Annotated in this window: 103 protein-coding genes, 2 tRNA genes and 1 pseudogene (1 of these 106 only partly in view); 52 read left to right on the top strand and 54 right to left on the bottom strand. The window is 39.2% G+C overall.

The annotated features are described in order from the left end of the window. Both mraY and AC559H_RS23880 read right to left on the bottom strand, forming a co-directional pair. Positions 1 to 522, bottom strand: the 5' end (the start) of a protein-coding gene (mraY, locus tag AC559H_RS23885; protein ID WP_026794689.1) for a phospho-N-acetylmuramoyl-pentapeptide-transferase. It extends 585 nt beyond the left edge of the window; only the first 522 of its 1,107 coding nucleotides appear in the window; its start codon is at positions 520 to 522; its stop codon lies off the left edge, out of view. A 68-nt stretch (positions 523 to 590) separates the two neighbouring features. Continuing rightward, positions 591 to 839, bottom strand: a complete 249-nt coding sequence (locus AC559H_RS23880; protein ID WP_026794690.1) for a DUF3134 domain-containing protein — start codon at positions 837 to 839, stop codon at positions 591 to 593. A gap of 292 nt (positions 840 to 1,131) precedes the next feature. Between AC559H_RS23880 and AC559H_RS23875 the strand changes: the two genes are divergently transcribed. Beyond that, positions 1,132 to 1,725, top strand: a complete 594-nt coding sequence (locus AC559H_RS23875; protein WP_026786145.1) for a PAP/fibrillin family protein — start codon at positions 1,132 to 1,134, stop codon at positions 1,723 to 1,725. 121 nt (positions 1,726 to 1,846) lie between these two features. Here the strand turns inward: AC559H_RS23875 and AC559H_RS23870 are convergent, their stop codons facing one another. Together AC559H_RS23870 and AC559H_RS23865 are read right to left on the bottom strand one after the other, a co-directional pair. Further along, entirely contained in the window at positions 1,847 to 2,803 is a 957-nt protein-coding gene (locus AC559H_RS23870; protein ID WP_201799600.1) for an AvaI/BsoBI family type II restriction endonuclease, read from the bottom strand. After that, complete coding sequence (locus tag AC559H_RS23865) at positions 2,800 to 4,233, bottom strand: DNA methyltransferase (protein WP_026786143.1); 1,434 nt, start codon at positions 4,231 to 4,233, stop codon at positions 2,800 to 2,802. Before AC559H_RS23865 ends, AC559H_RS23870 begins: the two co-directional genes overlap by 4 nt. 140 nt (positions 4,234 to 4,373) lie before the next feature. Between AC559H_RS23865 and AC559H_RS23860 the strand changes: the two genes are divergently transcribed. The 4 genes and pseudogenes from AC559H_RS23860 (at position 4,374) to AC559H_RS23845 (ending at position 9,682) form a co-directional block, all read left to right on the top strand. Next, the gene (locus AC559H_RS23860) at positions 4,374 to 5,054 is read left to right on the top strand and encodes a Uma2 family endonuclease (RefSeq protein WP_026794691.1); all 681 of its coding nucleotides are present in this window, start codon (positions 4,374 to 4,376) and stop codon (positions 5,052 to 5,054) included. Positions 5,055 to 5,323: 269 nt separating this feature from the next. After that, the gene (gene purB, locus AC559H_RS23855; protein WP_026794692.1) at positions 5,324 to 6,619 is read left to right on the top strand and encodes an adenylosuccinate lyase; all 1,296 of its coding nucleotides are present in this window, start codon (positions 5,324 to 5,326) and stop codon (positions 6,617 to 6,619) included. Between the two features lie 100 nt (positions 6,620 to 6,719). Further along, a pseudogene (locus AC559H_RS23850) lies at positions 6,720 to 7,430 on the top strand (M15 family metallopeptidase). Between the two features lie 155 nt (positions 7,431 to 7,585). Next, positions 7,586 to 9,682 (top strand): M3 family metallopeptidase, encoded by a 2,097-nt coding sequence (locus tag AC559H_RS23845; protein WP_026794693.1) that lies wholly within the window; start codon positions 7,586 to 7,588, stop codon positions 9,680 to 9,682. A 116-nt stretch (positions 9,683 to 9,798) separates the two neighbouring features. Here the strand turns inward: AC559H_RS23845 and AC559H_RS23840 are convergent, their stop codons facing one another. Continuing rightward, a complete protein-coding gene (locus tag AC559H_RS23840) occupies positions 9,799 to 12,000 on the bottom strand; it encodes a hypothetical protein (RefSeq protein ID WP_237745650.1) in 2,202 nt (733 codons plus the stop codon). Positions 12,001 to 12,419: 419 nt separating this feature from the next. On the opposite strand from AC559H_RS23840, the gene AC559H_RS23835 reads away from it, so the two are divergent. The 5 genes from AC559H_RS23835 (at position 12,420) to AC559H_RS23815 (ending at position 15,475) form a co-directional block, all read left to right on the top strand. Continuing rightward, positions 12,420 to 12,704, top strand: coding sequence for a DUF7734 family protein (locus tag AC559H_RS23835; protein WP_036834509.1), 285 nt, complete (start codon positions 12,420 to 12,422; stop codon positions 12,702 to 12,704). A gap of 137 nt (positions 12,705 to 12,841) precedes the next feature. Next, positions 12,842 to 14,173: a serine/threonine-protein kinase gene (locus AC559H_RS23830; RefSeq protein WP_026794695.1), complete on the top strand. Its 1,332-nt coding sequence runs from the start codon at positions 12,842 to 12,844 to the stop codon at positions 14,171 to 14,173. Positions 14,174 to 14,433: 260 nt separating this feature from the next. Beyond that, a complete protein-coding gene (locus AC559H_RS23825) occupies positions 14,434 to 14,751 on the top strand; it encodes a hypothetical protein (protein WP_026794696.1) in 318 nt (105 codons plus the stop codon). Further along, entirely contained in the window at positions 14,741 to 15,103 is a 363-nt protein-coding gene (locus AC559H_RS23820; protein WP_036834512.1) for a papain fold toxin domain-containing protein, read from the top strand. Before AC559H_RS23825 ends, AC559H_RS23820 begins: the two co-directional genes overlap by 11 nt. Before the next feature lie 27 nt (positions 15,104 to 15,130). Next, the gene (locus AC559H_RS23815) at positions 15,131 to 15,475 is read left to right on the top strand and encodes a hypothetical protein (RefSeq protein WP_026794698.1); all 345 of its coding nucleotides are present in this window, start codon (positions 15,131 to 15,133) and stop codon (positions 15,473 to 15,475) included. A gap of 178 nt (positions 15,476 to 15,653) precedes the next feature. Here the strand turns inward: AC559H_RS23815 and atpC are convergent, their stop codons facing one another. The 3 genes from atpC to AC559H_RS23800 all read right to left on the bottom strand — a co-directional run bounded on the left by atpC (position 15,654) and on the right by AC559H_RS23800 (position 19,109). Next, positions 15,654 to 16,067 carry an ATP synthase F1 subunit epsilon gene (gene atpC, locus AC559H_RS23810; RefSeq protein ID WP_026794699.1) on the bottom strand — a complete coding sequence of 138 codons (414 nt, stop codon included), beginning with the start codon at positions 16,065 to 16,067 and terminating at the stop codon, positions 15,654 to 15,656. 89 nt (positions 16,068 to 16,156) lie between these two features. Next, a complete protein-coding gene (gene atpD, locus AC559H_RS23805; RefSeq protein WP_026794700.1) occupies positions 16,157 to 17,605 on the bottom strand; it encodes a F0F1 ATP synthase subunit beta in 1,449 nt (482 codons plus the stop codon). Positions 17,606 to 17,726: 121 nt separating this feature from the next. Beyond that, on the bottom strand, positions 17,727 to 19,109 hold the full coding sequence (locus AC559H_RS23800; protein WP_026794701.1) for a UDP-N-acetylmuramoyl-tripeptide--D-alanyl-D-alanine ligase: 1,383 nt from the start codon (positions 19,107 to 19,109) through the stop codon (positions 17,727 to 17,729). Between the two features lie 478 nt (positions 19,110 to 19,587). Between AC559H_RS23800 and AC559H_RS23795 the strand changes: the two genes are divergently transcribed. Then, positions 19,588 to 20,880: a Sll1247 family protein gene (locus AC559H_RS23795; protein ID WP_026794702.1), complete on the top strand. Its 1,293-nt coding sequence runs from the start codon at positions 19,588 to 19,590 to the stop codon at positions 20,878 to 20,880. A gap of 117 nt (positions 20,881 to 20,997) precedes the next feature. Here AC559H_RS23795 and AC559H_RS23790 read toward each other — a convergent pair whose 3' ends face one another. Further along, positions 20,998 to 22,479 (bottom strand): M16 family metallopeptidase, encoded by a 1,482-nt coding sequence (locus AC559H_RS23790; RefSeq protein ID WP_026794703.1) that lies wholly within the window; start codon positions 22,477 to 22,479, stop codon positions 20,998 to 21,000. A 61-nt stretch (positions 22,480 to 22,540) separates the two neighbouring features. Beyond that, positions 22,541 to 24,016, bottom strand: a complete 1,476-nt coding sequence (locus AC559H_RS23785) for a M16 family metallopeptidase (protein WP_036843571.1) — start codon at positions 24,014 to 24,016, stop codon at positions 22,541 to 22,543. Between the two features lie 289 nt (positions 24,017 to 24,305). Between AC559H_RS23785 and AC559H_RS23780 the strand changes: the two genes are divergently transcribed. Beyond that, complete coding sequence (locus AC559H_RS23780) at positions 24,306 to 24,914, top strand: TetR/AcrR family transcriptional regulator (protein ID WP_051319902.1); 609 nt, start codon at positions 24,306 to 24,308, stop codon at positions 24,912 to 24,914. 7 nt (positions 24,915 to 24,921) lie between these two features. Here AC559H_RS23780 and AC559H_RS23775 read toward each other — a convergent pair whose 3' ends face one another. Beyond that, on the bottom strand, positions 24,922 to 25,356 hold the full coding sequence (locus AC559H_RS23775; protein ID WP_026794705.1) for a DUF4332 domain-containing protein: 435 nt from the start codon (positions 25,354 to 25,356) through the stop codon (positions 24,922 to 24,924). Between the two features lie 183 nt (positions 25,357 to 25,539). Here AC559H_RS23775 and AC559H_RS23770 point away from each other — a divergent pair, with 183 nt between their 5' ends. Further along, positions 25,540 to 26,922 carry an aminopeptidase P N-terminal domain-containing protein gene (locus AC559H_RS23770; RefSeq protein ID WP_026794706.1) on the top strand — a complete coding sequence of 461 codons (1,383 nt, stop codon included), beginning with the start codon at positions 25,540 to 25,542 and terminating at the stop codon, positions 26,920 to 26,922. 12 nt (positions 26,923 to 26,934) lie between these two features. Continuing rightward, the gene (locus AC559H_RS23765) at positions 26,935 to 28,587 is read left to right on the top strand and encodes a glycosyl hydrolase family 28-related protein (RefSeq protein WP_051319903.1); all 1,653 of its coding nucleotides are present in this window, start codon (positions 26,935 to 26,937) and stop codon (positions 28,585 to 28,587) included. A 19-nt stretch (positions 28,588 to 28,606) separates the two neighbouring features. Here AC559H_RS23765 and AC559H_RS23760 read toward each other — a convergent pair whose 3' ends face one another. The 4 genes from AC559H_RS23760 to AC559H_RS23745 all read right to left on the bottom strand — a co-directional run bounded on the left by AC559H_RS23760 (position 28,607) and on the right by AC559H_RS23745 (position 31,442). After that, entirely contained in the window at positions 28,607 to 29,842 is a 1,236-nt protein-coding gene (locus AC559H_RS23760; RefSeq protein ID WP_026794707.1) for an ABC transporter substrate-binding protein, read from the bottom strand. A 229-nt stretch (positions 29,843 to 30,071) separates the two neighbouring features. Beyond that, the gene (locus tag AC559H_RS23755) at positions 30,072 to 30,521 is read right to left on the bottom strand and encodes a DUF29 domain-containing protein (protein ID WP_026798610.1); all 450 of its coding nucleotides are present in this window, start codon (positions 30,519 to 30,521) and stop codon (positions 30,072 to 30,074) included. Positions 30,522 to 30,535: 14 nt separating this feature from the next. Next, positions 30,536 to 30,982 (bottom strand): DUF29 domain-containing protein, encoded by a 447-nt coding sequence (locus tag AC559H_RS23750; protein WP_026794709.1) that lies wholly within the window; start codon positions 30,980 to 30,982, stop codon positions 30,536 to 30,538. Positions 30,983 to 30,995: 13 nt separating this feature from the next. Next, complete coding sequence (locus tag AC559H_RS23745; protein WP_026798609.1) at positions 30,996 to 31,442, bottom strand: DUF29 domain-containing protein; 447 nt, start codon at positions 31,440 to 31,442, stop codon at positions 30,996 to 30,998. 264 nt (positions 31,443 to 31,706) lie between these two features. Here AC559H_RS23745 and bchB point away from each other — a divergent pair, with 264 nt between their 5' ends. From bchB to ureC, 6 genes are all read left to right on the top strand, one after another. Beyond that, entirely contained in the window at positions 31,707 to 33,233 is a 1,527-nt protein-coding gene (gene bchB / locus AC559H_RS23740) for a ferredoxin:protochlorophyllide reductase (ATP-dependent) subunit B (protein WP_026794711.1), read from the top strand. A gap of 122 nt (positions 33,234 to 33,355) precedes the next feature. Next, entirely contained in the window at positions 33,356 to 33,595 is a 240-nt protein-coding gene (locus AC559H_RS23735) for a hypothetical protein (protein ID WP_026794712.1), read from the top strand. A gap of 332 nt (positions 33,596 to 33,927) precedes the next feature. Further along, a complete protein-coding gene (locus AC559H_RS23730; RefSeq protein WP_071782740.1) occupies positions 33,928 to 34,347 on the top strand; it encodes an immunity protein CdiI family protein in 420 nt (139 codons plus the stop codon). Between the two features lie 231 nt (positions 34,348 to 34,578). Further along, on the top strand, positions 34,579 to 34,782 hold the full coding sequence (locus AC559H_RS23725; protein WP_036833027.1) for a superinfection immunity protein: 204 nt from the start codon (positions 34,579 to 34,581) through the stop codon (positions 34,780 to 34,782). A 187-nt stretch (positions 34,783 to 34,969) separates the two neighbouring features. Next, entirely contained in the window at positions 34,970 to 35,359 is a 390-nt protein-coding gene (locus tag AC559H_RS23720) for an urease subunit beta (protein ID WP_026794714.1), read from the top strand. A gap of 76 nt (positions 35,360 to 35,435) precedes the next feature. After that, a complete protein-coding gene (gene ureC / locus AC559H_RS23715) occupies positions 35,436 to 37,154 on the top strand; it encodes an urease subunit alpha (protein ID WP_026794715.1) in 1,719 nt (572 codons plus the stop codon). Between the two features lie 326 nt (positions 37,155 to 37,480). Here the strand turns inward: ureC and AC559H_RS23710 are convergent, their stop codons facing one another. The 7 genes from AC559H_RS23710 to urtA form a co-directional block, all read right to left on the bottom strand. Then, a complete protein-coding gene (locus tag AC559H_RS23710; RefSeq protein WP_026794716.1) occupies positions 37,481 to 38,278 on the bottom strand; it encodes an ABC transporter permease in 798 nt (265 codons plus the stop codon). A gap of 21 nt (positions 38,279 to 38,299) precedes the next feature. After that, positions 38,300 to 38,947 carry an ABC transporter ATP-binding protein gene (locus tag AC559H_RS23705; protein ID WP_026794717.1) on the bottom strand — a complete coding sequence of 216 codons (648 nt, stop codon included), beginning with the start codon at positions 38,945 to 38,947 and terminating at the stop codon, positions 38,300 to 38,302. Between the two features lie 131 nt (positions 38,948 to 39,078). Beyond that, complete coding sequence (gene urtE, locus AC559H_RS23700; protein ID WP_036833032.1) at positions 39,079 to 39,780, bottom strand: urea ABC transporter ATP-binding subunit UrtE; 702 nt, start codon at positions 39,778 to 39,780, stop codon at positions 39,079 to 39,081. A 232-nt stretch (positions 39,781 to 40,012) separates the two neighbouring features. Further along, the gene (urtD, locus tag AC559H_RS23695) at positions 40,013 to 40,762 is read right to left on the bottom strand and encodes an urea ABC transporter ATP-binding protein UrtD (RefSeq protein ID WP_026794719.1); all 750 of its coding nucleotides are present in this window, start codon (positions 40,760 to 40,762) and stop codon (positions 40,013 to 40,015) included. 4 nt (positions 40,763 to 40,766) lie between these two features. Further along, positions 40,767 to 41,945 (bottom strand): urea ABC transporter permease subunit UrtC, encoded by a 1,179-nt coding sequence (gene urtC, locus AC559H_RS23690; RefSeq protein WP_026794720.1) that lies wholly within the window; start codon positions 41,943 to 41,945, stop codon positions 40,767 to 40,769. Then, on the bottom strand, positions 41,942 to 43,105 hold the full coding sequence (gene urtB, locus AC559H_RS23685) for an urea ABC transporter permease subunit UrtB (RefSeq protein WP_026794721.1): 1,164 nt from the start codon (positions 43,103 to 43,105) through the stop codon (positions 41,942 to 41,944). Before urtB ends, urtC begins: the two co-directional genes overlap by 4 nt. 188 nt (positions 43,106 to 43,293) lie before the next feature. Further along, positions 43,294 to 44,622 (bottom strand): urea ABC transporter substrate-binding protein, encoded by a 1,329-nt coding sequence (gene urtA / locus AC559H_RS23680; RefSeq protein WP_422630662.1) that lies wholly within the window; start codon positions 44,620 to 44,622, stop codon positions 43,294 to 43,296. A gap of 408 nt (positions 44,623 to 45,030) precedes the next feature. Between urtA and AC559H_RS23675 the strand changes: the two genes are divergently transcribed. The 4 genes from AC559H_RS23675 to AC559H_RS23660 all read left to right on the top strand — a co-directional run bounded on the left by AC559H_RS23675 (position 45,031) and on the right by AC559H_RS23660 (position 48,555). Continuing rightward, entirely contained in the window at positions 45,031 to 46,932 is a 1,902-nt protein-coding gene (locus tag AC559H_RS23675; RefSeq protein WP_026794723.1) for a S9 family peptidase, read from the top strand. 199 nt (positions 46,933 to 47,131) lie between these two features. Next, positions 47,132 to 47,896 carry a Uma2 family endonuclease gene (locus AC559H_RS23670; protein WP_026794724.1) on the top strand — a complete coding sequence of 255 codons (765 nt, stop codon included), beginning with the start codon at positions 47,132 to 47,134 and terminating at the stop codon, positions 47,894 to 47,896. Between the two features lie 48 nt (positions 47,897 to 47,944). After that, a complete protein-coding gene (gene vapB / locus AC559H_RS23665) occupies positions 47,945 to 48,166 on the top strand; it encodes a type II toxin-antitoxin system VapB family antitoxin (protein ID WP_233423056.1) in 222 nt (73 codons plus the stop codon). A gap of 2 nt (positions 48,167 to 48,168) precedes the next feature. After that, the gene (locus AC559H_RS23660) at positions 48,169 to 48,555 is read left to right on the top strand and encodes a type II toxin-antitoxin system VapC family toxin (RefSeq protein WP_026794726.1); all 387 of its coding nucleotides are present in this window, start codon (positions 48,169 to 48,171) and stop codon (positions 48,553 to 48,555) included. 12 nt (positions 48,556 to 48,567) lie between these two features. Here the strand turns inward: AC559H_RS23660 and AC559H_RS23655 are convergent, their stop codons facing one another. Continuing rightward, the gene (locus tag AC559H_RS23655; RefSeq protein WP_155806288.1) at positions 48,568 to 48,735 is read right to left on the bottom strand and encodes a hypothetical protein; all 168 of its coding nucleotides are present in this window, start codon (positions 48,733 to 48,735) and stop codon (positions 48,568 to 48,570) included. Between the two features lie 106 nt (positions 48,736 to 48,841). On the opposite strand from AC559H_RS23655, the gene miaB reads away from it, so the two are divergent. Next, positions 48,842 to 50,200, top strand: coding sequence for a tRNA (N6-isopentenyl adenosine(37)-C2)-methylthiotransferase MiaB (gene miaB / locus AC559H_RS23650; RefSeq protein WP_026794727.1), 1,359 nt, complete (start codon positions 48,842 to 48,844; stop codon positions 50,198 to 50,200). Next, positions 50,197 to 50,688, top strand: coding sequence for a hypothetical protein (locus AC559H_RS23645; RefSeq protein ID WP_051319674.1), 492 nt, complete (start codon positions 50,197 to 50,199; stop codon positions 50,686 to 50,688). The genes miaB and AC559H_RS23645 overlap by 4 nt, the downstream gene beginning before the upstream one ends. Before the next feature lie 131 nt (positions 50,689 to 50,819). Here AC559H_RS23645 and AC559H_RS23640 read toward each other — a convergent pair whose 3' ends face one another. The 7 genes from AC559H_RS23640 to AC559H_RS23610 all read right to left on the bottom strand — a co-directional run bounded on the left by AC559H_RS23640 (position 50,820) and on the right by AC559H_RS23610 (position 59,523). Further along, positions 50,820 to 52,505, bottom strand: coding sequence for a serine/threonine-protein kinase (locus AC559H_RS23640; protein WP_233423057.1), 1,686 nt, complete (start codon positions 52,503 to 52,505; stop codon positions 50,820 to 50,822). Between the two features lie 66 nt (positions 52,506 to 52,571). Further along, positions 52,572 to 53,342: an HAD family hydrolase gene (locus AC559H_RS23635; protein WP_026794730.1), complete on the bottom strand. Its 771-nt coding sequence runs from the start codon at positions 53,340 to 53,342 to the stop codon at positions 52,572 to 52,574. Positions 53,343 to 53,398: 56 nt separating this feature from the next. Then, positions 53,399 to 53,488, bottom strand: a tRNA-Ser gene (locus AC559H_RS23630). Positions 53,489 to 53,536: 48 nt separating this feature from the next. Further along, entirely contained in the window at positions 53,537 to 55,987 is a 2,451-nt protein-coding gene (locus tag AC559H_RS23625; RefSeq protein WP_026794731.1) for a ComEC/Rec2 family competence protein, read from the bottom strand. A 214-nt stretch (positions 55,988 to 56,201) separates the two neighbouring features. Beyond that, on the bottom strand, positions 56,202 to 56,678 hold the full coding sequence (locus tag AC559H_RS23620; RefSeq protein WP_026786098.1) for a DUF4079 domain-containing protein: 477 nt from the start codon (positions 56,676 to 56,678) through the stop codon (positions 56,202 to 56,204). A gap of 69 nt (positions 56,679 to 56,747) precedes the next feature. Then, complete coding sequence (locus tag AC559H_RS23615) at positions 56,748 to 58,601, bottom strand: ArnT family glycosyltransferase (protein ID WP_026798608.1); 1,854 nt, start codon at positions 58,599 to 58,601, stop codon at positions 56,748 to 56,750. 355 nt (positions 58,602 to 58,956) lie between these two features. Next, a complete protein-coding gene (locus AC559H_RS23610; RefSeq protein ID WP_026794732.1) occupies positions 58,957 to 59,523 on the bottom strand; it encodes a hypothetical protein in 567 nt (188 codons plus the stop codon). A gap of 54 nt (positions 59,524 to 59,577) precedes the next feature. Between AC559H_RS23610 and AC559H_RS23605 the strand changes: the two genes are divergently transcribed. The 4 genes from AC559H_RS23605 to AC559H_RS23590 all read left to right on the top strand — a co-directional run bounded on the left by AC559H_RS23605 (position 59,578) and on the right by AC559H_RS23590 (position 62,294). Continuing rightward, positions 59,578 to 59,910, top strand: coding sequence for a DUF565 domain-containing protein (locus AC559H_RS23605; protein WP_026798070.1), 333 nt, complete (start codon positions 59,578 to 59,580; stop codon positions 59,908 to 59,910). After that, entirely contained in the window at positions 59,910 to 60,977 is a 1,068-nt protein-coding gene (locus AC559H_RS23600) for a glycerate kinase (protein ID WP_087882146.1), read from the top strand. Before AC559H_RS23605 ends, AC559H_RS23600 begins: the two co-directional genes overlap by 1 nt. Before the next feature lie 242 nt (positions 60,978 to 61,219). Next, complete coding sequence (locus AC559H_RS23595) at positions 61,220 to 61,738, top strand: ARC6/PARC6 family protein (RefSeq protein ID WP_026794736.1); 519 nt, start codon at positions 61,220 to 61,222, stop codon at positions 61,736 to 61,738. Between the two features lie 46 nt (positions 61,739 to 61,784). Then, a complete protein-coding gene (locus AC559H_RS23590) occupies positions 61,785 to 62,294 on the top strand; it encodes a DUF29 family protein (protein WP_026794737.1) in 510 nt (169 codons plus the stop codon). A 112-nt stretch (positions 62,295 to 62,406) separates the two neighbouring features. On the opposite strand, the gene pdhA is transcribed toward AC559H_RS23590, so the two are convergent. The 6 genes from pdhA to AC559H_RS23560 all read right to left on the bottom strand — a co-directional run bounded on the left by pdhA (position 62,407) and on the right by AC559H_RS23560 (position 70,077). Beyond that, entirely contained in the window at positions 62,407 to 63,438 is a 1,032-nt protein-coding gene (gene pdhA, locus AC559H_RS23585) for a pyruvate dehydrogenase (acetyl-transferring) E1 component subunit alpha (protein ID WP_026794738.1), read from the bottom strand. 143 nt (positions 63,439 to 63,581) lie between these two features. Next, positions 63,582 to 64,766, bottom strand: coding sequence for a GNAT family N-acetyltransferase (locus AC559H_RS23580; RefSeq protein WP_026794739.1), 1,185 nt, complete (start codon positions 64,764 to 64,766; stop codon positions 63,582 to 63,584). Between the two features lie 79 nt (positions 64,767 to 64,845). Beyond that, positions 64,846 to 65,547 (bottom strand): RibD family protein, encoded by a 702-nt coding sequence (locus tag AC559H_RS23575; RefSeq protein WP_026794740.1) that lies wholly within the window; start codon positions 65,545 to 65,547, stop codon positions 64,846 to 64,848. A 136-nt stretch (positions 65,548 to 65,683) separates the two neighbouring features. Continuing rightward, positions 65,684 to 67,648, bottom strand: a complete 1,965-nt coding sequence (locus AC559H_RS23570; protein WP_051319676.1) for a tetratricopeptide repeat protein — start codon at positions 67,646 to 67,648, stop codon at positions 65,684 to 65,686. Positions 67,649 to 67,740: 92 nt separating this feature from the next. After that, positions 67,741 to 68,613 (bottom strand): 6-carboxytetrahydropterin synthase, encoded by an 873-nt coding sequence (locus AC559H_RS23565; RefSeq protein WP_026794741.1) that lies wholly within the window; start codon positions 68,611 to 68,613, stop codon positions 67,741 to 67,743. A gap of 96 nt (positions 68,614 to 68,709) precedes the next feature. Continuing rightward, on the bottom strand, positions 68,710 to 70,077 hold the full coding sequence (locus AC559H_RS23560; protein ID WP_026794742.1) for a helix-turn-helix domain-containing protein: 1,368 nt from the start codon (positions 70,075 to 70,077) through the stop codon (positions 68,710 to 68,712). A gap of 208 nt (positions 70,078 to 70,285) precedes the next feature. Here AC559H_RS23560 and AC559H_RS23555 point away from each other — a divergent pair, with 208 nt between their 5' ends. After that, on the top strand, positions 70,286 to 70,714 hold the full coding sequence (locus tag AC559H_RS23555; RefSeq protein WP_026794743.1) for an FG-GAP repeat domain-containing protein: 429 nt from the start codon (positions 70,286 to 70,288) through the stop codon (positions 70,712 to 70,714). 158 nt (positions 70,715 to 70,872) lie between these two features. Here the strand turns inward: AC559H_RS23555 and AC559H_RS23550 are convergent, their stop codons facing one another. Genes AC559H_RS23550 through AC559H_RS23540 form a run of 3 tightly spaced genes read right to left on the bottom strand, consistent with a single transcriptional unit; the run spans position 70,873 to position 72,504 of the window. After that, a complete protein-coding gene (locus tag AC559H_RS23550) occupies positions 70,873 to 71,124 on the bottom strand; it encodes a UPF0175 family protein (protein ID WP_026794744.1) in 252 nt (83 codons plus the stop codon). 52 nt (positions 71,125 to 71,176) lie between these two features. Next, complete coding sequence (locus tag AC559H_RS23545; RefSeq protein ID WP_026794745.1) at positions 71,177 to 71,770, bottom strand: Uma2 family endonuclease; 594 nt, start codon at positions 71,768 to 71,770, stop codon at positions 71,177 to 71,179. 53 nt (positions 71,771 to 71,823) lie between these two features. Next, positions 71,824 to 72,504 carry a J domain-containing protein gene (locus AC559H_RS23540; RefSeq protein WP_026794746.1) on the bottom strand — a complete coding sequence of 227 codons (681 nt, stop codon included), beginning with the start codon at positions 72,502 to 72,504 and terminating at the stop codon, positions 71,824 to 71,826. A gap of 148 nt (positions 72,505 to 72,652) precedes the next feature. Between AC559H_RS23540 and AC559H_RS23535 the strand changes: the two genes are divergently transcribed. From AC559H_RS23535 to AC559H_RS23505, 7 genes are all read left to right on the top strand, one after another. Further along, on the top strand, positions 72,653 to 73,477 hold the full coding sequence (locus AC559H_RS23535; protein WP_051319677.1) for a DNA/RNA non-specific endonuclease: 825 nt from the start codon (positions 72,653 to 72,655) through the stop codon (positions 73,475 to 73,477). Positions 73,478 to 73,764: 287 nt separating this feature from the next. Continuing rightward, positions 73,765 to 74,496, top strand: a complete 732-nt coding sequence (locus tag AC559H_RS23530; RefSeq protein WP_026786083.1) for an SIMPL domain-containing protein — start codon at positions 73,765 to 73,767, stop codon at positions 74,494 to 74,496. A gap of 166 nt (positions 74,497 to 74,662) precedes the next feature. Then, positions 74,663 to 75,814 (top strand): glutamine-hydrolyzing carbamoyl-phosphate synthase small subunit, encoded by a 1,152-nt coding sequence (gene carA / locus AC559H_RS23525; RefSeq protein ID WP_026786082.1) that lies wholly within the window; start codon positions 74,663 to 74,665, stop codon positions 75,812 to 75,814. A 165-nt stretch (positions 75,815 to 75,979) separates the two neighbouring features. Continuing rightward, a complete protein-coding gene (locus tag AC559H_RS23520) occupies positions 75,980 to 76,336 on the top strand; it encodes an STAS domain-containing protein (protein WP_036833030.1) in 357 nt (118 codons plus the stop codon). A gap of 139 nt (positions 76,337 to 76,475) precedes the next feature. Then, a complete protein-coding gene (locus AC559H_RS23515) occupies positions 76,476 to 76,871 on the top strand; it encodes a Mini-ribonuclease 3 (RefSeq protein ID WP_042155670.1) in 396 nt (131 codons plus the stop codon). A 292-nt stretch (positions 76,872 to 77,163) separates the two neighbouring features. After that, on the top strand, positions 77,164 to 78,717 hold the full coding sequence (gene rlmB / locus AC559H_RS23510; RefSeq protein WP_081693722.1) for a 23S rRNA (guanosine(2251)-2'-O)-methyltransferase RlmB: 1,554 nt from the start codon (positions 77,164 to 77,166) through the stop codon (positions 78,715 to 78,717). Positions 78,718 to 78,978: 261 nt separating this feature from the next. Beyond that, positions 78,979 to 79,203, top strand: a complete 225-nt coding sequence (locus AC559H_RS23505; protein WP_036834335.1) for a DUF1816 domain-containing protein — start codon at positions 78,979 to 78,981, stop codon at positions 79,201 to 79,203. Positions 79,204 to 79,263: 60 nt separating this feature from the next. On the opposite strand, the gene AC559H_RS23500 is transcribed toward AC559H_RS23505, so the two are convergent. Beyond that, the gene (locus tag AC559H_RS23500; protein WP_026794749.1) at positions 79,264 to 80,094 is read right to left on the bottom strand and encodes an alpha/beta fold hydrolase; all 831 of its coding nucleotides are present in this window, start codon (positions 80,092 to 80,094) and stop codon (positions 79,264 to 79,266) included. A 168-nt stretch (positions 80,095 to 80,262) separates the two neighbouring features. Between AC559H_RS23500 and AC559H_RS23495 the strand changes: the two genes are divergently transcribed. The 5 genes from AC559H_RS23495 to pstB all read left to right on the top strand — a co-directional run bounded on the left by AC559H_RS23495 (position 80,263) and on the right by pstB (position 85,132). Continuing rightward, entirely contained in the window at positions 80,263 to 81,414 is a 1,152-nt protein-coding gene (locus AC559H_RS23495; RefSeq protein ID WP_237746379.1) for a sulfate ABC transporter substrate-binding protein, read from the top strand. Positions 81,415 to 81,436: 22 nt separating this feature from the next. Next, complete coding sequence (locus tag AC559H_RS23490; protein WP_026794751.1) at positions 81,437 to 82,426, top strand: PstS family phosphate ABC transporter substrate-binding protein; 990 nt, start codon at positions 81,437 to 81,439, stop codon at positions 82,424 to 82,426. Between the two features lie 72 nt (positions 82,427 to 82,498). Further along, entirely contained in the window at positions 82,499 to 83,386 is an 888-nt protein-coding gene (pstC, locus tag AC559H_RS23485; protein WP_202806330.1) for a phosphate ABC transporter permease subunit PstC, read from the top strand. Between the two features lie 6 nt (positions 83,387 to 83,392). Continuing rightward, the gene (gene pstA, locus AC559H_RS23480; protein ID WP_026794753.1) at positions 83,393 to 84,286 is read left to right on the top strand and encodes a phosphate ABC transporter permease PstA; all 894 of its coding nucleotides are present in this window, start codon (positions 83,393 to 83,395) and stop codon (positions 84,284 to 84,286) included. Between the two features lie 39 nt (positions 84,287 to 84,325). Further along, positions 84,326 to 85,132, top strand: coding sequence for a phosphate ABC transporter ATP-binding protein PstB (gene pstB / locus AC559H_RS23475; RefSeq protein WP_026794754.1), 807 nt, complete (start codon positions 84,326 to 84,328; stop codon positions 85,130 to 85,132). Positions 85,133 to 85,235: 103 nt separating this feature from the next. Here the strand turns inward: pstB and AC559H_RS23470 are convergent, their stop codons facing one another. Continuing rightward, positions 85,236 to 86,546: a serine hydrolase gene (locus tag AC559H_RS23470; RefSeq protein ID WP_026794755.1), complete on the bottom strand. Its 1,311-nt coding sequence runs from the start codon at positions 86,544 to 86,546 to the stop codon at positions 85,236 to 85,238. Positions 86,547 to 87,206: 660 nt separating this feature from the next. Between AC559H_RS23470 and AC559H_RS23465 the strand changes: the two genes are divergently transcribed. Further along, the gene (locus tag AC559H_RS23465) at positions 87,207 to 88,610 is read left to right on the top strand and encodes a cytochrome P450 (RefSeq protein ID WP_026794756.1); all 1,404 of its coding nucleotides are present in this window, start codon (positions 87,207 to 87,209) and stop codon (positions 88,608 to 88,610) included. A 245-nt stretch (positions 88,611 to 88,855) separates the two neighbouring features. Here AC559H_RS23465 and AC559H_RS23460 read toward each other — a convergent pair whose 3' ends face one another. The 3 genes from AC559H_RS23460 to AC559H_RS23450 form a co-directional block, all read right to left on the bottom strand. After that, positions 88,856 to 89,758 (bottom strand): succinate--CoA ligase subunit alpha, encoded by a 903-nt coding sequence (locus AC559H_RS23460; RefSeq protein WP_026794757.1) that lies wholly within the window; start codon positions 89,756 to 89,758, stop codon positions 88,856 to 88,858. A gap of 35 nt (positions 89,759 to 89,793) precedes the next feature. Continuing rightward, a complete protein-coding gene (locus AC559H_RS23455; protein ID WP_026786072.1) occupies positions 89,794 to 90,948 on the bottom strand; it encodes an ATP-grasp domain-containing protein in 1,155 nt (384 codons plus the stop codon). A 215-nt stretch (positions 90,949 to 91,163) separates the two neighbouring features. After that, a complete protein-coding gene (locus AC559H_RS23450; RefSeq protein ID WP_026794758.1) occupies positions 91,164 to 92,741 on the bottom strand; it encodes a glycosyltransferase family 2 protein in 1,578 nt (525 codons plus the stop codon). Between the two features lie 288 nt (positions 92,742 to 93,029). On the opposite strand from AC559H_RS23450, the gene ebsA reads away from it, so the two are divergent. Continuing rightward, positions 93,030 to 93,419 carry a type IV pilus biogenesis protein EbsA gene (ebsA, locus tag AC559H_RS23445; RefSeq protein WP_173401007.1) on the top strand — a complete coding sequence of 130 codons (390 nt, stop codon included), beginning with the start codon at positions 93,030 to 93,032 and terminating at the stop codon, positions 93,417 to 93,419. Positions 93,420 to 93,574: 155 nt separating this feature from the next. Beyond that, a complete protein-coding gene (locus tag AC559H_RS23440; protein WP_026786069.1) occupies positions 93,575 to 94,669 on the top strand; it encodes a phosphotransacetylase family protein in 1,095 nt (364 codons plus the stop codon). A 47-nt stretch (positions 94,670 to 94,716) separates the two neighbouring features. On the opposite strand, the gene AC559H_RS23435 is transcribed toward AC559H_RS23440, so the two are convergent. After that, complete coding sequence (locus AC559H_RS23435; protein WP_051319763.1) at positions 94,717 to 96,459, bottom strand: SdrD B-like domain-containing protein; 1,743 nt, start codon at positions 96,457 to 96,459, stop codon at positions 94,717 to 94,719. A gap of 314 nt (positions 96,460 to 96,773) precedes the next feature. On the opposite strand from AC559H_RS23435, the gene malQ reads away from it, so the two are divergent. Next, complete coding sequence (gene malQ / locus AC559H_RS23430) at positions 96,774 to 98,282, top strand: 4-alpha-glucanotransferase (protein WP_026794759.1); 1,509 nt, start codon at positions 96,774 to 96,776, stop codon at positions 98,280 to 98,282. A gap of 214 nt (positions 98,283 to 98,496) precedes the next feature. Here the strand turns inward: malQ and AC559H_RS23425 are convergent, their stop codons facing one another. The 7 genes from AC559H_RS23425 to AC559H_RS23395 all read right to left on the bottom strand — a co-directional run bounded on the left by AC559H_RS23425 (position 98,497) and on the right by AC559H_RS23395 (position 106,514). Beyond that, on the bottom strand, positions 98,497 to 99,132 hold the full coding sequence (locus tag AC559H_RS23425) for a Uma2 family endonuclease (RefSeq protein ID WP_026794760.1): 636 nt from the start codon (positions 99,130 to 99,132) through the stop codon (positions 98,497 to 98,499). A gap of 61 nt (positions 99,133 to 99,193) precedes the next feature. Further along, the gene (locus AC559H_RS23420) at positions 99,194 to 99,829 is read right to left on the bottom strand and encodes a Uma2 family endonuclease (RefSeq protein WP_036833462.1); all 636 of its coding nucleotides are present in this window, start codon (positions 99,827 to 99,829) and stop codon (positions 99,194 to 99,196) included. Positions 99,830 to 99,921: 92 nt separating this feature from the next. Then, complete coding sequence (locus AC559H_RS23415) at positions 99,922 to 100,863, bottom strand: NAD-dependent epimerase/dehydratase family protein (RefSeq protein ID WP_026794762.1); 942 nt, start codon at positions 100,861 to 100,863, stop codon at positions 99,922 to 99,924. 248 nt (positions 100,864 to 101,111) lie between these two features. Then, positions 101,112 to 102,170, bottom strand: a complete 1,059-nt coding sequence (gene hemE, locus AC559H_RS23410) for a uroporphyrinogen decarboxylase (RefSeq protein ID WP_026794763.1) — start codon at positions 102,168 to 102,170, stop codon at positions 101,112 to 101,114. Between the two features lie 122 nt (positions 102,171 to 102,292). Beyond that, entirely contained in the window at positions 102,293 to 104,446 is a 2,154-nt protein-coding gene (locus tag AC559H_RS23405; RefSeq protein WP_026794764.1) for a pentapeptide repeat-containing protein, read from the bottom strand. 434 nt (positions 104,447 to 104,880) lie between these two features. Continuing rightward, a tRNA-Gly gene (locus AC559H_RS23400) sits at positions 104,881 to 104,951 on the bottom strand. 102 nt (positions 104,952 to 105,053) lie between these two features. Next, on the bottom strand, positions 105,054 to 106,514 hold the full coding sequence (locus AC559H_RS23395) for a slr1306 family protein (protein WP_026794765.1): 1,461 nt from the start codon (positions 106,512 to 106,514) through the stop codon (positions 105,054 to 105,056). 321 nt (positions 106,515 to 106,835) lie between these two features. On the opposite strand from AC559H_RS23395, the gene ppk1 reads away from it, so the two are divergent. The 5 genes from ppk1 to AC559H_RS23370 all read left to right on the top strand — a co-directional run bounded on the left by ppk1 (position 106,836) and on the right by AC559H_RS23370 (position 114,329). Next, positions 106,836 to 108,992, top strand: a complete 2,157-nt coding sequence (gene ppk1, locus AC559H_RS23390) for a polyphosphate kinase 1 (RefSeq protein ID WP_026794766.1) — start codon at positions 106,836 to 106,838, stop codon at positions 108,990 to 108,992. Between the two features lie 5 nt (positions 108,993 to 108,997). Next, the gene (locus tag AC559H_RS23385; protein ID WP_026794767.1) at positions 108,998 to 109,450 is read left to right on the top strand and encodes an EVE domain-containing protein; all 453 of its coding nucleotides are present in this window, start codon (positions 108,998 to 109,000) and stop codon (positions 109,448 to 109,450) included. 168 nt (positions 109,451 to 109,618) lie between these two features. Next, the gene (locus AC559H_RS23380) at positions 109,619 to 112,042 is read left to right on the top strand and encodes an endonuclease MutS2 (RefSeq protein WP_026794768.1); all 2,424 of its coding nucleotides are present in this window, start codon (positions 109,619 to 109,621) and stop codon (positions 112,040 to 112,042) included. Positions 112,043 to 112,277: 235 nt separating this feature from the next. Further along, complete coding sequence (locus AC559H_RS23375; protein ID WP_036834341.1) at positions 112,278 to 112,835, top strand: DUF3038 domain-containing protein; 558 nt, start codon at positions 112,278 to 112,280, stop codon at positions 112,833 to 112,835. Positions 112,836 to 112,859: 24 nt separating this feature from the next. Beyond that, positions 112,860 to 114,329, top strand: a complete 1,470-nt coding sequence (locus AC559H_RS23370) for a DUF4335 domain-containing protein (RefSeq protein ID WP_026794771.1) — start codon at positions 112,860 to 112,862, stop codon at positions 114,327 to 114,329. 5 nt (positions 114,330 to 114,334) lie between these two features. Here AC559H_RS23370 and AC559H_RS23365 read toward each other — a convergent pair whose 3' ends face one another. Together AC559H_RS23365 and AC559H_RS23360 are read right to left on the bottom strand one after the other, a co-directional pair. Next, positions 114,335 to 114,787, bottom strand: a complete 453-nt coding sequence (locus tag AC559H_RS23365; RefSeq protein WP_026794772.1) for a DUF29 domain-containing protein — start codon at positions 114,785 to 114,787, stop codon at positions 114,335 to 114,337. Between the two features lie 189 nt (positions 114,788 to 114,976). Beyond that, positions 114,977 to 115,343 (bottom strand): tetratricopeptide repeat protein (locus AC559H_RS23360; RefSeq protein WP_148292376.1); only part of this gene is annotated, 367 nt, incomplete at its 5' end.

Below are 115,343 nucleotides of genomic sequence, written 5' to 3'. Positions count from 1 at the left end.
GGAAGATTGAGTTAATGCTAACCACACACAAAATAGCGTCGCAAAACCTACCTGCAACGCCAATTTCATTTTAGGAGAAATCCCTTTATTTGATTTACGTCTTAAAATCTGCCAATCATCTAACCAACCAATAAATCCATAAGCTAAGGTAAGGGTAGAAACGGCGATCACATTGGGATTAAATTGAGTTAAAATTAAAGCGATCGCAACTCCCACAGGAATAAAAAATATCCCTCCCATCGTTGGAGTTCCGGCTTTTTGTAAGTGAGCTTGGGGGCCATCTTCTCGAATAAATTGTCCGGCTTTAATCTTGACTAAAAGCGGAATTGCCCAATATCCTAAGATAGAAACGGCGATCGCACAAATCAAAGCGGGTAAAAATAACGAGCCTTGAACTTGAAATAAATTATCGTTCACCCGGTCTAAACTAAAAGCGAATACACTCAACCCTAAACTCAGTAGAAACAATAGGGTTTGTCCAGACCAGTTGGATGATTTAACCGAATAAAGTTTGCTATCCACAAAAATTTTTAATCCTCAACACCACAAAATCACCATCCCAGAAATCGCTAGTTTCCTAGCGTCTATTTCTAGCTTTCTGATATATCATCATCATCATCATCATCATCGTCATAGGCAGAGTCATCAACGGAAATCAGATCGGTGATTTCTTCTTCCTCCTCCAAATAGTCAACGGTTGTGGTAGTACTGACGGTGGTATCTCGTTCGATTAGACGTCCGGTGGACTCTAACCAAGCTATCAGTGAAATTTCTTGTTTGGAAGGAATCACATCAGCCGGTTCATGGGCTGGGATTTCTCGCAAGGATGGGTTAAGCATTTTTAGTTTTCGGTGTCAAATATAATTGAGTTAGACTTAATCTAATTTTACAACAACCTCGCACAAAGCCCACGCACTTTAGTCGTGGGATGTAGTGCGACCCCCTTTAGGGGGTGTGAGGGTTTTAATGTAATCCCTAAGAACTTCAGCCATTGATAATCCTTCTGATTCAGCATGACTTTTGAGACGTTCATATTCTTTCTCGTTAACATTATCATATTTTTTTCATCTATTTTGAGTCTTATAGATTTAAAAAAGCTAACCAACAATCATTTAAACATAAGATAAAACTATGATTGACTCCAAAAAAGCCCTTTTATTAGAAATGATTGCGGGGAAAAATCGCGGTCTACTCGCCACCCCAGGGGATAAAGCCGCTATTTTATCCGCCCTGACTCAATTGGAAGAATTTAATCCCAACCCCCGCCCCCTAGAAGTTCCTCAACTGTTAGAGGGAAATTGGCGACTATTGTATACCAGTAGTGATGAATTACTGGGAATTGGTCGATTTCCTTTACTGCAATTGGGACAAATTTATCAATGTATTCGGGTTGGGGATCGGAAAGTTTATAATATTGCAGAAGTTCAAAGTTTACCACTATTAGAAGGATTAGTTAGTGTAGCCGCAGAATTTGAACCCGTTTCAGAAAAACGAGTTAATGTTAAATTTAATCGCTTTATTATTGGTTCTCAAAGGTTTATTGGGTATCAATCTCCTAATAGTTTAATTTCGGATATTGAAAAGGGGAAAAAATTCATTGCGATTGATTTTAGTTTACAAGCGCGGGATCAAAAAGGCTGGTTAGATATTACCTATTTAGATGAAGATTTAAGAATCGGACGGGGAAATGTAGGGAGTGTGTTTGTATTAACAAAAGTCATTTAATTTTTTTATATCCAACTCGTAGGGTGCGGCCATCGCAGCGCACGCACCAAAACCTTAATCAAAATCCAGGCAAAAATTTTAATAATTGTAGGGTGCGTAAGCCCCGTGCACGCACCAAAAACTAAAGATGGCAGATCCATCGACAGATAGAAGCGATTTGCTGATCATTTGTTAGATTAGCTGCATTCTCTAAACGTTCTGTTTCCAATTGATGCCAAATTTCTATAGCCATATTTTTTGCAATTGCTGCACCAATAAAAAAAGTGTAGGGTTGAAGTTCTATTTTTGAAAATGCAATTACAATGCGTTCTAACGCGGTTCGTGCTGTTTTCCAATGTTCATCTGCACCTGCTGGATCAATTCCTCCTTTCAATTCTCCTAATGCAATATAAGTGGCGGGTAATTGTTCTTTTTTAGTGAGTTCTTCTGGAGTACAATTTAATAAACATAAATCTACATTATTACCCACTAAAGTAACTTTTCGATTAAATATTAAAGTGCGGGTTTCTCGTTCATTTTGCCAACTTAAACCTTTTAAATATAACTCAATATCAGAATCATCTTCTAGCATTTGCACCCATTGATTAGTTGCAGAATGTAGCCAGCGATAAGATTTTCCTGAAATTCTGAGGATAGAAATTAGGGTGCGGATGAGTTTACGTTGTGCTATAATTCCGCCAGCATTCCGCATTGTTCCCCCTAATGTCTCTCCGCGTGTTAATAAAAATCGAAAAACCAACTCTTCTACAAAATTTGATCCCGCAGGTGCTAAAAAGTTCTTAATTAATCCTTCTATTGCATCCATTTTATCTTGAATTTCTAAATATTTTATGGCTTTCTCAGATAATCCTGCGGCTGTTAGTAAAGCAGGTTGTATATCTGTAATATTTACAAGATCAGCAGGCATTTTAGCTTGGGATGCAAATAACTTTAGGGTTCTTGCTTGTTCAATAAATGGGGTTGCTCTCCGGTTTTTTTCTAATGCTAAAATAACAAAACCTGATCGAGTCGCTTGATAATCCGTAATCAGATCATCACTACTTGTTAAATGTTGAAGATAGGGGTTATTCGGTGTCATTTGCACTTTCTCCAAATATAAATACACTTTCTTAAAGATTCCCGTCCATGTATTCCCATTTGTTGGCTACTATTTCCTTTCCCATTGGGTAATACTAAAATATTTTCAATATAAAATCCTAATTCCTCCGCTATTTTTGAGAGGATTAAATCTACAGAAATACTGACCCCGGCATAACGAACATTATCATTTACCATAATTAAAGGTGTATCAGGTTTCATGACTCTACCACACTCTTGAATCACACAAGCCATTTCATAAAAATAGCCTCTGATCATTCTAGTAATTCCATTATTATTTAATAAACCTTGCGCTTTTTGTTCCTCTAAGTAATTTAAAATAGATTGTAATAGATCTTGATTGTCTGTGATATTAATTGCTGTTTTCCATTCTGGATTTATTTTCAATAAATCTTTAGCTTTATTTTCCACAGTACAACTTAACATCTGTTGTCTAAGTTGGAGCAGTTCTTTTTCATTCACGCCAAGTAACGCTAATTCTAACGCATAGGTTCGAGTATAGTCATAACGATTACAATAAGGAGGAGAAGTAATCACTGCATTATAGACATTTTCAGGTAAGGTAGGGAGAATATCCAAACATGAACCTTTATAAAGTTTAAGAATTCCTTTCTGTTGATGCTTAGAAAACAGTTCTAATTGTTGACTCGGTGGCTGAATATCCTGAATAATTTCATCCAGTTTATTAACAATAGCCTGTTCAAAGTTGAGGATTTTTCCTTTGTTAAAAGGTATTTTCCCTTGTTGATGGTTTGATCGATAATCCCATCGCAAATATTGACCATCTTTGCGAGTATAACTAACTTCTTCTAATACACATAATAAGGCAAAACGTAATAGGCTTTTTACCTGTTCATTTTCTTGAAATAAAGCAACCCTGTATTTTTCAATAGATGCTTTTGTTTCTTCAGGATAAGCACTTTTTGTAATTCTCAGTTCGGGTAAAGGATCTAACTCTTTTGTTTCTAGCCAAGGTTTTTGATTTTTCCAGTATTGAATTCTGGTTAAATCTTCTAAACTTAAATCTAAATCAATGATTTTTCTAGTATTGATAATTTCCTGACCAATGGGAAGTAATTCGATTCCTTCCGCATTAATTCCCTGAGAATTAGCAGCAAATAAAGTTGTTCCACTCCCCGCAAAGGGATCTAAAATATTACCCTGATTAATATTGTACTTTTCTAGTAAATATTCAACTAGAGAGGCTGAGAATGCTTCTTTATATTTAAAACACCGATAAAGAGCTTTAGTTTTATTCCCTTGAAAACTAACTAAGGTTCGATTTAGTTCTGAATTTAAAATTAACTGTTCTGAGAAATATTGTTGGAGTTGGTTATCTAAACAGGTAATTTGATCAAGGTTAGATAGTTGTGAGTCTCTACAATTTTGAGAAAGTGGCTCTAGTAACACAGGTTTATCAGTCAAGGGATGAATAGAAATATTATTAATAATATCATAAAACTCAAGAGAACCCTAGTCTAAAGCAAAATAGAACCTTTCCCTTTTGTTATAATCAACATATAACCTAACTTTTAATCCCTTACCCCATAATGCTATTAAAATACAATCCTGGTCTTTGTTTACCTTCTGCGGAAGATTTACCCGATTCTGATGATACTCCTGTGGATAACGAACTGCAAGATTTAATCCCCGGACTCCTGAAAATTCTCCTAGCTTCTATTTGGTCTGAACGTATGGATTGGTTTTTTGGGGTTGATATGGGAATTTATTATGATCCTGAACAACCTGCTATTGTTCCCGATGGTTTTTTAAGTGTGGGAGTTCCTCGAATTATTGATGAAGATTTACGCTTGAGTTATGTACTTTGGGAAGAACACGAAGTCCCTATTCTCATTATTGAGGTGGTGTCTCACAAACGCCGGGGAGAATATACGAAAAAGAAACAGTTTTATGCAGAAATGGGGGCATTATATTATGTGGTTTATAATCCCCTACGCAAACGAAAACCGCCTTTAGAAATTTATAAACTGGAAAATGGTACATACCAATTGCAAGCGGGTGAACGAGTTTGGTTAACGGAATTACAATTAGGTATTGGTCGAGAACGGGGAACCCATGTAGGAATTACGAGAGATTGGTTATATTGGTATAATCAACAGGGAAACCGTTATTTAACCGCCGAAGAACGTCTGCAACAATCTCAACAAAAAATACAACAACTGGAAGAACAATTACGACGTTTAGGAATTAATCCTAATCAACTAGATTAATATTAATTTGGAGAATTGTTGCCAATAAAATTAATTTCCTAACGTAGAGACGTACCATGGTACGTCTCTACAATAATTTGGAAACTTTTTAAGGGTTGCGATCGCTAATCCACATCAAAAGTTAAAATAGGACAGTTGTGCTAAATGGGATGTTAGTGACGTCGCTCGGATGCAGTAGATAAGAAATTGGGCTACAACTGTTTCACCAGTCTACTGTTGAACGATTAACGTCTGTTTTAACATCAAAGCGATAAATCCAAACCTCCAATATGATAGAACGGTATACTTTGCCCGAAATGGGCAATTTGTGGACAGAGACTTACAAGCTACAAACTTGGTTACAAGTAGAAATAGCCGTCTGTGAGGCCCAGGCGGAGTTAGGATATATTCCATCGGCAGCCGTTGAGGAAATTAAGGCTAAGGCGAATTTTGATATCAAGCGGGTACTGGAAATTGAGGCAGAAGTCCGCCATGACATGATTGCCTTTTTAACCAATGTCAACGAATATGTTGGGGATGCCGGACGCTACATTCATTTAGGCTTAACCAGTTCTGATGTCTTGGATACGGCCTTAGCGTTGCAATTAGTGGCCAGTGTGGATTTGTTGTTAGAACGCACCGAAGCCTTAAGTCAGGCCATTCGTTACCAAGCGCAACAACATCGAGATACAGTAATGATCGGGAGATCCCATGGTATCCACGCTGAACCTATCACCTTTGGGTTTAAATTGGCTGGATGGTTAGCGGAAGTTTTTCGTAACCGGGAACGTTTGGTGCGTCTGCGTCAAACCGTGGCGGTGGGCAAAATTTCTGGGGCGGTGGGAACCTATGCTAACGTTGATCCGAGGGTAGAAGCGATCGCTTGTCGGAATTTAGGACTCGAACCCGATACCGCTTCCACCCAAGTTATTTCCCGGGATATTCATGCAGAATATGTGCAAACTTTAGCCTTATTAGCTGCTAGTATTGAACGGTTTGCGGTAGAAATTCGTAACCTGCAACGCACCGATGTTTTAGAAGTAGAAGAATTTTTTGCTAAAGGTCAAAAAGGTTCCTCTGCGATGCCCCATAAACGCAACCCTATTCGCAGTGAACGCTTAACCGGAATGGCGCGAATTATTCGGGGAAATGCGGTGGCTGCATTAGAAAATGTTGCCCTCTGGCATGAACGGGATATTTCCCATAGTTGCGTTGAACGAATGATCTTACCTGATTCTTCAACTGTGGCTCATTTTATGTTAGTGGAACTCACGGATTTAGTCAAGAATCTGTTAGTTTATCCCGAAAATATGCAGCGCAATATGAACCTTTATGGCGGTGTTGTCTTTAGTCAACGGGTATTATTAACCTTAGTTGAAAAAGGAATTAACCGCGAAGAAGCCTACAAAATTGTTCAATCCTGCGCCCATATTGCCTGGAATCAAACCGATGGAGATTTCCAATCTTTAATTAGAGAAAATGAACAAGTTAAAGCAACATTATCTCCCACAGAAATTGATACTTGTTTTGATCCTAAACATCACTTGAAAAACCTCGATCAAATCTATCAACGTTTAGACATATAAAAAGAAACCGGGTTTCTTCTCCTAACTTCTGGGATGAAATCAATATATTTCCTTCGGAAACCCGGTTTCTAACTAATTACATCACCATCATTTTAACCCTATGCTTTCTAAACTCATGATCCGATTATTCTTATTTTTACTCCTAATTTTGGGTATTAACTGTAATTCCGTTCACGCTCAAAATTTAAACGCCCCTCCTGCTTCTCCTCCTGCTTCCCCTCCTCCCCTAGTAATTCAAGATTATAACCAAGTTTCAGAAACAGACAAATTAGTTGATATTAAAAGCGTTAATCTGAATATTCGTCACGATATTCGCTACGCCACAAACAACAATTTTTTAAAGAAAAAAATCTATTCTGTTCCCCGATGTTTATTACGTTCTGATGTTGCCCAACGGTTATCAAGAGTACAGCAAGATTTAGAACAAATGGGGTTAGGATTAAAAGTCTATGACTGTTATCGTCCCCTATCTGTGACTCGTCAAATGTGGGAAATTTTACCCGATACTCGTTATGTTGCTAACCCCGCTAAAGGATCTCGCCATAACCGAGGGGCTGCGGTTGATTTAACCTTAGTTGATTTACACACCGGGGCTGAATTAGAAATGCCAACCGCCTTTGATGATTTTACCGATAAAGCCGCCAGAGATTACCCCTGAAATTCTCCCCAAGTTCGTCGGAATAGTGACTTACTTGCTGTTAAAATGAAGCAACAAGGATTTATTCCCTTAATTACAGAATGGTGGCATTTTGATGCCCCCGGATGGGATAAATACGGCCTTTTAGATATTCCTTTAGAAAACATTCGTTAAAATAAATAATGCTCAAACCTTGATAGAGAACTCTTTTCTTTCCTATTCCCTGTTCTCTACTATACAATAGTGAGGTGCAAGACCTTATGGGAGTTGAGGGTTGTAAAGCCCCCCTCGACCCATAATTTACCCCCTAAATTGAAAATAATAGAAGTATGAGTTCCACAATCACAGAAAACCCGCTATTAATTGGTCAGGGATTACCCCCTTTTGAACAGATTACACCCGATCAGGTTGTCCCTGGAATCACCCAACTGTTAACAGAATTAGAACAGGATCTTATTCAGTTAGAAACTGATGTAAAACCCACTTGGAATGATTTAGTTGAACCTTTAGAAAAACTACAGGAACGGTTAACCTGGAGTTGGGGAATTGTGGGGCATTTAATGGGAGTTAAAAATAGCCCTGAACTGAGAACAGCCCATGCAACGGTTCAGCCTAATATTGTTCAATTTATCAATAAACTAAATCAAAGTAAAGCAATTTATCAGGCTTTTAAACAGTTAAGAAATAGCGATGAATGGGATAATTTAGATTCGGCTCAACAACGAATTGTGAATACGGCTTTACGAGATGCTGAATTATCTGGAGTTGGATTAGAAGGAGAAGATCGCGATCGCTTTAATGCAATTCAGTTAGAATTAGCCGAGCTTTCCACTAAGTTTTCTAATCATGTTTTAGATGCGACAAAAGCCTTTAGTTTAACCTTAACAACACCGGAAGAAATCGCCGGATTACCCCCAAGTTTACTCAGTTTAGCTGCTCAAGCTGCCCGTTCATCGGGGTCAGAAAATGCCACCGCCGAAAACGGCCCCTGGCGAATTACTTTAGATTTACCTAGTTTTAGTCCCTTCTTAAAATATAGTCAGAGGAGAGACTTACGGGAACAAGTTTATCGAGGTTATATTAGTCGGGCGTCGAGTGGAGAATGGAATAATTTTCCCTTAATTGAAAGAATTTTAGAACTCAAAAAACAGAAAGCCAATATTCTCGGTTTCAATAGTTTTGCCGAACTGAGTTTAAAGAGTAAAATGGCTCCCAATGTGGAAGCAGTAGAAGCATTATTAGAAGAATTACGTCTTGTTAGTTATCAAGCAACTCAACAGGAATTTCAAGATTTAAAAGCCTTTGCTCTTGCAAAAGGAGCAGAAGAAGCCGAGAATTTACAACATTGGGATATTAGCTTTTGGTCAGAGCGACAACGGGAAGAAAAATTTGCCTTTACCGATGAAGAATTACGGCCTTATTTTTCCTTACCTCAAGTGTTAGATGGGTTATTTGGATTAGTTCAACGTATCTTTGAAATTACGATTATTCCCGCCGATGGTCAAGCCCCGATTTGGCATCCAGAAGTCCGTTATTTTCAAGTAGCTAATTCAAGCGGAAATCCGATCGCATTTTTCTATTTAGATGCCTATAGTCGCCCCGCAGAAAAGCGGGGAGGGGCATGGATGGATGATTGTATTAACCGAGCTAAATTCGTCGAAAATGGCGAAACTAAAATCCGATTACCTGTTGCTTATTTACAATGTAATCAAACGCCCCCGGTGGATGATAAACCTAGTTTAATGACCTTTGGAGAGGTAGAAACCTTATTTCATGAATTTGGTCATGGCCTGCAACATATGTTAACTATTGTTGACTATCCTGGGGCAGCGGGAATTAATAATGTGGAATGGGATGCGGTGGAATTGCCTAGCCAATTTATGGAAAATTGGTGTTATGATCAAGCCACATTATTTGGCATGGCAAAACATTATCAAACTGGGGAAACTTTACCCGAACATTATTATCAAAAGTTATTAGCGGCTAAAACCTATATGAGTGGGACAGCCATGTTAAGACAGTTACATTTTGCCTTGGTGGATATCGAATTACATCACCGTTATCAACCCGGAGGGAATGAAACTATTAACGATGTTCGTAACCGGATTGCCGAGAATACTATGGTTTTAAAACCTATAGTTGAAGATGCGTTTTTATGCGCCTTTGGTCATATTTTTGCCGGGGGTTATGCGGCCGGATATTATAGTTATAAATGGGCAGAAGTATTAAGTGCTGATGCCTTTGCCGCCTTTGAAGAAGCAGGATTAGATAATGAAAATGCCGTATCTGAAACTGGGAAACGCTTCCGAAATACGGTATTAGCATTAGGGGGAAGTTTGCATCCCATGGAAGTATTTAAAGCCTTCCGAGGACGGGAACCAAGTACAAAACCTTTATTAATTCATAATGGTTTAGTTGCGGCTTAGTAATCAGTCATCAGTGATCAGTTAACAGTCATCAGTTTAAGAGTTATCAGTTAAGAAGTTAATAAATCAACTATCAACTATTAATAGTTAACTGATGACTGATGACTGACCACAGCTTATTCCAAGAATAAATTAGGATCTGGTGCATTATTTCCACCACTGGGGGCAGGTTCCGGTGCAGGTTCCGGTGCAGGTTCCGGTGCGGGTGCAATCTCCTGGGCTGGAGGTGCTGCGGGTTCGGAATAACTAGGTTGTGAATAACTAGGTTGTGAATAACTAGGTTGTTCGGAATAGCTAGGTTCGGAATAGCTAGGTTCGGAATAACTAGGTTCGGAATAACTAGGTTCGGAATAACTAGGTTCGGAATTGTTATAATAACCCGAATCATTTGAATAGCTGGGTTCTGAATAGCTAGGTTGTGAATAGCTAGGTTCGGAATTGTTAGAATAGCCCGAATCATTGGAGTAGGAATCTTGATATACCGGACGGGCGGGTTCTGTGGGGGCTTGTTGGATCGCAAGCGACGCATCTCTTTCGGCCGCCCAACCTGCCACCGCCCCTTGAGCTTCAGAATATAATGCCCGACCATAGCGAATTTGAGCAGCTTCGGCGATCGCCTCACTCAGATTTCCCTTTTTCGCTAAATTATAAGCTCGATCCAAAATCGGTCGATCTTCGGCGGTTTGAACCGTGGCCACCCAACCGGAAACTTTATCCTGTGCCTGCTTATACAACGCTCGACGGTTGCCAATTTTGGAGGCTTTGTCAATTGCAGCACTCAGATTGCCTGCCTTGGCCAAGGCTAAAGCTTCATTAAGGACAGGCTGATCTTCAATAATCTCAATCCGTTTGTTCCATTCGGCAATTAAACTTTGAGCCTCCACCCGCAAGGGACGCCCCAAAGCCACCTGACGGGCTTGTTGTACCGCCAGGGAATATCCTTCCGGGGTTTCCGTCTGGGCTAACCGTTGCGCTAAAGCCAGATAGGGTCGATCCTCAAGACGTTGAATTTCCTTACGCCAATGGGCGACTAAGGTTTGAGCATGAACCCGCCGAGGCTGTTGGGGGGTAATCATCTGAGCTTGATCAATCGCCAGTTGTAAGGCAAAAGGGTGTTCAATATTTGCCACCGCCGTTGCCAATTGTAAACTGATTAGATCTTGGATTTGTCCTGAGACTTCTGTGGAGGTGACTTTGGCTTCCTCATAGGGAAGCTGATTATTCCCCATTTTATCCAGAGTCGCTTGTCCTTCCCAGAGAATCGCCATTTGTTGCAAAATCGGTTTGCTGTTAGCTTGATTCCAACTTAGGGATTTAACTTCAGCCATTAAAATTAAATTTTGCGCTTCTGAATATAAAGGAGAATAGTTAGGAACTAAACCCGCAATTTTTGTTAAACCCTCTATATTTTTTTCCTTTAATTGTTTAGCGGCTAAATCAAGTAAAGATCGACTCCAATTTTTAATTTCTTTAATTGCCCCCGCTTGAATATAAAGTTTTTGATCAATTTGATTAGCTAAGGCGATCGCTTCGGCTAACTTTTCCGGGGTATTTTCCTTCGCCAACTCCCGGGCTTCATTCAGACGTTGATTCCCTTGACGCTCTAAGCTCAAACGATCCATGACTTCATTAAACCGTTTTTGACTCCAATGACTATTATTTAATTTGGATAAAGCCTGGGCATATTCAAAGGCTTTACTCCAATCTAATGCCTTCATTGCTTCTTGGGCTTTGTCATAAATTTTTTGCCCCTGACCCCAATTATTTTTCCATCCCTCAATAGCGACGGCCACCGATTCATAAGCGGGGGTATTTTTCGGGACAATATTAACAATGGCTAAGGCATCCTCTAAATTTCCGGTTTCAATCTTCTTCTCTGCAATTGTAATTAAAGTCTGTGACCACTCTTTCATTTTTTTCTGGGCGAGTCCCTGGAGGGGATGGTCAGCCGGCCAACTAGCAACCAGGGCAAAGGCTTGACGTAAGGGTTCAATTTTGCCCGACTTTGTAGCCATATCGGCACAATACAAATGTTCACTATCGGGAGATAGGGACGAAATATCCTCACAGTTTGGCACGGGTGGCATTGTCAATAACCACAACAACGCCCCCGTCCCCATCGTCCCAAACCCCAGCAAGACAATCAGCCAGAGAAATGGCCATCCCCAAAACCAAGCCGGAAGTTTCAACGGGATTTTTTTCTCGGTCTTGGCGGTTTCCTCTACCGGGGTTTCTAAAGCATTTTCCGATAGGGGGGGACTCGAAACTTCCTCATTGAGTTCCGATGGAGAGACATGGGTTTTGTCAAACTGTGGCATTGTCATGACTTCGCCTTACTTCGGTACGATCTTTCAAAGTTGCCTTATTGACATCCTCACCGCCCTAAAAGCGCGACGATTCCTAAATCTCACGATTTAGGTTTGGTGCTTTTTTGCAACTGCCTCCACATTCTAATACAAAGCCTAACTACGAAGTTAAAGATTTTAGACCTAATTTTTCGATAATGGTGGGAAGCTTTGACATATCCCTGAGTAGTTGTGGTGCTGGTGTTCAAAACTCTGTTTGTCCAGTAGCTTAGACTAAAGCGATTATCAAACAGTTAGTGACATTGTGGCAAGGAACGGTTAAAGCTGAAAATGAAGGTTAGGGAAAAGGATCTATTTTTACTATTAATTTTCCCTTGCAAAAATCTTCCTATTTAGCCTTTTTATAATTCAATTAATTAGGAATTTTAATCATGAAACGCTTAGAACAATATACTACTAAACGTCCTCAAGAAGTTTTAATTGTTAAAATTGAAATTGATGGCGAATTTGATGAAATTGCGATTTTTAAAGGATTTTCTAGTTCCTTAATGCGTCCCACCGCTTTTGATCCTGATATTCCTGTTATTCCCAATACGGCTAAAATCCTTGAAATTGATCGTCTATTGAGTCCTTATAATCCCACCGAACCCCATTATATTCAACAGGGATTAACCTGGGAAATAATGCAGGAATTATTAACAGAATTAGGGCTATAATTGTTGATTCAGAAACCGTGTTTCTCAATTGATCTTTCTGTTAATAGCAAAAGTTATGGCAGAAACCAGGTTTCTTGGTATTCATTTCAAGATGCGATCGCTTACAATAATATAGATTGACTAACCTCTAAAATTCTATGTCATGGACACCGGGCTATCAGTTGCGTCAACGTCCCTATATTATTGAAAAAATTCTGGGACAAGGGGGTTTTGGGATCACCTACAAAGCCAAACATTTACAATTAGATCATCAAGTTGTTCTGAAAACTCCCAATGCGGGTCTACAAAATGACCCCGAATATCCTAAATATGTTCAACGCTTTATTCAAGAAGGTCAAACCTTAGCTAAACTTGGCCAAAATTCCCATCCCCATATTGTCCGAGTTAGTGATTTATTTGAAGAAAATGGGCTTCACTGCTTAGTGATGGATTTAATTGTGGGGCAGAGTTTATGGGAATTTGTGCAAACAAAAGGTAGGTTATCGGAAGCAGAAGCGGTTAATATTATTCGTCAAATTGCTGATGCTTTGGTTATGGTTCATAATGCTGGAATTATTCACCGAGACGCTCATCCGGGGAATATTATGTTAAGAAATAATACCTCGGCAGTGTTAATTGATTTTGGACTAGCTGCGGAAATTATGCCGAAAGTGATGAGTTCAAAACATCCGGCTAATTTAAACTTTGCCCCCTATGAACAATTCCTAGAAGGCAGTGGGAAACCAACGGTTGATGTTTATTGTTTAGCTGCTTCTTTATATTATGCCATTACCGGACAATTACCGACCCAGGCTTTAACTCGCAAGTTGAAAAATCAAGCCTTAATCCCACCTAATAGAATTGTTAAAATTAGTGATAAAATTAATGATGCTATTTTGAAAGGCTTGGGGTTAGAACCAGAAAAACGTCCTCAAACGATGGCGGAGTTTTTGAGATTATTAGATATTCAACCCCAACCTGTTCAGATTCCTCAACCTCATATAGAATTAAAGTCAGCTAAAGGTGTTAATTATCGTCAATTAGAACAACTTTTGAAAGCCGGAAAGTGGCAAGAAGCTGATGAAGAAACGACTAATAAAATGTTAGAAGTCGCCGGAAGAACTCTTGAGGGATGGTTAAGGGTTGAAGATATTGATAATTTTCCCTGTGAGGATTTACGCACTATTGACCAACTTTGGGTAAAATATAGCAATGGACGCTTCGGCTTTTCGGTACAGAAGCGCATCTATCAAAGTCTGGGAGGAACCCGGAGTTATGATCAGAAAGTCTGGCAAGCGTTTGGTGATCAGGTGGGTTGGCGTGTAGGAGGTAGCTGGTTGTATTACACAGATCTAAAATTCAATCAGACAGCACCAGTGGGCCACCTCCCTGTGATGGGTGTTTTTGAGGAGGGAGGGGGGTTTTTTGTGTTTGGGGGGAGTGGTGACATCTCTTCTCTAGCGTCGAGAATTGTAGACTGTAACATATAAGGCTTACAGATTTTCGTAAAGATTAATGACATCAATTGAATGTAGGGGCGGGTTCGCCGTGATTTTTGTTAATAATAATTAACCTAAATAAACCCGCCCAACCCCATAATAGGAATCAATATAAACCCGGTTTTATTAACGTTAAATTTTGGTGGGGTGGGGGTCAGAAACCCGGTTTCTCAATTGAGCTTTCTGTTAGTAGCAAAGGTTAACGCAGAAACCCGGTTTCTTGGAGGTGTGGGTGATCGGAGGTTTGATAAATGAAAAATGATATTTTTGATCAGTTTCTTGGTTTCTTACAAAATTTAGATCAACAAGAAATTAGCTATTCTCTAGCTCATCATCGGGATGAGGCGATTATGGTGAGTGTTGCGCTTCCTGGGGAGCGTTGGGAAGTTGAATTTTTGAATGATGGATCTGTCGAGATTGAAAGATTTATTAGTCAAGGCGAAATATCGGGAGAAGAAGCTTTAAACGAATTATTTTCTCGATATTCAGATCCAGAGGATGATTCTATTGAGACTAATTCAAATCCTAACTTGGTATCTATGTTCTTAATTCCCAATAATGTCCAATAATTCCCAATTTACCGATGAACAAATCTATCAACAAATTGCTCAAATTATCCAAAGATACAAATTGTTAGAATGTGCGGAGTGTGCTGCTGCTATCAAAAACTGGTTAAAGGCGAATCAAATTAATGGCATCCATCTGAAAATAAAACTCGTAGGTCGGGGATTATTTATTGTTAGTAAGCGTTGGGATAATGGTCAGACATCAATTACCCAAAATGGAACGCACTATGGTATTGAAGCAAGAGGTAAAGTCTTTGATAACCTATCTACTTTTGGATTAAGTAGAGAACAATGGGTTGCCGATTTTGACTGTCCAAGCGGAAAGTTTATAATAGAAGAAATTGAGAAGTTTTAACTGTAATATTTCTGGAGAAAAAAAAAGATGACCAACCTCTACGACTTACTCGAAAAAATTAAACAAAAACCAGGAATGTATATTGGAAGTCCTAATATTAATAATTTATTGATGTTTTTGTGTGGTTATCAATACGCCTGTGAAGCTATGGAACTTCCTGAAAGCAAACAAGAAATGGAATTTACACAATTTCAGCCTTGGTTACAAGCTAAATTTGGGGTCAATACTTCCGCATCTTGGGCTAGAATTATTTTATTGTATTCTAGTGATGAAGCCGACGCTTTTAAAAATTTCTTTGATTTATTAGCCGAGTTTAGAAATCAACAAAAAAATTCTGCAACTTTAAAAGAAGAATCATTATCTGTTCTGTAAAAAACGCATACTCATCTTTATACAATTTAGAAAAATTGCTATAAAAGTGTGGAGGGGACGCTTTTAAAAAGGTTTTTGAGGGGATTTTTAAGATTGTACAGAACTCGCCCCTACGGGTTTTATTTTAATAATTGGGTTAGAAACCGGGTTTCTTAAGAGAAACCCGGTTTCTTGTTTGTTATTCGATAACACCACCAGCCGCTTGTAACCGCGCTCTGGCTCTTTTAATAGCTTTTGTCGCTTTAATTTTGGCTTTTTTAGAATCACCAGTATCAGCCGCTTCTAAATCAGCTTGAGCCTTGGTATAGGCGGTACGGGCAGCTTCTAAATTAATAGTATCACCCCGTTCGGCACCATTAACCAAGATGGTGACTTCATTGGCTTCAACTTCAGCAAACCCACCCATCAAGGCGATAGGAGTCCATTTATTTTTAGACCGAACCCGCAGTACCCCGGTATCTAAAGCTGTCAATAGGGGAGCGTGACCCGTCAGAATACCTACTTGGCCGGTTGTACTCGGAAGAATCACCTCATCAGCATTTTCATCCCAGACCGTCCGATCTGGAGCGATTACACGCACAGTTAATGTCATTTGTCAAGAGGTAATAAAATATTATCGAGATCAAAAATTATTGTTGTTGGGCTTTGGTAAGAGGGCTAAAGCCCAACAACGGGTGAAAGTTAGCCTTTGAGTTTTTCGGCTTTAGCAATCACTTGGTCAATGTCTCCGACCATGTAGAATGCTTGTTCTGGCAGGTCATCCAGTTCCCCAGCCATAATCATATTGAAGCCTTTGATGGTTTTTTCCAGGGTGACATATTGACCCGGAGAACCTGTGAACACTTCCGCCACGAAGAAAGGCTGAGATAGGAATTTCTCAATTTTCCGAGCGCGAGCCACGGTCATCCGATCTTCTTCAGACAGTTCATCTAAACCTAAAATGGCGATGATGTCTTGTAATTCTTTATACCGTTGCAGGGTGGATTGGACAGCCCGGGCGGTGTTATAGTGTTCGCTACCGACAATCGACGGCTGTAACATCGTCGAAGTGGAATCCAGGGGATCAACCGCCGGATAGATACCTTTAGAAGCCAAACCCCGTGATAATACGGTGGTAGCATCTAAGTGAGCAAAGGTGGTGGCTGGAGCGGGGTCAGTTAAGTCATCCGCAGGCACATACACCGCTTGAATTGAAGTAATAGAGCCTTCTTTAGTAGAAGTAATCCGTTCTTGCAATTCACCCATTTCTGTCCCTAGGGTGGGCTGATATCCCACAGCAGAAGGCATCCGACCTAACAGAGCGGACACTTCAGAACCCGCTTGCACGAACCGGAAGATATTATCAATAAACAGGAGCACGTCTTGTTTGCTGATATCGCGGAAATATTCGGCCATCGTCAAAGCCGACAGACCCACCCGCATTCTAGCTCCGGGGGGTTCGTTCATTTGGCCATAAACCAGAGCCACTTTCGATTGAGTTAAGTCTTTGGTGTTGATAACCCCAGACTCGATCATTTCATTGTAAAGATCGTTCCCTTCCCGGGTACGTTCGCCCACACCGCCGAACACGGAAACTCCCCCGTGCGCCTTAGCGATGTTGTTAATCAGTTCCATAATAATAACGGTTTTGCCGACTCCGGCTCCACCGAACAGACCAATTTTACCGCCCCGACGATAGGGAGCTAACAGGTCTACCACTTTAATCCCCGTTTCAAACACGGAGGGTTTTGTTTCTAACTGAGTAAAAGCTGGGGCGGGACGGTGAATAGAAGAAGTTTCTTCGGTTTGCACCGGGCCTAAATTATCAACGGTTTCACCGATGACGTTAAAAATCCGTCCTAGGGTCGCTGGGCCAACGGGAACACAAATCGGAGCGCCCGTATCAACAACTTCCATCCCCCGGACTAAACCATCGGTGGTACTCATGGATACGGAGCGGATTTGGCCGTCGCCTAGAAGTTGTTGGACTTCGCAAACAATAGAAATATCTTGACCAACTTCGTTTTTGCCACTAATTTTTACTGCATTGTAGATTTCCGGCAAATGACCGCTCGGAAATTTGATATCTACAACCGGGCCAATGATTTGAGTGACGTGGCCTACATTTGTTTTTTCTGCGGTGCTGACCATGGGTTTGCTTATTGGTTAATACAAGTTGATTCCGAAATCGTCTCGGAAACGTTTAGAAGAATTTAATATTGCCATCTTTTAGGTTATCACTGATCAGTGATCACGTTTGAGCGATTTGATTCTATTGAAAATCCGATCCCAATAATTCTACGACCCGATTGAGTTGCACCGAATGGGAGGCTTTAAATAAAATCCGATCCCCGGGCTGGATCAAGGCTTTTAACTGTTGTACCATTTGAGCATGAGCATCGGAGGTCTGTACATCAACTATTGACACTAACGGAACACCGCCAGCCCCCTTTGCTAAGGCATTGGCGGCCTCAAACTCTGCCAAAATCAATAATCCGTCCAAATTCAGTTCCCGCACGGTGCGCCCCACTTGTTCATGGAATTCTAGCGATCGCTCTCCTAACTCTTTCATCGTCCCTAATACGGCAATATGGCGTTTTCCTGGGGTTTGGGCCAATAACCGCAAGGCTGCTAACATTGATTCCAACCCGGCATTATAGGTTTCATCGAGGATCACCAGATCTTCCCCCCACTGATAGCGTTTTGCCCGGCCATCGGGTAACTGTACCGCTATTGGTTGCTGAAAAGGCTTGTATGAGGTTTGCGCCCCATAAATTCCCCTAAATACGGCTAATGCGGCTAGGAAATTAGAGGCGTTATGCTCCCCAGGTAAGGGTAAGGGTAAATCTATTCCTTCGACTCGCAAGGTTTGGGCGTCGATTAATTCTCCTCGCAGATCTCCCCCTTTTAACCCATAGGTAATTGTATTACCTGACCAAACTTTAGCGGCGGTATTGATCAAACGTTCTTGATGATTTAATACTGCTAAACTGGTTTTTGGCATTTCTGCTAATAGTTCACATTTGGCTTGGGCGATCGCATCTTCTGACCCCAAGAGTCCAATATGAGCCGTCCCCACATTGGTAATTACCCCAATTGTTGGTCGAGCAATTTGGGTTAATTCGGCAATTTGTCCGGCTCCACGCATAGCCATTTCTATTACGGCAAAATCATGATCGGATGTTAGTTGTAATAGGGTTTTAGGAACTCCAATTTCATTGTTATAATTGGCTTGAGTTTTTAACACTTTGCCTTGAGTCCCTAATATGGCCGCAATTAATTCTTTAGTTGTGGTTTTCCCTACCGAACCCGTTACCCCGATAATCGGAATCTGAAATTGATCCCGCCACCATCGGGCAATCTGTTGATAGGCTTTTAATGGGTTGGGAACCGGAAAAAGGGGCAAATTCGGGTGATTTTGGGCAAAATCCTTAGTGACAATCGCAGCAATGGCCCCCTGGTTAATCGCCTGTTCCACAAAATTATGGCCATCAAAGTTTTCCCCCTGTAGCGCTAAAAATACCTCTCCAGGTTTAATACTGCGGGTATCGGTTGTGATCCCGATTACGGTTGTAGAATCCGTGGAATTACGGTAAAATTGGGAATTAATCGCTAAAATCTGAGCAATCTGACCGAGAGTGATGAGATTAGACATTCTCTGAACTCTTGAAAATTGATTATTATTGATTACTCAGATATGATATTCTAAAACATCGCGGGTTTTGTAGCGATTTTTATTGAGATTGATTGCGATTTCAGCCCTAGTTGTTGAAAATAGCATAACAAGCTGGAAAATATATTATTAATCGGAACTATTTCCCCTAATAGTTCTTTTATAGAAATCTATTCAACTGAATGGTGGTGCTAGTGTTCGATATCGGGTCAGGATGACCGAAGCATTCTTGAATAGATTTGCCCAGGATGTCAAGGGTTGAACTTCTTTTAAATCACTTTTTTTTAAAGAGTTTTTGATCTAAGTTCTATCATCTGTAATCTTACAAAATCTTCCCGTCTCCATACCGCTATTTTATTGTAGATTTTAAAACTTAATTAGGGTCAAAATCATAAATTTATTGTTATCATAAAACTTAACTATAAAATTACACTCAAATTGAGTAGATGGGTAATCAAAAATGAACAACAATTTAGCAAATCCTTTTAATCGAGCTACTGTTAAAGAAGAACAAATTCTCTATAATCACTTACTCGAAAAGGTAGAAATAGAGGAGCCTCCTCAAATGATAGAAAGGCTGAATCTATTATTTATTCAAGGGTCAGGATATCCAGATTTGGAAGTCTCTAAAGCCTTGAATAAATTAGTCATCTCTAAATTAGAGACTCAGGATTTTAATTATATCCTGAATCGTTGTTGTTATATTTTAATTAATCGCTGGCATACTTCTCCCGAAAGGAAAACAGCAATTAATAAATTAATTCAACTTTTTGATGAATCTATTCTCAAAGTTAGAAAAGTTTATTCTTATTCCCGAAATGTTCGGGAATTGGGGGATTTGGTTTGTGAATTTACTAAAAGTGAGCAGTATTTGGCATTAAAACGCTTTGCAGAAGTGATTAATCAACCAGCAGAATTAGATTATAAAACCCAATCTTCCGAACCCCTGAGAATATTAATTCCTCGCTATCCCTATCTTTATAAACATTGTTTACTCAGTGAAGATAGTTCCTATGAACATCGACAGATGATTCAACTCATTCAAGTTCAAAAACAACGGAAATACGAACTGGATTTATCTCAGTATGCAGCCCATCAAATGCGACTCGCCAACATCGCCCGACGGACATCCATAGAAGAAGCTAAAAAAATAGTTTCTCCTGTTTCTAATCCGACCTTTTTAAATAATAGAGAACTGTTTGCCGCCCTGAAACAATTCGTGGGCAAAATAGAAGGAACACAAACGTATAAAGATTTAGCTCAAAGTTTTCTATCCCAGACTAAAACTAATCAATCTTTTCGAGAATTTAAAAATAGTTTATATGAATATATCAGCCCAACATCAATTGATTCATCCTATATCCGTAATCAATTCAATGATAAATTATACAAACAGTTACAAAATACTATTCCCCATAGTGATGATGAAAATTTTAATGAATTTCTCCTCTTGAGAACTTGTAACCAAATATTAAACTTTTTGGTGGTTGAAAGTCCCCAAAAACCCAATCATTTTGTGTTTATCGACTTAATTGCTAATGTGGGCCCCACCATGACCGTAGGTTTATTACTCAAAATCGTTTTAATTTGTCGAAAAGTCAAACCCTACCTAGAAAAACGATTTGCTATTTTATTTAATCATTACGAGTCCTGTTCTCAAGATGGAGTTCTCTGGTTAGTAAAAGTATTGGAAAACTTAAATATTGCTTTAAGTACCAACTTTGGTGGCGTTGATTTGTCTTTCATCAGATAAACTTCCTTAATTAAATATCTGAAAAAAGTGCTTGGAAATTTAGGTTAAGAATATCCAATTAATTTTGTTTAGGTACTTACAAGATTAAGGTGGGTAAAACCCCACCTCACTCTAAGATTAACTCCCAGGAATCGTCACATCAATTGTGGTGAATTTTGATTGATTATCTAAACTGTTTAAAGCCGGATTAATCAACGCTTTATTTCCGACAACTAAGATTACTAACTTGTCGAAATTAAGATATTGTTGAGCGACTCGTTGAACATCTTCGATGGTTGTTGCTTGAACTTGACGTTGATAATCAAAGATAAAATCCTTGGGATAACCATAATATTCATACTGCATTAAACGGGATAAAGTTTGAGCCGGATCTTCAAACTTAAAGATAAAAGAATTTAAGGTAGATTCCTTTGCATAGGTTAATTCTTCCGACTTAATGGGTTCTTTTTTTAACCGTTCAATTTCATTTTTTAACCCTTGAATTAATGGAACTGTTGTTTCAGAACGAGTTTGTCCTCCAGCATTAAAAACCCCTGGATAATCATAACTTGCACCCCAATAGCCATAAACAGAATAGGCTAACCCTTGGCGCGATCGCAGATTATTAAATAACCGTCCACCGAACCCATTTAACACCCCATTCATAACCGCCAATTTGGGATAATTGGGATCATTTAATAACCCGCCTAAATGACCCATTTCCACATAACTTTGATTTAGTTGTGGCTGATCAACAAAGAAAATACCGCCCAAATTAGCTTGAGAAACCGCAGGAAGGGGAGGAATAACCGCCTTTTGACTCGGTTTCCAAGTTCCTAATTTTTCATCAATTAAAGCCTTGATTTTTGCTCGATCAAAATCCCCCACAATTCCCAAAATCATAGTTTCAGGATGAAAATATTTTTCATAAAAATCAACTAAACTCTCGCGGCTGATATTTTTCAAGGTGGAATATTCTGTGATGCGGGCGTAGGGACTATCTACACCATAAATCAGCTTAACAAACTCCCGAGAAGCAATGTCTCCGGGGTTATCATTCCGACGCGCAATTCCGCCTTTTGCTTGAGTTTTTGCTAAGTCTAATTGATCTTGAGGAAACAGAGGATTACGAATGACATCCGTAAACAATCCAAACACTAAGTCTAAATCTTCTGTTAATCCTGAAAATCCAACACTACCAGAAGTTGTAGAAATCCCGACTTCAACGGAGGCGGCTTTTTGTTCTAATAATTGATTCAATTCATCGCCAGAATTTTGACGAGTTCCCCCATTCCGCATCACCTCTGCGGTAATACTTGCTAAACCAACTTTATCCGCAGGTTCAAATCGATCTCCGGTGCGAAATAACGCACTTCCTCCAACTAAGGGAAGTTCATGATCTTCGACTAAATAAACTATGATTCCATTGTCTAATTGATAGCGTTCATAATCAGGAAGTTTAAGGGTGGGTAAGGGAGGAAAAGTTAAATCGGTGTAATGTTTGGGCGTGGAAGCGATCGCCGGAATATGGCTAAAAGCAGTAAAAAAGAAGGTCGTTAGCAACAATCCAATCCAAAAAAGTATGGATTTTTTCAAGTTTAGGGTTTTCAAAGTCAACATAGTGAATCGAAAGGTTAATCAGAATAGAATGAGTCAGGATAAAATCAGGTGAATTTAAAGTTTATTCGTCGGATAATAGGCGGCCAATGGTGCGTTTTTGCGGAAGAAATACCTCTTGAGCCACCCGTTGAATATCTTGGGGAGTAATGGCATCAATTTTTTCTAATTCCTCAAATAAGTTTATCCAAGATCCGGTTTTGACTTCATATCCAACTAAAGCAAATGCCATGCCCATATTAGAATCTAAGGATCTTAATAAACTGGCTTTAGCTTGAGTTTTCACCCGATCTAATTCGGTTTCAGACACCAATTCTGTTTTCAGTCGTTCAATTTCTTTGCGTAGGGATACCGCCACTTCATCCACGGTATGACCGGGTGCTGGCATAGCATAAAATAACATTAAATTGGCGTATTTATTACCAGGATATCCACTTGATCCTTGAGCAGTTAAAGCAATTTGTTGTTCTTCAACTAAGGATTTATACAAACGAGAAGTTCGACCATCACTCAGAAGACTAGAAATCATATCATAAATCACAGAATCAGGATGATTTGCCGCCGGACTGGGATAACCTTCTAAATACCAAGGTTGAGTTTTTAAGGTTAAAGTCACTTCCCTGGTTTCGGTTTGAGGCGGTTCAACAATATTTAATTCAGGGGGTTTCGGTCTAGCGGGATAACGACCAAAATAAATTTCTGCTAAACGTTTGACTTCGGTGGGGTCAACATCCCCGACAATTGCTACGGTTAAATTATTAGGAACATAGTAGGTTTCAAAGAAATTTTGAACATTTTCACGAGTCAAATTTTCTAAGTCTTGTACATAACCAATCACCGGACGACGGTAGGGATGTGCTTTGAATGCTGTGGCGGAAAATGCCTCGATCATTTGACCAATGGGAGAATTTTCTGTCCGCAAGCGACGCTCTTCTAAAATGACTTGTTTTTCTTTATAAAATTCTCGAAATACGGGTTCTAAAAATCGCTCGGATTCTAAGGACATCCATAGTTCTAATTTGTTAGCAGGAAGGCTATAAAAATAAGAGGTAGCATCGGCGGAGGTTGTTGCATTCAGTCCCACACCTCCAGCTTGTTCTAAAATTCTACCAAACTCATTTTGCTTGACATATTGATCAGCTTCGCGACTTACTGTTTCTAAATCAATGATTAATTGTTTTAGTTTTTCCTGATTTCCCTCGGCTTTAGCTTGTTTAATTTGTTCAAAAATTTGATCTTGCTTTTCTAAAAGAGGTTGTTCAGCTTGATAATTTGTTGTGCCAATATGTTGGGTTCCTTTAAAGGCTAAATGTTCTAAATAATGGGCGACTCCCGTTTGTCCGTCGGGTTCATTAGCTCCTCCCACATCGGCATAAATTAAAAAAGAAATAACCGGAGATCGATGTCTTTCTAAAACAATAAATCTCATGCCATTATCGAGGGTAAATTCAGTAATTTCTCGCTTCACTCGTTTTAAATACGGTTGAATTGAAGAATCTGAAGGGGCAATTTCATCCGCCCAAACGGCTTGAAATCCCATCACCCAAAATAAACATAGACTTAACAGCGCAACGGACAAACGTTTCCTCACTAGGGATAGTTTGTAAGTTCTTTGTTTTCCTCGGAAAAAATAATCCCAAAACATAGGTTTTTAGCGGTATAACTTGACAAAAATTCGAGAAGCAACTAAGGTCTAATCTATCTTAAAATATCACAAAATCAGAATTTTAACCGTAAAAATATCAAAGCATTAAGAGTTATATCGTTTCCGCTCGGTCTTCCCCAACGAATGATAGGCTCAAACCAGAGCCACATAAGATAAAAAGGTTATGTCGCATCTCCATTCCCCTACAGCATTGGAATTAGAAAACCAGATTCTACTGGCAGCCCGGGGGTTATTTGCCCGCAAAGGCTATGATAGTACCACTACTCGTGATTTAGCGACGGCCGCCGGGGTCGCCGAAGCTACTTTGTTTAGACATTTTGCTAATAAAAAAGCGATTTTGATTGCCATTGTAATTCAGGGATGGGCGGAAATTTTAACGGATTTACTAACAGAATTTAGCTCTATTAGTAACTATAAATCCATGGCACAATTGTTATATCGACGGATGATAAATCTCCATGAAAATGCAGATATGATGAGAATTTGTTTTTTAGAAGCTCAAGTGCATCCTGAATTACGCGATCGCCTTCAATCAGAAATTATTAATAAAATGATCGATGTAACCGAGGCTTTTTTTGAAACAGCAATCCAAAAAGGAGTATATCGTCCGATGAATCCTAAAATTGTTGCCCAAGTCTTTTTAGGAATGTTTGCAATTGCAGGATTTAGTTATAATACCCTCCTAGAACCCAATGCTTCCCCCCAAGAAATGAAAGAAATGGCGGAAGGATTGGCGGATATTTTCCTGAATGGAGTATTAGCAAAAGAATAAAAAAACGTTATAAAAATCTGGCCTGTTGCACCCATTGTTGAATTTGATCAACGGACGGACATAAATCTCGACGCTGTAAATTAACCACATAAAAACGGAGGATTTGTTGATGTAAACGATGGACGGATAACTTAGTTAAATGGTGAACTGAACTCACTCCCGCATGAAGCAAAAGTCCACAATATTCACAACCAACCCCAGGAATCCTCGCTAAGTCCGCCATGGCAATCCATTTGTTAATATCTCTAATATTAATCTGGAGTAAATTGGCTAAAATCATTTTTTCGGCGGGAGTTTTGCCTTGTTTTAACAGTTGATTGGTGGTTTTAATGCCATAATTGTTTAATCGGGTTTGATTGTCCGAATTCAACCCCGGAAGTTGAGAAATCGGCCAATTAACCCATTGAATAGAGTTATGGGAGTTCGGTTTAAAAGATGTCATGATCTTGTTCTTGTTGGTTTCAGGTTGAGGCGGTATCATCCTCCTCAATTTGTGCTGTTTGATTCTAACCTATTTTTTTCTAAAATTCAGGGTGGGCTGTTCAGGATTTAAACCCTATACTTTAGATAAAGATGATACTAACACTAGCATCACTTAAATTAAAATCACCCAAATTCCGATTAAATTATGTTATTTAATTCTTCCCAATTCCTGATTGATACCCTCCGCCAACGGCGCCAAAAACTCGGCTATTTAATTGATTTTCCGGCAATTTTGTGGTCGGGTCGTGAATCTTCCCGCAATTTTCCCGCTAATATTTATCCCTTTCGTGCTAGTAGTCATTTTCTTTATTTTGCTGGATTTCCCTTAGAAAATGCAGCGATTCGTTTGTATGAAGGTGGCTTAGAATTATTTATGGATGATTCCCCCGAAGGTAGCGCCCTTTGGCATATCGAAATCCCCCCAAGAAATCAGATTGCAGAAATGATCGGTGCGGATTTTTCCTATCCCTTATCAGAATTATCTGTTCATCTTGAAGATGCGGCAACTATTCTGGTACAAAATCCGATTACCGCCAACGAACAGCGTCAATTATTAAACTGTCCTTTAAGATCAGCAAAAGAGCCCAAAGGAATTGATTTAGAATTAACCCAGGCAATTATTTATTTGCGTCTAACCCATGATGGTCAGGCATTACAGGAGTTACGCCAAGCCGCAGAAGTTAGTATTCAAGCCCATAAAAGGGGGATGAAAGCAACAAAAACAGCCCAATTAGAAGCAGAGATTCGTGGGGCAATGGAAGGGGTAATTATTAGTCATAATATGACCTGTTCCTATAATAGTATTGTGACGATACAGGGAGAAGTTTTACATAATCAACACTATCATAATCGCTTACAATCTGGGGATTTACTATTAGCTGATGTGGGGGCGGAAACGGTGCTAGGATGGGCGGCGGATATTACCAGAACTTGGCCAGTTTCGGGAAGATTTTCCCCGACGCAACGAGATATTTATCAAGTGGTTTTAAAGGCTCATGATAGCTGTATTGATTCTATCAAACCTGGGATAGAATATCAAGAGATTCATCGAATTGCAGCAATAATAATTGCTGAAGGATTAGTCGATTTAGGAATATTAAAAGGAAATCCAGAGGATTTAGTCGAACAGGATGCCCACGCCTTATTTTTCCCCCATGGAATCGGGCATTTATTAGGCTTAGATGTGCATGACATGGAAGATTTGGGGGATTTAGCTGGATATGAATACGGACGGGTGAGAAGTCAACGGTTTGGCTGGTGTTTTCTGCGGTTAAATCGTCCCTTAAAACCCAGGATGTTAGTAACAATAGAACCCGGTTTTTATCAAGTTCCGGCTATTTTAAATGATCCTAAAAATCGAGAACAATATCAAAATATTGTTAACTGGGAACGTTTAGAACAGTTTGCCGATGTTCGAGGAATTAGAATAGAAGATGATGTCTTAGTCACGGAAACGGGAACAGAAGTTTTAACCCAAAGTTTACCCACATCTATTCAGGATATAGAAGATTTAGTCAAAAATTAATAGTGTAAATTTATGCTGAGTCAACAACGAATTAAACGGTTTATTATCTTTTTCCTGGGAACTCTAATTGTCACGGGTTTAACCGTAGCTGGTTATGCCTTTACAACTCTATTTTTATCCAATACTCCTACAACAGAATCCCCGATTAGTTTGGCTGACTGTGGGAGTTCTAAGGGGGGAGAAAGGGATAATGTGATCGCAAATTTTTATGGTAATAATACCTATCCTTGGGCGAATAAAATCCAGTGGAATTGTGTTTATAATATTAAATATTTCTCTGGTTCAAATTTAGTAGAACAGTTCAATGCTGCGCGAGATGCAGCCTTTAATCATGGTGGAGGAGTGGTTTATTTTCCATCGGGAACCTATATTTTTAATGATAGCATAAAACTAAAATCCGGTGTGGTTATTCGAGGAGAAACTCCTGCTATTAAATCCGCAAAAGCTAATAATTATAATCCCCCCTCAAAATTAGTTTTTCCTAAATATGAACCCCAACTTTCAGGAGACGGAACCCCGAATGAAACCGCTTTCAAAAGTATTCAAACCCTGACCCCAGACCAAGATAGTAATATTGGGATTATTAACCTTGATATTAATCGGGCTGCAATTAATATAGTCGGAGATTTAGATAACAGTAAAAGTAGTAATATTATAATTTTTGGAGTTCGTAGTAATAACGTAGCAAAACCTGACCCACAAGTGCCAAAACTGGAATTTCAAAACCCTTGGCAACGTTATAGTCATCGCTTTGCTTCTAATATTGAACTTACCGGATATGAAAATATTTTAGTGGCGAATAATCGAATTAATGATAATATTACTGATAATTATGAACAACCTGGATATCAGTTACAGTCCAAAGATAAAAAGACAATTTTAACCTATCAAGATGGTAGTAAAGTCCCCTTTAATTATAGCAATCATTATGGAATTGTTGTTAATAGAGGCGGGAAACAAGGCGGGTTTAAATTAGCTGGAAATCCCACTAACGAACCCGGACTATTTAGAAAAGGCATTGTGATTCGAGATAATTGGGTTTACCATACCATGCGAGTAGGAATTCATGCGGCGGGAGATGGTTTAATTATCCAAAATAATGATATTCAAGACCAAGCAAATAAACAATGGTGGACAGACCCCACGGGTACTAGAGAAGCAACGGGGGCAGTTACCTTAGAAAATAGAGGAATTGATTTTTCAGGATGGAATGTTTTAATTGAGGGTAATAACTATCAAGTTTATCGACATAAAATTGGGGATACAAAATATTTAAGTGTGGATGGAGAAGGGATTTTAATGCAGGAATGTTGTGGGGGAACAACGGTTAAAAATGTTATGATTAAAAATAATCAAGGAAATGCTTATATTGGACTCTATAAAGTTCAAGAAATTAATCATGCAACTATTGAAAATAATCAAATTTTAGGTTCTGATATTTTTGTTATGGCAGATACGAATAATCAACCCTATGGAATGAATCAGGTTAAAATTATTAATAATCAAGTTTCTGGGAATATTCTAGTCAAAGCTAGTTTAGGATGTCAGGGGAATGAAATTTCAGGAAATAGAGGAAACCAGGGCGGAAAACTAGAGTATTCCTGTTCCATTGAAGTTAATAATAACTCAGGATTTAATACTCAGCCCTGTTTTCCATTACGCTAATTTACCATCACGTTTTTTTCTATTTTAAATAGGTAAACTTACCATTTTTTCCCGTTTCATCCATTTTAATTTGGGCAACATAAAACTTTTCTTGCACCACTTCACCTTCGGGTGTAAAAGAAATATTGCCTAAAACCGTTTCATATTTTCCTGATAAAATTGCTTGATTTAATTGTTCTCTTAGCTGTTCTAAGGATAAACTATCAAGTTTATTTTTCTGGTCAACCGCTTTTAAAGCATCCACAAATACTTGAACTCCGGCGAAGGCTTGGGCGGTAAATTGCGGGGGTTCTTTTTTATTCTGGGCTGCGTAAGTTTCCCGAAAGGTTTTATTAATTGGATTATCAATTTCAGGACTATAGGCTTGGGCAATAATTACCCCATCACATTCTTTTTGACAGACGGAAAAAATATTAGAAGTATTTAAACCATTCCCCCCAATAATTAATCCTTGATACCCCAATTGTCTTAACTGTTTAATTAAATTTCCTCCATCGGCAGCCAGTCCAGAAATAATAATTAAATCTGGGTTTAAATTAATTCCGGCGGTGGCTTGATTTTGAAAATCCGTGTCGGTGGTTTGGAATTTTTGAACCGTTACCAAATCTAGGTTTAAATCCTTAATAGTTTGCTGAAAAGTCTCCGTTTCTGATTTACTAAAAGCATCATTTTGAGCATAGAAAACCGCGACTTTTTTAATATCAGGATTGATTTTTAATGCCGCTTTTACAGCATTCGGGGCGACAACGGCAACGGGGGCAGAAACCCGGGCAATATAATCACCAATTTGAGGCACTCCCTTGGCGGTATTAGAAGGGCCTAAAACCGGAACTTTTGCCCGTTCCGCAATGGGGTCAGCGGCGAAGGCTTGTTGAGATAAAGAAGGGCCTAAAATGCCGACAACTTTCTGTTGAGTAATTAGGGTATTAAAGGCATTAATTGCCCCTTGTTCATCGCCTCCCCCATCTTGGAGAGCTAATTTAATTGGGGTGCCATTGACGCCTCCTTGTTGATTAAAATATTGTTCAGCCATTTGCGCACCAATCACCTGTTCTTGTCCTAATAAGGCGGCGTTACTGGTTTGGGCGAGAACGACTCCAATCGGAATTCCTTTAGAATTTTCAACGGTATTTGTCGTGGAATTGGAATTAGAAGCGGTGTTATTTCCAGATGGTTGAGAGGGACTACAGGCTAATACTAAAGCCCCGGTTATTCCTGATAACAATAGCGGGATAAATTGTTTTCTTTTAATCATGGCGTTAAAATTATATAAAAATAGTGAGTTGTTTCTAACTCAAGAGATAATCTGATTATACAACTATTTTTAATTATAGACAAGTGGATATAGCAATCCTATTTGAGTTATAGGAATAAATGGGCCTGAAACCCAGGCACAGCAAGGAGCCAATATTAGAACCTATTTAGGATTGCTATATTTAGAGTAGGGTGGTAAAGTTAGCGAGCGAGGACGCACCGCATGACATTTAATTATAATCATCAAATAAACTATATTTTTCTTCAAATACTTCTGGCCAAGATAAAGATATTAATGAGCATTTTTTTCCCATTTCATCCTCCGCATCCTTGAGTGACCGTTGAAAACATTGTTCCCAAATTGAATCAATAAAATTTTGGTTTAAACTGGGAACTTCTTCTTGAATATCAGCAATTTCTTGACGCGCCGAACGAATACTAATAGACCAACTGCCACTCCGTTTTTCCGGTTGGCATTTCCATTTAATAACGTGCATCATTAACCGGGTTAATTGACTTTTTAAAGCTAATTTCTTGGATTTTCCCATAGATTCAATTAAAACCGCTAACCCAGATCCGGCTTCCATAAATTTTTCCTCCTGTAATAACTCTTGAATTGCGATCGCGGCTAAATATTCAGAACTCGCCGCCAACCATTCCCAATCTTTTCCAGTTTCCATAATAACTTCTAAGTTTAATTATAATCAAATAAACTATATTCTTCTTCAAATACTTCTTGCCAAGATAAAGATATTAATGAGCATTTTTGATTCATTTCTGTTTCCGCTTCTTTAACCGCTTTTTCAAAACATTTATCCCAAATTGAATCAATAGTATTTCGGTTCAAACTGGGTGTATCTTCCTGAATTGCTTCAATTTCATTCCGCGCTGATAAAATTGTAGTTGACCAACTAGAAGTCCGTTTTTTGGGTTGACATTTCCACTTAATAACATGAGCCATTAACCGAATTAACTGACTTCTTAACGCTCGTTTATCAGATCGTCCCATTGCTTCAATTAATGCCTCTAAACCTATCGTAGCTTCCATAATATTTCCCTGTTTTAAACAGTTCTTAACTTCTAATGCCACTAGATAATGAGAACTCATGGCTAGATCTTTCCAATCCATTTGAGTTGACATAAACCCCTTCTCCTTAATTATAATCAAATAAACTATATTCGTCTTCAAATACTTCTTGCCAAGATAAAGCCATTAATTGATATCTCTTTCCCATTTCACTTTCCGCTTGTCTGATGGCTTTTTTAAAAGAAGTTTCCCAAATTGATTCTAAATAGTTTCGATTTAAACTGGGAACTTCCTCCTGAATATCAGCAATCTCATCTCTAGTAGAAATAATCGTAGTTTCCCAACTGGAAATCCGTTTTTCCGGTTGACATTTCCATTTAATAATGTGCATCATTAACCGGGTTAATTGACTTTTTAAAGCTAATTTCTTGGATTTTCCCATAGATTCAATTAAAACCGCTAACCCTTGTCCCGCTTCCATTAGTTTTTGATCCTTTAATAACTCTTGGACAGCAACCGCAGCTAAATATTCAGAACTCGCAGCCAACCATTCCCAATCCTCGGATGTTCGCATTTTTACCTCAACAGCAAATAACTCAAATCATACTTTTAATTATATGTCAAGTCTTTGGGATTGAACTTAACATTTCTATTTAATTTAACAAAATATGGCTGAAAATTTAAGAATCATTGCAATTAAACAATGTTATCATTGTTTTAGTGTCAAAATGAATTCTAAAATAGAGATTAAATTGCGATCGCTATGTATAAATACTCCTAGCGATTGGCACAATTTCTGAGAATATAAAACAAGCTGTCCTCCTTACCGAGTTTTTTTATGAAATTAGCTTATTGGATGTATGCTGGCCCCGCCCATATTGGCACCTTGAGAATTGCCAGTTCCTTCAAAAATGTTCACGCCATCATGCACGCCCCTTTAGGAGATGACTACTTCAACGTCATGAGGTCTATGTTAGAAAGGGAACGGAACTATACACCTGTGACCGCCAGTGTTGTAGACCGGAACGTTTTAGCCCGGGGTTCCCAAGAAAAAGTGGTTGATAATATTGTTAGAAAAGATCGAGAAGAACATCCCGATTTAATTCTATTAACTCCTACTTGTACCTCCAGTATTTTACAAGAAGATTTACACAATTTTGTTGAACGTGCCCAACTCGATGCTAAAGGCGATGTCATGTTAGCCGACGTCAATCATTATCGTTTTAATGAACTGCAAGCGGCTGACCGGACATTACAACAAGTCGTTCAATTTTATCTGGAAAAAGCCAAGAAAAAAGGCGATATTCCTGAAGGCAAAACCGAAAAACCCTCGGTTAATATTATTGGAATCTCTACCCTTGGTTTCCATCACCATCATGACTGTACCGAGTTAAAACGGTTAATGGTAGATTTAGGAATTGAAGTTAATGAAGTGATTCCTGAAGGGGCGTCGGTTCATAACTTAAAAAACCTGCCTCGCGCTTGGTTTAACTTAGTTCCCTATCGAGAATTAGGGTTAATGGCAGCCAAGTATTTAGAAACAGAATTCGGGACACCTATAGTTGATATTACTCCTATGGGAGTGGTTGAAACCGCCCGTTGTATTCGCAAAATTCAACAAGTAATTAATGATCAGGGGGCGAATGTTGATTATAGTGAATATATTGATAATCAAACCCTGTATGTGTCTCAAGCCGCTTGGTTTTCCCGTTCCATTGACTGTCAGAATTTAACCGGAAAAAAAGCCGTTGTCTTTGGGGATAATACCCACGCCGCCGCGATGACAAAAATTCTGGCGCGGGAAATGGGAATTCATGTTGTTTGTGCCGGAACCTATTGCAAATATGATGGCGATTGGTTTAAGGAACAAGTGAGTGAATATTGCGATGAAGTTCTGATTAGTGAAGATAACGGTCAAATCGGAGATATGATTGCCAGAATTGAACCTTCTGCTATTTTTGGAACCCAAATGGAACGTCATGTTGGGAAACGTTTAGATATTCCCTGCGGTGTGATTGCTTCCCCGATTCATATTCAGAATTTCCCCATTGGTTATAAACCATTTTTAGGCTATGAAGGAACTAATCAAATCACCGATTTAATCTATAATTCCTTTACCTTGGGAATGGAAGATCACCTATTAGAAATCTTTGGTGGACATGATACTAAAGAAGTGATTACCAAAGGAATTTCGGCGGGTTCTGATTTGAATTGGACAAGGGAAGCTCAAACCGAACTGAATAAAATTCCTGGGTTTGTGCGTAGTAAAGTTAAACGCAATACCGAAAAATTCGCCCGTGAACGAGGTTTCAACGAAATTTCCTTAGAAGTGATGTATGCGGCCAAAGAATCCGTAGGAGCTTAATTTTAAGGTTGATATTGCCACCTTTTTTGTTACAATCTCAATCAAAGTAAACCCAACTTTTTGTACTCAGCCAGTTTGGGTTAACTGAGTTTTGTTCCGACATAATTTATAAGAGGTAATGTATGTCAAATATTCGGGAAATTTCAGGGAATCCAGGGGACACTTGGGATGATTTAAGTTGGACAGATATGAACAACGATGAGCAAGCATTGTGGGCTACTTTAGGCTGGAATGAAGCCAGTTGGGAAGAAGACTCTGATGCTCCCGATTCTAATGAGAAATATTGGGAGGAATTAACCGAAAATGAACGTGATGCGGCAACAAAACTCGGTTATAACCAATCTTATTGGGATGAGGATTAAGGTCAAAAGAAAGTCTCCATTTGTATTGTTAATCAAATAGTTTGTAAGGTGCGTAAGGCGCAATTGATTTATTGGGAAATCCAATCATTAACAATTTGTTCCTCGCACCATTTTTCATTAATTAATAAAATTTGGGTACGCTTTTTAATCAGTGATAATAAGGAAGCATTGTTAGTTTCCAAGGTAGAGACACAGTTAACCCCCGTCCAGTTTATCAATTTATTTATCAGGGTGAAATCAAATATATTGCAGTTACAATAGGGAATAATGGATATATTGTAGGGACAAATCCGAGAACAAAACTAAAATAATCTTTATAGAGGTTCAATTATATGCCTAAAAAAATTAGACTAATGACAGATTATGGATGTTATCCTTTATGGTGGGATGAACCTGATCAAGTGGGTGATTTAGATCCAGAATCTTTACCTTTAACTCAAGAAACCATTCAACGTTTGTATCATTGGGCTGATGCTTTTGAAGCTCGATTAAACTTGGCTGATCCATCTGATTCTCCTGAAGTTACACCGGAAGAAGTAGAGCGTTTTGAATGGGAAGGATTAAGTTTATGGAAACAGTTACATCAGGAATTAGCCCCTGATTATGAAGTGGTTTATTTTAGTAGTCATTTTCATCAAATTTTTACTGACTCAGTTGAATTAGAGGAAACATTAAAATCTAATTTTATTGAATTTAATCAAACAGAAAGGGGAATTGTTTTAACGAATAACTTGATCAAGCAAACAACTTAATCATCAATTTTGTATGATTAATCAAATAGTTTTTCTGGTGCGTAAGGCGCAATTAATTGATTAGTAAATCCAATAATTAATAATCCGCCGCCCGCACCATTTTTTATTAATTAACAACATTTTAGTGGGTGCGTAAGCTCCGCGCACCCTACAAAAACTTTCTTGACTATAAAAAAAAATAATATATTATTGTTTTTAGCATAACTTAAACCTATGTTTTAGGAGGGATTGATGGGCGACATTGAAAACATGACGGGTACAGACCTTATAGCTGTGGGAGCTTCCTTCGCATTGTATTTTCTTCCCTGGATTATTGCTCTGTTTAAGTCCAAAAGAAATACAACCGCGATATTTTTGCTCAACATCTTTTTAGGATGGACAATTATCGGATGGTTTATAGCACTGATTTGGTCAGCCACTAATGAAAAAGACTAATTGATAAAAATAAAGGCTTGATATCCTCTATTTCAAGCCTTTATTTGTGTTTAAAGCGATCGCACAGGATAAGGTTTATTTATATTGATGGTTTAGTTTATAGGGTGCATGATGTTTGAAATGGGATATAATTATTGTATAATAATGGTCAAATTTGCAATATTAATATTATAAGAGGAAATAACCCATGATTCCAGGGGAAATGATTGTTAAAGCAGGAGAAATTGAACTTAATGTTGGTCGTCCGACTTTAAAGGTCAAAGTGGCAAATACAGGCGATCGCCCAATTCAAATTGGCTCACATTATCACTTTTATGAAGTTAATGAAGCCTTAAAATTTAAACGCGAAAAAACTAAGGGAATGCGGTTAAATATTCCGGCGGGAACTGCGGTTAGATTTGAACCGGGAGATGAACAGGAAGTTGAGTTGGTTTTGATGGGGGGAAGTTTGGAAATTTATGGGTTTAATGGGTTGGTGGAAGGTCAGTTAAATTTGAATTTATCCGAAGCAGAGAAACAAGAAAAAAAAGAGAAGGTTAAGAAAGATAAAAAAGACAAGGGGAAGAAGAAAAAATAATTTTAGTTTGACTTGGGCTTGTAGAATTAAATGATTGAAGAAAGCCCTGAAGGGCTTACTACTGAAGGAGTGGAAAATGGGTTATAAAATGGATCGACGGGCTTATGCGGAAACTTTTGGGCCTACGGTGGGCGATCGCGTTCGGTTAGCGGATACGGAGTTAATAGTTGAAGTGGAAACAGACTATACAAATTATGGGGATGAGGTGAAATTTGGGGGCGGAAAAGTAATTCGAGATGGGATGGGACAATCTCCAATTTCCCGTGCAGATGGGGCGGTGGATTTAGTGATTACTAATGCTTTAATTATAGATTGGTGGGGGATTGTTAAAGCAGATGTGGGGATAAAAGATGGAAAAATTTATAAAATTGGGAAGGCGGGAAATCCCTATATTCAAGATAATATTGATATTATTATCGGCCCTTCTACGGAAGCGATCGCAGGGGAAGGAATGATCCTCACCGCAGGGGGAATTGATAGCCATATTCACTTTATTTGTCCTCAACAAATAGAGACCGCCATTGCATCAGGAATTACCACAATGATCGGGGGTGGAACTGGCCCGGCAACGGGAACAAATGCCACTACTTGTACTCCGGGTGCATGGAATATTTATCGTATGTTAGAAGCGGCGGAAGCGTTCCCGATGAATTTAGGATTTTTAGGCAAAGGAAATAGTAGTCAACCCCAAGGTTTAGTCGAACAAATTGTGGCGGGGGCGATGGGTTTAAAACTACATGAAGATTGGGGAACGACTCCGGCGACAATTGATACTTGTTTAACAATTGCTGATCAATATGATGTTCAAGTTGCTATTCATACGGATACTTTAAATGAATCTGGATTCGTAGAAACGACCATTGAAGCGTTTAAAAATCGGGTGATTCATACCTACCATACCGAAGGCGCTGGAGGCGGTCATGCACCGGATATTATTAAGGTTTGTAGCCTGAAAAATGTCCTACCTTCTTCTACAAATCCCACCCGTCCCTATACGATGAATACCTTAGAAGAACATTTAGATATGTTGATGGTTTGCCATCATTTAGATCGAAATATTCCAGAGGATGTGGCTTTTGCTGAGTCCCGAATTCGTCGAGAAACTATTGCCGCCGAAGATATTTTGCATGATTTAGGGGCATTTAGTATGATTTCTTCTGATTCTCAAGCGATGGGAAGGGTGGGAGAAACTATTATTAGAACCTGGCAAACTGCCCATAAAATGAAAGTACAACGGGGGGTATTAACTGACATAGAAAATACCACAGAAACCCATGATAATTTTCGGGTTAAACGCTATATTGCTAAGTATACAATTAATCCGGCGATCGCCCATGGAATTGCTGATTATGTGGGGTCAATTGCTGAAGGAAAATTAGCCGATTTGTGTTTATGGAAACCTGCTTTTTTTGGAGTTAAACCGGAATTAGTGATTAAAGGTGGGTTAATTGCTTGGGCACAAATGGGAGATGCTAATGCGAGTATTCCTACTCCTCAACCTGTCTATGGTCGCCCGATGTTTGGAAGTTTTGGAAAGGCAATTTCATCTACGTCTTTAACTTTTATGTCTCAAGCGGCTTTAGAGGCAAAAATTCCTGAACAATTAGGGTTAAAAAAACAATGTGTTGCGGTTTCTGGAACTCGAAATATTAGTAAAGCGGATATGAAATTAAATGATGCTTTACCAAATATTGAGGTTGATCCTGAAACCTATCAAGTTAAAGCAGATGGGCAATTATTAACCTGTGAACCTGCGGAGGTTTTACCAATGGCGCAGCGTTATTTCTTGTTTTAGTTTTAGATAGATTTCGACAGATTCCGACAGATTCCGATAGATTGAAATCTATCGCTACACAGACAAAACCCGCCTGCGCGGGTTATGAAATTAAATATTAGCGATATTCTATCCTTTAATTATTCCCCCTATTCCCTCTTTTTTAAGGGGGTTATGGGTTATAATTTTGTTAACCGATCTAAACATAGTTTTAGACAGATTCCGACAGATTGAAATCTATCGCTACACAGACAAAACTCGCCTACGCGGGTTATGAAATTAAATATTAGCGATATTCTATCCTTTAATTATTCTCCCTATTCCCTCTTTTTTAAGGGGGTTATGGGTTATAATTTTGTTAACCGATCTAAACATAGTTGATGGGAAGAATTAAGTAAAGCTTGCCATGCTAATAATACCACTCCTAATGTTCCTAAAGCTGTGGCTGAGGCGATCGCAAAAATAATAATAATTTGATAACGCACCGCATCTAAAGGATTTGCCCCGGCTAAAATTTGACCCGTCATCATCCCAGGTAAACTGACAATTCCCATCACCATCATCGAATTAATCATCGGGATCATTCCGGTTTTAATAGCAGCTTTAACTTCTTCGTGGGTTGCTTCCCAACGGGTCGCTCCTAATGCTAATAAGGTTTCGATTTTTTGACGTTGATTAATTAAGGATTCCATGAATCTATCTAATCCTAAAGAAATTCCTGTGAGGGTATTTCCTAATACCATTCCCAATAAAGGAATAAAGTATTGTGGATCATACCAAGGTTGTACTTGAATAATTCCCAATGTGGTTAAATTAGTAATCAAAAATGATGATATAAAAACTGATAATAAACTTCTCCAATAAATTCCCACAAATCTCCGAGAAGTTCGATTAACACCAGAAATTCCCGCAATTGTTGTCATGATCATTGCTAAGGCAATAACCGGAAGGGGTTGGGATAAGGCAAACAGCCAATTTAAGACATATCCAATTAATAATAACTGCACCACCATTCGCACACTAGCAATAACTAATGATTGAGCTAGACCTAATTTTAGTCCTAAAGATAAGGCAATATTAATCACAATGAATAATACAGATAGGACTAATTGTTCTACAGTAATCGGAATATAACTACTAGACATTTTAGGATGAATGAGATATAATTATTGATCAGAAACTAATTCTTGTTGAACTTGAGTTACCCGGCGCAATTGTTTAGAATCATGACTTGTCCAAATACAAGCTCGTTCTGGGTTTTCAGTTAACCAACGTTGAATTAAAGACTCAACTTGTTGCGTGGTTCTAGGGTCTAAAGATGCGGTAGGTTCATCCAATAATAACACCAAGGGATCTAATTGTAATCCTCTAATTAATGCCACTAATTGTGTTTCTCCTCCCGATAGATTTTGGGTAGATTGTTGGAGGAAATCAGGCGATCGCCCCAGATCTAAAAACCAATTTTCTACCCGTTGCGGATTATAATATTTTTGATGATGAACCGATAGATCATAAATCCTTTTTAAATTTGTTTCTACCGTACCCTCTAATAATACCGGACGTTGATGTAAATAAATAACTAAAGAACGATATTGAGGGATATAACATTGGGTTAAAGGCCGATTTCCTAACTTAATTTCGCCTTCATTAATGGGATCTAAACCTGCTAAAGCCCTCATTAATAGGGTTTTTCCGGTTCCTGTAGCCCCGACTAAGCCCAAACACATCCCGGGGGATAATACCAAATTAACCCCTCGCCAAACCCATCGAGATTGAATTTTACGACCGAGATTAATAGCAGATAATTGGCTCATTGGATATTAAGAATTATGCTTTTCTATTCTATCAAAAACTTAAAGCGATTGATACAATTCTAAGTAATTCCTTACTTATATTCGTAGCAAAAAGTGAAACAACTTTTAGGAAATAAAGATTAGGAAACAAGTCACACCGCTAAAAATCGTTGGATGACTTCTTGACTTAAATCTTTTGTTGCACCGGAAGCTACAATTCCACCTTTTTGCATAGCATAATAACGGTCAGCTTGACGAACAAAATGCAAATGTTGTTCGACTAATAAAACGGATATTCCTGTTGTTTGAATGATTCCCCTCACCGCCGCTTCAATCTCTAAAATAATTGAAGGTTGAATCCCTTCTGTGGGTTCATCTAAAACTAATAATTGTGGTTTTCCCATTAACGCCCTAGCAATAGCTAACTGTTGTTGTTGTCCGCCACTTAAATCTCCTCCCATCCGAGATAACATAGTTTTTAAAACCGGAAATAATTCAAAAATTTGATCGGGAATTTCTGGTTTTCCTTTCGGTCTTTGGGGTAATGCTTCTAACCCTAATAATAGATTTTCTTTCACTGTCACCCTGGGAATAACTTCCCGTCCTTGGGGAACATAACCAATACCTAATCTAGCCCGTTTATTCGTTGAAACTTTATTAATGGGTTGACCTTTGAAATAAATCTCTCCAGTTTTGGGTTTGAGTAACCCCATAATACTTTTTAATAAAGTAGTTTTTCCCACGCCATTCCGCCCAATTAAACATACCATTTGTCCAGGGGGAACGTTTAAATCTACATCGCGTAAAATATGACTTTCCCCATAATAAACATTCAATCCAGATACTTTTAACATAATATTTGGCGGTGCTACAGATTCCATAACTGCTCCTTCTGTTCTTCCGATCATTTTGAAGTCCTCCTAATAATTAAAATTAAAATTTTCTATTATCTTAACTCTTAGTCATAGCCCCCGCTTACCAAGGGGGGTTGGGGGGTAACTCTTAGTCATAGCCCCCGCTTACCAAGGGGGGTTGGGGGGTAACTCTTAGTCATAGCCCCCGCTTACCAAGGGGGGTTGGGGGGTATTACTCCTCCTCTTGTTTACCCAAATAAACCTCAATCACCCTGGGGTCATTTTGAACTTCATCCATATCTCCTTGACATAATACCGAACCTTGATGTAAAACCGTCACAGTTCTGGCAATTTGTCGGACAAATTCCATATCATGTTCAATCACAATAATCGAGTGACTTTCTGCTAATGCTAACAGCAAATTACCCACATTTTCCGTTTCTTCATCCGTAAGTCCCGCCACGGGTTCATCTACTAATAATAAATCGGGAGATTGTGCTACTAACATCCCAATTTCTAACCGTTGTTTTTCCCCGTGAGACAGTAACGCCGCCGGAAAATCGGCTTTAGCAATTAACCCAATTGTATCTAAAAGTCCCGCAACGTTTCTAATTTCTGGCCCTGTAGTCCGTTGAAATAGGGTGGGAAATACATTTTTATTGCGGTTACAAGCTAAACCTAAATTATCTCTAACTGTTAAATTTAGATAAATTCTAGGGGTTTGAAATTTCCGCCCAACTCCAAAACAAGCAATTTGATATTCGGGCATTTTTTTTAAATTACGCCCTTTAAAAAATACCTGTCCGCTCGTGGGTTGAACTTTTCCGGTAATCACATCCAAAAAAGTAGTTTTACCCGCTCCATTGGGGCCAATAATTACTCGCAATTCCCCCACGTCCATACTAAATGTTAAGTGATTGAGGGCTTTGAATCCATCAAAACTGACGGTGACATCATTAATTTCTAAAATTTTAGCATTCATGGTTTTAATCTTTGGTTATTTTCTGTTCAAATTCCTCTCTTTCTAACTCTATTTCCTGGTCTTCTTCTAAACTGGGATAGGTCGCCACGGGCTTAGGAAATCCGAATAAGGCACGAATTTTATCAAAGCTAAAGTTTCGTACCCATCCCACAATTCCATCGGGTAATACCGTTACTACAATTAAGAATAATGCCCCTTGAAAAAATAGCCAAACCTCGGGGAATTGTTCACTTAAGACAGTTCTTCCCAAGCGCACTAATAGGGTTCCTAAAATTGCCCCAATTAAACTTCCTCGCCCTCCCACAGCCACCCAAATCACCATTTCAATAGAAAAGGCAACATCCATCGCATTCGGGGTAATAATTCCGGTTTGGACGGTATACAGAGCCCCGGCAATTCCGGCTAAAGCTCCAGAAATTGCAAAGACTAAAACCTTAAACCAAGTGGGATTATAACCGGAGAATCTCAAGCGAAATTCATCATCTCGAATCGCTATTAATAAGTTACCAAACCGTCCACTGGTTAACCAACGACAGATTAAATAGGTAGCAATTAAAAACAGAATTGTGATTTCATAAAATGCTAACTGAACCGGGGCAGAACCGACAACAAATCCAAAAATTTTATCGGTTTCTGTTTTTAACCCGTTGGTTCCATTAATGAGTTGTTGTTGACCATTAAAAAAGTTAAAGAAAACGATTAATGCCGCTTGGGTAATAATTGAAAAATATACCCCTTTAATTCGGTTTCTAAAGACTAAATACCCTAATAATCCGGCCACAATCCCCGGAATAATAATTACGGCAAAGAGGGTAAAGCTAAAGGAATAAAAGGGTTTCCACAACCACGGTAAATCATTGACTCCATAGAGGGTAAAAAAATCTGGGATTTCTCCGGCGGGAAGTTGCAATTTTAGGTACATGGCTAGGGCATAACCTCCTAATGCAAAAAAGATCCCATGTCCTAAACTCAATAATCCCGTATATCCCCAGATTAAATCAATTCCTAATGCGGCGATCGCTAAAGCTAAAAACCGACCCAATAATTGTAAGCGAAAGGTGGGTAAGATTAAGGGCATAATTATGGCAAAAAACAAGCCAAGCCCCATAATTATTGCCCCTTCAAGCAGCTTCTTTTGGTTCTTCTGCTTTTGGGTTGGAGGTAGAATAACATCATTGTTCATAGTTCGGCTGTTCTCCCTTTTTGTGGAAAGATTCCTGATGGTTTAACTTGTAAAAAGGCAATAATTAATACAAAAACTAATACTTTTGCCATACTGGTTGTGGCAAAAAAGTTGAAAAAATCAACAAAGAAAGGCGCGGCGTTCATGTTGGTTAATAATAACGCTAGAGTTCCTGAGCCGATTAAATAACTGGTAACACCAATGGCGAAGGAAGCAATCACTGTTCCCAGGAGATTTCCTACCCCGCCAACCACCACCACCATGAAGGTATCAACGATATAATTTTGTCCTGTATTGGGGCCGACTGAACCTAATAATGTAATCGCACATCCGGCAATTCCTGCGAGTCCTGAACCGATAGCAAAGGTCAGGGCATCAACGGTATCGGTGGGGATACCTAAACAGGCGCTCATGGTACGATTTTGGGTGACTGAACGAATCCTTAATCCCCAATTAGATCGGTTAAAAAACCAATAAATTCCGATTAAACAAAATATGGTTAAAACAATAATAAAAACCCGAGCATAGGGAATCTGAAATGTGCCTAATTCTAATCCCCCTCGCAACCAAGGAGGAGCAGTAACATCGACGTTTCTGGCACTAAACCAAGGTTTTGATAGGGCTTTTTGGCTTTGTCCAATTATTAATCCAATGGTTAGACCGATTCCTGATGATAATAGGAATAAAACTGAAACCGCCCACTTTTGAATATTCTCCCAATTGGGACGTCGCCGCAGTACCCATAATCCCCCAAAAAATAGCAGACAAAATATAACAATTCCGATCACAAATGTACTACTAACACTGCGAACAAATTGTTGCAAAATTAAACTAACTCCCCAAGTTGCTAATAAGGTTTCTAAGGGTCTTCCGTACAAAAATCTAATTACACCTCTTTCTAATGCTAATCCCGCTAAGGCTGTGACGATAAAGGCAATCGGAATGGCAAAAATAATATAGGTACTAAACAGAGGTTCTCCTAATGGTCTAAAAATATTTTGAACCACAAAAGTTGTATAGGCTCCTAACATAATTAATTCCCCGTGAGCGAGGTTAATTACACCCATGAGTCCAAAGACAATAGCCAGTCCTAATGCTGCCATTAACAACACCGAACCAATGCTAATGCCATTAAATATGGCTATTAATAAGTCTTGCATTTTTAAGAAAAATTCTAAATTAGGTCAGAAAACTGAAAGTTCCTTGATCTTTTCTAAGGGTAGATCTCCCTAAATCCCATTAAAAAGGGAGACTTTGACTTCTTTAATTTCCCCTTTTAATAAGGAAGACTTTAACTTCAAGTTCCCCCCTTTTAAGGGGGGCTAGGGGGGATCTAATCTAGGGTTAATTATGTCGTTTCCATTTTGTATTTTTCCCCTTTCTTGGGATCTGTCCAGTCACAACCAAAGCCTTTTGTGGCGGGAACAAATTGGTTCCAGGGAACTGGATCAACGGGGCCTTCTGTTGCCCAAACAATGTTAAATAATCCATCATCCCGTACCTGTCCCATCCGCACGGTTTTAGAAATATGATGGTTAGGGAACATCGTAACTTTGCCGCCAGGAGCATCGAAACTTTGACCGATAGCAGCTAATCTAACCTTATCTAAATCATCGGCTGTTCCCGCTTTTTCTACCGCTTGTTTCCACAAATACACCATCAAATAAGCAGCTTCCATCGGGTCATTTGTCACCCGGTCTGGCCCATATTCGGCTCTAAATGCTTCGACCCATTTCTTATTAATGGGAGTGTCAACGGTTTGGAAATAGTTCCAAGCGGCATAGTGACCTAAAAGGAATTCCTTACCAATTTGTCGCACTTCTTCTTCGGCAATACTTACCGACATCACCGGATATTTTTCCGGGGTCATTCCCGCCCCTTGTAACTGTTTGAAGAAAGCTACATTACTATCCCCATTCAAACTATTAAAAATCACACCGCCATCGGGTAATGCTTGTTTGATTTTAGTAATAATTGGAGTAACTTCCGTATTCCCTAACGGTAAGTAATCTTCCCCTACTGTTGTGCCACCAATAGCTGCTAATTGTTCCTTAATAATATTGTTAGCTGTGCGGGGAAAAACATAGTCAGAGCCAACTAAGAAAAACTCCTTACCCTTATTATCAAATAACCATTGTACGGCAGGTTCAATTTGTTGGTTAGGGGCGGCTCCAGTATAAAAAATGTTTTTAGAACATTCTTGACCTTCATATTGAACCGGATACCATAACATATGATTTCTGGATTCAAAGATATCTTTTACCGCTTTCCGACTGGCAGATGTCCAGCACCCAAAAACCGTGACAACCTTATCTTGATCGATTAATTTTTGGGCTTTTTCGGCAAAAGTTGGCCAGTCAGAAGCACCATCTTCAACTACGGCTTCAATTTGTTTACCGAGGACGCCACCATTGGCGTTAATTTCTTTAATGGCTAACTTCTCTGCTTCAACAACCGTGGTTTCACTAATTGCCATTGTTCCACTTAAGGAGTGAAGAATTCCCACCTTAATTGTATCGCCATTACTCGTAGGGGTTGCTGTGGGAGTTGCGGTGGAGGTTGAGCTAGTGGTATTATTGGTAGCAGGGTTGGCACATCCTTTCAGAAACAGGGTGCTTCCAAAGGCCGCCGAACCATAAACCAAGAATTTGCGTCTACCGAAATTTTTTTTCACGATGACTATTTAGCGATTTTACTTAAAATTTTCCTCGAAGAATAGGCTACTTTCTTTACCATATCTATAACCATGAGTTGGTTAAATTGAAACATCGAGCAGTAGATAAAAACACTTAAAAATTAACAATTTACTGCAATTCGATGAAGATATGGTATGGTCAATTTCCTATTCAGGCTTCGTATAATAAAGGAGTTTTGCATAGTAAATTGTAGTCTACAATACAAAATATTAATAATTAATAATCAAACCTTAGAAAAATCAATGACTCTTTAAATCAGTTGATGAGCTAGAGTATTTATTACATCAGCTTTTAAATGAAGGAGAGTTATTTTTTAAATGAGGACGTAAACTTAAAAACAAAGGTAATGCTATAATCACAGTTTAAATAAACAACAGCTTAATCAAAATATGAGCAAAAAAACCGAAAAATATGGGTCTTGGAAATCTCCCATTACCGCCGATTTAATCGTAGAAGGAACCGTTGGACTCGGTGGTTTAACCTGGGATGGGGATAATATTTATTGGACAGAAGGACGGTCATCAGAAGCGGGACGCAGTGTGATTGTTCGTTTGACTCCTGATAATCAATTAAGTGATGTGACTCCTCAGTCTTTTAATATTAGAACTCGGGTTCATGAATATGGGGGGGGTTCCTATATTGTTAATCAAGGAACAGTTTATTTTTCTAATTTTGTTGATCAACGTCTTTACAAACAGAACATTCAAGGAGAAAATACACCCTATCAAATTACTCCCAACCCTATCACCCCAGAAGCAGAATATCGTTATACGGATGGGGTAATTAATACTCAAAATCAACGGTTAATTTGTGTTAGAGAAGATCATACCGAAGGGGGAGAACCTGTTAATACCATTGTCAGTATTAATCTGAATAATAGTGAGGATATTCGGGTTTTAGTCGAGGGTAATGATTTTTATGCCTTTCCTCGTTTAAATCCCGATGGTAACAAATTATCTTGGATTTCATGGAATCATCCAAATATGCCTTGGGATGGGACGGAATTATGGGTTGCTGAGGTTAATTCTGAGGGGTTATTAGGAGAAAAAGTATTAATTGCGGGAGGTTTAGAAGAATCTATTTTTCAACCCCAATGGTCGCCAGATGGGGTGTTATATTTTGTAAGCGATCGCTCGAATTGGTGGAACTTATATCGCTATACTGGAAAGATAGAACCTCTATATCCCATGGCTGCGGAATTTGGTTTACCGCTTTGGGTTTTTGGAATGTCAACTTATGGGTTTAGTTCCGCAGAAAAGATTATTTGCACCTACAGTAAAAATGGGAATTGGTATCTAGCAAGTTTGGATACTAAAACTCTGAAATTAGAGGATATTGAGATACCTTATACTGCTATTGATGGCTTAACTGTTTCAGGAAATCAAGTGTTATTTATTGGCAGTTCTCCCATAGAAAGTAGTGCTATTGTGCAACTTAATTTAGACACGGGAGAACTCGAAGTATTACGACGTTCTAGTCAAATTGTACTAGATAAAGGCTATTTATCCGTACCTCAACCAATAGAATTCCCTACAGAAAATGGGAAAACTGCCTATGGATTTTTCTATCCTCCTCAAAACAAAGATTATCAAGTTTCAGAGGGGGAAAAACCGCCTTTAGTCGTTAAAAGTCATGGTGGGCCAACGGCGGCTACTTCTAGCAGTTTGAGCTTAAAAAATCAATACTGGACAAGTCGAGGATTTGCGGTTTTAGACGTCAATTATGGGGGAAGTACGGGTTACGGGCGGGAGTACCGTCAACGGTTAAATAAAAGTTGGGGAATTGTGGATGTGGATGATTGTTGTAATGGGGCAAAATATCTGGCAGAACAGGGTTTAGTCGATGGAAACCGCATGGCAATTGCTGGTGGAAGTGCGGGCGGTTATACCACTTTATGTGCTTTAACATTTAAGGATGTATTTAAAGCTGGCGCGAGTTATTATGGAGTTAGTGATTTAGCAGCTTTAGCAACGGATACCCATAAATTTGAATCCCGTTATTTAGATGGTTTAATTGGGGTTTATCCTGAAGAAAAGGCTATTTATCAACAGCGTTCTCCGATTTATTCTGTTGATAAATTATCCTGTCCGGTGATATTCTTTCAAGGGTCAGAGGATAAAATTGTGCCTCCCAACCAAGCAGAAATGATGGTAGAAGCGTTAAAAGCGAAAGGAGTTACGGTGGATTATGTTCTGTTTGAAGGAGAGCAACATGGCTTCAGAAAAGCCGAAAATATTAAACGTGCTATTGATGGTGAATTTGGTTTTTATGCCAAGGTTTTTGGTTTTTAATCCGCAAAATAACCACCATCAAACATAGGATAGGCTGCGTTTGTTACTAGCTATTGATGTTAAAAATCACGTTAAACGCAGTATTAGCTAAACGTTTGATCCCCCCTAATCCCCCTTAAAAAAGGGGGAACCGGACTTCAAGTTTCTCAAATAATTTGCTATAATTATAATAGTCTATAAACAGATAGCATGAATTATTATGTCTGTAACACCTGTTCAAGATCCGACTATTGATTTAACTGAAGTCATTACCGAGGATGATACTCCTGTGGATAATTTTCTATCTGCAAAGTTACAGCGTTTATTAGTTGAATGTTTATATAGTTCTTGGCAAAGATTAGGAGAAAATTCAACATTTTTAGCTGATGCAAATGTAGGCATTTTTTATGCACTCCGTCATCCTCCTATTGTACCCGATGTATTTTTATCTTTAGATGTTGAAGTTCCGCCAGATTTTCGAGAAAAACGAAATCGGACTTATTTTATTTGGGAGTTTGGGAAACCCCCAGATGTGGCAATTGAAATTGTTTCTAATCAAGAAGGAAATGAACTCGGTAGTAAGTTAATTAATTATGCCCGGATGCGGGTAACATATTATGTTGTGTTTGACCCGTTACAACAATTGGGCGATATTTTATTACGAGTTTATGTTTTACGCGAAGGACACTATCAATTATTAGAACCAACGGAAATTGAAAATCAATCAATATTTTGGTTAGAACAAATTAGTTTAGGATTAACTATTTGGTCAGGAATCTATGAAGAAAAACAGGATATTTGGTTACGGTGGTGTGATGATAAAGGGGTTATTATTCCCACGGGAAAAGAACGGGCTGAAAAGGAACATTTAAGGGCGGAATTGGCAGAACAATCTCGGCGTAACGCTATTCCTCGGTTAAGAGAAATGGGGTTAACAAATGAACAAATTGCTGAAGCGTTAGGTTTGGAGATTGGAGAGGTTTAACCCTCTTTTATCGACGTTTTCTCAAATTTATTTAGAGGATAGTGAAAAATGATCATAGAAACAGCGATCTTAAAAAATGTCGAAAAATTACCTGAATCTGTTAAACAAGCAGTGCTTGACTATACGGCATTTCTTGTGAACCAATACAATGAGGAAACACCTCAAATGGAGAAACCTACCAAGCGAGGAGGACTTGGAATTTGGAAAGGTAAAATCTGGATGGCAGATGATTTTGATGAACCTTTGGAAGATTTAAAGGATTATATGTAAACATGAATATTTTATTGGATACCCATACTTTTCTTTGGTACTTTCAAGATAGCGAAGAATTAAGTTATAAAGCGGCAGAAATTCTTGAAGATCCAAATAATACTCTCTGCTTGAGCATTGCCAGCTTGTGGGAAATTTCAATTAAGATTAATCTAGGGAAACTCAGGTTACAAAACTCTTTTTCTGAGCTAGAGGGAGTGTTACAACAACTAAAAATAGAGGTTTTGTCTATTACATTCTCTGATACAGAGTGCTATCTTAACTTGCCCCTGCATCATCGAGATCCTTTTGATCGCATTCTTGTTGCGCAAGCGATAAATCATTCTCTTATTTTAATTAGTCGTGATTCAGCCTTTGATTATTACCCAATTCAGAGGATATGGAAATAAAACAGACTTGGATTATTTATTATTAGACACAGAACGCCGTTTTCTAATTCCTTTGGTTAAAATTGCTAATAAAAATCCGACTAAAAAAGATAATTCTAAAGCTGGATTTTGAGTCGTTAACAGGAAAGACCCAACAATTGAAATAGCAGCTACCGTGTAAACAATCTGTTTGGGTTTCATTTTTTTAACCTTAAAGATCACAAAACTAGACAAAATGAATTATAATAAACTCTGTAGAAAGGCTAAATTTAACCTTTCTCAAGAGATAGGAGACTTCTAAAATTCGATGACTACAAATTCCCAACGTTATCATATTACAACTTTCGGCTGTCAGATGAACAAAGCCGACTCAGAACGCATGGCTGGCGTCTTAGAAGAAATGGGCTTTGATTTTACCGAAGATCCCAATGATGCTAATGTAATTCTTTATAATACTTGTACGATTCGAGATAATGCCGAACAAAAGGTTTATTCCTATTTAGGAAGACAGGCAAAACGTAAACAGGAAGAACCAAATTTAACAATTATTGTCGCCGGATGTGTTGCTCAACAGGAAGGAGAAACCTTACTACGTCGGGTTCCTGAAATAGATTTAGTCATGGGGCCACAACACGCTAACCGTTTACAAGACTTATTAGAACAGGTATTTCAAGGCAATCAAATTGTTGCCACAGAACCCATAGAAATCATCGAAGATATTACTAAACCCCGTCGAGATAGTGAAGTAACAGCCTGGGTTAATGTGATTTATGGTTGTAATGAACGTTGTACCTATTGTGTGGTTCCTAATGTACGCGGGATTGAACAATCGCGCCGACCGGAAGCCATTCGGGAAGAAATCGAAGCATTAAGCCGTTTGGGGTATAAAGAAATAACATTATTAGGGCAAAATATTGATGCCTACGGCCGCGATTTACCCGGTTCAAGTTCTGGCGGTCGGAATTTATATAATTTCACGGATTTATTATATTTTATTCATGATGTTCCTGGCATCGAACGGATTCGATTTGCTACCAGTCACCCCCGTTATTTTACCAAAAGATTAATTCAAGCCTGTGCAGAACTCCCGAAAATTTGTGAACATTTTCACATTCCCTTTCAGTCTGGAGATAATCAGCTTTTGAAGGCAATGGCGCGGGGTTATACTCAAGAAAAATATCGCCAAATTATTCATACCATTCGGGAATATATGCCCGATGCTTCTATTAGTGCTGATGCGATTGTGGGATTTCCTGGGGAAACCGAAGAACAGTTTCAAAATACCATGAAATTAGTTGATGATATTGGCTTCGATTTATTAAATACAGCAGCCTATTCTCCCCGTCCTGGGACTCCGGCGGCGTTGTGGGAAAATCAACTCAGTGAGGAGGTAAAAGCCGATCGTTTACAACAATTAAATCGTTTAGTTTCTGTGAAGGCGGCGGAACGTTCCCAGCGTTATTTGGGCAGAATTGAAGAAGTATTAGTCGAAGGCACAAATTCTAAAGATCCTTCTCAAGTTATGGGACGCACAAGGGGAAATCGTTTAACCTTTTTCTCTGGAAATTTAGCGGAATTGAAAGGTCAACAGGTGAAAGTGAAAATAACCCAGGTAAGACCCTTTAGTTTAACTGGGGAACCTGTTGAGTTGTGTATACCTGTATGACCGCTAAAAATGATTTGAGATTGGTGATTTTATCCTTGGGTTTGGGGTTGGTATTAACGGGAATTGGAGTCAGGGCGATCGCTTGTCAAAATTCGACGAATTTACCCCCCCAACCCTTTACCAATGGGGGATCTATTCCCCAACCGCAGGGGAATGGAGATTATCAGCGATCGCCCCATTCTTCCTGGGAAACTACCCAATCCAATACTCAAGGAATTGATTGTCGGATGTTAGGAAATACCAATTATTCACAATTAGAAAATCCCAGCAATAAAACCGAATTAAATATTGAAAATTGGCCTGTGGTGGGAAAACTTACCCCAGGACAAGACTTTGAAATCAATTTAGGCCCGGCGGGGTTTGGTGTGGTTTACGATACTAAACAACAACCTTGGATTTATGTTGAAAAAACCGATCAAACTAGCGCTCCTTCCCATTGTTTTGTGCGAGCTAATCGGCAGTTTGTACAACCGATTTCTGCTAAATAAATTATACCATAAAAACCTGGTTTTTTTGACAATACCGTAGTCTTTTTTTTATTAACCACAAAGGTACAAAGACACGAAGAAGGATAATCAGGGTTAAGGTATTTTTGGAAAGACTGGGTTTTTATTCATTACTAATTAATTTTACAACTTGCTAATTTTTCGGCTAAAATTTCTAGGTTTTTCCACCATTTTCCGGTGCTAACTATCCAATTGCGGGTGGGTAAATGTCCAACGGGAGCGGATATTTTATATTCGATGCCATAATCAGGATTATGGGGATTATAGGTTAACCATCCGACTTGCTGACAAAATTTTCCATAGTCTCCTTCCACTGTTTGATAAATTTGATTTTGGATACTAAATCCAAACCGACTATTACTATATTTTACCCAAAGATGATTAATAGTTTGCAGATCTTCACAGGGTAAATTTACTAAATCCTGGGCGTATAAATAGGTTTTTTTAGATTTTTTTAGGGCTTGACAGAGGACAGCCCAAGTTTCTTGATCCGCTTGTTTCCACCGTTTTTGAGCTAAGAGGGTTTGGAGTTGAGTATAATCGACTCCCACGGCTGATTTTAAAGGATCATTTAAGGGCTGATAGCCTAAATTTTGTTTAATTCTCTCTAATAAATTAGGCGTTTTAGCAGGAGTCTGGATGACTTTTGCAGATGTTTTTTTAATCGGAATAACGGGTTTAACCGCTAGTTTGACAGGGGTTTCAGAAGATTCAATTGCTGTTAAGGCTTCTTCGGCGGATTTATAACGTTGATTAATGGCGGTCGCAATTAATTTATTTAAAACGGTTTCTAAGCGATCGCTAATAATTTGTTGCGGGGGTAAATAACTCCGCCAATTCCATTTTTCATCATGATCATCATATAATCTTCCAGGGGAAATTCCCGTGATTAAATATAAACAAGTTAGCCCTAAACTATACAAATCACTGGCGGGATAAACCTTTCCTCTCATTTGTTCAGGAGATGCAAAATCCGGTGTTCCGATCCTAGTTCCACTCTCAAGTAGGGCAGTTCCTGTTAATAGTTTGGCGATGCCAAAATCAATTAAAACAATGTCATTTTCATTAAGATTTTTACCAATTTTAAGATCAGAATTTTCCTCTGGGAAAATATTACTAATTTTTTGTTTGAGTTTGGCACTAATTTGAGCCTGTTCCTGATCTCCCATTGGAATAGTAGCAGGAATTTGGGTTAAATCTACAACCGTATCTAAGGAGTTTTCACCAGAGGAGGGGAGAGAACAACGCCGCATCAAATTAGCAGGTTTAATATCTCGATGAATAATATTTTGTTCATGAATAAATTGTAAAATAGGCAGAATTTGTTTTAAAACTTGCCAAATTTTTTGTTCTGTAAATAATCCATCTTGTTTTAATTCATCAAATAGGGTTTTTCCCTGAATATATTCTTGAATAATAAACAATTGTTTGTTTTGTTCAAAATGTGCTAATAGTTGGGGAATTTGAGGATGTTTTCCCAATTGATCTAAACGGACTGCTTCCTGACGAAATAATTTAGCGGCGGTTTGATAATCCTGGGGGTTTTCATATTGTACAAAGAATTGTTTAATCACACAATAGGGATGGGAAGGAATTTGTTGATCAATTGCCAAAAATGTCCGACCAAAACCGCCCCGGCTTAAAGGTTTTATGGCGAGATAACGGTTTTGGAGTAATAGAAATTGACCACAACCTTGACAATATTCGGCTGAGTTGAGATTTTCTGGATGAGAACATCCTACGGTCATACAATAACTCATCGCAGGTGAGGGAATATATTGTTGAGTCGATAATAACACAACTGTGAGTGTTGTTGCGCTTAAGCGCACTCTTACAAGAGGTCTTAAAAACAACAACAAACACCATTATAAATTAAAAACTTCCGCAATTTGACAAAATCCTTCAACTTCTAAACCTGCGGTAATATAACGGGGTTTATGGATTAATTGATCACTATATTCTAAGATATTAGCAACTCCAATAGACTGAGGAAATAACTCAGAATTAAATAGAGTTTGATCATTAGGACTATCGCCAACGGTAAGAATTTGTTCGGGGGTTAAGTCTGACCAATATTGTTGAATAACCTTTAATAATCCCGTGGCTTTATCCTGGTTTTTAGGTTTAATATGACATTGAACAGTGCTATAGGTAAATCCCCAACCTAATTCTGCACAGAGTTCTGTTAATTGCTGAATTTCAGATAAACTAATATTTTGAATATCAAATGTCCAATCCGTAAACCGAAAATGATTATCTTCGGAAGCCTGGAGATGGGGATACTGAACTTGGAGAATTTGAAACGCTTGGGCTAAATTTTGCCGATGTTGGGATAGGGAATTTAAAGAGATTAAAAATTGCGGCTGGTCAGACTCCAAGGGATAATATAAACCGCCATTTTCTGCGATCGCACCTGTCACCGGAAGATAATTTTTTAAGGCTTGTACCCATCCCGCCGAACGTCCTGTAATTAAAATTACCGGAATTTTAGCCTGTTTTAATTCAAACAATGCTTGTAATAAATCAGGAGTAAATTTTCCGTTTTGGGTCAAAGTTCCATCAATATCCGTTGCAATTAAACGAATATTATCGAGTGCATTGGCTTGTATGGCTTCGCTCAATGGCGTTAAGGACATGGACACAACCCCCACATAAGTTACTCCAGTATTTTACTTACAGGGGGCCAGAAAAACGGAGAGGGTGGGATTCGAACCCACGAGGAACCGTAAAGCCCCTAACACATTTCGAGTGTGTCGCATTCGACCAACTCTGCCACCTCTCCAAGTTGGAAATGATCTAGATCTGATTCTAAACCACTTTTTGAATTATATCAAAGAAAGGAACCATCTGTTTGATCAAAATCTAAAGTTGTTTCAAAACCCTGGGTCGGCGTCCATCTTAAAGCCCCATCTCGACCCGTCCAGAAGATTTGAGTTTGCTGTTGATTCAGGGTTTCTACGGTTTTCGGATCAATGGAATTGGAAGAAGCGATCGCAATTTTAGGCGTTAATACTGATAAAAGTTCCGGGGTTAAGGATTCTCCCGACCACCATAAAACCTGAGTTGACTTGAGCTTTTGAATCAACTGTTGTTGTTCAGAAATGGAAGTTTCTCCTAGTAATGTCCAAAGATTTTGACCAATTTTAAATTGAATTACTGGAGGTTGAGCATTTAATAACTCCAGTTCTACAGAACCTAACATAATCGGTTGACCGACAGTTAGGGAAACATAATTTCCTTTTTGTTGGGCTAAGGCTTTTAGAATGATTTCATTGGTGGCTTGATAGTTTTTTTTCGGAGTAGGATTATCATAAAAAGTTTGAATCGGAATATTTTCTAAAATCAACGGCCAACCAATACTTAAACCCAGTTGGGAATGGGTAGCTACGGCGTTATTAATAGCATTAATCCCTTGGGCATTTAAAAAGGGTAAAATTGCAAATTTAGCGGTGTTCTGACTCCCACTATTGATTAAGGTAACTTGTCCTTTTTCTTCAATCACTAAAATCGGTTCTTGAGGGGTACTGAGAAGGGTAGCTTGAAACCCTAGGGTTTTAGTATACCAACTGGGGATAATCACAATCAATAGGGCTAAGGTGACGGCAAAGAGAACAGGAATAAATTGGGTTTTTGATCGGGAAAATTTGGGGTTTGATGCCGGATTAATCCAGGTAAAATAAACCCAAATTATCACAATTAAACTATAGAGAGTTATTAATTGAATCAGTGAAATACTCCCAACTGCAATCGAATTTCCTGGGAGTTGACTAAAATATTTGGCGATTTCAATTAAACCTAAAATTGGATAATTAAGAAATTGGGCGATCGCACTTCCAAAACTGGGTATTAATAAAGCGGATAAAGCACTCGCCATCCCTCCTAATGTGATAATAGAAATTAGGGGAGATGCGATAATATTAACCAGAATACTATAGGGAGATAATACTTTAAAAAAATAGAGTTGCAAAGGTAATGTCCAGATTAGTGCTGATAAAGGAACAGCAATTAAAGATGCGAAGAAAGGGGGCATCCAATTTAATCTTTCCATTAAGGCAGGAACCGTAACCATTAATCCTAAAGTTGCTAAAAAACTGAGTTGAAATCCAATATCATAAATCCAAGTTGGATTAGCAATTAATAATAAGATAGCAACAATTAATAATACGTTTAAAGGTTTAGTTTGACGTTGGGTTAACAGGGCAATTAATACCGCTAAACCCATTAATGTTGCTCGTAATACCGAGGGAGAAATTCCCGTTAATCCCAAATAAATTAGTAGAGTTAATAATCCTAAACCAAATCTAATCCTTGGGGAAAACTTTTGAGTAATAGCTAAAATAACTCCCAATAAAAATGATACTTGAAATCCTGAAGCTGCTAAAATATGAGCCAGTCCAACTTGAACAAAAATATCTCTAATATCGTAGGGTAAATCAACAGCTAAACGTCCTAAGACCATCGCGCTTAATAGGGAACCTTTGGGAACTCCTAATAATTGAGCTTGAGCGCGGGTAATCCGTTGGCGAATTTTCCATAGTCCCCAAGGAGGGGGTTGACTATCATCATGACTAATATAACGTCCTCGAAGTCCGGTAAATGATCCCTGTTGAGCGAGATAGTTTTGAAAATCAAATCCTCCTGGGTTAGAAGGGGGTTGAGGTTTGTATAAACTTCCAGTAATTGCTATACTTTCCCCCGGATATAATCCCGTAGCTTTTAATAGGGGAACAGTCACATAAACCAAACCACTAACATCTTTACTAACGGCAATGGTCGTATTATTATTAGTAATTTCATTAACTTGATTAACCTGTAGCCAAAATTGTCCCCGTCCCGAACGAGTTAACCGAGGAATACTGCTAACTTCTCCCCGAACCGTAATTAATAAATCTTGGCTATTTCCACTATTAATAATTAACTGACTAATATCATTTGTCGCGGGTTGAGGCGTTCTGATTTGTAAATAAACACTGGCTAAAAAAGCAATAATTCCGGCTAATAACCACACCCAAAAGGGAATTTTAGGACGGGGAATTTTAGGGATTTTATCTACAAATTCAATTGGATCAGTTAGGGCATCTTTGCGGGTTTGTTTTTGCCGAGTAAATTGTTTAATTCGAGCTTGACGGGATTGTTTTTGTTGATAAACTTGTTTTAGGGCGGTGGCTATTGCCAATATAATTCCTAAACCTAATATTGCATAATTTCCCCCAGGAATTACACCCACTAGCAAACCTAAGAGATAAGCAAAAGCCAGAATTAAAATCACCGTCTGATTCATGATATAGCAGGGAACAGGGAACAGGGAACACCGGAACAGCCCCCCCAAACCCCCCGTGCACGGGGGGCTAGGGGGGGAGGGAACACCGGGGGAAAATACTTCACTGTCTGGGTTACAAGATCCGTCTGGTGTCCTAACTGCCTTGGCGGTTGCTATATGACAAAATAGGGATCAGGGGGAGTTTCTTGGTTTCAATAGCCAACCGTCAACAATATTAGATCGACAATCCTAACTTTAAACCTAAAACGGTATGGACTAACATTAATCCTAAGATAACGGTTCCAATATAAGCATGGGTCGCCCTAAAACCAGAGTTATCTTTGTTAAATCCGGTAAAAGCAATCAGACTATTAGTTAATAACAATCCTAATAATATTGTTCCTGTCCAGAAGTGGGGACTTTCTAAAATGGGTTCTTTTTGCATTACTAAAGATAATAAACCTCCCGTGTAGCCTAATGCCAAAAATAAAAACATTAAAGGGGCGAGTTTTCGGTGGTCAGCACGATTTTTTAAGGCGACTTCCTTATCTGCTGCGAGACGCCCGCGCCATCCCGTCCAACCCACATAACTCCCCATCGTAAAAATAACGGTTCCCATCATCACCGGATGTCCCCAATGGGTGATAGGTTCGGGAATACCTAAACCCCGAAATAGATTAGCAATGGGTTCTAAAAGTTCAACTAAATTCATATTTTTTATTCAAAAGCCAATTAGATTTCCATAGTTTAGTTTAGGACAATTAGGTACCGAATTGCTAGATTACGTTTTATGAACCCGAATGAGTTGATAAGCACCCGCTTGATCCATAATTTGATATTGATCGGGTTTTAATCCTAGATCAATTAATTCTTGGGGATGTGCCAAAATTAAAAGGGTTTGGGGAGGAGATTTTTGTACGAATAGAGTTTGAATATAGGCGATCGCATCCCGGGGGTCAGGACTGTATTGCACTCGATGTTGAGTATAAAAAACTAAACTGGGTTTTTTGAAACCAATCATAATTAATTCTTCCCCTAATTTACGCTTTTGTACGACGGTTTGGGCTAGGTGTCGTAGGGGTTCTTGTCGATGTTGATCGAGTAAACTATAGGTGGGAGTTACCGCCACAATAAAAAAAACAATAAATCCCAAAATATTAACTATAAAAATAGATGAAATTCGACCTTTCCACCAACTTAGGACTATTCCTAATGTTGTGAGCACCCAAATCAAAGCCGATATATTTGGAATCCCAGAGGCTTGTAAATCCCCTCTAAAATCCGGCATATCTGCATCATATCCAATTAAATTTTTACTAAAATAACTGCCAATAGATGCCAAAAAAACAAATAAAATATTAATAAAAATTGCAATATTTAGGGAATTAAATTTATTTTTTTGAAAGCTATTTTTAGAGATGATATTATTCCAAAATAAAGATACTAATAAAACTGAGGCAGGAATCAGGGGCAAAATATAACTGGGAAGCTTAGTAACCGCTAGGGTGAAAAATATAAAAATTCCGCCAAACCAAAAAACAGCAAATAATTGGAGTTGTTTAATTCGAGTTTGATGTTGCCAATAGCGACGTTTCCAGAATTTTGTTGAAGCGATCGCCGGAGGTAAATACACAGAAAATGGTGCAAATCCGACTAAAACTACAATAAAATAGAAATACCAAGGAGCAGAATGGTGATTCACAACCGTTGTAAATCGTTGAAAATTATGATAACCAAAAAAAGAGTTAATATAGTTTTGACCATTAACTAAAATTACTAAAACATACCAAGAAATTGTAATTACTAAAAAAATTAAACTTCCCTTTAATAAATCCATTTCTTTTAAAACTTTGCGCCCTTCTCCCAAATAAATTAAAAATGAACCAATAATTAAAATCGGTAAAACAATCCCCACCGGGCCTTTGGTTAAAACAGCTAAAGCGGTTAAAATATAAAAAGCCAAATACCAAATTTTATAAGAATTAAAACCTGGAGGTAAATCTTGCCCTTCCTGTAATTCTGACTTTGCATATCCCAGAAAAAAAGCTAATAACGCCGAACCCAAACACCCGGTTAATAACATATCCGAAACCCCAATTCTTGCCCAAGCCAGAATCCCCGGATTAAATGCGATTAATAAAGCCCCCATCCAAGGTAAAGGATGTAAAATAATCTTTCTAAAACCTGGTTGAACCAATGGAGAAATAAAATCTTGTTTTTGATTATCTTTTATAGTATAAAATTGGATTTGTTGGACGTAATAACTTAAAGTATAAAATCCTAAACAAACAATAATAAAACCAGAAAATGCCGAAGGAAAACGGACTCCCCATTCATTTACCCCAACTATCTGATAGGAAATTGCCATTAACCAATAAATTAATGGGGGTTTATCGAAACGGGTTTCTTCATTAAAATAGGGAGTAATCCAATCCCCAGTGACTAAAATTTGACGGGAGGCTTCCGCAAATAGAGGTTCTGTTTCATCCACTAAACCAGAAGTTCCTAAATTCCAAAAAAAAGCCAGAAAACCGATTAAACCTAAACCTAAAATAAAAACTAGCCAAGGGAACCCAGGTGTTTTGAGTAGAGGTAAAAAAAAGCTGGGAATTTTTCGATTTGAACTTGATTTCATTGGCTAAAAATGCAGATATTAACGATTGAGATATTGACAGTTTACTGTTAATGTGTTAGATCACTAACACCTAATTCAATATATCAATTAGTTATTATCGTACATGGGAGTAAGAATACCCACATCATTAGGAAGATTGCTGCCTGAGTCAATTCGATCCCACAAAAAAAATAAAAATACAAAATTTGTGGTAATATGAACTTGGTCACTGACCCACCGACTGTTTCGGAACAGACAGGCTAAACACAACAGAAGTAGGCTTTTTGCCTTGCCGCAGATAGAACGGAGTTCGGGAAGGAGATGGATCACTGGTACAAAAACGAATCCACATTTATCTCCACAATTATTGATTTCTTCATGGGGTCGGTTTAATCACCAATTCCCATTCCTGGTCTTGAGGATTCCAAGCCGGAAGGGAAGTTTCCCCGACAATATACGGCCCCCAGTAATAGCGAGAACCATCAGGAGCAAAAACCACCAGAATATCACCGGATTTGAGGATTAAATCTTCTTGGGGAAGGGATAAAATCAGACCCTCCCTACTGCCCTCGGCGGGGGCAAAATCCCAGTGAACAGGTTCGGTGATATTCGGGGCTGAACGACTGAGTAAGGCCACACGCACCGGATGTTCCGTCAGGTTACTGACTCGAAATGACCCTCGGCGATAGTTTGTGGACAGTGGAGGCAAAGACGGGGGAATCATCCCAGATTTCAAGGGAAGACTAATATTCGGGGGGGATGGTTGCGGAATAGAGATTTTAGGAAAAGTTGTAGACAGGGAACTATGGGCAGATAAGACCATCTGTTCGGCGGGTTTTCGCTCCGTTTGGACACAATAGCGAAACAGAAATTGCCTTAAACTAATTAAAGTTAATAAAATTATTCCAGTAATTAGAAAGGCTGGATAAAGTTTATCTTTCATAATCTTTTGCTTTAAATTAGATCATTAATCCCACTAAAATTCACACTCTGTTTTATGCAAAATACCCGTCTGAATCGACTTGTCAATGTAATTAATGCCCAGGTAGGGCGATTGTTAATGAATCCTTGGCGACGGATTTCGCTGCTAATTATTAGTCTACTGTTTGGGATATTCCTAGCCCTGGGTATTTCCACGATAACCGGACAAAGGGGGCGTTTAGATGTGACGGTGGCTTTAGTAATATCTATCTTTGTCGAAGGGGTTAACTGGTTAGTTTACAATCGTTCTCCTCGTTTACGACAATCTTTTTGGGTAGAAAACCTAAATGCCCTCAAAATTGGTTTGAGTTATGGGTTATTTTTGTTAGCCTCAATGGTAGGTTCATAATGGAAATTTATTGCATAGAATTAGAATTATCTATGATTGAAATTCTCCAGGCTTGGAGGAATGGAAAAAAACCAGATTCCTCAGATTTAGCAGTTTTAGAAAAATGGGAACTGTCTGATCATCAACGTTCAACTGCCTTTGGAATTACACCGGAAAATGTTATGGTGAACATAGAAGCCCGATCCCGTCTATTCTGTCAACTTCAACAGAAAAAGATTGAGTTTCCTCTGTTATTTGAACAGCTAGAAACTCTATGGAAATTTTGGCTACCTTTAGCGACCCAACTAGCTGAACATCGTCAACGCTTGGGTCGTCCTCTGGTTCAAGGAATATTAGGAGGGCAAGGCACAGGAAAAACAACTCTAGGGAAAGTCTTAACTTATATTTTGTCTCTGTTCCACTATGACACACTTAGCTTGTCCTTAGATGATCTCTATAAAACTTATTCGGAACGTCAACAATTACAAAAAGCTGATCCGCGTTTAATTTGGCGAGGGCCACCCGGAACCCACGATCTTGAATTAGGAATCCAGGTTTTAGATCAATTGCGTCAACCTTTGCCAGATCAAACCATTGCCATTCCTCGGTTTGATAAGTCATTATGGCAGGGGGCAGGCGATCGCATTTCACCGGAATTCGTGACCGGAATTGATATTATTTTATTTGAAGGTTGGTTTGTAGGCTGTAGACCAATTAACCCCCAACTGTTTGATTCTGCCCCAGTTCCGATTATTACTCCCTCGGATAAAAAATTTGCTAGGGACATGAATAAACAGTTAAATGGGTATATTCATTTATGGGAAAAATTAGATCGGTTGCTAATTTTAAATCCTGTAGATTATCGCCTATCAAAACAGTGGCGAATCCAAGCCGAACATGATATGATTAAAACAGGAAAATCGGGAATGACTGATGTAGAAATTAGTCAATTTGTTGATTATTTCTGGAAAGCCTTACATCCCGAATTGTTTATAAACTCCTTGATGGAAAATCCCGAATTTGTTGATTTAATTATAGAGATTAATCCCGATCATTCTATCGGGAATGTTTATCAGGTTAATCTATGATTACCTCCGAGATTAGATCCTCCTAAATCTCCCTTTCCAATGAGGATTACGCAGATTATAGCAACCGCCAAGGCAGTTAAGACACCAGACGGTAAAGTGTTTTCCCCCGGTGTTCCCTCCCCCCTAGCCCCCCGTGCACGGGGGGTTTGGGGGGGCTGTTCCGGTGTTCCCTGCTATAACACAAATTAAAATCCGTGAAATCCGTGAAATCCTCTTAAATCCGTGATCCCTATTTACCTATTATGAAAACAACTCTATTAACATTAACTCTGATTTTCTCCTTTGGCATTAGTCAAATAGTTGAAGCCCAAACCCCAATCAAAAATCAACCAGTGGGTTTACAAAATTCTCTTATTGTGAATCAAATAACTCAAAATACCGAAACAATAACCATTGGAAAAGCCGCCGATTTAATCACTCAATGGTTAAATGCCAAATCCAAAATTTTCGCCTCTCCCTTTGACCGGGCACTCCTCGGAGATTTAACTACGGGTGTATTATATGCTGATAGCTTAAAAGGAATTAATTTTTTACAGGAAAATAATGCTTATTATCAATATGGAGTCCAGAAAATTGAATCTATAGAACGATTTGCAGCATCGGGAAATAAAGCTACCATAGAAGTTAAAGTTACCGAAGATACGACTTTATACAAAAATGGAAAAATTATTGAAAGTAGCTTTAATACCAAATTAGTGCGTTATAATTTAGAATATTGGGATGGAATTTGGAAAATTGCTAACTCTCAAGTTATGAGTTAAAGGTTTTAAGAATTAAAAATAGCGATCGCATTTGCAGAAATTCACTATGGTACAAGAACTGATTGATTTAAGAACTTGCATCGAAGAACAACGCTATGACCAAGCGTTAATGATTATTGATGAATTGGAAGGAATGGGAAAACAAGCTATTTTACGCAATATTCAGTCTTATTTACTTAGACTGTTGATTCATTTAATTAAAAATCAAATTGAAGAAAGGTTAACAAATTCTTGGGCAGCTTCTATCCGAGGTTCTATTCGAGAAATCCAAAAACTTAATCTTAAAGACAATAAAAAATCCTATTATATTCAACAAGATGAATGGCAAACTTGGTTAGAAGATAGCTTGGAAGATGCCATTCGAGATGCCAGTGTTGAAGTCATGAATGGAACCTATACCCCGTTTAAATTATCAGAAATAGTAGAACGAGATTCAATTTTAATGAGGGCTCAAATCTTACTCGATTTAACCTATCGTTATCCGGCTAAAGAATTAGCTGCTCAAGTTGATCAAACCTTAATAGAATTACCCGGAGGAAATGCTTGGAAAGATTAATAATCTGATAAAAAAGGCGGGTTTAGTACAATCAATAATTGCCATTATAAACTTTTTTGAACCCGCCCCTATAGAAATAATATGCCGTTTTAATGTCTCAATTTAAAGTTTATTAATCATCGGCATAAATATAACGGTATAACTCTTTCGGATCAGGTTCCGGGCTACTTTGGGCAAATTCTACCGCATCATCAATAATGGCTTGAACTTGCTGATCAATAGCTTTCAATTCCTCATGGGTTGCCAAATTATGTTCGGTTAAATGAGCCGCAAATTTTTTAATCGGATCACGAGCAAACCAAAATTCCTTCTCATCTTTATCGCGTAATTCATCGGGATCGGCCAAAGAATGTCCCCGGAAACGATAGGTTAAAGCTTCAACTAAAGTTGGGCCTTCACCCGCCCGGGCGCGAGCAACGGCCTTTTTAGCCACTTCCCTAACCGCCAAAACATCCATCCCATCCACTTCATAACCAGGCATTCCAAAAGCCGGGCCTTTTTTGTAGATTTCCGGGTCAGAAGTTGCCCGGTCATGGGCCATTCCGATCGCCCATTTATTATTTTCCACCACATAAATAATCGGCAGATTCCATAATGCCGCCATATTCAAACATTCATAGAATTGGCCGTTATTACAAGCCCCATCCCCAAAGAAACACATAGTTACCTGATCCGCATTCGGATCATTCATCGCTTCCCTGCGGTATTTGGTTTGAAAAGCCGCCCCTGTAGCCACCGGAATTCCTTCAGCAACGAAGGCAAACCCCCCTAATAAATTATGGGCCGAGGAGAATAGGTGCATCGAGCCGCCCCGACCCTTAGAACAACCTGTGGCCTTACCAAATAATTCCGCCATAACTTCCCGGGGTGGAACCCCCGCACTCAAAGCATGAACGTGATCCCGATAGGTACTACAAACATAATCCTCATCCCGACGACCCGCCCGGATCATCCCCGTAGCCACGGCTTCTTGACCGTTGTACAGGTGGACAAAACCGAACATTTTGCCCCGATAATACATCTCGGCACATTTATCTTCAAATAGCCGCCCCAGCACCATATCCTCATACAGCATTAACCCTTCATCGCGGGTTACAGCATTTGCATCCGCCTTAAACGTCGGTAACGTGCGTTCCTGTACCATTTTTTCCAATTACCTTTACCAATTTGAGATTCTATTTTACAGGTTGGGGGCGGGTTTATTAAAATTTCTGCTAATTAACAAATATTGACCCGAACCCGCCCCTACGGTCTGGGTAATATTAAGATAATTAGGGGGATTTAGAATCAATCTGATTGATCATTACTAAAAGGCAAATCCTGATTAACATGATCAATTTCCTGTTGTTCCATTTCGTTAATTCGTCCTATATAAGACTTTAAAATCTGAGCTAAACGTTGATCATAGAATCTATGCAAACTATAATTTGGTGTGGCGGGAAAACCACGACGTTTTTTATGACGACCTCCCGCACCCGGATCAAACAGAGAAATTTTGTTTTCAATTGCCCATTCAATCGGAGAATAATAACAGGCATCAAAATGTAAACAATCAATATCTTGAACACTTCCCCAATAGCGACCATATAAACGATCGCCTTTAGTTAAACAAAACGACATTCCCATCGGTTGATGTTGGGTAGTATCATCAAAAGCCGCGACAAAGACCACCCGATGCCGATAATTATGATGCAATTGTTCAAAAAATCTGCGGGTTAAATATTTACTTCCCCACCAACCAAACTTATCACAGGTACTAGCATAAAATTGATACATTTCCGAAAAAAACGCTTTCGGAATTTGATCACCCGTGTGAGTTTTTAGTTGTAATCCCGCTTGAGTAACTGCTTTACGTTCCCGCTTAATATTCCGCCTCTGATTAGCATTAAAACCTTTTAAATAATCATCAAAAGTTTCATATTCTTGATTTTTCCAAATATAACTATGATGTAACCAAGAAGCAAACCCAAACTTTTCTAACATCGGTTTCCATTCGGGATCAACATAGAGAAAATTACAGCCAGAAATTTTATTTTCAATACAAAATTGATCAATTGAATGCACCATTAACCCCGTAATTTCTTCTTCATCTTCTCCGGGTGCAATCATAAATCTATAGCCTTCTGCTGGAGTAAAAGGCGACATTCCTAATAGCTTAGGATAATATTCAATGCCTAATTGATGGGCAACATCCGCCCATTGATTATCAAAAACAAATTCCCCGCGACTATGCCCTTTAAGATATAAAGGTGCAATTCCTACTAACTGTTGATCCCGCCATACGGTTAAATGATGGGGTAACCAACCCGTGCGTCCAGTAGCACTTCCCGATGATTCAATGTTATGCAACCAATCCCACTCAAAAAAGGGCGTAATTAAAGGTTGGGCTAGGTTATCCCAGGCTGTTTGAGGGACTTCAGCAACCGTATTAATCCAACGGGTCGAATAGGAGGAGGTTAAGGGTTTTACCATATTATTTCAAAAATGATGATAGACGCATTCTTCAATATTTAGGGTAATCTAATTTTTACAAAAATGGGAAATAACATAATTATTCGCCAGTTAATACTTGATAATGTAAAAATACTTCTTGTCCTATGGTTTGTACCTCCAATAATTGCAAACGCGGGGCGACGGCGGATAAAAAGCCCTCTCCATCGGCGGGGCTGGGAGAATTTCTACCACTTAAAATTAAGGGACAAATGGTTAACCAGAATTGATCAATCAGGTTTTGTTTTAAAAGGGAAGCAACCAGTTGACCACCTCCTAATATTCCTAACTTATTTAAGCCTAATTTTTGGAATTGTTCAAAAGCCATACTCCAGTTAATTTGATGATTATTATGATCAGCAATAATTATATTTTCAAACCCTTCTGTATTATTCCATAATTGTTTACCCTGATTTGTGGTTAGCAACCAATGGGGAACAGATTGTTGAAAAAAACGTAAATTCGGATTAATCTTTCCTGAAGCAGACACCACAATTTGTATGGGTTGAGGGGGTTTTCCGTGCTGTTTTCGGTATTTTAATAATTCAGGATCAGTAATTTTGATAGTGGTTTGATAGGCGTTTAATGTTCCCGCACCGAATAAAACCCCGTCCATTTGTGCCACTTGTTTTTCTAAATGTAGTTTATCTTGTTCTGAACCAAAACGAGCAGGCGATCGCATTTGATCAGAAATTTTACCATCCGCACTCATCGCTAAAATTACCGTAGTTTGAGGTCGGTTAACACCGGGTTGAGGAGTCATAAATTAAATTCGCAACAAGCACCAATAATACACCCACAGTAAGCACCGCTTAAGTGTTTACAACTTCTTGATATTCTTTGTGTCTCAGTGTCTTTGTGGTTAAATTAAGTTTTAAAATCCTTAACAGTTTAGCTGATTAACTAACCAGATGATTTTTAGCATTTCTCAATTCTTTTTGAATAGAAATCGCTTTTCCTAAAGAAGAAATTGCTTCAGGATATTGTTTTAACTTAGACAATAAAGAACCTCTATAACGCCAGGTTTGCGCATCATCAGACTGACAGGAAAGAGCCGCATCATAGGACGCTAAAGCTTCAGGATATTGTTCTAATTTTTCTAAACATAACCCTTTAGATCGCCATGCTTCTGATGAATCGGGTTTTAAATTAATCGCTTGTTCATAAAGGGCGATCGCTTCTGAATATTTTTGTAGTTTAACTAAAATTTCTCCACATTCAAAACAAGTTTCATAACTATCAGGTTTAATTTCTATGGCTTTTTTATAGGAATTTAATGCCTCTTGATTTTGGTTTAATTTCCCTAAAGTATTTCCTTGAATTTTGAATAATTCAAAATTATTAGGATTTAAACTCAATGCTTTTTCCAAGGATTTTAATGCTTCTTCATGGCGTTGTAAAGCTAATAAAGCATTGGCTTGATTTAACCATAATTCTGATTTATTGGGATTAAGTTTGATCGCTTGTTCGTAGGATGCGATCGCTTCTTCATACCGTTGTAATTTTGCTAAAACATTGCCTCTATTATGCAGAGTTTCATATTTATCGGGAGCAATTTCTAAGGCTTTATTATAGGATTCTAATGCTTCATCAAACCGTTTGAATTTTCTCAATAATGCCCCACGATTGTGCCAAGATTCATAATCATTAGGTTTAATTTTAATAGCTTGGTTATAGGATTCAATTGCTTCTGCATACCGTTGTAACCGCACTAAAATATTGCCTCGATTATACCAAATTTCATATTTTTGCGGTTGTAAACTCAGACATTGATCATAAGTTAATAACGCCTCTTGATACCGTTGTAATTTAACTAAAACGCCCGCTTTTTTATACCAGGCTTGATCTAAATTAGCATTGGCTTCAATTGCCTTTTCTAAATATTTTAAAGCCGGGTCTAACTGACCTTCTATAATTAAAGATTCTGCTTTTTTTAAGTAATCATCAGCAATCATTAACTCGGAAACTGGCTGGGATTTAACAGCCATGGATATCGGAGAAATTACTAATTTTTCTGGCTCGGAAAATTTTGATAACCCATTCAAAGAGACTAATTTTTTATCGGGTAATTCGGGGATATTTTTGGGAATTTCTAAGGTTTGTTCCTTTAATTCTTTTAAAGACTGCTCTTTAATCTCTTGTACTTCAGAAATCATGGCTTGTAACCGGAATACAAATTGAGATTTAAGGGTTTCTACTTGTTCAATAGAAGACTGAGAAAGTTTAGCTTCTCGGCTTAAAAAATCAAGAGATTCCTGGGCGGTTCCCATTTGTACCTCTAATTCTTTAATTAACTGTTGATAACGCTGTTTAGAGGCTTTTAATTGTGCCTCTAAATTATCAATTCGGTTCAACTGCTTTTGCGCTTGAGTCACAATCTCTTTAACTATCAAACGACGCACTAACCAAAAGAATAAAATTGTTACACTGGGGATTAATGTGGCGACAATTAATAAGGTATTTAATAAAGTAATTGTCTGACTAAATTCATAATTTAATGCAGAAGCTGGGCTAATTTGGGCGACGGAAATGGGGGTTGTAATTTTGCTTTGTGGCTCCCCCTGAACAATTTTAACTAATTTCGCTAACCAAGTTTGATCCAGAACATTAGTCATTGATAATGATGCCAGTTCTGTTGAGGAATATTCCGCATCGCTAAAAGATGGACTACCGATCATTTCCGGCATACTGACTGCTAAACTAGGAGCTAATGCAATCATCTCAACCGCATCAGCCGACCGACCCGCCTCGGAAGCATTGGGTAGAGGATTTGGAGATTGTTCAGGAATAGAACTCGCTTCAACACAGGAGTCCTGAGCAACAAGGGCTGCTAAGGTTAAAAGGGTAACTGTCGATAACCGCATAAGTGTCAATTCGTTTAGGGGGAGTGCTGTTCTATCTTACGAATTGACACCGCTTGATCAGGATTTTGCAGCAGAAACCCGATTTCCAATTTTTAAACCTGAGCTAAAACAGGGTGTTGGATTTGAGAGACTGTAGACTCAGATTTCGTATTTGTACAATACACTTCACAGGAATTATTCGGGCTTTCAATCAGTTTGATTTTATGTAATTGCGCCCCTAAATTATGAATTGGTTTTTGCAATAAATTTTGGATATGAACCGCAATATTTTCCGCCGTTGGTACAACTTTAGAAAAGTAGGGAATATCTTTATTTAAAAACGTATGATCAAAGGGTTCCACAACATAATCATTAATCACTCTTTGTAACCCTTCTAAATCTACAATCATCCCCGTCTGAGGATCAACTTCCCCTTTAACAGTTACTTCTAAATGGTAATTATGACCATGACCGTTAGGACGGGCGCATTTGCCATAAATTTCAAAATTATCCTCAAAACTGAGGTCAGGATGAGCCAGCCGATGGGCGGCACTAAAATGTGTACTAATTGTCAGATAAGCTTCCATACTGTTTCCTTGATATTCTGCCCAGAGTTCGGGATGTTCAAATAGTTGAATTTTGGTGAGGGGAAGATGGGGGGCCAACCGATGCCAAATCGCCTGGGCCAGAGCTTCCGTGGTCGGTAGGGTTTGCTGAAATTCCGGCCAAACATCATTCAAGTAGGAAAAGTCTAAATGGTCGGTGACTTCCCGTTTCAAGGTATGTTTGACGTCGGACAGGTTTAAGACCATGCCATATTCATCGAGTTCTCCGACCATTGACACATACAGAACATAGTTATGTCCATGTCCAGGGGCGCGAGATGTGGGGCCAAACCGCTTCAGGTTCTCGGTGGCGCTTAATTCGGGCAACCAATACCGATGACTGGCGGAAAATTGCGCCCGACGGGTGATCACGCATTCCATAAAATCTGAGCCAGAGGGATGTTGTTAAGTTATATAAACTTATTTTAATCTTTTTTGATGATAATTTCAACTTTGATTTAATAAAAACCCGCACTGTTAATCATTCCGGTCTGTGATGTATTGTCTGATAACAGCAGGTAAACAATAAAAATGGTCTTGCTTTTCTAGCCAACACCGTCTGAATAGAGATTGTAGAACGTTGAGTAAATCTGAGGAATTAATTTGTCTCCTTTGCAAAAGTTGGGCTAAATTTACGGGTTGCTCATCCTGAACTAATTCTAAAATTACTTTTTTTTCCAGAGGAGATAAACGATTAAATTGCTGTTGTAAATTATCCTTTAAACTTTGGGGTAAAAAAATAGTATTATTTTCAATAATTTTATCCCCAAAATCTTCTATTTCTAGGATAAAATTTGCTATTATGTTTAACCATAATGGATTACCTTGATAGTGATGAATCATGGGGGTTAATTTTTCATATTCTCCCAATTCTTGTTCTGGAAAAAACTGTTCTACTGCTGTTGTTTCTAATCCTCGAATGGTTAGGGCTTTAAATCGTGGATTTGAGCTTCTAATTTCAGCTAATTCTATGGGTTGTTCCCAACCGATGAGCAGAAAGCAACTTTGATGGGTTAATTCTTGTATTTTTTTAAATAAAGAGCAAAATTCTTGATGTTGGAGTTGATATTGTCCAGCTAATTCACCCGGACAAAAAAGATGATGAAGATTATCAATAACAATTAAACAGCGATGGTTTTGTAAATATTTAATGAGTTTTAAACGCTTTCCATTTTTGGCAATTAATTCATGTTCTGTTCGTTGCTCAAATAATTGAAATAATTCGGCTTGAAATTCAGGAAAAGTAGAGTAATTATCTAAATTATACCACAAAATATATTCAAAATCAGGTTTAATTTTTTGTAAAAGTTTAACTGCAAGTTTAGTTTTACCAATTCCACTGATACCCGTAATCGTAATTAAGCGACAATGTTCTTGTAAAATCCAGGTTTTTAGGGTTTCGAGTTCAGAAGTGCGATCGTAAAAAACACCTAATTCTGGCATTTCACTTAATTCGTGATTTTCAGTTGGGGGTTGTTGATAATCTGAATTTGAGTTAGGTATATCTGGCGGTTGACTTATTTTTTCACAAAAATTAATGTTCCTAATCTGTACAGATTCTTGTAGGGAATTTGATGAAAATAGAGAAACTTGTAATCTCTGCATTACTGATCTTAAATTCGATTTATTAACTTCTTCTCCTAAAGATTCTGAAAAAATATGCCATAACTTTGACCCAATATCCCTAACATAGCTCTCGTTGCAATGAAAGTCTTCTGCAATTTTTTCATAAGTCTCTCCTTGTATCGTTCCCCGTACAACTTTTTCCTGTAAGTCATTAAGGTGCTGACCTGTTTTAGCAAATACCAGATCATCAGTCAGTTTCAACATTTCGTCAAGAGTCATAGAGTATTGTAAATATTATGATCACTCCTATTATACTCAACAGTTTACAACAATTACAAACAATTACCAACATTTTTCAAATATAAACATTGAAAACACCAACAAAACAGCTTACAAAATAATACTTTTTACGAATAGACAGACTCTAATTATATAGGATAATATAATAGTAAGACTTATAAATAATAGTCTTTGAGGTAGTAAATATATGAAAAATAAAAGCCAAAAAATATTCCTGATTATATTAGGAATAAGCTCAATATTTGTGATGAAATTATCTCTAGCAGCACCAATGGGTGCGGATAGAGGATGGAGCGATCTCCCTAAATGGATGGTGGATGTAAATGCGGACGGAAAGCCTGATTTTTGCCGTTTTGTTGGTAATCAACCAAAAGTTTTCTTATCTTGTCATTTAGCAACTAATGATGGTTTTGACCCCAATAATCAGTTTACGTTTAATTCTGGAGTAGGAATTGATAAGGGGTATAATGATATGCCTAGATCAATGCGGGATGTCAATGGAGATGGAAGGGCTGATTTTTGTCGGTGGGTCGGTAATGCACCGAACATTTATGAGTCTTGTCTATTAGCAGGTCAGACAGGTTTCACGAAGACTGAATATCGTCTTGATAGATAATGATTAATTGGAATATTCGGTTGGATTAAATCAACCCTACAAACCCGATTTATTAAAGAAATTGGGTTTATTTATATAATGGAATACTGCGATCGCCTTGAAGCATAAAAATACTTCAATTATCCGATTATCCTGTAGGGGCGAGGCGCGCCTCGCCCCTACCATGAATACGAACCGACTTCCTGCAATGTTTTGAGATCTTCTTGAAATTCAGCTACATCATAATGAACACAAAGACCACGATCAGCCAATATTTTCTGAAATTGCATTCGATGTATTCCGAGCAATTCACTCGCTTTTCCTAAGCTAATTTTGTCTTTTTGGAACAGCATCATCACAATTTCCAATAAAAGTTCCTGTTCTGATAAGCCACTGGCTTTTATGATTTCATCTGAAACTAACATACTCATGGTTGTTCCTAAAGTTTGGTTTAAAATATAACTATTTTAGTATTTCTATATTTTAACCGATATTCCAAATTTCTTGTAAATCTAATACAAAACCCGGAAGCACATCTTCTCCCGATATATTAACTGGAAATTGTAAAATTTCTACTTCTTTTCCTAAACGATAGATTTCGACGCGCTGATTTTGAGGATCAATTAACCAACCGAGTTGAGTCCCATTTTCCAGATACTCTTGCATTTTGTTTCTTAGGGTTTTGAGAGTATCAGTTTCTGAACGTAATTCAATCACAAAATCTGGACAAAGAGGCAAAAATTTCTTTTTTTGTTCTGGGTTTAAGCCATTCCATCTTTCTAATTTCACCCAAGACAAATCCGGCGTCCGATCTGCACCATTGGGGAGTTTAAAACCTGTTGAAGAATCAAATGCTAATCCAAGTTTTGTTTGTTTATTCCAGATTCCTAATTCTCCAGCTAACTTAAAGTTACGATTTCCGGTTTCACCTCCTGTTGGGGATATAATAATTAATTCTCCTGTTGCTGATCGCTCAAATTTATAATATCGGTTATTTTGACAAAGTTGAAAATACTGTTCATCGGTTAAGTCGATTTGCAATTCTAGGGGATTAGGTAAAGAAATTATTGTATCCATAACCGTTGCAATAGGCTCAAAATATAATTTCAATTATAACACTTTTTTAGTTCTTAGGAAATCTTTTTCATTTCCTCCTGGGCTTCTCGACGGCAACCAGATGCCATTCTAAACATTTCTTGTCCCGTATGTAGAGACGAATAATCATAATTCAGGGTAAAGGTTTCTAATTCATTTAGTGCATCTTCTAAATGATTCAGGGTATAATAAATATGGGCAGCAACTCCAGCAACGGGTGAGGGATTTTTTCGAGAACGAAATAGGTTTTGAGCTTGATTTAAACAGTTTTTACAAATTTCAATATAGGCTTGAAACTCCTCCATTAATTGATCATCAAATGGATCGGCTGATAGTTTGTTGACTTCGGATTTTAAGGGTTTTAAAATTTGATTTATAGAACGATTAATTGGTTTATAAACTTTATTAATCCAGCTTGTTAATTCCGCATCGGCTTCCGTTGCTTGTTTTTTGGCTTTGGCAACAAAGGGTTTTACGGAGTCGAAATTGGGATTTTTACCCAAACCCAGTTCCCGATCATGGGATTGACGTTTTTGTGGATCACTTAATATTTCGTAAGCCGCATTAATCTGAATAATTTGGTTATGATCAGATGATTGATTTTGGCTATCAGGATGGAATATTTTTGCTAATCGACGATAGGCTTGTTTAATTTCTGTAGCCGTCGCTGCGGGGTTAACTTGTAAGGTACTGTAGTAGTTTTTGAGCGTAGTCATACCGATTGATCTAAGATTAATTGGGGATTTCTATAATATGGTTTTCAGACCCTATTGATTATAGCGCGATCGCGATTGACAATGGCTAGTATTTTTTTTCTGGGCTATAGATTATTATTAATAGTATGAATTATGGTTCAGGGTCAATATGAAATTAAGTAAAGTATCAGGATCGAATATTTTACGGTATTTGGGTATCGGGTTTGCTGTTTTCCTGACTTTAACCGGATGTCAAACTCTGTTTAAACCGCCAACAGCATCGGATATTCATTTAAAACTGGGAAACCCAAGTCAAGCGAAATCCGATCCGCAAAATCCTACTAATTTTTTGATAGAAAAACCGGAATTTGTTCTATCTTATAATAGCACAACCGGAACAGCAAATTGGGTGAGTTGGCAACTTAATTCATCTTGGGTAGGAATAGTAAAACGTCAAAATAATTTTAGACCGGATGAGACTTTACCCCCAGGTTGGTATCAAGTTCAGTCCAATGATTATCGGGGTACAGGTTATGATCGTGGTCATTTAGTTCCATCGGGCGATCGCACTAATAACCTTGACCAAAATAGCACAACTTTTCTGATGACAAACATTATTCCCCAAGCCCCGGAATTAAATCGCGGGATTTGGAGTGATTTAGAACAATACTGTCGAGATTTGCTCCAAAAAGGCAAGGAATTGTATATAATTGCTGGAGGTGAAGGTAAACGAAAAACTATTGCTAAAGGTAAGGTAACTGTTCCGAAATGGAATTGGAAAGTCATCGTTATTTTAGATAAACCGAATCAAAAGATTACGGAAAATACCCAAATTATTGCGGTGAGAATGCCTAACTTTAATCCCTTAAAAAAGAATTGGCGAGATTATCGAGTTTCCGTCGATGAAATTGAACAAAATACAGGACTAGATTTTTTAACCAATATTCCTAAGAATATTCAAGATAAACTAGAGGGTAAAGTTGATTACCGTTAGTTTAATTTGTTGAGTATTTAAACAGTAAGCTGTTAACCTTCTAAATTTGGCATTTAGAAATTGTAAAACCCCTGTAATGCGAGCGTCCTCGCTCGCTAGATGGGGAGAGGAATATTCTAGCGAGGGGGGACGTTCGCACTACCAAAGCGTTAAGTTATGGTGCAGATCATCCTGAATCCTAGGATAATATACCGAAATTGAGGAACAGCCAGGGTAAAAATAACTTCTAAATAGTAGTTAATATCCTGATAGTTATACCCCTTTCTCACTCTCAAAGGACGTCTACAATGTCTTTACATCAATCTTCTTCGATCAATCCCTGGAGCCTGATTACCGCGTTATCCTTAAGTTTGGGATTAGTGAGTATTCCCTTCATTGCTCCAGTTTTCGCCCAGGAACAACGGATCAGAACCTTAACGGTCAGTGGTCAAGGGGTAGTTACCATTCCAACTACCCAAACCCAAGTTCAATTAGGAGTTGAAGTTTTGGGGAAAACCGCCGAGGAAGTTCAAACAGAAGCCGCTAAACGGACTGCTGCGGTGATAGAATTACTGCGATCGCGCAATGTTGAGAAACTCGAAACCACAGGAATTCGTCTCAACCCCACCTACAGTTATGCTAATGATCAACAACGATTAACCGGATATTCCGCCACCAATACCGTCAGTTTCAGATTAAACACCGAAAAAGTCGGAAGTCTGCTTGATGATGCCGTGAAAGCCGGAGCAACCCGCATTGACGGAATTAGTTTTGTTGCCTCCGATCCCGAAATTAACGCCGCCCAACAACAGGCTTTAAAACTCGCCACCCAAGAAGCAGAAAGTCAAGCTAACGCCGTATTAAGTGCCCTCAATTTAACCCGTCGAGAAATTATCGGAATTCAAGTTAATAATGCCAGTGCCCCTGTTCCCATGGCTGTCATGTACAGAACAAATACTGTAGCCGCAGCCCCAGCCACCCCCGTTGTCGGCGGAGAACAGGAAGTTAGGGCTTCCGTCACCTTGCAAATTAGTTATTAGTTGACACTCCCACCCCTGAAAAAGAGGTTCAATTCCCCTCTGTTCCCCATTACCCATTACCCATTACCCATTACTTAAAGTCATGTAATGACAACACGGGACAAGATCCATGCCTTAGTCTGGAATAATATTGAGGTGATTCCAGATTCAAGGTAGATTAAATAAAATGTCCCTGACCTCTGCACAACCAGCTTTACTTGTCCTTGCTGATGGAACCGCCTACACTGGCTGGTCATTCGGCGCTCCAGGAACCGTGATTGGAGAAGTTGTCTTTAATACGGGTATGACCGGATATCAAGAAGTATTGACCGACCCTAGCTATTGCGGACAAATTGTTACCTTTACCTATCCAGAGTTAGGCAATACTGGCGTTAACCCCGAAGATGAAGAATCAACCCATCCCCATGTTCGGGGGGCGATCGCCCGTAATATTTCTAGCCGTCCCAGTAATTGGCGTTCCACTCAGTCCCTACCCGACTATTTAAAACAGCACCATATCCCCGGTATTTATGGCATTGATACCCGCGCCCTAACTCGCAAAATTCGTACCGTTGGGGCGATGAATGGGGCAATTTCCACGGAAATTTTAGATCCGGGTGAACTAAGAACTTTAGTTGAACAAGCCCCTAGTATGGCTGGGTTGAACCTAGTTAAAGAAGTCACCACCAAGCAACCCTATGAATGGTTGGAACCCACAGAAACCGCTTGGGAGTTTAGTAATTCTGCCACCGGAGATCAAGAACCCCGCTATACCGTTGTCGCCTTAGACTTTGGGGTGAAACGCAATATTTTGCGACGGTTAGCTAGTTATGGCTGTCGGGTGATTGTGGTTCCAGCTAATACCTCCCCAGAGGAGATTCTTAAATATAATCCCGATGGAATTTTCCTCTCTAATGGCCCTGGTGATCCCTCGGCCGTTACCGAAGGCATTGCCATCACAAAAGAATTAGTTAAGGCGGAAAAACCCGTATTTGGGATTTGTATGGGCCATCAAATTTTAGGCTTATCCCTAGGGGCTGAAACCTTTAAGCTCAAATTTGGTCATCGCGGCTTAAATCAACCCGCAGGTCTGGCACAGCAGCAAGTGGAAATTACCAGTCAAAATCATGGGTTTGCGATTGATCCAGATACGTTGGCTTCAGATGTCCAAATTACTCACCTGAATCTGAATGATCGCACCGTGGCGGGCTTGAAACACAAAACTTTACCTCTATTTTCGGTTCAATATCACCCCGAAGCCAGTCCTGGCCCACATGATGCTGATTATCTGTTTGAGCGCTTTGTTCAAGCGATGCAGCAACAGCAAGAACAGAACTAATATCCTTTTGTCCCTCCTAACTTACCTTAAACAGCAAGAAGGCTCACACTGTACCTTTACTCAGGTCAGTGTTGAGATAGTGACTAGACAATTTCTTGAAAAGCCCTTATACTAGATCGGCGATGTCAAGCTTTATGTAGTTAGGAGGGTATCATTTCTGAGCCACTGAATTTAACCGTTAGCCTGCGGGGTACACGGGATGTCAAAGACAACTATCAGATCTTTCGGCTAACTGGATTGATGGATGCTTTCTCAGAAGGCACTTTTAGGAAGCTGGTCAGTATTTATATAGAACAAGGCCCCAAGCACATTATATTGGATCTCTCTCAGATAGATTTTGTAGACAGTTCTGGATTAGGGGCGCTAGTTCAGCTTGTAAAAAAAGCTAAACAGAGCGACGGAACTTTACAGATTGTTTCCAATCCTCGTGTAACTCAAACTGTTAAATTGGTTCGCTTGGAAAAGTTTCTCTCTTTACGGCCATCTGTAGAAGATGCGATAGAAAACATCAAAAACCCCTAGGTGTGAACGTCAATTGGGTAGTGCCACCCCCGATAAGGTGAGGATACTGAGTCAATGGGATCATGGTGGAACAATCTTTACGACGACCTTTTAACGACTAGCGAGTTAATCTGTTGCCTAGTCTCTACCTTTGGATCAAATGCTCGATCAAAGCCTATCACCAGAACAAGTTCAACGGATTTCTCCTGCGTCTTGGGCCTATTTAGGAGATGCCGTTTATGAACTCTACATTCGTAGTTTTTATCTGATGCCCCCAAAGCGATCGCATTTGTATCATCAGTTAGTCGTGTCTCAAGTTCGCGCCGAAAGTCAAGCTCGTCACTTGCGATCGCTAGAACCTCACCTTACCGAAACTGAATTAGAAGTTTTAAAGCGGGGTCGAAATGCCGCTTTTGGTTATCCCAAAAGACTCGATCCCAAAACTTACCAGCAAGCCACCAGTTTAGAAGCATTATTCGGGTATTTGTATTTAACGAATCCGCAACGTTTAGATGAATTGTTTAATTATCTTGAGCTTGATTCTAAAGATTGTTGATTGTTGATTGCTCAATGATACGTGAATGCCTATCAACTTAAGTCAAAAATTCCTAATTACAGCCTAGATCAGATCGCCCCTAAAACTCGAAAACGATCCCCCCTAACTCCCCTTAACAATGGAGGAAACCGATTTCAAAGTCACCCTTTTTAATGCGATGCCCTGAGCTTGCCGAAGGGAGGATTTAAGGGGATCAGATATAAAAGAAGAACAGGGATTTTAGGCTGTCGTTGACGTTAATTAATGAAACTCCCATCTCTACACCCATCTATTTCCTATCTCGCTAATTATTATGCCAAAGTTTAGTCGTTCCAATTCTCCATCGAGATCTTCTAAAAAACCATCGATTCGCTCTAAGTTTAATTCTAAATCTGGAGAACGAGATAACAGCAAACCTTCTCGATTCTCGGATGACAGAAAACCTTCTCGATTCTCGGATGACAGAAAACCTTCTCGATTCTCAGATGACAGAAAACCTTCTCGATTTGCAGATGACAGAAAACCTTCTCGATTCTCAGATGACAGAAAACCTTCTCGATTTGCAGATGACAGAAAACCTTCTCGATTTGCAGATGATAGAAAACCTTCTCAATTCTCAGATGACAGAAAACCTTCTCGATTCTCAGATGACAGAAAACCTTCTCGATTCTCAGATGACAGAAAACCTTCTCGATTCTCAGATGATAGAAAACCTTCTCGATTTGCAGATGACAGAAAACCTTCTCGATTTGCAGATGACAGAAAACCTTCTCGATTCTCAGATGACAGAAAACCTTCTCGATTCTCAGATGACAGAAAACCTTCTCGATTCTCAGATGATAGAAAACCTTCTCGATTCTCAGATGACAGAAAATCCTACCGATTTTCTGATGAGCAATCCGACAAATATCGGGAATTTTCTAAAGAAAGAAAAGAATCTTTTTCTACTTCCAAACCTGAACAAACAACAAGAGAAAAACCGAGCAAATTCTTAGATAAACGCCAACCAAAAGAAGACCAAAATTATTTACCCTATCCTCAAAGAAGTCAGCGATTTATCGAAGAAACCAAACCAGAATTTGCCGATGAATATATCGAATCCTTAGATGTTGAAAATGAATTAATTTATGGACGACGTACAGTTCAAGCTGCTTTAGAAAATGAGCGATCGCTAAGTCGAATTTGGGTGGTTTCCCAACTCAAATCCGATCCCCGATTTTACAAGTTATTGCAAGAAGCAAAAGCCAACGGTGCGATTCTTGATGAAGTCACTTATCAACGCTTAGATCAACTCACCCAAGGCGCTAATCATCAAGGTGTGGCGGCTCAGATTTCTCCATACACTTATAAAGACCTGAGTGAGTTAATTGAAAGCGCTCAAGCAGCTAGTTCTCAACCCGTGATTCTTGTTGCCGATGGGATTCATGATCCCCATAATTTAGGTGCTATCATTCGGACAGCAGAAGCCATTGGAGCACAGGGTTTAATCATACCCCAACGTCGGGCTGTGGGTATTACCTCAACGGTGATGAAAGTTGCCGCAGGTGCATTAGAAACTTTCCCCGTCGCCAGAGTGGTTAATCTGAGTCGGGCTTTAGAAGACCTCAAAGCCGCTGGATTTTGGATTTATGGTACTTTAGCCACCGCCCAACAATCCTTACCTACTGTGGCTTTTAATGGTGCGATCGCCCTAGTTGTTGGGAATGAAGGCGAAGGTTTAAGTCATTTAATTGAACAAAACTGTGATGTTTTAGTTTCAATTCCCCTATCAGGAGAAACCGCTAGTTTAAATGTTTCCGTAGCAACGGGAATGGCGCTGTATGAAATTTATCGTCAAAGACAATTTCCCGCACCCAATTTGAGTTAAAAAAAGTATAAACGGATGCTTTAGGGTTGGAATTGTTTAAATAAAATATTCAATAACAACCTTATTGAATTTGGACTGCATAACTACAGAGTTTTCAGATAATTTACATCTAAAAAATTTAACTTTTCCCTGAAAACTCTCTCGCCTATTCTGAGCAATCAAAGTATTTGTTTAATCTAAAATTCATTTGATCGGGGTTGATTTTTACAGATAAAGACTTTGCTCAGTTTATTGAAAAAATCAAGATCATTGATAGTGAATATGAAAGAAATTCTGATTAGCCTGCTCAACGTTTTTGGATGTGCTTTCTGGGTAGAAATTCTGACAGAAACTCCAAACTGTACCTACTATTTCGGGCCTTTTATCAGTCAACAAGAGGCTCGAACTTCTCAATTTGGTTATCTCGAAGACCTAGAAGCAGAACACGCACAAGGAATTAAAGTTAAGATTAAACGGTGTAAACCTAATACCCTAACCATAGCATAGGAGTTGTTGCGCTTTAGCGCTCCGAGTAGGGGCGATCGCCTAACAGTTTGTTGTTGCGCTTTAGCGCTCCAAGTAAGGGCGATCGCCTAACAACAATTGAGCGATCCAATGATCAATATCTGTAAGTACGAGTTGAGGAATTTCCCAAGGGAATAAATGGGCGGTATTCGGATAACAATAAAACTGACAATTGGGTAATAATTGCGCTGTTTCTTGACTGGATACGGCGGTAATATGGCGATCGCATTCTCCGGCTAAAACTAAAGCCGGACAGTGAATCTGTTGTAAGTATTCTAAGCGATTATAGCCTAATCTCAAAGATTGATTTAAGGCTTGAGTTGCAAACTCAGAAGTTTGAATAAAAGCTGGAATTGCTGCTTTTGCTAAATAGTGGTAGGCGCTGGAATTATGTTGTTGAATTAAATAGCGAAATAGCGATCGCTTTCCCAAGGTTTCAATATTCCATCCCCAACAGGGAAATACCCAATTAATAATTCCAGCTAAACCCGTATAAACATAATCTAAATTAGAAATTGGAGGATGATTTCCCCTCGGTTTTGCCGCCGAAGCAATTAAGATTAAACCCTTAACTTTTTCAGGAAATTTTAGGGCTAATTCTAAGGCTAAAATTCCCCCTAATGACCATCCTAAAACCAAACATTGATCAATATTAAACTCTTGAAAAAGAGTTTCCAAATCCTGTAAATGATCCCCCATTTCAAAACCTTGACGGGTGCGACTGTTTCCATAACCTCTTAAATCCGGTGCGAGGGTGAGATACCGTTGCGAAAGATGGTTAGTAAAAACAGACATACACTGACTAGAGCCCGGATGTCCATGTAAACAAATAATCGGGAATCCTTGACCTTGAATTTTGGTATTTAAGCGCAATTGTTAACCTCGCCAATTTATATCTGTCTTTAACTACCTAAACTTTAACCTGAAAGCAGCATTCAGGCTTTTGTAACATTGTGCGAACCTAAGTTTCCCATTTCCCGATCCCCATGATACAATTACGCAATCCCGCTAGGAATACCGTAGTATTTTGAGAGAGTCTCCGTGAATCAACAACAAGTTCGGTCAAAATTATCAACTTTGATCATTGCGTCTCTAAAATTTCTGATCACAGTAGGTTCACAGTTGATGCAACTTTCGTGGCAATTGCTCAAAAGAGTTCAGAATCTAGGATATTCAGGAAAAACTTTTATTGGTCTATTTTTCCTGGGTATGGTTTTAAGTACAACCGTGATCGCTTGCTCAGGAACAAATGCAGCCGATCAAAATGACATCAAACTGAATCTGGTTTCTTTCTCCGTCACCAAAGAAGCCCATGATCAAATCATTCCTAAATTTGTTGAAAAGTGGAAGAAAGAACACAATCAAAACGTCACTTTTGAACGAAGTTATGGCGGGTCTATAGCCCAAGCCGACGATATCATTGCGGGTAAACAAAAAGCCGATGTGGTTCATCTGGCTATTCCTTTAGATGTCGTCAGAATAGAACAAGCGGGCTTGATTAATCCGGGTTGGCAGAACAGGTTTCCTAGGCGGGGAGTGGTGAGTCATTCGGTGGCGGCCATTGTTACCCGGGAGGGCAATCCCAAAAATATTCAAACTTGGTCGGATTTAGCCCAAGAGGATGTAACCGTGATTTCAGCAAATCCTAGAACTTCTGGTATTGCCATTTGGCAGTTTTTGGGTTTGTGGGGGTCAGTCACCCAAGCGGGCGGCGAACCTCAAGAGGCGATAGATTTTGTCAGGAGAATCTATGAAAAAATTCCGGCTCTAGCCCAAGATGCCCGAGAAGCCAGCATTCTATTCTTCCAAAAACAGCAGGGAGATGCCTTAGTCACCTATGAAAATGAAGTGATTTTAGCTGGGAAAAACCGACCCGAAACCAATTACTTTGTTCCTACTCTGAATATCTCGATTGATAATCCCGTAGCAGTTGTGGATAAAAACGTCAGTCAGCATGGGACGCGGAAAGTCGCAGAAGCCTTTATTGATTTTCTGTATTCAGAGGAAGCCCAACAGGAATTTACCAAATTAGGCTACCGCTCGGTTAATCCCTTTGTCGCTGAAACCGCCGAGTTACAATTTCCCAAAATTGAAACCCTGTTCAATGCTCAGGATTTAGGCGGTTGGCCTTTAATCCAAGAGAAATTTTTTGCCGATGGTGCGATCTTTGACCAAATTAAAGGCAAGTCCTGAACCTAAATTTACACTTAAATTTATGAAATTTCCCCGTTGGCTTTACCTAATTCCTCTGATTGTCACGGGCAACCTAATGACGGGTTGTGGCAACTCAGGAGAGAAAGAACAGCAAATTAGTATTGATGGTGGGGCTGTGGGCTTTGCCCTGTCCCTAGCCGTCGCCGAAGAATTCCAAAAAGTTCATCCCAATGCCCAAGTTAGCGTGGCTGCTAGTGGCACAGGGGGCGGATTTAGCAAGTTTTGTGCCGGAACCCTTGATATTGCCGGAGCTTCTCGCACCATTAGACCGGAAGAAATCAAAAACTGTGCCAAGAATGGGATCGAATTTATTGAATTGCCGATGGCCCTTGATGGTTTGGCGGTGATTGTGAATAAAGAAAATAACTTTGCTAAATGTCTAACGATTAAGGAATTAAACACCATCTGGAATTCCAAATCCGAAGGCAAAATTACCAGTTGGAAACAAATCAATCCCGAATTTCCTGACGAAAGACTGCTACTATTTGCCCCGCCTTCGGATACGGGAACCTTTGATTATTTCACCCAAGCAATCACGGGGAAAAGGAGAAATAGTCGTACCGACTTTACCCCCAGTCGTAACCAAAATACCCTAGTTCAAGGGGTAATTGGGAATAAATCTGCACTGGCCTATCTGGGTATTGCCTTTTTTATGCAAAACCAAGATAGATTAAATGCGGTGGGAGTTGAGAATCTCGATGGCAAGTGCGTTAGACCCGTTCCCCTCGATAATGTCCTGAGAAATGTCTATAATCCCCTGTCTCGGCCTCTGTTTATTTATGTTAGTAAAAAAGCCCTGGAAACCAATCCATCCTTGGAAAGATTCGTCAGTTTTTATTTAGAAAATTCTTGGAAATGGGTTGATGGTGTGGGCTATGTGGCGTTACCCGATATTGCTTATGTAAAAACTAAACAAAGGTTTGATCGGCGTGAAACCGGAACTAGATTCATCGACGCCAAGCCCGGTGAACCGATTACTAACTTTCTTTAAGGAGAAAATATCAGCATTACCTCAACCCCTAGATCCTTTGATGATTCTCTCTCAGCCGCGGGTGACTCCCTACTGAAGCAGGCTTCTGAAGATATCCCAGAAAAAATTATTGCTGGGATTTTATTTACCTGTGCCCTCGTGTCTGTGGTCACGACCTTTGGGATTGTGGCAATTATCTTTACAGAAACCTTTGCTTTTTTTCAACAGGTATCCTTCGCCCAGTTCTTTCTCGATACCCGATGGACTCCCCTATTTGCCGAGGCCCGTTTTGGTATCTGGCCACTGTTGAATGGAACCTTCTTAACAACCGTGATCGCCATGAGTGTGGCGATTCCCTTGGGATTATCTTCGGCTATTTACCTCAGTGAATATGCTCAACCGAAAGTGGCAGCCGTTTTACGCCCGGCGGTGGAGTTATTAGCCGGAATTCCGACGGTAGTTTATGGTTATTTTGCCTTACTTTTTATTACCCCACTTCTGCGGAATTTTTTCCGCGTAGATATTTTTAATGCCCTCAGTGCCGGGTTGATGATGGGGATTATGATTACCCCCACCGTCGGTTCAATTAGCTTAGATGCCATTAGATCCGTTCCCCGTTCCCTGCGCGAAGGTGCCCAGGCTTTGGGGATTACCAAACTAGAAACAATTGTCAGAGTGGTTCTCCCGGCGGCTTTGTCTGGAATTCTGGCTTCGATTATTTTAGGGATTTCCCGGGCCGTGGGAGAAACCATGACGGTTCTGATTGCAGCCGGATCACAGCCTCGCCTCACCCTAAATGTCACGGAATCCGTTGCTACCCTGACCGCTTTTATGGCGGAGATTTCGGGGGGAGATAGTCCCCGTGGTAGCCTCAGTTATCAAACTTTGTATGCGGTGGGGGCCGTTCTGTTCGTGATTACATTGGGTCTGAATATCACCAGCTATTTGATCTCTAATCGCTTTAAAGAAAAATACGACTGATTTATTATGGCTAAATCTTCTGTAACAAATAATTTCGTCAAAACTGCGGAATTTACTGACAATATAGAACGCCGAGAAATCATCGGTAAGGTCTTTGAGTATCTTTTCTTGCTGGGGTTAATGATTGGTTTATTTGTCCTGGCCCTTCTGGTGATCAATATCCTCCATGATGGACTGGGCCGATTGCTAACCCCAGGGTTTCTCACGGAAACCCCTTCTCGTTTTCCCGACCGAGGCGGTATCCGTCCCGCCATTATTGGTAGTCTGTATCTGGGACTAATTGTGATTTTGGTGGCGGTTCCCATTGGGATCGGGGCTGCTTTATACCTGGAGGAATACGCTCCTAAAAACTGGTGGACTGCCCTAATTGAAATTAATATCGGGAATTTGGCGGGGGTTCCTTCTATTGTTTATGGCTTACTGGGTTTAGCGGTTTTTAACTATTTACTCAATTTTGGCCCTACCTTAATTTCCGGTGCCTTAACCCTGGCTTTACTGTCCTTGCCCGTGATTATTGTGACGGCGCGGGAGGCGATTCGGGCCGTTCCTGATTCCCTGAGACACGCTTCCTATGGACTGGGCAGTACCAAATGGAAAACGATTCAACACCATATCTTACCCTATGCCATTCCCGGGATTCTGACCGGGGTGATTATTTCTGTCTCCCGGGCGATTGGGGATGCAGCCTGTTTGGTGGTGGTGGGGGCGGTGAGTTTTCTGACCTTTAACCCGGGTTTATTCCAACGATTTATGGCGTTACCGATTCAAATTTTCAGCTATATTACTCGTCCTGAACCGGGATTTGCTAATGCCGCCGCCGCGACGATTATTGTGCTGATTCTATTGATTTTGGCCCTTAATGGTGTGGCTATTTATGTCCGCCAACGTTTTTCCAATTAATTGGCTGGTGAATCATTTACAAACTCATAGGAGGTTTTGATGGCTGCTAATCCTAATCTGAATCCATTGGATAATAGTGTTTTTGATGCTGAAGGTGTAAAAGTTTTCTATAATGGCTTTTTAGCTCTTACTGACGTCTATATCAAGATTCCTCGTCAACAAATTATTGCTTTTATTGGCCCTTCGGGTTGTGGAAAAAGTACCTTGTTGCGTTGTTTTAATCGGATGAATGATTTAATCCCAGGGGCAAAGGTTGAGGGGAAAATTATTTACCGAAACCGGAATATTTATGACCCTAAAATTAATTCGGTTAAATTACGACGGCAGGTAGGAATGGTTTTTCAAAGACCAAACCCGTTTCCCAAATCAATCTATGAAAATATTGCCTATGCTCCTCGAACTAATGGTTATCAAGGAGATTTGGATGAATTAGTGGAATCTTCTTTGAGACAGGCGGCGATCTGGAATGAAGTTAAGGACAAACTAAAAGAAAAAGGAACAGCTTTATCGGGGGGACAACAACAACGACTTTGTATTGCCCGGGCGATCGCCATGAAACCTGATGTTTTATTGATGGATGAACCTTGTTCTGCCCTTGATCCAATTTCTACTAGACAGGTCGAAGAACTCTGCTTAAATCTGAAGGAGCAATACACTATTATTACTGTAACTCACAATATGCAGCAAGCCACCAGAATTGCAGATTGGACGGCATTTTTTAATACCCAAACCGATGCTCAAGGTAAGCGTCAGGGAAGATTAGTGGAGTTTGGCGAGACTCAGCAAATTTTTAGTGACCCGAAAACTAAAGAAGCAGAAGAATATATTAGTGGACGATTTGGTTAATTCTGATATAAAATCCAATAAAGTACGGGCGGGTTCTGTTAGATATTTGTTAATCACCTAAATCTTGATGAACCCGCCCCTACAACTGATGACTGATAACTGATTAAAGTTGCCCATTTTCAACAATATATTCAGCTATTTTATGAACGCTCTTGCTAATTTGGGGAACATTAGCGGTATTATTATCAATAGCGGTAATAATATATTTTTCTCCATTAATTTGAGCCGCGACTGTTGTTCCAATTACCCTAGAATTTTGACCTGTTTTTTCTCCTAACCATTGGGTTTTAGGTAATCCTTGTAAACCCGCATAACCAATTACCCGGTCATATTGACGATTTAAGGCATCAATTAATACCTGGGATGAGGGTTGTTCATAATTATAAATCTGTACCATCATTTCCGTGAGTTCATTACTGGTTAATCTATTTCTTCCGGTTCCCGGTCGCCAAGGCATAATCCGATCTCCCATTAATTTAAAATTAACTTTTGTGAATTTATAGCCTTGGGATTCTAAATATTTATTAATATAATCAGAACCTAAATAGTCAATTAATTGATTCGTAGCAATATTACTACTATGATCAATCATTTGTCCCATTAAGTCTTTTAAAGAGTAGAATTGACGAGCTTGAATAGATGAAGCATCTTCGGTAAAATTGCCTCCCACAACCAGAACTTTTTGCTCTAAACTAATTTTTTCCTCGCCTGTTTTATGTAAAAGTGCGATCGCTACGGGAACTTTAATTAAACTCGCAGGACTCGCCGGAGGTTGATTTCCTCGTAAATTAACGCAGTCTCTTTTTAAGGTACAAACTGTTAACATGGCTTGACGAGTTAAGCCACTTTCTTGACGAATTTGTTCTAATATTTTTGATCTAGCATCCAGTAATTCATCGGTAATTTCTGATAGACTGAATTTATATTCTTTAATTTTGTTAGAAGTTTGACGAGCTAATAAAGAATGGGGGGAAATTTCCTCTAAATTATTAATCGCTTTTTCCCAAAGTTCTTGGACTTGTTTTCGCTGTTGGGGAGAAGGATCATTAGGATTAGCAACTTTTTGAGCTTGAGTTGATAAACGGATAGCTTGTTGCCAGTTATCCTCAGCCCGTTCTTCAACTAACATTTGAATCTCAACAGTTTTTAATTTTTGAAGTAAAACTTCATTGGGTTCAAATTTCAGGGGATCGGTAAATAAAGAGTTAAAAAAATTAGGTTCGGGTCGATTTTTTGGAGGAGTTTCTAACTCTTGAATTAAGCGATCACGCAGGGTAATTAACTCTTTTAAAGAACCAGCCCCATAGAATTGTGAAGCCGTCCCCAGGGAAGGAAGTGTCTGAGTCAGTCCCAGACCCACAATTATTGCCATACTACCCGTTACTGTTGTAGCCCAACGCCAGACTTGACGCATCCTTTAAACTCCTCACACACACGCTTCATCGGTTTACAGACGGCTTAGATAACGTCTCTACCTCAGCAAAGAGATATCTTTAGCCAGTTTCTTAAACAGATGAGATACGAGATTAGATTACCTTGACACTCTCACCGTCTGAAGACACGCTCGATTCTGCGGACAGAATTAGTTTAATCTAATTCTCGCTACGATTGCCAAATATCGTCTACTGAGTTGATCAAGCGATATGCCTAATCTTCCCGATACTTTTACTCTCAAATCAAGACACTTTCAGAATCCATCACTAAGCCAAATCGCGGTACGCTCCCTATCCTGCCTTTACTTGCTCTTTCTTGTCATACTGCCATTAGAATTAAATCTAACCGTTGTTTCGCGGGAGCCGGGATTTCTCCGATACTAGGATATTTCAACACGCAGATGTTTATTCTTACTTGTGTTTTTTGATTCTATCACATCTTTTTCAGCTCCTCATGGGAATAAATTCCCCTGTGCGGTCACTGAGCTTGCCGAAGTGTCGTGTTTCCTCTGGTGGTCTGAAGACACGCTCGTTTCCACACTCCCATCCTTTTCTTATGATTGCTATCAAAATTAAATCCTTCGAGCCATGAGTTATATTAGTTGAAAACACCCTTTCAGAAATCCACAAAAGCTTAAATCATGGTAAATGCTCAACTTCCCAATGGCCCCCAAACCCACCCTTGGCTGCAAACCTTAGAGTGGATGAAAGATCCGTTAGGTTTCATGGATAAATATACTCAAAAATATGGGGATATGTTTACGGTTACCGTTGGCCCGGTATTTAAGCCGCAAGTGTTTATTAGTGACTCCCAAGCGATTCAACAAATTTTGACCACTGACCCTCAACAGTTAGATTCAGGATTAGAAGCAGGAGTGACCTCCCCTCTATTGGGATCACACTCACTGTTATGTTTAGCAGGAAAACCGCATCAACGACAACGAAAATTATTAATTCCCCCCTTTCATGGGGAACGGATGCGAAATTATAGTCAGGTGATTATTGAAATTACAAATAAAGTGACTCAGCATTGGTATTCGGGCGAATCTTTTACTCTACTTCCGACAATGCAAGCGATTTCTTTTGAAGTCATTTTAAAAACAGTATTTGGTTTAAAATCGGGAGAACGCTATGATAAAATCAAGGAATTGTTGTTAGAGATTATGAATCCCAAAAATCCTTTAACACAAACTTTAGCGTTTTTGTTTCCGGCGTTACGACGAGATTTAGGTTCATGGAGTCCTTGGGGTCATTTTTTAGAATTAAAAAAACAGCTTGATCAAGCTATTTATGTCGAAATTGCAGAGCGTCGAGAGAATTTTGATGCCACTCGAACCGATATTTTATCAATGATGCTTTTGGCGCTGGATGAGGCGGGACAACCCATGAGCGATGAAGAAATCCGAGATGAATTAATTACGTTATTAGTAGCGGGTCATGAAACCACAGCTACCTCATTAGCTTGGGCTTTATATTGGATTCATCGTTTTCCAGAAATCAAAGAAAAACTCTTACAAGAATTAGGAACTTTAGAAGATGTTACCGATGCTACTGGGGTGATGAAACTCCCCTATTTGAATGCTGTTTGTCAGGAAACACTACGGATTTATCCGGTAGCAATGTTAATGTTAAGTCGGCTTGTTAAATCTCCCTTAAAAATTGGCGGATATGAATTTCAACCGGGAACGTTATTAGTTCCGAGTATTTATTCAATCCATCATCGAGAAGATTTATATCCCAATCCAAAACAGTTCAATCCTGAACGATTTTTAGATCGTCAATATGCAGCCCATGAATATATCCCCTTTGGAGGCGGAAATCGTCGGTGTATTGGGATGGCGTTTGCTTGGTTTGAAATGAAGCTGGTTTTAGCCACTCTTTTAAGCCAATGGAAATTGGAATTAACAACCGAAGAATTCCCTAAACCGGAGAGACGAAGAGCTTTATTAGGAATGTCTGAATCTGTTAAACTATTGGTAAAAGGAAAGCGATCACCCTCTGAATTGTTATCAGAAAATTCTAATTCAGTTGCAGCAGGTTCATAACAGTTTTTCGGATTTTTTTCAACAACTATGGTGGCGGGTTGATCAAGATTGGGTTGATGCCACAGAGATTGAGGAGAACCTGCCACGAAAAGATGGGAATTTGATAATATGGGGAAGTGCGATCGCTAAAGTGATTGAATCAAAATATCACAATCAGTCTTGATCAAATGAAGCTAGATTATGAATCTGTAGAAGCGAGGAGGTGACAGAGATTAACCCGATCCTTTTCCCAGGGATAAAATCGGTTATTTTTTGTGTTTTTTTATCACTTTTTTGACTAAGATTGGAATTTCTGAGGGCTGTTTAGCAACCAGAACTTCAGCATTTTTAAAAGCAGAAACTTTGCTTTCAACTGTTCCAGGATCGACCATATTCTTAACCACTTTTGAAGTCATTAATAGACTAGCATGACCCAAAAGTTTAGTAGTCGGAGCGTGTAACCCAGCAACATAAGCAATAACGGGTTTATCAATGGATTCCGCAATATAAGAAGCCGCTTCTTCTTCGCTAGTTCCCCCCATTTCTCCCACTAAAACAATAACATCTGTATTTTCATCCTCATCCAAAATTTCTAACCATTGCAGAAAAGAAGATCCCACAATAAAATCACTGCCAATACTAACAGCAACTGATTGACCTAATCCTCCTTGAGTTAACTCCGCCGCCACTTCATAGGTTAGGGTACTACTGCGACTTAATAATCCCACATTTCCGGGTCGATAAAATTCAACCGGATGGGTTCCTAATAACAATTTATCAGGAATAATAATTCCCGAACAATTGGGGCCCACCACTAAAGTTTCTGTAATTTCCGCCTTCCGAACTAAATGCACCATATCCAAAGGGGGCATTCCCTCTGTCACAATAATTAATTGACGAATTCCTGCCGCCATTGCTTCTAATGCCGCATCTAAAACTTGATAGGGGTGAACAAAAATTACACTAATATCAATTTCACCCACATTTGTAATTACTTGTTCTACCAAATCAAAGATCGGAATTTCACTTAACTCCTGTCCTCCCTGACCCGGACAGACACAGGCGACAACACGAGTGCCATAGGTTTTCATTTGCACCGCTGCATGAGTTAAGGAGGGTGATATTGTAGTACCCTGTATAATGACTTTACTATCAGGAGTTAAATTCATAATTCGAGAAAATTTTACACAGTTAATCAAAAAAACTATTTGGCTAAATTAATAGCCGCAGTCACAGCTAAATCCAACCGATCAAATAAATTTACAGGTAAATCAGTAAACTGTTCTATATCTGATTCGGGTTTAATTCCAGCCAACATCAGAACAAATTTAGGTAAATTACTGGTTCTAGCTTTTCGTTTCAAATACCCAGCAATTTCTACTAATAACAAAGAACGAATAATCGGTTGAACCCAAAGATTAATAATCACAACCTTAACTTGTTTAGATTGGGTAATTCGATCAATTCCTTGATATAAACGTTGGCGAAAATTGTCTGTAATTTCATAGTGATCTGCCCCACCTAGATTTAAGAAATTAGCAGGTTTTCCCGATGATTGCATGACTAAATCTAAAGTTGCCATCGTTAAACCTGCACCATTGCATAAAATCCCAATATTACCTTGTAATTCGACTAAATTCAGTTCAGGGTGAAACAATTGATCGGAAATGATCGGTAGGGAGAGAGAACTACATTTTTGTTGAGCTTTAAGTAAAGTAATTAAGTCTTCATGGCGTCCTAATGCTCCATCATTCGCAATTACTTTCCCATCCAATGCCATCACTTCTCCCGTGGGACTAATCCCCAAGGGATTAATTTCTACGAGATCCAAATCTTTCTGGACAAATAGACGATACATTTTTTCCACAATGGCACTGACCAAGAGAATTAAATCTCCCTTTAATCCCATTTTTAGAATTAATCTTCTAGCATAAAAAGGAGAAAAATCTTGGTCAACAATGACTTGCTGAATTTTGGAAAGGGTTGCTTCCACATTCACCCCGCCCTGTTGCGATCCCAATAATACCGGACGTCGTGACCCGGAATCCAAGGTGACGGCTAAGTATAATTCCCGATCCGCATCATATTTGGCCTCTGCTAACAGGACTTGGGGACATTCACCCCGAATCGGCAAATTAAAAATCATTTGAGCCGCAGCAACTGCATCAATGGTATTTTCCGCAAAGCGAATTCCTCCGGCTTTTCCCCTTCCCCCCGCCCGGACTTGGGATTTCAACACCACCGGATAGGGAATTTTTAAACCCTTTAAATCTTGAGCATTGTTAATGCTTTGTGAGGGTAAAACCGGAATCCCCATCTCACGAAATAAGGTTTTAGCTTGATACTCTAGCAAATCCATAATTAGTTATTAGTTATTAGTTATTAGTGATCAGTGTAAGAGGTATCAGTTATCAGTCATCAGTCATCAGTCATCAGTCATCAGTCATCGGTTGACAGTAAAGAGTTCATCGTTAATATTTGTGGGCTAAAAACAGTTAACTGTTCACTGATAACTGATGACTATTGACTGTAAACTTCTTAACTGATAACTGATAACTGTTGACTGATGACTGATTAATGATTATTGCCTTGATGAACGGTCTTGACCCACTTGAGTTGTTTGGGACGAATCCCCATCCGAGTCGTTGTACTCCCCACCACTAACAACCAATGGATCATATATACCGTACCCCGCAGGGTATCAATCCCAATGGTCAATTTTTCCCAGAGGGGAGGCGATGTCTTGCTGCTATGGGTTGAAACCAATTCAGGACTAACATTAACCATTGTCCCTTGTGTTTGACGAATCCTTCGTAATCCTAAGAACATTCCCAATAGGGATAGAGTTAGGGTAAAACAGGTTAAGGGTGTGGTTAAGGGTAAACGGCCTTGAATCAGCGATAGCACCAAATCGGGAACTACCGCCGTTGGTAAAATATATTGGGTGATCCAAAAGCAAAACAAATCTAGGGTTTTTTGAGTTCCCATCCGGTTGCTCAGAATCAACTGCCAATAGTCTAAATAGCGTTGATAGCCGCCTTCTGCCCAACGGTTGCGTTGATGCCAAAGGGCTTTAAAATTGGTGACTCCTTCCTCATAAACCGGGGGAAAGGATAAACATTCAATATCCCATTGATCCAAATGCAACCGAATGGTTAAATCTAAATCATCGGTAATGGTTTCTTCATTCCAACCGCCACAGCTTAACAGGGCTTCCCTTCGGACAAACTGGCCATTTCCCCGCAGTTCTCCAATTCCGCCCATACTAATCCGTTTTTCTTGGAAATAGGCATCTAAAGCCATTTCTGCGGCTTGGGAGCGAGTCCAAAAATTTTCGGAAGCATTATTAATCGCTTTTCGCACTTGCACAGCGCCGACTGATTCTGGATAGAATATGGGAACAATATGGCGTAACATATCCGGTGCAATTTGAGCATCGGCATCAAAGACCCCGATAATTTCTCCTTGAGTTAAGGCTAAAACTTGATTTAAGGCGCCTGATTTTCCCCCACTGGCATTAGCTGACCGCCGTAATACTTTGAGTTGTGGATAGTCTTGGCTGAGTTTTTCCAAAACTATCGGGGTTTTATCACTACTATTATCGTCAACTATCCATAATTCATAACAATCACTGGGATAATCCAAGTTACATAAATTTTTAACTAATTGACTAATAACGGCTTCTTCGTTTTTAGCTGCTACTAATAGGGAAATATAGGGCCAATTATGTTGGGGTTGTACTGGTTTGGTTAACTGTAGGGAAGGTATTTTAGCTGAGAAAATTCTGATGGCGTGAATCGACAATAGACCCGTTAAACCCAGGATAAACCCCATCCCCCAGGAAACAAAATGCAGGGCAGTGATCCCGCCCCAAATTAAAGTTAAGGCAAGGGCAGCTTTCCATCTGCGGCCTTGATACCAATTAGGGCAAACCTGGAAATTTGAGTGGTTTTGATTCTCGCGGATAGGGTGCAATGGGTCATTTATAACCGAAGGATAAAGCCTAGATGATCCAGTCTCACGGTATTGACTTTCCTCCTGATTTGGTTGAGATGTGGGAGCCGAAGATTCACCAGGGGACTCTTGATCACGGGTGAGCTTCTTGATATTACTGTTGTCAGCATCCTGTTCTGGCCAAGACTGTTTTGGCATAGATAATCTGATTTACCCCTCAATATTCGTCCAATCTGCTACCAGTGTATCTAATATTGTGACCAAAAAAATGGGATACAAGCCTCGCCCTTCTAGGGCGACTTTAAAAAGCCATTAATAAATTAGGTAGGACACACCTTAATATAGAGTCATTGAACGAAGAATCCTCGTCGCTTTAGCGCGAGGAGTGTCAATAAACAAAGCCAAAATATTAGAATTCTTTTTGAGGATTGGATGACAACTGGGCTAAATTGAGAGTAGTAATCCGATCGCGGGAGTAACAAATCTATGACTGACACCACAGTGGCTCTGACCCAACTAAAAGCGGCTGAGAAACGGGAAATTGGGGTCTACCTGCCCTACTATGATGAGAAGAAGCGGAAATACTTAGCCTATTCGATTAGCCTCTATAAAGAGAAAAGTTTGGAAGGCGCTCGCAATATTGATGGTGGGGATGGAATTCCTTTTGTGGCAACTTGGAATGTTTCTTCTTTACCCGCCGATTTAACCCGTTGTCGAGTACAGTTTGATGGCAATGCCGATCTCAGTTATGAAGTCATCCTGTCCAACCACGAGTTTATTAAGTATTTAATTGAAGTTCTGCAAAATTTTAGCCGGACTCGTACCGTTGATTTTTCTCAAGATTTCTACAAGAAACTTTTGCATTTGGATCATTAAATAAGGATTCACTCTACAATAGAAAGGCTAGGGTCAAACCCTGAGAATTTCTTCTGAAAAGACTGATAACTAAAAGTATTTTAAGGATTCAGTCTAACGGGGGAAAATATCATAATTTTTTGAATTAATCGATAACAAATTGAGGAGTAAATTTCGTGACTGAGTTTGGAAAGTCTATATTAATCGGGTCAACAGAGCCTTACACCGGTAAATCAGCAATCGCCTTGGGTCTGGGTCATCTGTTTCAGGATAAAGGGTTAAAGATAGTTTATGGTAAGCCTTTAGCTACCGATATCAGTGACGACGATGAATCCTTTGATACTGATCTTCAGTTTGTGGCTCAAACCTTAAAATTATCTCAAGAGCAATTGCGATTTCCGATTTTGACCTTGGATGAAACCACAATTTATCGGCGTTTACAGGGGGAAGATTCAGTCAAATATATTGAATCCCTGACTTCCTATCAACAAACATCCTCTGCTGATTTGATTTTACTCGAAGGGCCAAGAACCTTACAAGAGGGGCTGTTATTTGGTTTATCTGTTCCTCAAATTGCGGATCAACTAGATGCGTCAGTTTTGTTAGTGACCCGTTTGCATTCCCATTTGGCATTAGATGATTTACTGTACGCTCAACAACGTTTAGGCGATCGCTTATTAGGTATTATTATTAATGATGTTCCCCCCGAAGAACTAGAAGTTACAACCACTTGTATCCAACCATTTTTGGAAGCACAAGGGATTCCAGTATTTGGAGTTTTACCCAGAAATCCTATTTTACGAAGTGTCACGGTCAAAGAGTTAGTTAAACAGTTGAAAGCCCAGGTTCTTTGTGGTCGGGAACGCTTAGATTTGATGGTAGAAAGTCTAAGTGTTGGGGCGATGAATGTGAGTTCCGCGATGAAGTATTTTGATAAATCCGTGAATATGGCTGTGGTTACCGGAGGTGATCGCACGGATATTCAACTTGCTGCTTTAGAAAAATCTACTAACTGTTTAATTCTAACTGGTCAACTTCCCCCCGCGCCAATGGTATTAAGTCGGGCTGAAGATTTAGAAGTTCCAGTCCTTTCGGTTGATTTAGACACCTTATCAACGGTAGAAATTATTGATCGAACTTTTGGTCAAGTTCGTCTCCATGAGCCGATCAAAGTTGCTGCTGTGAATCAACTCATGGACAAACATTTTGAACTGGATCGTTTTATTCAATGGTTAGGAATTTCCCTACCTGTGTCAGCAAGCCCGAATTAAGAATTAAGAAAAGAAGTTCTCCTAATTCTTAATTCTACCCACTCTAACTAAGCAGGTAATGGGGGAACGGTTTGAACCCATCCGGGTTGTTGAACTTCCCGCAACACATAATTACCAGGAGGAACGTTAGTAAAGGTATAACTACCATTTGCTCCCGTTACGGTTGTGGGTTCAGTGGGGTCAATAACGCCGTTACCATTGCCATCAATATAAATTGTCCAACCCTGCAAAGGGGTTTCACCTGCATCAAACAAACTATTGGCATTCGCATCATTGAACTTTATGCCGCTGATAGAACCGAATTGACGGTTGCCAAAGTTAACAATAGCATTCGTGCCACCAGTGATGCCAACGGGGCCAGGGTTAGGAGTCGTTTGTGTCCATCCAGGTTGCTGTACTTCCCGCAGGGTGTAATTTCCTACGGGAACATTCGCAAAGGAGTAGCGACCATCCGCACCTGTAACGGCAGCTGCTTCTGTGGCTTCAAGCGTGCCATTGCCGTTGGCATCAATAAAAATCGTCCACCCGGGTAGGGGGGCTTCACCGGCATCCAGTAGGGCATTACCGTTGTTATCACTAAACTTTAAACCGGTGATGTTTCCTAATTGGTTGTTACCAAAGTTAATTCCAGTGATATTAGCTCCCCCAGTTAGGTTCACCGGGCCAGGGTTCGGGGTGGTTTGTGTCCATCCAGGTTGCTGGACTTCTCGAAGACTATAGTTACCCGGGGGAATATTCGCGAAAGCATAAGCACCCGTGGCATTCGTTACCGCAGTTGGTTCTGTGGCTTCCAGGGTGCCATTGCCATTGGCATCAATAAAAATCGTCCATCCTGCCAAGCCTACTTCCCCTGTATCGAAGGTGGCATTGCTATTCAGGTCATCAAATTTGATCCCACTAATGGAACCAAACTGACGGTTACCAAAGTTAATAATGGCATTAGTTCCACCCGTGACTCCAACAGCACCGGGGTTGGGTGTGGTTTGTGTCCATCCGGCTTGCTGTACTTCTCGAATGGTATAACTAGCTGGTGGAAGATTACCGAAGGTATAACGACCATCGGCGCCTGTCACGGCTGTTCCTTCTCCGGCATCAAGAATGCCATTAGCATTACCATCGGCAAAAATTGTCCAGCCCTGTAATGGGGTTTCCCCGGCATCAAATAAAGCGTTACCGTTATTATCGTTGAATTTAATCCCTGTAATCGTCCCAGATTGGTTGTTACCAAAGTTAATTCCAGTAATATTGGCTCCTCCAGTCACACCCACTGGGGCGGGGTTAACTGTGGTTTGTACCCATCCAGGCTGCTGTACTTCTCGGATGGTATAGTTGCCTGGAGTTAAGTTACCGAAAGCATAAGCACCCGTGGCATTCGTTACCGTGCTGGGTTCTGTTGCTTCGAGGGTTCCATTATTGTTGGCATCAATAAAGATATTCCATCCGGCTAAAGCGGGTTCCCCCGTTGTTAGCAGGCTATCACGATTGAGATCGTTAAATTTAATTCCACTGATGGAGCCTAATTGAGTATTCCCGAAGTTAATACCGTTGAGGTTTTGTCCTGAAGCTAATGAAACAGGAGCCGGGTTTTGGCGACCTTCCCTAGTAATCGTGTCAATATTAGGGTCTACAGGTACTGTGAGATCCTGGGTTTCTAATATGGTAACCGGGATCGCAGGAACTAGGCCACCAGCACTCAAACCCAGGGAAGGGGGCAGTTCTAATGGTTGCTCTCCACTAAAAAGAGGAATCGCGGTAGCGGATGGTGAATCAAGTGAAAATACAGCGTCCATAAAATAAATTGTCCTTTTATGACAAGTAATTGACGACTCTTTATGATTTTTCGGATAAAAACTAGGAATCTGGCTATCATGCTACCCTATATTTTCATTTTCATCTATTTTAGAAGTTAGAGAATTTAATTTCGGGAGAGGGAATGGGTAATGGGTAATGGGTAATGGGGAATATTGCTACAGTTATCGTTTGTTTTTAAGAACTATTTTTGTCAAAGCCTAACACGTTTCAGCAATTCCCTATCTTTAGAAAGATGCAATGGGTTTTAATTTATGGTAATTTCGTAAAAATAAAAAATTAGCCTAATATGACCATGTTATTTCAACGTTCTAGTGGAATTTTACTTCATCCTACCTCTTTTCCCAGTCAACATGGAATTGGAGATCTAGGAAAATCCGCTTATGAATTTATTGATTTTTTACAACAAAGTGGTTATAAATTTTGGCAGATATTACCCCTGGGGCCAACAGGTGAAGAACATTCTCCTTATATTATGAATTATAGTACCTTTGCGGGTAATCCGTTAATGATTAGTTTGGAAGAATTAGCCCAAGAAAGATTATTAGAAGCTGAAGAAATTATTCCCTTAGAAGAGAGAGACTCTAACAAGGTTGATTTTGAAGCGGTTATTCCCCACAAAACCTTATATCTCAAAAAAGCCTACACTCGCTTTCAAGAACAATTAGACCAACACCCTTCTCCTACCTTTGAAAAATTTTGTCAAAAACACGCCTCTTGGTTAAATGATTATGCCCTATTTATGGCTTTATTAGAAGCCCATGGGGGTCAAAGCTGGAATAATTGGGAACCCGCTTTAGCCCATCGAGATCCCGATGCTTTAAAAGTCAAAACCGAAGAATTAAAAGAAGCTATAGCTTATCAAAAATTTCTGCAATTTATCTTTTTTCAACAATGGGAAAAATTGCGTCAATATGCCAATAAAAAAGGAATAAAAATTATTGGAGATATTTCTATTTATGTATGTTATAATAGTGTCGAAGTTTGGTCAAATCCTAATTTATTTCAACTGGATTCGGAAACTTTAGAACCCATTTATATTGCCGGAGTTCCCCCGGATTTCTTTAGTGAAACCGGACAATTATGGGGAAATCCGATTTATAATTGGGAGGAACTACAAAACACAAAATTTGCTTGGTGGATTGAACGATTTAAAGCCACCTTGGAATATGCAGATTATGTTCGGATTGACCATTTTCGAGCCTTTGAAGCCTATTGGCGTGTTCCTGGGTACGAAAAAAATGCGATTAAGGGTGAATGGATTAAAGCACCAGGTTATGAATTTTTTGATACCCTCAAACAACAGTTAGGAGATTTACCAGTTTTAGCAGAAGATTTGGGAATTATTACCCCAGAAGTGGAACAATTGCGAGATCATTATAATTTCCCAGGAATGAAAATTTTACAATTTGCTTTTGGTGGGGATGCCAATAATGTTTATCTTCCCCATCATTATATTCAAAATTGTTTGGTTTATACAGGAACCCATGATAATGATACGGCTATCGGTTGGTGGGAAACTGCCAGTCCCGCAGAAAAACAACATTTTGCTGAATATTTGGGTTATGCTTCTCCCGATGAAATCACTAATATTAACTGGGTGTTAATTCGTTTAGCCTTAAGTTCCCTTGCCAGTTTAGCGATTATTCCTCTCCAGGATATTCTTAATTTAGGGCATGATGCGAGAATGAATGATCCGAGTCATAATCATGGAAATTGGCGCTGGCGTTATCAAAGTTCAGAATTATTAACTCAGGAATTAAGCGATCGCTTATTCAAGTTAAATCAACTTTATAGCCGATAAAAATAGCGATAAAATTCCAATCATTAACAACTTCTCCTTGCAAGAAATGTATCCAAGTCTCAATATTGCGCTTAGGAATAAAGATAGCAATAGCTTCATCAGATCGACGCTCTGGCTGGGAATCTTCACTAAGAGAATTTGTTAACTAATTTAGTCGCTCCTGCAATTTTAAAAAAATCCTATTAAAAACCCGTTGTTGCGCGAAGCGCTATAATTACTGATTTAAGGTTTGGCGAAATGATTTGGCGGCAACTAAAGGATTAGGATGTTGTACATATTCTGCCAATATTGTTAAATTGATATCGGGGAGAATTTCACTATTATTGATTAATTCATAGCCTGATGTTTGCTGAAATTGTTCGACATTTTCAGACCGAAAATGATAAACTAAAAACCGATTATTTTGCCAAAACCAAACCTCACGGACTCCCAATCTTTGATAAACTTCTAAACGATTAATTCCCCCACTGGTAATTACAACTTCAATTGCTAAATCAGGAATTTCCTGATTACTTCCAATACAATAACTTTCATCGGGTTCGGTTCCCCCACGTTGTTCTGGGTTTCGCAATGTCATCGAACCTGTGGGATAATATTCCGTATCCGTTTCCAAAAAATAAATCAGTAATAAATCTCCAATTAGAGTTTTAATCCTTTCATGGTTGCGACTTGGTGACATAACTTCTAAAATTCCATCCAAATAGGTTAAGCGAAATTCCAAACTATCCCCTAATTGAGTTAATAGGGTTTCATAATATTCCCAACTCACCTTATCCGTGATATAACGAACTTCTGAATCTTGCAGGTTTTCATCAGGATTAAGTAAAATTTCCAGTTGACTAGCTAACATAGTTATTTCTCCTATTTAAAAAAATCATGTTAAAAACCCGTTGTTGCGCGAAGCGCTATAATTATTGATTTAAGGTTTGGCGAAATGATTTGGCGGCAACTAAAGGATTAGGATGTTGTACATATTCTGCCAATATTGTTAAATTGATATCGGGGAGAATTTCACTATGATTGATTAATTCATAGCCTGATGTTTGCTGAAATTGTTCGACATTTTCAGACCGAAAATGATAAACTAAAAACCGATTATTTTGCCAAAACCAAACCTCACGGACTCCCAATCTTTGATAAACTTCTAAACGATTAATTCCCCCACTGGTAATTACAACTTCAATTGCTAAATCAGGAATTTCCTGATTACTTCCAATACAATAACTTTCATCGGGTTCGGTTCCCCCGCGTTGTTCTGGGTTTCGCAACGTCATCGAACCTGTGGGATAATATTCCGTATCTGTTTCCAAAAAATAGATTTCTAAAAGGGTTCCAATTTGGGTTTTAATCCTTTCATGGTTGCGACTTGGTGACATAATTTCTAAAATTCCATCCAAATAGGTTAAGCGAAATTCCAAACTATCCCCTAATTGAGTTAATAGGGTTTCATAATATTCCCAACTCACCTTATCCGTGATATAACGAACTTCTGAACCTGGTAGGTTTTCATCAGGATTAAGTAAAGTTTCTAGTTTACTCGCCAACATAATTAGTTCTCCTCTTATATCAAAAACCCGTTGTTGCGCTTAAGCGCATCCTAAAACCTCTAATTAAAAAAATTAACCCCCTAATCCCTATCCTAACTTAATTTTAAAACATCCGTAAAAGTTGAACAATGGGCTGGTAAATCATAAACCCCAGGATGGATAGGATTTTGATAATTAAAATGGCGATAATCTAAGCAAAAACGATCCCAATCTGCCATTTGGATTCTAAATAACCAGATAAAAAAGTTAGCCAAACCCGGAGATAAATTAAACCTAAAATAAATCCGTTTATGGTAATATTCACAAGCTGTTTCTACCAATTGATTTAAAGTAATTGCCGGATTTCCTAAAACAAATTGTTCCGTTTCTTGAGAAATTGGAGGATGATTAACCAAATAATACACCACTTGAGCAATATCGGCAGAATGAATAAAATGAAAACTCGAATCTGCTTGAAACCAACGAATTAAATTCATCCATTTCACCACATCAGAAATACCCCCAGATAAATGAGAATAGGGTTTATTGGGTTCTCCTCCTAAAACCAAAGTCGGAAACAATACCCTTAACGGTGGTAAACTAGGAGCTATTTTTAATAATTCCTGTAAACATTCATATTTAGTTCTAATATAATCCGTGCCAATTTCTCCCGCTTCGGGTAATAAATTATTATTTCTATCTAAAATACTAGCGGTTGAAAAATATAAAATTTGTTCACAAACTTGAGGATTTAATAATTTCACTAACTCCAAATTTGCCTTAACATTAACTTCTAAAACCTCTTGATATCCTCCCCAAGCGGTAGCAATTAAAATCACCGTATTAATTGTAGGTAATAAATCTTTGAATTGATCAATTTCTCTTAAATCCCCCTGAATAATATGAATACCCGGACGACTCTGATAATCAAATCCTAATTTTTCGGGATTTCTGACGAGTAGAAATAATTCATCTTCGGTATTTTGAATTAGTTTTTCGACAAGATAATGACCAATACAACCACTCGCACCAGTAACAAAAATTCGTTTTTTCATATTATTAATAATTAGGCGGGTTTAGTTAATCTGTTGGTGGGGGTATTCAAGATTGATTTGAACTCTCCCCTACAACCTCTATAAATCTTGAATATATCCTCTTTGTGTCTTCGTGTCTTTGTGTTTTTTTCAGAAAATCAACAATACCAAAAACTTCCAATATGGGATTTCTAGGGTGGGGAAACCCAACCCTAGATGCGCTTAAGCGCAACAACGGCGCAACAACGGCGCAACAACAGAATTAAGGATTAACCTTTTAATAATTGATCCGCTTGTTTTGCCGTTTCAAAGAAATAGGCAACGTTTTCTTCTGGAGTATTTTGGAGAACACCATGCCCTAAATTGAGGATATGCCCTTGATTTCCTGCTTTTCTAATGGTATCTAAAATCCGATCCCGGATATTTTCTTTAGACCCGAATAAAATACAGGGATCAAGATTACCCTGAACCCCAATATTTTGACCCAGACGTTGACGTGCATCAGCCATATCAACCATCCAGTCTACACTAATAAAATCAAACCCAGTTTTAGCCATCCGTTCTAATAATCCCGAACCGCCACTAATATAAAGAATTAAAGGCGTATCAGGGTGGGTTTGTTTAACTTGATCAATCACCCGTTTTTGATAGGGAAGGGCAAAAACTTCGTAATCTTGGGGACTTAATTGACCCGCCCAAGAATCAAACATTTGAATTACTTGGGCACCGGAATCAATTTGATAACGGACATAAATAGCGATCGCATCGGCAATTTTTTCTAAGAATTTATGCAGAATTAAAGGCTCACAAAATGCCATTTTTTTAATAATCGCATAATCCTTAGAACTCTTACCTTCAACCGCATAGGCCGCCAACGTCCAAGGAGCACCCACAAACCCTAATACAGTGGCTTGATTTCCTACTTCCCGACGCAAAGTTTGCAGAATTTCTCGAATAAAAGGAAGTTTTTCTTCCGGTTCAATTGGATGCAGTTTTTCAATTTGTTCTAAACTACGAATGGGAGGATTAATAATCGGCCCTTTACTTTCGATAATATCAAAATCAATCCCAATTCCAGGTAAAGGCGTTAGAATATCAGAAAACAAAATCACCCCATCGGGTTGAAAAGCCCGGAAAGGTTGGAGGGAAATCTCAACAGCAATATCCGTTTTTTCAGAGCGGTCACGGAAGGAAGGATATTTTTCCCGCAGATCACGATAGGCTTTCATATAGCGACCCGCCTGGCGCATCATCCATACGGGGGGACGATCTAGTTTTTCACCACGAGTAGCACGCAACAAATAGGGAACTTGGGTCGATTCGGTCATTTTAACGTTACTAAAGTTTAAAAAAGTTTTTAGGCCAATCCTTAGCTTACCACTGAAGGGGGTTGACTGTTGAGGTTTGACCGTTCAGCCTCGTCTCTCCCCTTCCCTATAATCACCTTGTCCTATTTTTTGCCTTTTGCGGAGGGACAGTTGGGGTGAATACCGCCTTGAGAGCAGATATATTGAATTTGGTTAGAATCCAAATTAAGGGAATTACTAAAATCCACCTTTTTCAGACGGATGGATTGAACCGTTTCATCGGATTTAGCAATAAATTGATCAGCTTTATTTTGTTCAGAAGCTACAAAGATTGCCCCTTTAAAATTTGCCCCGTCTAATTTTGCTCCTTGGAAATTAACTAAACTTAAATTAGCACTTTTGAAATTAGCATCTTGCAATCGGGAATTTTTAAAATTTGAACCCGTAAGTTTAGCGGAGCTAAAATCTGTCCCTTGTGCATTTATTCCTGAGAAATTTACCGCCGAAACATCGGCATTTTTAAAGTTAGTTTGTCTTAAATCTCCTCCTTGAAAATTTGCACCTGGGGCTTTAGCTTCAGTAAAACGAGCCTTTTTTAAATTAGCGTTAGACAAATCAGCACTGGCTAATTCCGCCCCGGTAAATTTAACATCGGTGAGATTAGCTTGTTGTAAATTGGAACCTAATAATTGAGCATTACTGAAATTTGCTCCGGTTAAATCGGCTTTAGATAAATTGGCTTTATTCAGATTTGCCTTTAAAAAATTAGTATATTTTAATAGGGTATTACTCAAGAAAGCTCCGGTTAAATCAGCCTCGGTTAAATCCGCGCCACTTAAATCAGAAATCCAATCATCGAAGGTTTCTAATCGTCCATCATTCCCTGGACTGGCGAAGCGACTATTTTTTAAATTAGCTTGATTGAGGTTCGTGTTTTTAAAGCTAATTCCTGATAAATCCGTTTGTTCTAAAACCAAGGTAAATTGCATCGGCGGGGTTAAATTTTGGCCTAAATCAATCCGACTTAAATCAGTATTATGGATAAATCCCCCATAAACTTTTAGAATTTTAGCGATCGCTCTTTGAGTCGCCTGTAGTCTTCGCCCTGCTAACTGTTTTTCTTTGTTTTCTGCCCCAAACTTCATCGAATCTAAATCATTTTTGAGGGCTTGATTTAATCGTCTTAAATGGGGTAAGGCTTCAGGCCCGGTACTCACCAAGGCTTGTTGAGTTACATCAATTAAGACAGGGTTTTCTTCCTGAGCTAATACGTCCACTAATAGGGGAATCGCCCGGGGATCTTTAATCGCCCCTAACGCTAAAATTGCCCCGCGTTTTTGGGTAACATCCGTGGCAGCATTGGGGGATAATTTATTAACTAAAGCTAGAAAAACCTGATTATCTTGTTGTTGAAATTCCCGACGGTTAGCTTGGTTTTGAATATAAATTTGAGTACCAACAAAAGTTCCTAATACCGCCACCAGACTAGCACTACTAACAATAACTAAAGTTAAACCAGGATGTTGACGCATCCATGCCCATAAATTAAACTCCAGTTTTGGTGTTTCCGTACTGATAACTAGGCTATGAACCGCATTATCTTCATTCACCCAATCGTAATTTGTAAAGGGGTTAAACACCAAGATTCTAGGAACATCCTGTACCGAAGTTCCTGCTAATAAATCATGTCCCGTCCGACCTTGAAATCGTTTCGCAATCAGAGCATCTCCGAGGAAAGTCGCACTAGATAAAACCCCTAAAATCAATAAATTAGGATAGGCTCCCGTCACTTGCCAAAGACCGTAGGCAATGCCCAGGGGGATACTCCAACGACCAATCAATTCTCGACGAAATGCCCGTCCCCATCCCGGGGCTGAACCATTAGGACTCACGACCTGGACTCCAAACCAAAGTTTGGGTAAGGTTTGACCCCGTTTAGCTAACAAATAAAATTGCCATCCTCCCACCACTAGGGGCAGAAGTAGCGCACCTGACCAAAATAGATTGGTTAATGGGGCTACCTGGGGACTGCGATCGCGTACAGGAATTCCCAAAGTAGCCGCAACGGTTTCCGAAGTGACTCGCACCACCGGATTGAGAGGAACCGGTTGGGGACTGCGGTTAAAGACAGAGCCCAGGGTAAAAGGAATTAACCCACTCGCCGCCACTAAGGATACTTCCGCCACAAACGCCCCCCATCGACGCACCCAAAAGGGCAATGGCTTCGAGGAGACATTATGCCAGGATGAAGGAGATTGAGATTGATTTGTTTCTCTATCTACAGTAGGGTTTGCCATAGTTCAAAAAATTCCGGGTAGGTCGTTAGGATGGAAAAAACGGAAAAAAATCAAAATGCTTTGTTAGAGTTTATAACTAAATATAGGTCTTTCCCCCTGTCTCCTGTATTAAGTAGTTGCACAAAATAAATTACCTAGTTGAGAGAGGGAACACCGGAACAGCCCCCCCCAAACCCCCCGTGCAAGCAGGGCTAGGGGGGGAGGGAATGCCGGATCTCGGAACAGCCCCCCCAAACCCCCCGTGCACGGGGGGCTAGGGGGGGAGGGCACAGGGCAGAGGATTTGTAATTAATTTTGTTTAGGTGCTTATCTCTACAGTGGCAAAATACTACTGCACTTTGCTCAAAAAAGAGGGGATTACACATTAAGTAAAAACCCCTACACCGTATATAATGCAGGAGTTCTAACTATTGTCTATGTGTAGTATTTGAAGAAGCGGGTGGCGGGAATCGAACCCGCATTAATAGCTTGGAAGGCTATAGTTTTACCACTAAACTACACCCGCGTTGTCTGTCACAATTTCTAACTATAGCATAAACCTCAGAAATGTAAACCCCAGTTCTCAAAGTTTTTTTTGAGGACTGGGAAATACGACCACCAAAACGACCTAAGACGCCGAGGATTCAACGGTTTGCTTGGGTTTGAACTGCACCGATAGATAGTTTATGGCTTGTTTAACAAAGGACTGTAACAAATTGGCCTGTTGATTCTGCTGGAATACGGTTTGTAGGGTTTTTTTGAGACTATCCCAATTCAAACTCGGATTGTCGGTGGCTTCTAACAGTATGGACTGGGCTTGAAAATACTCAATTAAACTCAACCCGGCAATTCGGGTTAAATAGGCCGCGCTCACTCCCTGTACCAAACTTCCCGCCATAAACGTTACCGTATTTGTTTTTAATAACGAGGTTAAGGTTTGGGTAGAGATTTCCACTAACCCCAATTTCAACATCTGGGTGCTAATAGTTGTGGCAACCTCTTGACCTTGTTTTAGGGAAAATTTCTGTTGATAAATCGCCCCTAAATCCATCACCAATTGGGCATTAACGGCCGCCGTTGCTAACATATCTAAAGCCGGAACTGGATTGGCTACCGTTGCTGCCGCCGCAATCCATTGATATTTTTCAATCAGAGGTAAAGCCTGTTCTCGACGTAATTGATTGAAAATCTCTTTGGCTTGCCGTTGCAATTCTAAGGCTTCCCGATAGGTTGTTGCTAATACTAACTTTTGCTGTTCTTGAGTTAAAATAGTATTAAGACGGTTGACTACAGAATCAAGGATAGGTAATTGGGGTTCTAACCATTCTTGAATTGTACCATCATCTTGATGTTGACGGACTTTGACCGGATTGGGAGAAGTTGCGATCGCCACAATATCATCCGGGGATAATACCCCCGTTAATGTGGTTTTTAACTGCTGCAAAATCACAGGTTGATCTCCAATTAAATATTGATCTTGCTTATTCCAGACTAAAATTAAATGATGGTTATTAGCCACCAATTCCGATATTATTTTAAACTCAGGATCGGTTAAATCTCCGGCGGTGACAAATAAAACCACATCCGCCGTGATTAAATTGGGGAGGGCAGAATCGAGTTCTGGGGTGGAAATTTCCGTTAAACTTAATATCTGAGGTTGTTGGGATAGCCAGTCAGACTCTAACCTTTGTAATAAGGCGGTTTTCCCCGTACCTTTGTGACCCGCAATTGCTACCCGCAGGGCTGTGCGTTGTAGTTGGCCGTTGAGTTGCTCCCCTTGCTGTTTTAGGGCCTCTAAACGGCTATTCTGAGTTGGGGATTCTGTGGCTAAACGATCAATCAGACTTTGAGTTTGGGCGATCGCCTTTTCTACTTTATCCTGATTTAAAGGTTCTGGAGGCGGCGACAATTCCAGGGATTCTGTCCTTTGTTGCTTAAACCACCACAGTCCAGCACTACTGAAGGCTAAACCAAATAGCACTATTTGTCCGAGTTCAGAAGCTGAATGCTGAACACTTTCCAACAACCATAGACCGAAAGAAAGTCCGACCCCCCCAATTAAAATTGGGCGTTCCAATTTAACTGCCATTTTGTCCTCCGCCAACGCATCAATTAACCCTAATTTCTATGGTACTTCGACTAGGGCAATTTGTGTAATTTTAGCTCAAAATCACCGCCACTGATCGGCTTGTTAGCATTCAGGATCTTGATTAATTTAAACTTACTATATTAAGTATTTTTTCAAAACCAATTTACCTGAATAAATAATTAATAAAAAGCTGTTTAAACATTCGTTAACCTTAATTTTACCCCAATTTCTCAATATTGACTAAATTTTTTCCAATTTTAACCATTTAGAATTACAATAGAGATCGAGTATAACTTACATCCACCTACCTAGCCTCAAATTATGTCCAAAGCTAAAAAAACAGAGCCAAAAATTACTAAAGACATTAATCTTCAAGATCCCCAATATTATTTGAGTCGGGAACTTAGTTGGTTAGAATTTAACCGTCGGGTCTTAGCAGAAGCCTTAGATCCTCAAAATCCTCTGTTAGAAAGGTTAAAATTCATAGCTATTTTTAGTTCTAATTTAGACGAATTTTTTATGGTGCGAGTAGCTGGAATTAAGCGACAAATTGAAGCCCAAGTCAATAAAGTTACCGCCGATGGTCGGACTCCACAAGAGCAACTAAATGCTATCCATGAACGATTGTTACCAATGGTTACGGAACAGCACCAATATTTTGAACAACAAATTAGACCCGAATTAGCTCAAAATGGGATTCATTTATTAAGTTATATTGATCTAAATCAAGAACAAAGAAATTATTTAAAACACTATTTTGATGAAGGAATTTTTCCAGTTTTAACCCCCTTAGCCATTGACCGTAGCCATCCCTTTCCCTATTTATCTAATCTGAGTTTAAATTTAGCCGTGGTTCTCAAAAATCCTGAAACCAAAGAAGAATTATTTGCTAGGGTGAAAGTACCGAGTTCTTTACCTAGATTTATTTCCTTACCCAAGGAATTACGAGTCCAAGAAAATGGAGAATTTTCCCATTGGGTTGGTATTCCTATTGGTCAAGTAATTGCCCATAATTTAGAATCCCTATTCCCAGGAATGGATATTCAAGATTATTATATTTTTAGGATTACCCGCGATGCTGATTTAGCCGTGCAAGAAGATGAGGCGGATGATTTATTATTAGCAATTGAACAAGAATTACGCAAACGTCGAGTTGGTGGGTCTGTGGTGCGTCTGGAAATTAATAGTTCAATCCCGGACTATTTACGCGATTTATTGGTAAATGAATTAGAGTTAGAATCTGAAGATATTTATACCGTAGATGGGTTGATGGGTTTACGGGATTTAATGTCTTTTATCAGTTTACCCTTACCCGAATTAAAAGATAAACCTTGGACTGCTGTTTTACCCCGTTGGATGAAAGAGAGTGAAGATATTATTGCGTCTAATCCAGAAACAGATGAAAAAGATATTTTTGCGATTTTACGACAAAAAGATGTCTTAGTTCATCACCCATACCATTCATTTTCTGCAACAGTTCAACAGTTTATTAATCAAGCAGCCCATGATCCCAATGTCTTAGCGATTAAAATGACATTATACCGCACTTCCGGGGATTCTCCGATTATCACTGCTTTAATTAATGCGGCGGAAAATGGCAAACAGGTTGCGGTTTTAGTAGAACTTAAAGCTCGATTTGATGAAGAAAATAATATTCAATGGGCAAAAAAACTAGAACAAACTGGGGTTCATGTTGTTTATGGTTTAGTGGGTTTAAAAACCCATACAAAAATTGTCATGGTCGTGCGTCAGGAACAGGATAAAATTCGCCGTTATGTTCATATTGGCACGGGAAATTATAATCATAAAACTGCTAAATTATATACGGATTTAGGATTATTAAGTGCCTGTCCAGATTTAGGAGCAGATTTAACGGATTTATTCAATTTCTTAACCGGATATTCTCGTCAACAGTCCTATCGTAAACTCTTAGTTGCTCCGGTGAATATGCGAAAACGATTTTTAGAGTTAATTCGTCGGGAAATCGAACAGGCAAATCAAGGGAAAACCGGGCGAATTGTGGTTAAACTTAATTCCTTAGTTGACCCGGAAATTATTGCCACATTATATGAGGCATCTCAAGCGGGAGTTGGGATTGATTTAATTATCCGGGGAACCTGTAGTTTGCGTCCGGGTTTAGAGGGAATTAGTGATAATATTAAGGTGATTAGTATTATCGGACGATTCTTAGAACATTCTCGGATTTTCTATTTTTATAATGGTGGACAGGAGGAGGTTTATATTGGTTCAGCAGATTGGATGTCTCGCAACTTAAATCGCCGGGTTGAAGCGGTAACTCCGATAAAAGATCCAGATATTGCTAAGGAGTTACAAGAGATTTTAGGGATTATGTTATCGGATAATCGGAAAGCATGGGATTTACAATCCGATGGTCAATATATTCAACGTCATCCGCCAGAAAATACCCCAGAATTAATCGCCCATGATATCTTCATGGAAAATGCTTTAAAGAGTTAAAAAACATGAATTATTGGTTAATTAAATCTGAGCCGGATGTGTATAGTATTGAGGATTTGAAACGCGATTGTACTTCGATTTGGGATGGGGTGAGAAATTATCAAGCCCGAAATTTCCTCCAACAAATGCAAGTCGGAGATTTAGCGTTTTTTTATCATTCTAATACTAAACCTCCGGGGATTGTGGGATTAGCTAAAATTATTGAAAATAACCAAATTGACCCGACCCAGTTTGATGTTAATAGTCCCTATTTTGATCCTAAAGCAACACCGAATTGTCCCCGATGGTATACGGTAAAAGTGGAATTTTTGGAACAATTTTCTGCTATTATTAGTTTAGATAGTCTGAAACAAACCTTTAATCCCGAGGAATTTGGCGTTGTCAAACGGGGAAATCGCTTATCAGTAATGCCTGTTTTACCATCCATTGCTGAGAGAATTTTAAGGTTGAAATCATGATCACGGATTTAAGAGGATTTCACGGATTTCACGGATTTTAATCTGCGTAATTCTCTTAAATCTGTAATGGGTAATAGGTAATAACTGTTGATCTGGGGATTGCAGAAAATACCAAAAAGGGTTACAATACTGTAGTATGTAAACATTACACTTTTAAATCTTGAGGCATTGATTCAAACAGAAACCTTAGAACTACTGGAATGGCAACGGTTATGTCGTCATTTATCCACCTTTACGGCGACAAAACTGGCTGCTGTGGCGGCGCAGCATTTACACATTCCGACAACTCCCGCAGAAACTTTGCAATTATTAGCACAAACTCAAGAAACTTACAAATTAGAACTGCGACAAAATGGTTTAAAATTTGAAGGAATTGAAGACATTAGTGTTTATTTAGAACGGGTAGAACGCCATGGAATGTTATCAGGAAATGAACTATTAGCGATTGCCACAACCTTAGCAGGAGCGAGACAATTACGGCGAATTATTAATAACCATTCCGATATTCCTATTATAACAGAATTTGTCTCAGAATTAAGAACCTATCCCGAGCTAGAGCAGGAAATTTATCACTGTATTGATGAACGGGGAGATGTTGCAGATCGAGCTAGTGTTAAATTAGGGGGAATTAGAGGACAATTACGAAGTATTAGAGATCGGGTTTATGAGATTTTGCAACATATTATTCAACGCAAATCTAACGCCGTTCAAGAACAATTAATTACTCAAAGAAGCGATCGCTTTGTAATTCCAGTTAAAGCATCTCAAAAAGATGTAATTCCTGGGATTGTTCATGATAGCTCAACAACGGGAGCGACCTTATATATTGAACCTAAAGCCACGATTGATCTTAATAATCAACTCCGACAAATTCAAAGGCTAGAAAAAGCCGAAGAAGATATTATTTTACAGGGATTAAGTGAACAAGTTGGGGCAGTTAAACCGGATTTAGAACGATTATTAATGATTGTAACTACTCTTGATTTAGCTGTTGCTAAAGCTCGTTATAGTCTGTGGTTAGAAGCAAATCCTCCCCGTTTTATTGATTTAGAATCATCAGAAGATTCAACCTCAAATTCCATCAATTTAAGACAACTTCGCCATCCTTTATTAGTTTGGCAACAACAACATGAACAGGGATTTCCCGTTGTTCCTATTGATGTTATAGTTAATCCTAAGATTAGAGTTGTAGCGATTACCGGGCCGAATACCGGAGGCAAAACCGTTACTTTAAAAACTATTGGATTAGCGGCATTAATGGCAAAAGTTGGGTTATTTATTCCCGCTAGAGAACCCGTTGAAATACCTTGGTTTGATCAGGTTTTAGCTGATATTGGAGATGAACAATCCATTGAACAAAACCTCTCGACTTTCTCGGGTCATATTCGCAGAATTAGCCGAATCTTAGAAGCGATTAATCCTCAAACCGAAAACCGTTTTTCTAGTTTAATTTTACTAGATGAAGTGGGCGCAGGAACCGATCCCACCGAAGGAAGTGCCTTAGCGATCGCCTTATTACAATATCTAGCCGATCATGCTTTATTAACTATAGCAACTACTCACTTTGGAGAACTGAAATCCTTAAAATATGAAGATGAAAGATTTGAAAATGCCTCCGTTGAATTCGACGAACAATCCTTACAACCCACCTATAGATTATTATGGGGCATTCCAGGGCGTTCTAATGCCTTAACTATCGCCAAACGGTTAGGATTAAACCCAGAAATCATAGAAAAAGCGGCGGGTTATGTGGGGGAAAGTTCCGAGGAAGTTAACCAAGTAATTGCCGGGTTAGAAGCACAACGTCGTCAACAGGAAACCAAAGCTCAAGCCGCAGGTCAATTATTAAAAGATACGGAACGTTTGCATCAGGAATTAGCTCAAAAATCAGCAAATTTAAAAGAACGAGAACGGGAGTTAAAACAAATTCAAGAAAAGGCAATTCAAGAAACATTAATTCAAGCTAAATCTGAAATTGCCAAAGTAATTCATCGCTTACAACAGGGGACACCAACGGGTCAAGATACCAGCCAAGCAACGGAAGCTTTAAACCAAATTGCCGGGCAGTATTTACCCTCTAAAAAAACTACCCCAAAACTACCCCCAGAATTTAAACCCAAGGTGGGAGATCGGATTAGAATACCCCGTTTTGGTCAAACCGCAGAAGTCTTAAGTGAACCCACTCCAGAAGGTCAAATTACTGTCCGATTTGGGATGATGAAAATGACCGTTAGTTTAGGAGAAATTGAATCCTTAGATGGTTTAAAACCTGTTATTCCTAAAGCTAAAGAACATAAAAAAGAACCCATTCCCGCAAAAGAAACCAAACCAGAAAGACCGATTGTTAGAACTTCTAATAATACCATTGATCTAAGGGGAAAACGTACCTCGGAAGCAGAAAGTGAACTAGATCGAATGTTAGGTCAAATTCATGATTTTGGAGCAATTTGGATTATTCATGGTAAGGGAACAGGACAACTTAGAAAAGGAGTTCATGAATTTTTAGCAACCCATCCTTTAGTAGAACGATTTGAATTAGCCCCCCCCAATGATGGCGGAATTGGTGTTACAATTGCTTATTTAAGGAATTAATAGGAAACTTCCCTTTTTGATTCCCCTGACCCCTAACCCCCCTAACCCCCCTTGGTAAGGGGGGAATTAGATTAAACTCCTCCTTTTTAATGCAAGGAATTAGATTAAACTCCTCCTTTTTAATGCAAGGAATTAGATTAAACTCCTCCTTTTTAATGCAAGGAATTAGCTCAAAGTCCCACTTTTTAAGGGGGATTTAGGGGAATCTTCTCGGATATAATAAGTGGTCTTGAAAATGCTGAATTCAAATTCTATTAATGATCAAAAATCCAATCCAAATAGATATGATTTAGAACCGGAACCTAAACCCGAACAATGGGGAAAAATCACGGTTCAAATTCAGGTATTATTACTGGCAATTGAAGCTTTAATTGGTATTCCCTTAGAAACAATTTTACAAGTCGGAAATCTGTTAAAATTAGAGCCTAATGTTCCTGATAAAATTAAATTATTAGAAACAAGTTCAGAAGAAAATCCCTTATCCCTTGAAGAAATGCGATCGCTGGTGCCAATTATTTGTTATATTGCTCAACAGGATCAAATTTTAATTCGTCGAGCCCTGGGTTTAGTTGAACAAATGGCACAGCAAAAAAACGATTTTCGTCAAGTCACCTTGCTGCGGGAATATTTGGATACATTTAACGAAAGTTATCAACAGTCGATGACCCGACATCCTCAAACCCCCCTAGACCTTGACACCCTAGCAATTAAATTACTAATTGACTTATTATTTTATAGTAAACCCAATAGCCATCAACAATTATGGTTAATATTAATTGATTCTCCATTCTAATCTATCGTTAACGGTCAAGCTATTATGATGATTATTCGACGCTATACTCCCCCAACTTGTACCTTAGAAGTCCAGGCGAAACGTCCTTTCATATCTCGCCTGAAACAACAACCTATTTTAAAACAGTTTAAATTTAAACTTTGCTTTGATGATCCCCGTTTACCCGATGCCGATCATATTACCATTGAAGGCGATCGCAATCAACTAGAAACCCTCTATCAAGTCATCAAAAATTATATTCAAAATCTGCTTAATTTTGCCCAAATATCAACCCGTGAACCCGCAACAGTTTCCCTAAAATCTTCCACTGAAAACACCCCATCATTTGTTATTTTTGACGAAACCAACTCAGAAATTAAAATCAAACCCGATGGCTTATTATACCATGATTTATTCCTAGGAAACTTATCTAAAAACTCTACTAACTTATTTATTCATCTCAGCGTTTTACAACTATTTGATTTATCGGCTGCTTTAGAAGAATATATAACAGAATCCGAAAATTTATCCAATCTAAAATCCCTAGAAAAAACCAGCCCTGAATGGTTAAAAACAATTTTATTTATTATTATTTCTATTAGCTGTTTAACTGGGACAATTAAACTAATAAATCTCTATCGACAACCCCAAAATCAAACCGCCACCAAACCCTCAGAAACCATTAAAATTCCGCCCCCAAATCTGGTTCCCTTACCCCCGCCACCCAAGTTAGCACCGCTTCCCGTCCCCTCTGCACCCCCTGTTCAGATTAAAGTCGCTCCCAATTTACCCCTCGTCAATACCGCCCCCCTGCCCATTCCCGCCCCTCTCTTTCCCAACCCGGCAACCCCCCAGGCCATACCCGACCTGCAACCCGGCTCCGGGGAGTTCATGATTATTCCCCAGGACTCAGGGATAAACGATGGGTCTGTACCCCCCGCACCGCCGCCCTTAACCGCCACCGTACCCCCGCCCCCACCCCGCCTAGCCGTGGCTCCCACCCAAGCGCTGCCCCCATCTCCGCCCGTAATTTTTGCACCCCAAACTATTGAATTACCTACCTTAAAAAATGCGGCTCCTCCGGTGATTTTAAACGTACCTTCTGCGGAAAATTCCTCAAATTCTTCGCCAGAAAATTCCGACCCAGATGAACCGAATTATTTGGCTCAACTGGATAAACGCCCCCCAACAATTGCCGCCACTCGTCAACAGGATACCACCCTATTTGATCAAATTCCTCAAGTTAGTGAAGTCAGAAACTATTTTCAAAAAATATGGTATCCTCCTAAAAATTTACAACGCACCTTACAATATAGTTTAAAACTCAATTCTGATGGTTCTTTACTGAGTATTGTCCCTGTGGGTCAACCTGCGGTTAATCGTCAAAAACAACTGGATTTTCCAGAAATTGGGAAACCTTTTGTTTCTCCCTTGGCGTCAGGAAAAACCCCTAAAATTCGGTTAATTTTACAGCCGGATGGGAGTGTTCAAGCGTTCTTAGAATCGTTGAATTAGGGTTTTTATAGCGGTGTTTCCCAAAATTTCCCCGTTAATAAAGTGTCTACATCCTGGGAAAATGGACAAATATTAGGAAATTCGGCATCATATTCAATTTGCATATTTCCCAAAGATTCCTGATAACAATTGAAATAAATTTCCTGTAAATAGTTTCGTAAACTCGGTGAATCTGCAAGAATATCTCTTAAATTGGATTGAGTTCTATTAATTGTGACTTCCCACCCTCGAAAACAATCTGGTAACAGTACATAATTCCGTTTCAAAGCGTCTTCAAATAATGTTGTTAACCGACTTTCTAATTCCCGTTTATCCCGCTTCCCCAAAGATTCGATTTCCTCAATTAAATTGTCCCAATCTAAATTTTCAATATTTCGAGATTTTAACTGATTAATCGTATCTGCAATCCAGAGTGCAAAATCAATATCATAAAGTGTTTTTAACGAAGTTTTGGTCATGATTATAACTTACATCTTGATCGGGATTTAATTTTAACGCAGTTGAAAAGCGATCGCCCCTGGATTTTCTTGTTGCTAGGTTCTACCTAGCAATACTCTAATCAGGCTCCGCCTGCTGTTCATCGGAGGCAGAGCCTCCTGAACAGGATTCCCTGGTAGAACCAGGGAACCAGGGATATTAAAATCCCCCTAATTTTCTGTCTCAACTTCCATCTCCCTTAAAAACAATTGACCAAAAGGATGTTGATACAATCCCTCTAATTCCTCAGCGCGACCTGCGTTAATTGCTTCTCGCCATAATTGAGTTAAATTCTCCCTAATTGTAATAGTGTCAGGGTGTTCTGTTCCTAATTTCTGTACCCGAATTTCTAATGCTCGTAAATACAATAATTCCGCTTCGGTGTAGTTTCCCTGGTTAGAGTACAGATAGGCTAAGTTGTGTAAGTGGGTTGCTAAAGTTGGATGGTCTGGGGGTAAGGATTTTTCAGCAATGGCAATAGCTCTTTTGTACAAGGGTTCGGCTTCGGCGTAGTTTCCCTGACAATAGTACAGATTC

This window comes from Planktothrix prolifica NIVA-CYA 540 (assembly GCF_963864145.1).
In the GTDB taxonomy this organism is placed as follows: Bacteria; Cyanobacteriota; Cyanobacteriia; order Cyanobacteriales; family Microcoleaceae; genus Planktothrix; species Planktothrix agardhii.
This window is presented reverse-complemented; position numbering and strand designations above follow the sequence as displayed.

Bases quoted from the DNA above. Each gene is read 5' to 3' on its own strand.
- AC559H_RS23620 (WP_026786098.1), bottom strand. From the start codon at position 56,678: ATGAATTTAGTTGAACTTTTAGAACCCATTGCTAATCTATTTCGGGGT.
- AC559H_RS23370 (WP_026794771.1), top strand. From the start codon at position 112,860: ATGATGATTATTCGACGCTATACTCCCCCAACTTGTACCTTAGAAGTC.
- pstA (WP_026794753.1), top strand. From the start codon at position 83,393: ATGGCTAAATCTTCTGTAACAAATAATTTCGTCAAAACTGCGGAATTT.
- AC559H_RS23545 (WP_026794745.1), bottom strand. From the start codon at position 71,770: ATGGATACAATAATTTCTTTACCTAATCCCCTAGAATTGCAAATCGAC.
- AC559H_RS23725 (WP_036833027.1), top strand. From the start codon at position 34,579: ATGGGCGACATTGAAAACATGACGGGTACAGACCTTATAGCTGTGGGA.
- AC559H_RS23385 (WP_026794767.1), top strand. From the start codon at position 108,998: ATGAATTATTGGTTAATTAAATCTGAGCCGGATGTGTATAGTATTGAG.
- AC559H_RS23835 (WP_036834509.1), top strand. From the start codon at position 12,420: ATGAAACGCTTAGAACAATATACTACTAAACGTCCTCAAGAAGTTTTA.
- AC559H_RS23415 (WP_026794762.1), bottom strand. From the start codon at position 100,863: ATGAAAAAACGAATTTTTGTTACTGGTGCGAGTGGTTGTATTGGTCAT.
- urtE (WP_036833032.1), bottom strand. From the start codon at position 39,780: ATGTTAAAAGTATCTGGATTGAATGTTTATTATGGGGAAAGTCATATT.
- AC559H_RS23760 (WP_026794707.1), bottom strand. From the start codon at position 29,842: ATGATTAAAAGAAAACAATTTATCCCGCTATTGTTATCAGGAATAACC.
- AC559H_RS23655 (WP_155806288.1), bottom strand. From the start codon at position 48,735: ATGAAACCCAAACAGATTGTTTACACGGTAGCTGCTATTTCAATTGTT.
- AC559H_RS23435 (WP_051319763.1), bottom strand. From the start codon at position 96,459: ATGGACGCTGTATTTTCACTTGATTCACCATCCGCTACCGCGATTCCT.
- AC559H_RS23530 (WP_026786083.1), top strand. From the start codon at position 73,765: ATGTCTTTACATCAATCTTCTTCGATCAATCCCTGGAGCCTGATTACC.
- vapB (WP_233423056.1), top strand. From the start codon at position 47,945: ATGATCATAGAAACAGCGATCTTAAAAAATGTCGAAAAATTACCTGAA.
- miaB (WP_026794727.1), top strand. From the start codon at position 48,842: ATGACTACAAATTCCCAACGTTATCATATTACAACTTTCGGCTGTCAG.
- AC559H_RS23775 (WP_026794705.1), bottom strand. From the start codon at position 25,356: ATGACATCTTTTAAACCGAACTCCCATAACTCTATTCAATGGGTTAAT.
- AC559H_RS23490 (WP_026794751.1), top strand. From the start codon at position 81,437: ATGAAATTTCCCCGTTGGCTTTACCTAATTCCTCTGATTGTCACGGGC.
- AC559H_RS23625 (WP_026794731.1), bottom strand. From the start codon at position 55,987: ATGAATCAGACGGTGATTTTAATTCTGGCTTTTGCTTATCTCTTAGGT.
- urtB (WP_026794721.1), bottom strand. From the start codon at position 43,105: ATGCAAGACTTATTAATAGCCATATTTAATGGCATTAGCATTGGTTCG.
- AC559H_RS23615 (WP_026798608.1), bottom strand. From the start codon at position 58,601: ATGAAATCAAGTTCAAATCGAAAAATTCCCAGCTTTTTTTTACCTCTA.
- AC559H_RS23555 (WP_026794743.1), top strand. From the start codon at position 70,286: ATGAAAAATAAAAGCCAAAAAATATTCCTGATTATATTAGGAATAAGC.
- AC559H_RS23800 (WP_026794701.1), bottom strand. From the start codon at position 19,109: ATGTCTAATCTCATCACTCTCGGTCAGATTGCTCAGATTTTAGCGATT.
- AC559H_RS23425 (WP_026794760.1), bottom strand. From the start codon at position 99,132: ATGTTAGCTAGTCAACTGGAAATTTTACTTAATCCTGATGAAAACCTG.
- ebsA (WP_173401007.1), top strand. From the start codon at position 93,030: ATGACTGACACCACAGTGGCTCTGACCCAACTAAAAGCGGCTGAGAAA.
- AC559H_RS23880 (WP_026794690.1), bottom strand. From the start codon at position 839: ATGCTTAACCCATCCTTGCGAGAAATCCCAGCCCATGAACCGGCTGAT.
- AC559H_RS23505 (WP_036834335.1), top strand. From the start codon at position 78,979: ATGAAAGAAATTCTGATTAGCCTGCTCAACGTTTTTGGATGTGCTTTC.
- AC559H_RS23550 (WP_026794744.1), bottom strand. From the start codon at position 71,124: ATGAGTATGTTAGTTTCAGATGAAATCATAAAAGCCAGTGGCTTATCA.
- AC559H_RS23785 (WP_036843571.1), bottom strand. From the start codon at position 24,016: ATGGGATTTCAAGCCGTTTGGGCGGATGAAATTGCCCCTTCAGATTCT.
- AC559H_RS23870 (WP_201799600.1), bottom strand. From the start codon at position 2,803: ATGACACCGAATAACCCCTATCTTCAACATTTAACAAGTAGTGATGAT.
- ppk1 (WP_026794766.1), top strand. From the start codon at position 106,836: ATGTCCAAAGCTAAAAAAACAGAGCCAAAAATTACTAAAGACATTAAT.
- AC559H_RS23820 (WP_036834512.1), top strand. From the start codon at position 14,741: ATGTCCAATAATTCCCAATTTACCGATGAACAAATCTATCAACAAATT.
- AC559H_RS23515 (WP_042155670.1), top strand. From the start codon at position 76,476: ATGCTCGATCAAAGCCTATCACCAGAACAAGTTCAACGGATTTCTCCT.
- AC559H_RS23365 (WP_026794772.1), bottom strand. From the start codon at position 114,787: ATGACCAAAACTTCGTTAAAAACACTTTATGATATTGATTTTGCACTC.
- AC559H_RS23580 (WP_026794739.1), bottom strand. From the start codon at position 64,766: ATGGTAAAACCCTTAACCTCCTCCTATTCGACCCGTTGGATTAATACG.
- AC559H_RS23710 (WP_026794716.1), bottom strand. From the start codon at position 38,278: ATGTCTAGTAGTTATATTCCGATTACTGTAGAACAATTAGTCCTATCT.
- AC559H_RS23560 (WP_026794742.1), bottom strand. From the start codon at position 70,077: ATGACTCTTGACGAAATGTTGAAACTGACTGATGATCTGGTATTTGCT.
- AC559H_RS23420 (WP_036833462.1), bottom strand. From the start codon at position 99,829: ATGTTGGCGAGTAAACTAGAAACTTTACTTAATCCTGATGAAAACCTA.
- malQ (WP_026794759.1), top strand. From the start codon at position 96,774: ATGTTATTTCAACGTTCTAGTGGAATTTTACTTCATCCTACCTCTTTT.
- AC559H_RS23675 (WP_026794723.1), top strand. From the start codon at position 45,031: ATGAGCAAAAAAACCGAAAAATATGGGTCTTGGAAATCTCCCATTACC.
- AC559H_RS23745 (WP_026798609.1), bottom strand. From the start codon at position 31,442: ATGCGAACATCCGAGGATTGGGAATGGTTGGCTGCGAGTTCTGAATAT.
- pdhA (WP_026794738.1), bottom strand. From the start codon at position 63,438: ATGGTACAGGAACGCACGTTACCGACGTTTAAGGCGGATGCAAATGCT.
- AC559H_RS23570 (WP_051319676.1), bottom strand. From the start codon at position 67,648: ATGCGGTTATCGACAGTTACCCTTTTAACCTTAGCAGCCCTTGTTGCT.
- AC559H_RS23600 (WP_087882146.1), top strand. From the start codon at position 59,910: ATGGAAATTTATTGCATAGAATTAGAATTATCTATGATTGAAATTCTC.
- AC559H_RS23860 (WP_026794691.1), top strand. From the start codon at position 4,374: ATGCTATTAAAATACAATCCTGGTCTTTGTTTACCTTCTGCGGAAGAT.
- AC559H_RS23795 (WP_026794702.1), top strand. From the start codon at position 19,588: ATGAACAACAATTTAGCAAATCCTTTTAATCGAGCTACTGTTAAAGAA.
- AC559H_RS23720 (WP_026794714.1), top strand. From the start codon at position 34,970: ATGATTCCAGGGGAAATGATTGTTAAAGCAGGAGAAATTGAACTTAAT.
- AC559H_RS23460 (WP_026794757.1), bottom strand. From the start codon at position 89,758: ATGAATTTAACTCCTGATAGTAAAGTCATTATACAGGGTACTACAATA.
- AC559H_RS23595 (WP_026794736.1), top strand. From the start codon at position 61,220: ATGAAAACAACTCTATTAACATTAACTCTGATTTTCTCCTTTGGCATT.
- AC559H_RS23815 (WP_026794698.1), top strand. From the start codon at position 15,131: ATGACCAACCTCTACGACTTACTCGAAAAAATTAAACAAAAACCAGGA.
- AC559H_RS23830 (WP_026794695.1), top strand. From the start codon at position 12,842: ATGTCATGGACACCGGGCTATCAGTTGCGTCAACGTCCCTATATTATT.
- AC559H_RS23610 (WP_026794732.1), bottom strand. From the start codon at position 59,523: ATGAAAGATAAACTTTATCCAGCCTTTCTAATTACTGGAATAATTTTA.
- AC559H_RS23705 (WP_026794717.1), bottom strand. From the start codon at position 38,947: ATGAGCCAATTATCTGCTATTAATCTCGGTCGTAAAATTCAATCTCGA.
- AC559H_RS23750 (WP_026794709.1), bottom strand. From the start codon at position 30,982: ATGTCAACTCAAATGGATTGGAAAGATCTAGCCATGAGTTCTCATTAT.
- AC559H_RS23535 (WP_051319677.1), top strand. From the start codon at position 72,653: ATGAAATTAAGTAAAGTATCAGGATCGAATATTTTACGGTATTTGGGT.
- rlmB (WP_081693722.1), top strand. From the start codon at position 77,164: ATGCCAAAGTTTAGTCGTTCCAATTCTCCATCGAGATCTTCTAAAAAA.
- AC559H_RS23840 (WP_237745650.1), bottom strand. From the start codon at position 12,000: ATGCCACAGTTTGACAAAACCCATGTCTCTCCATCGGAACTCAATGAG.
- AC559H_RS23575 (WP_026794740.1), bottom strand. From the start codon at position 65,547: ATGACTCCTCAACCCGGTGTTAACCGACCTCAAACTACGGTAATTTTA.
- AC559H_RS23465 (WP_026794756.1), top strand. From the start codon at position 87,207: ATGGTAAATGCTCAACTTCCCAATGGCCCCCAAACCCACCCTTGGCTG.
- AC559H_RS23375 (WP_036834341.1), top strand. From the start codon at position 112,278: ATGCTGAATTCAAATTCTATTAATGATCAAAAATCCAATCCAAATAGA.
- AC559H_RS23455 (WP_026786072.1), bottom strand. From the start codon at position 90,948: ATGGATTTGCTAGAGTATCAAGCTAAAACCTTATTTCGTGAGATGGGG.
- AC559H_RS23780 (WP_051319902.1), top strand. From the start codon at position 24,306: ATGTCGCATCTCCATTCCCCTACAGCATTGGAATTAGAAAACCAGATT.
- AC559H_RS23605 (WP_026798070.1), top strand. From the start codon at position 59,578: ATGCAAAATACCCGTCTGAATCGACTTGTCAATGTAATTAATGCCCAG.
- AC559H_RS23450 (WP_026794758.1), bottom strand. From the start codon at position 92,741: ATGCCAAAACAGTCTTGGCCAGAACAGGATGCTGACAACAGTAATATC.
- atpD (WP_026794700.1), bottom strand. From the start codon at position 17,605: ATGGTCAGCACCGCAGAAAAAACAAATGTAGGCCACGTCACTCAAATC.
- AC559H_RS23825 (WP_026794696.1), top strand. From the start codon at position 14,434: ATGAAAAATGATATTTTTGATCAGTTTCTTGGTTTCTTACAAAATTTA.
- AC559H_RS23635 (WP_026794730.1), bottom strand. From the start codon at position 53,342: ATGTCCTTAACGCCATTGAGCGAAGCCATACAAGCCAATGCACTCGAT.
- purB (WP_026794692.1), top strand. From the start codon at position 5,324: ATGATAGAACGGTATACTTTGCCCGAAATGGGCAATTTGTGGACAGAG.
- bchB (WP_026794711.1), top strand. From the start codon at position 31,707: ATGAAATTAGCTTATTGGATGTATGCTGGCCCCGCCCATATTGGCACC.
- urtC (WP_026794720.1), bottom strand. From the start codon at position 41,945: ATGAACAATGATGTTATTCTACCTCCAACCCAAAAGCAGAAGAACCAA.
- AC559H_RS23730 (WP_071782740.1), top strand. From the start codon at position 33,928: ATGCCTAAAAAAATTAGACTAATGACAGATTATGGATGTTATCCTTTA.
- AC559H_RS23405 (WP_026794764.1), bottom strand. From the start codon at position 104,446: ATGGCAAACCCTACTGTAGATAGAGAAACAAATCAATCTCAATCTCCT.
- AC559H_RS23660 (WP_026794726.1), top strand. From the start codon at position 48,169: ATGAATATTTTATTGGATACCCATACTTTTCTTTGGTACTTTCAAGAT.
- atpC (WP_026794699.1), bottom strand. From the start codon at position 16,067: ATGACATTAACTGTGCGTGTAATCGCTCCAGATCGGACGGTCTGGGAT.
- AC559H_RS23875 (WP_026786145.1), top strand. From the start codon at position 1,132: ATGATTGACTCCAAAAAAGCCCTTTTATTAGAAATGATTGCGGGGAAA.
- AC559H_RS23845 (WP_026794693.1), top strand. From the start codon at position 7,586: ATGAGTTCCACAATCACAGAAAACCCGCTATTAATTGGTCAGGGATTA.
- AC559H_RS23735 (WP_026794712.1), top strand. From the start codon at position 33,356: ATGTCAAATATTCGGGAAATTTCAGGGAATCCAGGGGACACTTGGGAT.
- AC559H_RS23755 (WP_026798610.1), bottom strand. From the start codon at position 30,521: ATGGAAACTGGAAAAGATTGGGAATGGTTGGCGGCGAGTTCTGAATAT.
- AC559H_RS23790 (WP_026794703.1), bottom strand. From the start codon at position 22,479: ATGTTGACTTTGAAAACCCTAAACTTGAAAAAATCCATACTTTTTTGG.
- AC559H_RS23645 (WP_051319674.1), top strand. From the start codon at position 50,197: ATGACCGCTAAAAATGATTTGAGATTGGTGATTTTATCCTTGGGTTTG.
- AC559H_RS23670 (WP_026794724.1), top strand. From the start codon at position 47,132: ATGTCTGTAACACCTGTTCAAGATCCGACTATTGATTTAACTGAAGTC.
- AC559H_RS23590 (WP_026794737.1), top strand. From the start codon at position 61,785: ATGGTACAAGAACTGATTGATTTAAGAACTTGCATCGAAGAACAACGC.
- hemE (WP_026794763.1), bottom strand. From the start codon at position 102,170: ATGACCGAATCGACCCAAGTTCCCTATTTGTTGCGTGCTACTCGTGGT.
- AC559H_RS23565 (WP_026794741.1), bottom strand. From the start codon at position 68,613: ATGGAATGCGTGATCACCCGTCGGGCGCAATTTTCCGCCAGTCATCGG.
- ureC (WP_026794715.1), top strand. From the start codon at position 35,436: ATGGGTTATAAAATGGATCGACGGGCTTATGCGGAAACTTTTGGGCCT.
- AC559H_RS23470 (WP_026794755.1), bottom strand. From the start codon at position 86,546: ATGCGTCAAGTCTGGCGTTGGGCTACAACAGTAACGGGTAGTATGGCA.
- urtD (WP_026794719.1), bottom strand. From the start codon at position 40,762: ATGAATGCTAAAATTTTAGAAATTAATGATGTCACCGTCAGTTTTGAT.
- carA (WP_026786082.1), top strand. From the start codon at position 74,663: ATGTCCCTGACCTCTGCACAACCAGCTTTACTTGTCCTTGCTGATGGA.
- AC559H_RS23540 (WP_026794746.1), bottom strand. From the start codon at position 72,504: ATGACTACGCTCAAAAACTACTACAGTACCTTACAAGTTAACCCCGCA.
- AC559H_RS23765 (WP_051319903.1), top strand. From the start codon at position 26,935: ATGCTGAGTCAACAACGAATTAAACGGTTTATTATCTTTTTCCTGGGA.
- pstB (WP_026794754.1), top strand. From the start codon at position 84,326: ATGGCTGCTAATCCTAATCTGAATCCATTGGATAATAGTGTTTTTGAT.
- AC559H_RS23395 (WP_026794765.1), bottom strand. From the start codon at position 106,514: ATGGCAGTTAAATTGGAACGCCCAATTTTAATTGGGGGGGTCGGACTT.